This is a genomic window from Pseudomonas mandelii (assembly GCF_024138395.1).
Lineage (GTDB): Bacteria > Pseudomonadota > Gammaproteobacteria > Pseudomonadales > Pseudomonadaceae > Aquipseudomonas > Aquipseudomonas mandelii_E.
Window position 1 is genome coordinate 1 of the sequence record NZ_JAMYDU010000009.1, and the last position, 112,664, is coordinate 112,664.

Genomic DNA, 112,664 nt, shown 5'->3' on the forward strand with positions numbered 1-112,664 from the left:
GGGAATAGCTCAGTTGGTAGAGCACGACCTTGCCAAGGTCGGGGTCGCGAGTTCGAGTCTCGTTTCCCGCTCCAAATTCAAAAAAACGCCGCTCATTGAGCGGCGTTTTTTTATGCGCGTTATTTGTCATTTTCATTGATTGGAATAAAAACCTTCGGGTAGTTCGTAGCTGCTGCCGAGCTGGTGTTTGGCGTGTAGCAGCTGTCGAGCTTGCGAGGCTGCGTTCGGCTGCGCAGCAGTCGTAAAATCAGCGCTCACGGTGCATCAGACAGACCACGTCAGCCCGATTCACGACTGCTGCGCAGCCCAACGCAGCCTCGCAGGCTCGGCAGCTGCTACAAGGCCTGCGTAACGGTCTCAACTTCCGAGGCTCTGCACCAGACTTTCGAGCACTTCAGCGGTTGTATCCTCCAGCGCCGGTTGCGCCGCTACCGCTCTAAGCTGGCATGCCAAACGGTATTCGCTGGGCGTGCAGTTGACGAACTGCTTGAAGGCGCGAGCGAAGTAGGACGGATCCTTGAAGCCGGCCTCGTAGCCGATGCTGGTAATAGGCATCTGGCTATTGTCGAGCAGTTGTTTGGCGAAGCTCATGCGCTTGTTCAGAATGTAATCGGTGAAACCAACGCCATTGGCTTCCTTGAACAGGCGGCTGAAGCGAAAGGTCGTCATGCCGCAGCGCTTCGCCAACTCCCTCTGATCGATGCTGTCCCGAAAGTGCTGTTCGATGTACAGCATGACGTTGCTCAGCGCCTGGTGTTTTTGGTGCCCCGAGGTCAACCGGATGCTGTCCGGCAGGGTCGGGGAGTGATCGATCAGCGATGTCTGGCCCTGGCCGTTGGCATTTCGGCGCAATTCGCACAGCTGCACCACGGCTGTCAGGTAACGCTTTCTCTCAGTGGATGAGAGCGGCAGCACCATGTATTCCCACACACTGGAGCGCATGGCCCAGACGGCCAGTTCTTCCGAGTGTTGCACTGTGAACATGGTGATCGGGATAGTGGGGGTGGTGCGTTTGATCTCCAGCAACAGCCTCAGGCCCGGTGTGTCGGGGCGATCAAAATGGATGCAGATCATGTCTGCCTGTTCCCCATGGGGCAATACGGAGTTTTTTGCCAATTTGCAGTCGCAGGTCCCCTCGAACTGCGCGATGAGTTCCTTGGTGGAGCGATCGTGAGTCTGATCGAACCACAGTAGCGATGGCCTTCTGGTCAAATTGGACGTCATGTCTCTACTCTGGGGTTCTTAGCGCCGCTCTTCGCTGAGTAGTATTGCTAACGTTCGATCACTTTGCAGACTAAATGCTTATAAGGAACGCATGCTTTAGTTCTATGCGCTCTATGTTTCGTTTGAAAATGGATCCTGCCCGATTGTTTGTTAGCGTGGAATCAATGTCCCAAGGTTCCACCGCTCGTCGCTTGTGAATCAACGACAATCGCATTCGCAAGTCATTTCCTTCCTGACTCCGCCATTCCTTTCAAAAGCCAACTGAACGGTAGTTGGCCCCCCGCAAAAAAGTCCTAGTGATGTGCAAAATCTTCCTAACGCCTATGCCTTGCCCCTGACTAGTGTTGCATCCAGGCAGAGCAAAACGCACTGCCTCCGAAAAACAACATTCGAGTGAGGTGGGCAAAATGATCATGCAAACAATCAAGGCTTCGGTAGTGAAGTTCGCCAAAGACGAAGACGGCCTGACCATTGTGGAATACGCAGTGGCTGGTGGTTTGATCACGGTAGCTGTTGTAGCGGCATTCACCCTTCTTGGTGGGGTGGTGGATACCAGAATCAGGGCAATTTGCAACGCCATCATTCCTGGTACCTGCTGATAACAACAACTCTGTTAGGGAGATTCGTAATGTCCATGGAACAGCTGGTTGCGACCGTTGTGCTGATAGGACTGCTGGGCGTGGCGGTGGTGAGCGACTTGCGTCGCCACCGCATTCCCAACCTGCTGATCCTGGTAGGTCTGGCCTTGGGATTGGCCGGCCAGACTTATTCAGGTGGGATTAGCGGGATGGGGGACGGCCTGACGGGCCTCCTGATCGGTTTTGCGCTGTTCCTGCCCATGTATGCCCTGGGCGGCATGGCGGCCGGCGACGTCAAGCTGATGGCCATGGTTGGCAGTTTTCTACCCCCCCATTTCGCCTTGTGGGCTGTGTTCTTCAGTCTGCTCTGGGGAGGCTTGTGCGGTTTCCTGATCGTGCTGGCGCGCGGTCAATTGTTGCAGACCCTGGGGCGCTATCGGCTGATGTTTCGGGCGCGGGCCTATATGGCACCGACCTCGAACGAAGTGGCCGGCAAGCCCTTTCCTTATTCGGTTGCGATCCTGCTCGGGACGTTGAACAGCGTCTACTGGCAACTCGTTGTCGGTGGATTTGGAGGTTAGTCATGCACGTCATCGTCGATAGTGATGCCTATCCCAGCGAACGTGAAGCGGTGCAACGACTGGCTCCTCAGCCGTGCACGATCAGCGAGACGGGTCTGACAGACAGCTTTCTCGGTGAGTTGGTGTGTAAGCACTTGCATGACGCCGGCGTGCTCGACATGCCGCGGCTGGTGGAGCGCCTGGCACTGACCGGCGCCGTACTGGAAGAAGTCCTGGCGTTTCTGCGCAAGGACGGCCGTGTCGAAGTGCTTGGCCAGATGGGGCAATCCAGTGGGCAGATGCTGCGTTATGGCCTGACCGAACGGGGTCGCAGCGCTGCCCGCGACGCCCTGTCGCGCAGTGGTTATATCGGCGCCGCACCTTTCCCGGTGAGTACTTACCGTTCCCTGATCAAACTCCAGACCATTCACCATGGTCGCATCAACGCCAACGATATGCATAACGCCCTGGCTGGCGTAGTGCTTACCGACGGCATGCTCGATCAGTTGGGTGTGGCGCTGAATTCCGGCCGCGCGATCATGATTTATGGCCCGGCGGGTACCGGCAAAACCTATGTCAGCAGCCGGCTGATTCGTCTGTTCGCCGAGGCCATCTGGGTGCCTCACGCCATCGCCATCAACGAATCGGTGATCGAGATCTATGACCCGCAGGTGCATCAGCGTCTGGATGACAACAGCCAACAAAACAATCTGATGCTCAACGAAGGGATAGACCGTCGATTGCTGCGCTGCAAACGCCCGATTGTCATTACGGGCGGTGAGTTGAGCATGGAACAGCTTGACGTTCGCTATGACCCCTACACCCGTCAGTACCAGGCCGCCTTGCAGCTCAAGGCCAGCAATGGCCTGTTCATCATCGACGACATGGGACGCCAGCGCATGGCACCCGCCGAGCTGTTGAACCGCTGGATCGTACCGATGGAAGAGAAGCGCGATTTCATCAATCTGGGCGGTGGTCGGCATTGCGAGCTGCCGTTCGATTTGATTCTGGTGTTCTCCACCAACCTCAATCCTCTGGAACTGGCCGATGAGGCCTTCCTTCGCCGGATTGGCTACAAGCTGCAATTCGGTTACCTGAAGCCTGAGGAGTACGAAAAGATCTGGCGTCAGGAAAGCGAGCGCCTGGGCATTCCTTTTGACCCGCTGCTGCTGCGTTATGTGCTGCAAAGGCTTTATGCAAGTGAAGGCATGCCCCTTGTGCCTTGCCATCCCCGCGACCTCCTGAATATGGCCCTCGATCGTCAGCGTTACCTGGGCGGCTCCGGGTCTCTGTCACCGCAGGAATTGGAATGGGCCTGGCACAACTATTTCGTCCAGCTCGACTTTCTTTGATACGGAGATACTGACATGAGCTCTCGTACTCTTACCCTTGTAGGCGTTTCCCTGGTCATGGGCCTTGGTGCTGCATGGATGGCCGACTCCTGGCTGAGCTCACGACTCAACGCCAGCCCGGATGATCACCTTCGAAGCGTGGTGGTCGCCACGGTAGAGATTCCATTCGGGCAGATGGTCGAGGCTCAACAAGTCACGACCATGCGCATGCCCATGGACACGATCCCGGACGATGCCTTCGACTCCACCGACAAAGCAGTAGGCAAGATCGCAACGTTCGACATTCTGAAGGGCGACATCATGCGCGGCGCACGCCTGAGCGAGCACTTGGGCGGCAGTACCCTGGCCTCTCTGATTGCGACAGACAAACGTGCCATATCAGTACGCGTGGACGATGTGGTCGGCGTGGGCGGATTCCTCTTGCCGGGTAACCGGGTCGATGTGCTGGCGACCAAACGCACTGATGGCGCCGGCAATAACGCCGTGTCCAAAACCATTCTCGAGAACTTGCGGGTATTGGCGGTAGACCAGACGGCGGGTACCGACAAGACCCAACCGGTGGTGGTGCGCGCAGTGACGCTGGAGATGACGACCGCAGAGGCTGAAACCCTGGTCACGGCGCAAACGGAAGGGAAACTGCAACTGACCCTGCGCAACCCGCTGAACGACCAGAAAAAAATCGCGACCGTTGCGCCTGCGGCACCGATCATGGCGATGGCCGCTGCCCCGGCGCCAAAACGCGTGGTGCGCCGCGGCAATGGCGAGGGTGGTGGGGTTCTCACCATTATCCGTGGGACCCAAGCCAGTGTAATCAAACGTTGACAGGGCGGTAGGGGTGCCAGGGCACCAAGGTATTGGCGGAGCCGATCCTGATCAGTTTCGGTAAATGAGGGCTTGATGATGAATCTTCGTATTCGGCAGCCGTTCACTGCGACGCCAAGGCGCCAGGAAGGATCGGTGAGCGTGTTGATGGTAATCGCGTTGGCGGCGATTTTAATGATGGCGGGTTTAACGCTCGACGTGGGCCACATGCTGTTGAACAAGACACGCCTGCAGAACGCTGTAGACGCTGCCGCCCTGAGTGGCGCCAAAACCCTGAGCCAGGTGGAAGGTGGTAGCAACCCTGCCAGCGTAACGCGCACTGCCGCGCTCAATACGCTGGCGCAAAATGCCAATGCCCTGGGTAATAGCGAATTGGCCACGGCGATGGTTGGCGACGCAGGCTTCGCGGTAGTGGAACTGGCAAGCAGCGTCTATGGCCCATTTACCTATCCGGGGCCTGCGGAGGCCAAATATGTTCGGGTATCGGTACCGAACTATGGCCTGACAGGATTTTTCTGGAGCTTCGTCCAGACATTCGGCACTAGCGGCTTGGGGAACAAAGCAGTGTCGGCGATCGCCACCGCAGGCCCCAGCCCTACCAGCCCCTGTGATCTCGCACCTTTGATGGTCTGTGGCGATCCGGCTCAATACGACCCGGACGCCGGTATGTTCTGGGGCTTCCAATTTGGTGATTTGCAAGTATTGAAGTCGGCTGCCGGCAATTCGTCCCCCATTGGTCCAGGCAACTTTCAGTTGCTCGATTTTGGTTCGGGCGGCAGTTCGGTCAGGGCAGATATGGCCGGAGGCGGCTCGATCTGCCGCAACGTGGGGCAGAATGTCCAGACCAAACCCGGCAACACGGTGGGCCCTGCGTCGCAAGGTTTGAATACGCGCTTCGGCATGTATCAGGGGCCGGTCAATTCCTCGGACTATCCGCCGGACCTGGTGACCACCTCCAGCAACCCCGCGATCACTTACGACGACTCAGTTTCCCCACCACAAATGAAATACCAGGGGCAAACCGTCACCTCGAACAACGGCGATCTCACGGCGGGCGGCAACGCGATACAGGACTACAACGACTGGCGTGCGAGTGCTGCGGCCTGTGTGGCAGGGACCGGCAGTGGCTGTCAGAGCAATGGGGTGTTCGAGCGCCGGATGCTGAAAATCGTGGTGGGCAACTGCACCGGCCAACAGGGCGGTACCACCTCGATCCCCGTCCTGGGTTTTGGTTGCTATTTCGTGGTGCAGCCAATGAGTAACGGCGGCACGGAAGCGCAGATCTTCGGCCAGTTTGTGAAGGAGTGCGAAGGCGACAACGTGCCCGGTCCTAATCCGACGAACGATTCCGGCCCGCAGATCATTCAGCTCTACAAAACCTATCTCGGCATCGGCACTCCGAGCACAGACTCGTAGGAGGCGTCATGAGACTTCATTCGTTTAAACATCCGCGGCGCCAGCAGGGCCTGGCCATGGTGGAATTCACCCTCGCTCTGCCGGTGCTGCTGTTGCTGTTGCTGGCTCTCGGTGAGTTCGGCCGCATGCTCTACCAGTACAACGTACTGCTGCAGGCCAGCCGTGATGCCGACCGTTTCGTTGCCAGCCAGGCCTGGAACTCGACGCTCGGCGCGGTCTCTCTGAGCAATACGCTGCAGACCCAGACGAAAAACGTCGCGGTTTATGGCGTGCCCAGCCAGACCGGCACCCCCGTGTTATCCGGGTTGACGACCAACGATGTGGTTGTCGCCGCCGTGGGCACAGACCATGTGCGAGTGACCATCACTTTTACGTTCTGCCCGGTGATTGGCGGTGGCAATTGCACCGGATCGCTGCCTGGCTTTTTCGGCAATCCGATTGCGCTGAGCATTCCGCTGGTCGCCACCACCGTCATGAGGGCACTGTGATGAATCGCAAACGCATGCGCGGCACCTATGTGGTGGAGTTCGCCATCATTGGTGCATTGATATTCACACTATTATTCGGCGCGTTGGAAATCGGCCGCCTGTACTTCACGATCAATGCGCTGGATGAAGTCGTGCGCCGTGGTGTGCGCTTGGCGTCGGTGTGCGATATCAGCGATCCGGTGGTGTTGCGGCGGGCGATCTTCAATGCCGCGACCGATGCCGGTGCGAGCCAGATCATCACTGATTTGGCCACCACCAACCTGACGTTGACCTATCTGGACGTAAATGGCGCTCAGGTGGGCAACCCCGCCGACACGAATGGGACCAATGGATTTCGTGCCATCCGCTACGTCCAGTTGAGTCTGCAAAATTTCGTTTTCAATCTGTTCATTCCCGGGATTGGCGTGCCTATTACCCTGCCTGTATTCAGGGCAACGTTGCCACGCGAAAGCCTCGGGCGTCATTCCGATTCCGGGGAGATCACGCCATGCTGAATACTAAAGAAACTCCAGTCGCCAGCTCGACCGGCAAAGCCGGGCTGCGGTTGCTGATCAGCAGCCGTGATGCCACCTCTTTGCGCGATCTGCAGAGCGTCTGCCAACGCATGCCCAGCCTGGAGGTGAGCACTCGCCTGGTGAGCAACGGGCATGTCGACCCGCTCTACGGTCTGGACCGGATGCCCGATCTGTTGCTGTTGCGCGTCAGCCACCTGTGGCGCGAGGAGCTGGCGGCGCTGTTGCTGCACCCGGCCCATGAGCGTCCGCCGATGTTGGTCTGCGGTCTGCTGAGCGAACAGGAAGGGATGCGTATGGCAATGCAGGCCGGCGCCCGTGACGTGCTGCCCGAACCCATCGCCGAGACGGAATTGGTTGCCGCCTTGAATCGACTGGTCATGGAGGTTCGGACCGGCAGTGGGGCAGAAGGGAAATTGATCGCCGTGATGAGCGCCAAGGGCGGCTCCGGCGGAACCCTGGTGGCCTGCAACCTGGCTCAGCAGCTCAGTGCCAAGGGCGGCAGTACTCTGTTGCTGGACATGGATCTGCAATTTGGCAGCGTCACGCATTATCTGGATGTGGCGCAGACGCACAGCCATCTTGAGGTGTTGAACCAGATCGATGGCATGGACAGCGTCGCGTTACGCGGTTTTTGCAGTCACTTCAGCCCGACTTTGCATGTGCTGGGTGGACGGGCCGGTGAGCTGTGTCTGCCGCAAGATGCTCAACCCGAGCAACTTGACACCCTGTTGAAGTTGGCCCGCGCCAGCTACGACTGGGTGGTGATTGACCTGCCGCGGCAAATCGACCACCTCACCGGCTCCGTGCTGGAACAGGTTGATCGGGTGTACGTGGTGGTGCAGCAGAGCGTCAGCCATCTGCGCGATGCCAGTTCCCTGGTGCGGATTCTTCGTGATGACCTGGGCGTGCGCGGGGATCAATTGCAGATAGTGGTCAACCGCTTTGACAAGGCAGCACCGATCAGCCTCAAAGATATCGGTGAGGCGCTGCGCTGCACCAATCTGTCGAAATTACCCAACGACTTCAACCTGGTCAGCCAGAGTCAGAACACTGGCGTGCCGTTGGGGCTGCATGCGCCGAGGGCAGCGATCACTGTTGCACTGCGCGACATGACCGAGGACCTGGTCGGTCAACAGGTAGCCGGGAACAAAGGCTTACTCAAACGCGCCTTCAACCATTTTTTCGGGGGATGACCCATGATCAGCGACTTTCGTAACCGCTTGCGCAAACAGTCTGGTAAATCCACCTCATCGTCGGCTCCCCAGCAGGGTGATGAGCTGCTGGATCCGGCAGAGGAAATAATGGCGTGGGAGCGTGTAATACCGGACGTTCTTTACGAAACCAGAAGCCAGGTCACCCCGGTAGAGGCCGAGTGGCGGGAAAAGATCTACCAGCAGTTGCTCAAGGTCATGGACCTGTCCTTGCTGGACTCCCTTGAACAGGCCGAGGCCGCGCGACAGATTCGCGATATTTGCCAGCGCCTGCTCGATGAGCATTCGGCGCCGGTGAGTTCCTCCAGCCGCCAGTTGATCATCAAGCAGATCACCGACGAGGTGCTTGGCTTGGGTCCCCTGGAACCGTTGCTGGCCGATCACAGCGTGTCTGACATTCTGGTCAACGGCCATGCCTCGGTCTATGTCGAGCGCTTCGGCAAACTGCAACGGACCGATGTGCGTTTTCGCGATGATCAGCATTTGCTGAATATTATCGACCGCATCGTGTCCAGCCTGGGGCGGCGTATCGATGAGTCCTCGCCATTGGTGGATGCCCGGCTCAAGGACGGTTCGCGGGTCAACGCGATTATCCCGCCGCTGGCCATCGACGGTCCGAGCATATCCATTCGCCGTTTTGCGGTGGATCTGCTCAATACCGACAGCCTGATCTCGGTGGGGACATTGACCCCGGCCATTGCCCTGTTGCTCAAGGCGATTGTCCGTGGACGCTTGAACGTGTTGATTTCCGGCGGTACCGGCAGTGGCAAGACCACCATGCTCAATGTGCTGTCCAGTTTCATTCCGCAAAACGAGCGGATCGTCACCATCGAAGATTCGGCCGAACTGCAACTGCAACAGCCCCACGTGGTACGCCTGGAAACCCGGCCTTCGAATATCGAAGGGCGAGGCGAGGTGAGCCAACGCGAATTGGTGCGCAACAGTCTGCGGATGCGTCCGGACCGCATTGTCATCGGCGAAGTGCGCGGCGCGGAAGCGCTGGACATGCTGACGGCCATGAACACCGGCCACGACGGCTCATTGACCACGATCCACGCCAACACCGCGCGCGATGCGTTGGGACGAATCGAAAACATGGTGTCGATGACCGGGGCGACCTTCCCGATCAAGGCCATGCGGCAGCAGATCGCGTCGGCCATCGATGTGGTGATCCAGCTGGAACGTCAGGAGGATGGCAAGCGCCGCCTGGTCAGCGTGCAAGAGATCAACGGCATGGAAGGCGAAATCATCACCATGACTGAAATCTTTTCCTTTGCGCGTCAAGGCATGGGCGAAAACGGCGAAGTGCTTGGCGATTATCGCCCCAGCGGCATGATCCCGGCCTTCCGCGATGTGCTGGCCAAGCGCGGCATCGAGTTGCCGCTGACGATGTTCAGGCCTGAGTGGATGGAGGCACGGCAGTCATGAACAATATTCCCAGTGAATTCATTCTGATGTTCCTCGGCATGGTGTTTATCGCCGTGTTCCTCCTGTCCCAGGGCGTGGTGGTGCCGGTGTTCGGCGAGGCCGGCAAGATGCGCAAACGCATCCGCGGCCGTTTGCATGTACTGGAGAAAGCCAACAATCTGCCCAACATGCAGACGGTGTTGCGGCAGAAATACCTGACGCGCTTGTCGCCACTGGAGGCCATGCTCGAGCAGTTGCCTTTTATGGCGAACCTGACACAGGTGATCGAGCAGGGCGGACACGAATACCGGGCGTATCGGGTGCTGTTGCTCGGGCTGTTTCTGGGCGTCTGTGCGGGTATCTCGATCTGGATGATCTCGGCAGTCTGGTGGATGGCGCTGCTGGTGGTCTTCGGCGTGTTCTGGTTACCCGTGCTGAAAATTTTTCGTGACCGTGGCAAACGTTTCGCTGAATTTGAGGAAGGCCTGCCGGATGCACTGGATGCCATGTGTCGAGCCCTTCGTGCCGGACACCCGTTCAACGAAACCCTGCGCCTGGTCGCCGAGGAGCACAAAGGACCGGTCGCTCATGAGTTCGGTCTGACCTTCGCCGATATCAACTATGGCAACGACGTACGCCGGGCCATGCTAGGCCTGTTGGAGCGCATGCCAAGCATGACGGTGATGATGCTGGTGACCTCGATCCTCATCCATCGCGAGACCGGCGGCAATCTGACCGAAGTGCTGGAGCGTCTGAGCCGGTTGATCCGTGGCCGCTTTCGCTTTCAGCGCAAGGTCAAGACCTTGTCGGCCGAAGGGCGGATGTCGGCCTGGATACTGGTGGCCATTCCTTTCGTGCTGGCGGCAGTGATCGTGTTCACCAGCCCTAACTACTTGCCGTTGCTGCTCAATGACCCGGTCGGCCATAAGCTGATATTCGGGGCGTTTGGTTGCATGTTGGTCGGGATCTTCTGGATTCGAAAAATCATCCGGATCCAGGTTTAAGCGTTATTCGCCATGTGGAGGTGCAGGTCATGGACTATTTGCTCGGGTTGTTCAATCGAGTGACAGGCAATGAGGAGATGGCACGCCTGTTGTTTGTCGGTGCGATGAGTCTGAGTGCGGTACTCGCGATTGTCACCGTGGTGTTATTGCTGTTAGGGCTGCAGGACCCCGTGCAGCGTCGTTTGGCGCTGATCAAACGCGGCCACTCAGGGAGTGCGGGACAAGACGCACCGGGTAATCTGCAGTTATTGCTGGAGCGGGTCGGCCAACGCTTTGGCTCGACTGAGGCCGCTCAGACGTCTGCCACCCAAACCCTGTTGATGCACGCCGGCTACCGCTCACAGTCGGCGGTCCAGATGTACTGGGCGGTGCGCTTGTTGTTGCCACTGGTGTTGGTTGGCATTGCGCTGTTGGTGTTGCCGATAATCCCCAAGCTTTCTCTGATTACGGGGTTGTTGCTGGTGTTAGGGGCTGCTGCTGTCGGCTGGTTGGCTCCCGCGCTGTATGTCGGAAAACGCAAGAAGGCTAGACAGGGCAAGCTGCGTGCCGCCTTTCCGGATGCCCTGGACCTGATGGTGGTCTGCGTGGAGTCGGGCCTGGCCTTGCCTCTGACGATCGAGCGCGTGGCTGAAGAGATGTCAGTCAGTCAGATTGAGTTGGCTGAAGAACTGGCCCTGGTCAATGCGCAAATCCGCGCGGGCATTTCCAGTACCGAAGCGCTCAAACAACTCGCCGTACGCACCGGTCTGGATGACGTACAAGGGTTGGTCAGTCTGTTGGCGCAGAGTATCCGCTTTGGTACCAGCGTGGCCGACACCCTGCGCATCTATGCCGATGAGTTCCGTGACCGGCGTACTCAGGCCGCCGAAGAGGCGGGGGCGAAAATCGGCACCAAGCTGATATTCCCGCTGATTTTCTGTCTGTGGCCGAGCTTCTTTCTGATCGCCATTGGCCCCGCCATGATCGGAGTACTCAAGACATTCGGGAAGTGAACCGGGGTTGTTTGCTGTTGAACGGGATGGCTGTATTGCATCAGTACGAGGTGGAGCAGGCGAGCGGAGGGTCATTCACTCCCATCGCCTGCTCCACTTCGTACTGATTTGCATTTTTCTGCACACATGATCAAGCCTGGCTTATTAGCCAGGCCACTCTGGACGACGCCAGAGGCTGATGACTCATTGACGTCCCTCAGTTGCTGCCGCTGGTGGCATCGCCGCCCGCATCCTGGTCAAAAAACTCCGGAATCGGGTAGAGGAAGCTGTTCAGCCAACGCTGCATGGCCAGGTCACGTTCGGTGGCCGAAGCGGTTTGCAGTTTAGGGGAGGCAAATACACCGCGACTCTGTAACACCAACCACTGCTCGGTGCCTTTCTGCTCCTTCGAAGAGGGACCTGGTTCGATAGCCCAGGCACTGGTGGACAGGCAAGCCATGCACACTATCAACAGCCTCTTGGTATTCATCTCGACTCCTCGTACGTTTTACTTGGTCGCACTGGATGAGGCAGCGGCTACCTCAGTTTTGCGATTCCCCTCCGAAGCCGCCACTTTTTTTGCGGAGGCCTTGAGTTTTTCCGCGCGGCTTTGAGCCTCGGCGATTTGCTGGGGGCTCAAGCTGGCACGGTTCGCGAGTTCGGCAGCCGACTTCCAGTTATCCTGATAGATCAGCAGCGTCACCAAATTGAGTGCCGCCAATGAATTGGACTGTTTGAGCTCCATGGCGGTCATGAACTCGAAGCGTGCTTCAGGGATACGTCGTTGATTGAGGTAGACCACCCCCAGGTCATTGCGCATCTTGTCGTCGGTGGGGGCCATCTTCACCGCACGCTCAAGGTGCGTGGTCGCGGTGGCGTAATCATTTTTGGCCGCGGCCAACTGGCCCAAGCCATGTTCCCCGTCAGCGGCCATACAGGTGCCGAGCAAGCTTTGATACAACGGCCCCGCCTCATGACGCCCCATCAAGCGCAGCACCCGAGCCTTGCGCAGGCGAACCTGAACCAGGTTGTCGGGCAAACCTTCAAGATTCGCCAGGCTGGCATACAAACGGCCGTCGTTGGCCATGTTGTCGGCCAGACTCAGGGCCAACTCTTGATCCGAATCGGGCTTGGCGCAGATAGCCGGTCGCGACAAACCATTAGTGGCACAACCTGCGAGCATTAATGTCGCCGTTATTGCAATGACTGCTTTCATTGAATGTCCTTTGGCTACAACACGTTGAACGCCTGGCCAATGGCAGGAAAGCTGGCCCGGCAAGCGCTCAAGGTCACCGTTACGAATGAGGGCGAGGCCAGTCTGATTCAGGCTAAGGCTCATTGCGAAAGCCCGGAGCGGCTGTCGAAATCGCCATTTTCGAGGAAGAACATGCGGTAGAAGTTCGGGTCGTAATTGCGCAGCTGTTCGCCAGGCAATGACGGTAGTTGTGCATTGACAGCCAGTGGCTGGACCAAGTGGGGGGTAACGATCATCAGCAGTTCCCGCTCTTCACGGTTGACGCTGTTGTCGCGGAAGAATGCGCCCAGAATCGGGATATCGCCCAACCCCGGAAATTTGTTCACCTGGGAATTGTTGCGGGTGCTGATCAGGCCGCTGATGACGAAGCTTTCGCCGTCGGCCAGGGAAATGCTGGTGTCGGTACGGCGCACGGTCAGCGCCGGAACTATTGTGCCGGCGATGCTCACGGCGTTGGTGAAGTCCAGTTCACTGACTTCCGGTGCCACCTTCAGCGCGATACGGTTTTTGCCGACGATGGTCGGCGTCAGGGTCAGGCGGATACCGAACTCCTTGTACTCAATGGATATATTATCGCTGCTTGAACTGGGCACCGGAATTGGCACTTCACCACCGGCCAGAAAGCTCGCACTCTGCCCGCTGAGCGCTACCAGGCTCGGCCGTGCCAAGGTGTAGGCGAAACCGCTGCCTTCCAGTGCGTTGATCGACACTAGAGTATCGCTAGACGCAAAAGCGAAGTTGAACATGCCGTTGTTCACCGGCACCGACGGCGTGACAATGCCGTCGATGGTGGGGAAGGTTCTTGGCGAGCCGAACAGGAAGTTGCCTTGGCGGCCAAAAATCGAGGCATTGGCTTCCTTGAGTTTGGTCCGGCTGACTTCAACGAAGCGGATGTCGGTTTGCACCTGGATCGGCAATAGTGGGTCTTCGGAAGGCACTGTCGAGACGCTGGTCAGCGCCGCGGTGGCCTTACCCTTGACGAACACCATGCTTTGGCGCGGCGTTTTCGAACAGGCGGTCCAGACCATCAGGCTGGTGGCCCCCGGCGCGAGGCCCGTAAGTATGAAGGCGTTGCTGCCACTGGGTTGCACGTCGGCGATTTTCGGATCGCCGACTGCCAGCTGTGTCACCGGGACGGGGACGCGCAGTTCATTCTGGAGCCCCTGACCGACCTCGAACGTTGCCGGCAAATTTTCCAGTTGCGAACAATTGGCCGGCGCGGCCTGAGCCGCATTCACGCTGAGGCCCGTCCAGAACAGGCCATGGATAATTCGCTTGAAAGCGGGCACGGTACGATAGCTCATTAAGTGCATCCTCGCTGAATAGGCCATCTTTGAGGCTAACTGGGTTGCCTCGGATCACTACAAGGGGCCTTGGTCGGCCCTCTACCCCGCCAGACCCCTTAGTAATGGCCCCGGCAATATTCCTTGGTGCTACATGCAAGCAGCTGCAATACGCTGTTCTGACTCAACAGCGAGCGCCTGCGCTAAAACGGTTTTTAGTGATCCAGATACCTGAGTTGTCGACCCGAGCGATATGCACAGGCTCGACAGCAACATCAGCTAAAGACGGCACTTTTCGCCGACCTGACTCCCCTAAAAAGCAACCGGCAATCAAAGCAAAGAGCCGGAAAACGCTTGCCAGGACCATAGTGAGGTAACTCCTTTTGCCAATCCGCTATCTGATCGCTGAACCTAACGTGGCATTTCAAACCGTTATGTCTTCTTCTTGTTTGAAAGGTAGTTCAACCAAGGCAAAGCGCCACGCTTTGAACGAAAACTTTCCGTTCAAAGGGTGGAGATAGGTAGGTTGCAGGAGATGGAACGGCACATGAGGCTGTGCGAGGAGGCGACTTCGGCGGCTCTCGAGCGACTGGGTCATCTGTCCTGCTTCTTGACCACCGTGAACCAGACTATGCCAATGCCCCGGATAGTCGCCGTATTGCGGGCAACCTGGCCTTCAGCGTTGCAGCGCATCCCGCGAAACTCATGCCCAAAGTGACGGGACAGCAGGTCGAGGCTTTTGCAATCGACGAAAATAATGTTGTCCGAAAGCACTAAAGCCTTGATTGCAATTCCTGCGTCACGCATGTCGCGGGTCAGGCCGTTAAAGGCCGCCAACCTGGCCGGGAATTCCTCGGTAAGGATGCTCAGCGGCGGGGCTGACGGCGACGCTATGAGATACAGAACGGCCATGTCGCACTCCCTTGGCCACGTCAGATAGTCAACAGAGCCCGCGAATGCAGGCTCCCACGGCGTCAGGCGATGACGGGGCCGACATCGCCAAAATGCTCAGTCCACGCTGTAGTGGACTGACAGCGTTCCCTTTTTCTGTGAAAGGGAGGCGATCGTGACCGTGCCCAAATCCTTCAGGCTCTGTACATGGGTGCCGCCGCAGCCGTAGGCGGGCAGTTCACCGAAACCGATTTCTCGGGCGCCTTCGCGCAACGACGTCAGGCGCGGGAGATCATGGGCGATCCATTGCTTGATGCCGTGCTCAATCGTCTGGGTATCGACCTCCTGCGCACCATCGCCCGGTTTGAACTGCACACGTCCTTCGTCTGGCCAGTGATGAGCCTTGGTCGGCATCCAGCCCATCGCTTGGACGAAATGACCAATCAAGTGCCCCGCCGAATGCATGCGCGTATTGAACCGGCGGCGTTGCTCATCGACGCGAATCCGGGTCATGCCGAGTTTTACCGGGTGGTCGACGAAATGAATGATCCGGTCCGGATCCTGAACCACGCGAAGTACCTGGCTTGCGCCGATCCAGCCGGTATCCCAAGGTTGCCCGCCGCCTTGGGGATGAAACAGGGTGGCGTGCAGCACCACGGCGAATTCGTTCTCGTGGGGCGTGCAATCCAGGACTTCCACATTGGCCTTGAGGTCATCACTATGGAAAAAGAGGCGAAACGTCATATTTCATGCCCTTATTAAAGTTTCTCTCTTTATTATATGAATCATGAAGTTGCGTGATAATCCGTTCAACCATCAAAGGACTGTTGCGCTGTGAGCATAAATCTTCCCCTGCCACTGCTCGGTGAAATGGCAATTTTTGTCAAGGTGGTCGAAACCGGCAGCTTCTCCGAAGTAGCGCGCCAGTCAGGTTCTTCACCCTCGGCGGTGAGTCGCAGCATTTCGCGGCTGGAGAAGGCGCTCGCCATGCGCCTTCTGCAACGAACCACGCGCAAGCTCCGTCTGAGCGACGGTGGCGAAGAGGTGTTCAAGCGTTGCCAGGAGATGGTCAGCGCGGCGAAGTCGGTGATGGAAATCAGCGGTCAATTCACCGATGAAGCAGAAGGGCTGGTGCGTGTCAGTGTGCCCAAAGCCGTCGGGCGATTCGTGATTCATCCGCACATGCCGGAATTTCTGCGGCGTTACCCCAAAGTGAATGTGGAGTTGTTGCTCGAGGACCGTCAGATGGATTTGATCGACGACCACGTCGACCTGGCGATCCGTATTACCGATCGCCCGCCCGCAGGGCTGGTGGGACGGCAGTTGCTGACCATCGATCATTTACTCTGTGCAACGCCGCAGTATCTGGCCGAACACGGCACGCCGACTCATCCCCACGACCTGCTCAACCACAGCTGCATCTATTTGGGCGAAACCCCGAGCGATGCGCGCTGGAAATTCAAGAAAGGCAGCAAAGCCGTGACCGTCGGCGTGCGCGGACGTTATGCCGCCAATCACACGGGCGTGCGACTGGGCGCGGTATTGCAACACATCGGAATCGGCAGCCTGCCGTACTTCACCGCCCGTTATGCGTTGGAACAGGGCCTGATTGTGCAAGTACTGCCAGACTGGACTTTTCTGGCGTCCTACCACGGAGGCGCCTGGCTGCTGCATTCGCCAACCCGTTATCTACCGCCCAAGTTACGGGTGTTTATCGACTATCTGGTGGAATGCCTGGAGAAGGAGCCAACGTTGAGCAGGCCGGGCAAGCCGGGTGCGTTGGGCAAGGTCGCGGTGGCGTATGAGTTGCCGGAGAGTGATGGGTTGCTTTGACGGGCCTCTTCGCGGGCAAGTCGGATCGCCGCACCGCTCGCTCCTACAGGTTTATGTCGTTCGCGCCATTACGTATGACACCAACCTGTAGGAGCGAGGCTTGCCCGCGAAGACTGACTACGAACCACCAAGTCACTCGGTAATGCCAAAAAAAGGCCCGCATGTTCAACCATGCGGGCCTTTTACATAACTGATTGGGGATCAGTGCTTGCTGTCCTGGCTCGACATCGCCAGCAGCTGCTTTTCCTGATTCCAGTCGAACGGTTCATCGTTCTGTTCGGCTTCGAAGCGACGCTCTTCAAGGGCCTGGTACAGGTCGATTTCTTCATCCGACAGGTAGTGCAGGCAGTCGCCGGCGAAGAACCACAGCAGATCCCGCGGGATCAGATGGGCGATTTGCGGATAACGGGAAATCACTTGAGTCAGGATGTCCTGGCCCAGGTATTGGCTTTCGATCGGCTCGATCGGCAGTGACGCCAGCAGTTCATCGAAGCGCTCCAGGAACAAGGCATGGCTTTCTTCGGGAACCTGTTCGGCCTCACCTACGGCGACCAGGATACTGCGCAGGTGGTCGAGCAAGACAAGATGATCGGCAACGACGTTGGACACGAGATAAGTCCTCAAGAGCAAAACAGGCGCAGGAGTATAAAGCTCCTGCGCCGCTTTTTCACTTGGTAAAGAGCCACTTGGTAAAGAGCCACATGGTAAACAGCCACATGAGGGCACACGGTCCGTCGGATCAGCGGACCATGCCTTCTGTCAGTACCAGCTCCTGTTTGTCGAAATCATCGACATCGATCACCTTGCGTCGCGCCACTTCTGCTTCACGCAAGCTCTGGGCCTCAACCGGTTGCAAGACGCCAGCCTCCAGGGCGGCGTCGATGGCAGTTTCTCCGACAGTGGGTTTGACCTGACGACTTTTCAGCGCCGTATTGAGTTTTTTCTGTAGTGGTTTGGCGGCGTTCAACAAGTCGCAGGCGTGCTGCAGGGCGCCGACCGAATCCTCTGGCGATTGTGGGCGATAGCAACCGCCCAGTAACTCCTCCAGCGTTGGATCGCCCTTGGGACGACCGATGACGGCTGCGACGCTGGCCGCCAGTTTGTCCGATGGGCCTCTGTGGCGACGACCGAATGGAAACACCAACACCCGCAACACGCATCCGAGTACCTTGTTCGGGAAGTTGGTCAGCAGTTCGTCCAGCGCACGTTCGGACTGGCCGAGGCTCTCCTCCATGGCCCAGGCGAACAGTGGGTGCATATGCTCGGGCGAGTCGAGATCGTGATAACGCTTGAGTGCGCCGGAGGCTAGATACAGGTAGCTGAGCACATCACCCAAACGCGCGGACAACCGTTCGCGGCGCTTTAGATCGCCGCCCAACAGCATCATGCTCTGGTCGGCCAGCATGGCAAAGGCTGCGGCCTGACGGTTGAGGGCGCGAAAATAGCCTTGGCTGAGCCTGTCCCCGGGCATGTGTTCGAAATGCCCGAGGCCGAGGTTCAGCACCAGCGTGCTGGCGGCGTTGCACACGGCAAAACCAATGTGGTCGAGCAGCAATGCATCGAACTCGATCAGTGCCTGTTGTTTGTCTTCGCGGTGGGCGAGGGCCATTTCCTTGAGGACGAACGGATGGCAGCGAATAGCGCCCTGGCCGAAGATCATCAAGTTGCGTGTGAGGATGTTCGCACCTTCGACCGTGACGGAAATGGGCGCACCTTGCCAGCTACGCGCCAAGTAGTTGTTCGGGCCCATGATGATGGCCCTGCCGCCGTGAACATCCATGGCGTGGCTGATGCATTCGCGGCCGCGTTCGGAGAGGTGGTATTTGATAATGGCCGACGGTACCGATGGTTTTTCGCCGAGATCGACCGCGTTGGCGGTAAGCATCCGTGCGCTGTCCATCAGCCAGGTGCTGCCGCCGATCCGCGCCAGTGCTTCCTGAATCCCTTCGAAGGCTGACAGCGGTGCATTGAATTGTTCGCGAACCTGCGCGTATTGGCCTGTCACCAGGCTGGTGAACTTGCCCGCAGCGGTACCGATGGCAGGTAGCGAAATGGAACGCCCGACCGACAGGCAATTCATCAGCATCATCCAGCCTTCGCCGAGCATCTCTTGACCGCCGATGATGAATTCCAGCGGTACAAACACATCCTTGCCGGAGTTCGGGCCGTTCATGAATGAGGCGCCCAGCGGCAGGTGACGGCGACCGATTTCTACGCCGGGGGTCTGGCTCGGAATCAAGGCGAGACTGATCCCCAGGTCGACTTTGTCGCCCAGCAGATGGTCCGGGTCATAGGCCTTGAACGCCAGACCGATCAAGGTCGCCACCGGGCCGAGGGTGATGTAGCGTTTTTCCCAGTTCAGACGCAGGCCGAGGGTTTCCTTGCCTTCCCATTCACCTTTGCAAATCACCCCGGTGTCGGTCATGCCGCCGACGTTGGAGCCCGCCATCGGACCCGTCAGGGCAAAGCAGGGGATATCGTCGCCGCGGGCCAGCCGTGGCAGGTAATGATTGCGTTGTTCGTCGGTGCCGTAATGCAGCAGCAGCTCCGCCGGGCCGAGGGAATTGGGCACCATGACGGTCGACGCCAGGTCGCCGCTGCGGGTGGCCAGTTTCATCGCCACTTGGGAGTGGGCATAGGCCGAGAAGCCTTTGCCACCGTACTCTTTGGGGATGATCAGGGCAAAAAAGCCATGTTGTTTGATGTGATCCCAAGCCTGGGGCGGCAGATCCAGCAACTGGCCGATCTGCCAATCGCTGACCATGGCGCAGAGCTCTTCGGTTGGGCCATCGATAAATGCTTGTTCCTCTTCGCTCAGTTGCGCCTTTGGATAGGACAGCAGCTTGTTCCAGTCCGGGCGACCGCTGAACAGCTCGCCGTCCCACCAGACCGTGCCCGCTTCGATGGCTTCACGCTCGGTTTGCGACATCGGTGGCAAGTTTTTTTGAAACCAGCTGAACATCGGGGCCGTGAAGAGTTTTCGGCGCAGATCCGGCAGCAACAGGAAAGCGGCCACGGCTGCGAGCATCACCCAGAAAATCAGCATTAGCCAGACGGGGGCATGGCTGAAGATGCCCATCGCCAGCAGATAGACAGCGATGATGCCCAAGGCGGGCAGAGGCGCAGTGCGGCGATGTGCCAGGTAGGCAATCCCGACCACCAGAACCAGTATCCACAACAGCAACATATTCAATTCTCCATGAAGCCAAGGGCAAAACCACTTTCAGAGCTTAGACGGCATCCATAAAAGTGGAGGTCAGAGCGATAGGTCTGAGTTTGTAGGAAGCAACGGCTGAAACTTGTCAGTTATTTCGAGGGCAGACGGTTAACCGCTGTTATCGACAGGGCGGCAAACGCTGATATTTGGCCGAAACGTCGTTATCTCTGTGCTGAAGGTGTCGCTAGACTCGTGGCTTCCCCCAGGAGATTGTTCCCATGCACGCATGTCTGAGCCCCGGCCGCTTCATCGATAGTGATCACCCCTCGGTGGTGGAGTTCGCGGAAAAACATCGTGGCGTCGGGCGCGATCCGCTTGAACAGGCGATCAATCTCTATTACGCGGTGCGCGAGGCCGTGCGCTACAACCCTTACACCTTCAGCCGCGATCCAGAGACCTTGCGCGGCAGCTATGCGCTGGCGGCAGGGGAGAGTTATTGCGTGCCCAAAGCCACGCTGCTGGCCGGTGCGGCCAGGCATTGCGGGATCCCGGCGCGTATCGGTCTGGCAGATGTGCGCAATCACCTGTCGACGCCGCGTCTGCTCGAATTGCTCAAGAGCGATGTGTTCGCCATGCACGGCTACACCGAGTTGTACCTGAACGATCGCTGGGTCAAAGCCACCCCGGCTTTCAATCAACAACTCTGCGAACTGTTCAATGTCGCGCCGCTGGAATTCGACGGGATCAACGACAGCGTGTTCCATCCCTTCAACCGTGACGGCGAGCAGTTAATGGAATACCTGATCGATCACGGCCAGTTCACCGATGTGCCTGAAGCGTTCTTTTTCGAACACCTGGAAAAGTGCTATCCGCATCTGTTCGACAAGCAACTGCCGGTGTTGCTGGGTGACATGCAGAGCGATTTGAGTCGCGCCTGATCCGGCGTATGCTGCCTGCGCATTCATCCAAAAAGGGGCGGTCATGCTGAAGATCTGGGGTCGGAAAAATTCGTCGAATGTCAGGAAGCCATTGTGGGCAGCCGAAGAACTGGGCCTGACCTATGAAGCCATCGATGCCGGCGGCGCCTTTGGCGTGGTCGACACGCCCGAGTACCGCGCGATGAATCCCAACGGCCGCGTGCCGGTGATCGAAGACGACGGTTTCGTGCTGTGGGAATCCAACACCATCGTCCGTTATCTGATGGCCCGTCATGCCAGCGATACGGCGTGGTATCCGACAGATCTGCAGGCCCGAGCTTCCGCCGAAAAGTGGATGGACTGGACCACCTCAAGTTTTGCCGCCCCGTTTCGCACGGTGTTCTGGGGCGTACTGCGCACCCCGGCAGACCAGCAGGATTGGCCGGCCATCAAGGCCGCGATCAAGGAGTGCGACGATCTGCTGTCGATGGTCGATCAAGCGCTGGCGGCTAAACCGTACCTGTCGGGCGATGAGATCGGCATGGGCGACATTCCCTTGGGCAGTTTCATTTATGCCTGGTTCGAGATGCCGATCGAGCGTGCGCCGCAGCCTCATCTCCAGGCCTGGTATGCGCGATTGAAACAGCGTCCGGCCTATCAGAAGGCGGTCATGACCGCGTTGACTTAATACTCACTATCGACACGCTTGACTGTACTTGTGCGGCAGCGACAAGCACCATTGCGCTCGTGCGCCGCGGTTGCATTGCTCGCCGCCTGCCCTTATTTATTCCTTTCTTCCCTTCTTGGTGCGTAAATCCGATATGAGTTCCGCTCTGTCCATCCGGCAGCTAACCAAAACCTACGGCAACGGTTTCCAGGCCTTGAGTGGTATCGATCTGGATGTCGCCGAAGGTGACTTTTTCGCCTTGCTCGGCCCTAACGGCGCCGGCAAATCCACAACTATCGGCATTCTCTCGACCCTGGTGAACAAGACCAGCGGAACGGTGAATATCTTCGGTCATGACTTGGACAAGAATCCTGCGCAGCTCAAGCGCTCCATCGGCGTGGTGCCCCAGGAATTCAACTTCAACCAGTTCGAAAAAACCTTCGACATCGTCGTGACCCAGGCCGGTTACTACGGCATTCCGCCGAAAATCGCCAAGGAACGCGCCGAGCAGTACCTGACCCAACTGGGCCTGTGGGACAAGCGCGATGTGCCGTCGCGCTCCCTGTCCGGCGGCATGAAGCGCCGACTGATGATCGCCCGTGCGCTGGTTCACGAACCGCGCCTGCTGATCCTCGACGAACCGACGGCGGGGGTGGACATCGAATTGCGTCGTTCGATGTGGACATTCCTCACCGAACTGAACAAGAAAGGCATCACCATCATCCTCACCACCCACTACCTGGAAGAGGCTGAGCAGTTGTGCCGCAACATCGGCATCATCGACCACGGCACCATTGTCGAGAACACCAGCATGAAGCAGTTGCTCAGCCAATTGCATGTCGAAACCTTCCTGCTGGACATGAAGAACACTTTGCAGGTGGCACCGCAGTTGCTCGGTTACCCGGCCAGACTGATCGACAGTCACACCCTGGAAGTCCAGGTCGACAAGGCCATGGGCATTACCGCGCTGTTTACCCAATTGGCGCAGCAGAACATCGAAGTGTTGAGTCTGCGTAACAAAACCAATCGCCTCGAGGAGTTGTTCGTGTCCCTGGTGGAGAAGAATCTGTCGAAGGTGGCGGTATGAGTTCCGAGCTGCAACCCAACCTCGTTGCCCTCAATACCATTGTCTATCGTGAGGTCAAGCGCTTCACCCGGATCTGGCCACAGACCTTGCTGCCGCCGGCAATCACCATGGTTCTGTACTTCGTGATCTTCGGCAACCTGATCGGCCGGCAGATCGGCGACATGGGTGGTTTCACCTACATGGAGTACATCGTGCCGGGGCTGATCATGATGTCGGTGATCACCAACTCCTACGGCAATGTGGTGTCGAGTTTCTTTGGTAGCAAATTCCAGCGCTCCATCGAAGAGTTGATGGTGTCGCCGGTGTCGCCCCATACGATTCTGATCGGCTACACCTTGGGCGGCGTGCTGCGCGGGTTGATGGTCGGGATCATCGTGACCCTGCTGTCGCTGTTCTTCACTCAATTGCAGGTGCATCACCTGGGCGTGACCGTTCTGGTGGTGGTGCTGACGGCGACGATCTTCTCGCTGCTGGGTTTCATCAACGCGGTATTTGCGCGCAACTTCGATGATATCTCGATCATCCCGACGTTTGTGCTGACGCCGTTGACCTACTTGGGCGGGGTGTTCTATTCGATCAGTTTGCTGCCACCGTTTTGGCAGACTGTGTCGCTGGCCAACCCGGTGCTGCACATGGTCAACGCTTTCCGTTACGGCATTCTCGGTGTGTCGGATATCAAGATCAGTATTGCGATTACCTTCATGCTGGTGGCGACTGTTGTGCTGTATATCGGTTGTGCGCGGTTGCTGGTGAGTGGGCGCGGGATGCGTACCTAAGGAAGACCGAGTCGCCTTCATCGCGGGCAAGCCCGCTCCCACAGTGAATTGGCGTTGGCCACATATTTTGTGATCAACACAGAACCCATGTGGGAGCGGGCTTGCCCGCGATGGCGTCAGCCCAGACACCGCAAAAAAAACGGCCTCCACATTGGAGGCCGTTTTACATTCTCACATTCGACTTTTCTTGCGCCGTTTCCACTGCCGACTCACCCACCAGCGCCAATACATCATCACCAGGCAATAGGCGAGGGCACCCAGCACCAGCCCCATGACCACCGATCCGAGCAAAAACGGTTGCCACAGCGTCGAGAGTTCCCCGCTGATCCATTCCCAAGTGAGTTCATTCGGCAGGCTGCGGGCGGGAACATCCATCAACCAGGCGCCGGTCTGGTAAGTGCAGAAGAACACCGCCGGCATGGTGATCGGGTTAGTCAACCAGACCAGGCTGACGGCAATCGGCAAGTTCCCCCGCGCGATGATGGCCAGGAACGCCGCCACCAGCATCTGCAATGGAATCGGCAGGAACGCCGCGAACAGTCCGACCGCCATCGCCCGCGCGACGGAGTGGCGATTGAGGTGCCAGAGGTTCGGGTCATGCAGCAGAGTGCCGAGAAAGCGTAAGGATTTGTGTTCCCTGATGCTGGTCGGGTCTGGCATGTAACGTTTGAATAAGCGCCGGGGCATAAGGCTTCTCGGTCGGTTCAGGCGGCAAGTATGTCTGGATTCTACGAACCGCCCATTCAGACTTTGTGACAATTGATAACGACGGACGTGCGGCGGACCAGCTAAGCCTAGTCGGGGACTCTCAAGGACGGGCTTATGCGCACAGGGATGATGGCGCTGGCGTTGGGTCTGCTGGCCTTGCGTTTTTTACCAGTATTACCGCCGGCGGGGTTGTGGCTGTTATTGCCGGTAGTGGGATTGATGTTGCTGCCGTTTCGCACCTTTCCGGTGGCATTTTTGCTGTTCGGTTTCAGTTGGGCGGGCGCGAATGCACAGTGGGCACTGGATGATCGCCTGGCGCTGAATCTCGATGGTGAGACGCGTTGGATCGAAGGTCGTGTGACCGGATTGCCGCAGCAGGCCGACGGCGTGGTGCGTTTCGAGCTGACGGATAGTCAGTCGCGTCGCGCCAAGCTGCCTGAGCACTTGCGCCTGGCCTGGTATGGCGGGCCTCCCGTCAACAGCGGCGAATATTGGCGGCTGGCCGTCAAATTGAAGCGTCCTGCCGGGTTGCTTAACCCGCATGCGTTCGACTACGACGCTTGGTTACTGGCCCGGCACATCGGCGCCACCGGGACCGTCAAAGATGGCCAGCGACTGATGGAGGCGCAGTGGGCCTGGCGTGACGGCATCCGTCAGCGTTTGCAGGCCGTGGATGCCCAAGGGCGAACGGGCGCGCTGACGGCGTTGGTGCTGGGGGATGGCGCCGGGCTAAGTCGTGAGGACTGGCAGGTGCTGCAAGACACCGGCACCATGCATCTGTTGGTGATTTCCGGGCAGCACATCGGCTTGCTGGCGGGAGTGGTGTATCTGCTGATTACCGGATTGGCTCGTTATGGTGTGTGGCCCACGCGCTTGCCGTGGCTGCCATGGGCGTGCGGGCTGGCGTTCGCGGCGGCGCTCGGTTATGGGTTGCTGGCCGGCTTCGAGGTGCCGGTGCGGCGGGCCTGCCTGATGATCGGTCTGGTGCTGGTGTGGCGATTAAAGTTTCTTCACCTCGGCGCATGGTGGCCGCTGTTGCTGGCGCTTGACGGTGTTTTGCTGCTGGACCCGCTGGCGAGCCTGCAACCGGGTTTCTGGTTGTCCTTTGCGGCGGTGGCGGTGCTGATTTTCACCTTTGGCGGGCGATTGGGTCCGTGGCGCTGGTGGCAAACCTGGACTCGCGCCCAATGGCTGATCGCGATCGGTCTGTGCCCGCTGCTGTTGGTGCTGGGGTTGCCGATCAGTCTCAGCGGGCCGCTGGCCAATTTGCTGGCGGTGCCCTGGGTCAGTCTGGTGATCCTGCCGCCGGCCTTGCTTGGGACGATGTTGCTGCCCGTTCCTTATGTGGGCGAAGGATTGCTGTGGTTGGCCGGCGGTTTGATCGATCTGTTGTTCAAGGGGTTGGCGTTGATCTCCGGGCAGTTGCCCGCGTGGGTGCCGGTGGCGGTCCCGTTGTGGGTATGGGCGCTCGGCACGCTGGGCGCTTGTTTGCTGCTGTTGCCGCGAGGCGTGCCGTTGCGCCCGTTGGGCTGGCCGATGTTGCTGTTACTGGTTTTTCCGCCCCGGCATACATTGCCTGAAGGCATGGCCGAGGTTTGGCAGCTGGATGTCGGTCAGGGTTTGGCGATCCTGGTGCGTACCCGCCATCACACCTTGCTGTATGACGCCGGGCCACGGTTCGGCGATATCGACCTGGGTGAGCGGGTGGTGCTGCCGTCATTGCGCAAACTGGGGGTGAACGGCCTCGACCTGATGCTGATCAGCCATGCAGATGCCGATCACGCCGGTGGTGCGCGAGCCATTGCCAATGGAATACCGGTGAAGCAAGTACTGAGTGGCGATCATTTGGCCCTGCCAGACGAATTGCATGCCGAGGGCTGCGAGAGCGGTCAGCAATGGACTTGGGACGCGGTGAAGTTTCAGCTCTGGCAGTGGCCGTCTGCCAGCGACCGCAATCAGAAATCCTGCGTGTTGCAGATCGAAGCCAACGGCGAGCGGTTGCTGCTGACCGGCGACATCGACGCCGAAGCCGAGCGGGCGCTGCTCGACGGTCCATTGGCGGTGCCGACGGATTGGTTGCAGGCCCCGCACCATGGCAGTCGCAGTTCGTCTTCGATGGCGTTGCTCAGCGCCTTGCAACCCAAAGCGGTGCTGATCTCCCGGGGTAACGGCAATTCTTTCGGCCATCCCCATCCCACGGTTGTGGCGCGGTATCAAAAGCGCGGTGTGGCAATCTACGACAGCGCCGAGCAAGGTGCCATTCGTCTGCAACTGGGACGCTTCAAGCCGCCGTGGACGATGCTTCAAGAACGGCGCTTCTGGCGCGATCCGCCACTATCCAGCCAGTAACCCGAACTATCGAAGCCCGACCGGATGCGACATCGCGGTCTTCGGTGCGTCCACCCCCTATGTTAGAGTGGCGCACTTTTTCGAGGGGACTGTCACTGTGTGGGAATTGGTCAAATCCGGCGGCTGGATGATGCTGCCGATCATTCTGAGTTCCATCGCGGCCATGGCGATCGTCGCCGAGCGTCTGTGGACCCTGCGTGCCAGCCGCGTGACCCCGGAGTATTTGCTCGGGCAGGTCTGGGTCTGGATCAAGGACAAACAACTCAATAAAGAAAAGCTCAAGGAACTGCGCGCCAACTCTCCGTTGGGCGAGATCCTGGCCGCTGGTCTGGCGAACTCCAGGCATGGTCGCGAGATCATGAAAGAGTGCATCGAAGAAGCCGCTGCGCGGGTGATTCACGAGCTCGAACGCTACATCAACGCCCTCGGCACCATCGCCGCCATGGCCCCGCTGCTGGGTCTGCTGGGGACGGTGCTGGGCATGATCGATATTTTCAGTGCATTCATGGGCACGGGCATGGGCACCAACGCCTCAGTGCTGGCCGGCGGTATTTCCAAAGCGCTGATCACCACCGCCGCAGGCCTGATGGTCGGTATTCCGGCCGTGTTCTTCCACCGCTTCCTGCAACGCCGCATAGATGAACTGGTGGTGGGCATGGAGCAGGAAGCGATCAAGCTGGTCGAGGTAGTGCAGGGTGACCGCGACGTGGATCTGGCTGAGGGCAAAGCGTGAAATTCCGTCGTAAACCGCGGGAAACGATAGACATCAACCTCGCGTCGTTGATCGACGTGGTGTTTATCCTGCTGCTGTTTTTCGTTGTGACCACTACCTTCACCCGTGAAACCCAGTTGCGCGTCGACTTGCCCGAAGCAGTCAGCGGTTCCCCGGCCGAAGACCAGCAGCCCAAGCAACTGGATATCGCCATCAGCGCCGAAGGTGTGTTCTCGGTCAACAACCAGTTGTTGCCCAAGAACGACCTGACCAGCCTGATGGAAGCGCTGCAGAAAGAATCCAATGGCGATACCAACCTGCCACTGTCCATCAGCGCCGACGGCAAGACCCCCCATCAGTCCGTCATCACCGCGATGGACGCTGCCGGCAAGCTTGGTTTCAGTCACTTGCGCATGACCACTGTCGAGGCGGCGCCGGCGTCCTGATGGCCATGTCCGATCGATTGCTCGCTGCGTGGTACGAAGGCCATCCGGCGTTGAAACTGTTGCAGCCTCTGGAATGGCTCTATCGGCGCGTGGTCATCGGTAAGCGCGAGCGCTTTCTGGCGGGTGAAGGCGAGATCTATCAGCCGCCAGTGCCGCTGATTGTGGTCGGCAACATCACGGTGGGCGGCACCGGCAAGACACCGCTGATTTTGTGGATGATTCAGCACTGCCAGCGCAACGGTCTGCGGGTCGGTGTGGTCAGCCGTGGTTACGGCGCCAAACCTGCGCACTTGCCGTGGCGGGTCGAGGCGGATCAAGGCGCGGACGTGGCGGGTGATGAACCGTTGTTGATCGTCCAGCGCACCGGCGTGCCGCTGATGATCGACCCGGATCGCAGCCGCGCGGTCCAAGCCTTGCTGGCGAGTGAGCCGCTGGACCTGATCCTCTCCGACGACGGTATGCAGCATTATCGGCTGGCCCGGCACCTGGAACTGGTGCTGATCGATGCCGCCAGGGGGCTGGGCAACCAGCGTTGCCTGCCGGCCGGGCCGTTGCGCGAACCGATCGAGCGCCTGCAAAGCGTCGATGCGGTGCTTTACAACGGCGCCACGGCCGACCGCATCGACGGTTTTGCCTTCCAGCTGCAACCCACCGTGCTGGTCAACCTGCAAAGCGGCGAACGCCGGCCCCTTGACCACTTCCCTTCAGGCCAGGCCATTCACGCCGTGGCCGGGATCGGCAATCCCCAGCGTTTCTTCACGACCCTCGAAACGCTACACTGGCAGCCAGTGCCACATGCATTTGCCGACCACGCCGAGTACAGCGTGCAGGCCTTGAATTTCACACCGTCATTGCCCGTGGTGATGACGGAAAAGGACGCGGTGAAGTGCCGTGCCTTCGCCGCCGCCGATTGGTGGTACCTGGCGGTCGATGCTGCGCCATCGCCGGCCTTCGTGGCCTGGTTCGATACGCAGCTGATACGCCTGTTGCCGGCTGGTCTTTTGCCTTAACTCCGTTTCTATCCAGGGAATGTTCATGGACACCAAATTGCTCGATATTCTCGCTTGCCCGGTCTGCAAAGGTCCGCTCAAGCTCAGCGCCGACAAAACCGAGCTGATCAGCAAGGGTGCCGGCCTGGCGTACCCGATTCGCGACGGCATCCCGGTGATGCTCGAAAGCGAAGCGCGCACCCTGACCACCGACGAGCGTCTGGATAAATGACCACAGCCTTTACTGTCGTCATCCCATCGCGCTATGCCTCCACCCGTCTGCCGGGCAAACCCCTGCTGCTGATCGCCGGCAAGCCGATGATCCAGCACGTCTGGGAACAGGCGAGCAAAAGCAGTGCCCAGCGTGTGGTCGTGGCCACTGACGATGCGCGCATTGTCGAGGCCTGCAAAAGCTTCGGTGCCGAGGTGGTGCTGACTCGCGAAGACCACAATTCCGGCACCGACCGACTGGCTGAAGTCGCGGCGAAACTGGGCCTGGCCCCGGACGCCATCGTGGTCAACGTTCAGGGCGACGAGCCGTTGATTCCGCCGAGCGTGATCGATCAGGTCGCCGCCAACCTGGCCGCCCACACCGAAGCGCGCATGGCCACCCTGGCCGAGCCGATCGAAGACGTGGAAACCCTGTTCAACCCCAATGTGGTCAAGGTGGTCAGCGACCTCAATGGCCTGGCGCTGACGTTCAGCCGTGCCACTTTGCCGTGGGCGCGCGACGCGTTTGCCAAAAGCCGCGAGCAATTGCCGGAAGGTGTGCCTTATCGCCGTCACATCGGCATTTATGCCTATCGCGCCGGTTTTCTGCATGACTTCGTCACCTGGGGCCCGTGCTGGCTGGAAAACACCGAAGCGCTGGAGCAACTGCGGGCGCTCTGGCACGGCGTGCGGATTCATGTGGCCGATGCGCTGATCGCACCGCCTACCGGCGTCGATACCATTGAAGACCTCGAGCGCGTTCGTCGCTTGCTGGAGGCCTGATGCGGGTTCTGTTCGTCTGCCTTGGCAATATCTGCCGTTCCCCCACGGCTGAAGGCGTATTGCGGCACAAACTGCGTGAGGCGGGGCTGGCCGATCAAGTCGAAGTGGCTTCCGCCGGCACCGGCGACTGGCACGTCGGCAAGGCCCCGGACAAGCGCAGCCAGGCCGCGGCCAAGTTGCGCGGCTACGACCTGTCCGCCCAGCGCGCGCAGCAAATCAGCCGTGCCGATTTCGCCACCTACGACCTGATTCTGGCGATGGACAACAGCAACCTGCGCCATCTCAAGGCCCTGCAACCGGCCAAGGGCAAGGCCGAACTGGACCTGTTCCTGCGTCGCTTCCAGTCGGAAATCGATGAAGTGCCGGATCCTTATCACGACAGTGATCAGGGGTTCGAAAAGGTACTGGACCTGATCGAGCGCGCCAGCGATTTGCTGGTAATCGAATTGAAGGGCCGGTTATGAGTTTGCAGGTACAAGCTCAGGTATCGCTCAAGCCGTTCAACAGCTTTGGCGTGGATGTACAGGCCCGGCTGTTTGCCGAGGCCCATAGCGATGCCGACGTACGCGAAGCCCTGGCCTATGGGCTGGAGCATGATGTGCCCGTATTGGTGATCGGTGGCGGCAGCAATTTGCTGCTGACCGCTGATGTGCAGGCGCTGGTGCTGCGCATGGCCACGCGGGGAATTCGCCTGCTGACCGATGATGGCAACCAGGTGGTGATCGAAGCCGAGGCGGGCGAGCCTTGGCATCCTTTTGTGCAACATACGCTGGCGCAAGGGTTGGCGGGGCTGGAAAACCTCAGCCTGATTCCCGGCACCGTGGGCGCGGCACCGATGCAGAACATCGGCGCTTATGGCGTCGAGATAAAAGACGTTTTTGCCGGCCTGACCGCCCTCGATCGTCAGACCGGCGAACTGCGGGACTTCACGCTGGCCGAATGCAACTTCGCCTACCGTGACAGCCTGTTCAAACAGGAACCGGGGCGCTGGTTGATCCTGCGGGTGCGTTTCACCCTTACGCGCACCGCGCACCTGCACCTGGAATACGGCCCGGTTCGCCAGCGCCTGACGTCGCTGGGCATCGATCACCCGACGCCTACAGACGTCAGTCAGGCCATTTGCAGCATTCGCAACGAAAAGCTCCCGGACCCGGCGGTGCTCGGCAATGCCGGCAGCTTCTTCAAGAACCCCTTGGTGCCGGCGACATTGGTGGCGCAACTCAAGGAGCAATACCCGGAGCTGGTGGCCTATGCGCAGCCCGACGGGCAAATGAAACTGGCGGCGGGCTGGCTGATCGAACGGGCCGGCTGGAAAGGCTTTCGCGACGGTGATGCCGGTGTCCATAAATTACAGGCGCTGGTGCTGGTTAACTACGGTGCCGCAACGGGCCTGCAATTGCTGAACCTGGCGCAGCGTATTCAGAAAGACATATCAGAGCGTTTCAAGGTCGACCTGGAAATGGAACCCAATCGGTATTGAGGCTACGCTTTCACGGCTGATTCCAAAGCCCTGCACATCTTCAAGTGTGCAGGGCTTTTTTGTTAATGCTGGGTTAACTTAGCTACCTAACGATGCAAGCATTTGCTCCACCAAAGGCCCGGTGCAGACATCGCGTCCGCATAAGAGAGCCTATTAGCCTGAGTCGATCTGCGCGAAGGAACCACGTTGCAGATTGCTCGACCCCATAACCTCTATAACTATGCGGGCGTGCCCATGATTACCCTGAAACTCAATGGTCAAGATCATCAACTCGATGTCACCGAGGACATGCCGCTGCTCTGGGCGATCCGTGACGTGGCCGGTTACAACGGCACCAAATTCGGCTGCGGCATGGGCCTGTGTGGCGCCTGCACCATTCATATCGACGGTGCGCCCGCGCGCAGTTGCATCATGCCGATTGGCTCGGTAGTCGGCCAGAACGTCACCACCATCGATAACCTGCACGCTGACCCGGTTGGCAAAGTCGTCCAGCAAGCCTGGCTCGACAGCGCCGTGGCTCAGTGCGGTTACTGCCAGGGCGGGCAGATCATGTCGGCCACCGCATTGCTGAAAACCAATCCGAACCCCAGCGACGAGCAGATTGAAGAGGCGATGGTCGGCAATATTTGCCGTTGTGGCACCTACAACCGGATCAAGACTGCCATCCGGCAGGCATCCACTCACCTGAAGGAGGCCAAGGCATGAGCCAGTTACCGAATGACTTTGCGCTGAGCAACCTCAGCCGTCGTGGCTTCCTCAAAGGCGTGGGCGCCACCAGTGCGCTGGTGCTGGCAGCCAGTTGGGGTTGGCAGGACGCGCTCGCTGCCGAAAAAGACAAAAAGTTCGGCGCCGACGGCATGCCCAACGGCTGGATCGATGATCCCAAGGTTTATGTCAGCATCGCCGCCGATGGCAGCGTGACCGTGGTCTGCAACCGCTCGGAAATGGGCCAGGGCGTGCGCACCAGTCTGACCATGGTAGTAGCTGATGAACTGGACGCCGACTGGGCGCTGGTAAAGGTGCAACAGGCGCCGGGGGACGAAGTGCGTTTCGGTAACCAGGACACCGACGGTTCGCGCAGCATGCGTCACTGGTACGAGCCGATGCGCCGTTGCGGTGCTGCCGCGCGGACCATGCTTGAGCAAGCCGCCGCCGCGCAGTGGAAAGTGCCGGTCAGCGAGTGCCGTGCGCAACTGCATAAAGTCATACACCAACCGACCGGTCGTGAACTGGGCTACGGCGCGTTGGCCGCCGCGGCCAGTGCGCTGGCGGTGCCGGCCCGCGACAGCCTGCGGCTCAAGCAGCCGTCGGAATTCCGTTATATCGGCAAGGAAGGCACCAAGGCCATCGACGGTGCGGACATCGTCAATGGTCGCGCGGTTTATGGCGCCGATGTGCATTTCGACGGCATGCTCTTCGCCACCATCGCGCGTCCAGCGGTGTACGGCGGCAAAGTCAAATCCTTCGATGCCAGCGCTGTGATGAAAGTCCCGGGGGTGATCAAGGTTCTGCAAATCGAAAGCCGTCCATTGCCGTCCGAGTTTCAACCTCTGGGCGGTGTGGCCGTAGTGGCCAGCAATACCTGGGCGGCGATCAAGGGCCGCGAGGCGCTGAAAATCGAGTGGGATGACGGCCCCAACGCCAGTTACGACTCGATCGCCTACCGCAAGGAAATCGAAGCCGCGTCCCTCAAACCCGGCAAAGTGGTGCGCAATACTGGCAGCATCGACCAGGCCATGAGCAGCGCCGACAGTACCCTCGAAGCCTCTTACTACCTGCCGCACCTGGCGCAATCGCCCATGGAGCCGATGGTCGCCGTCGCCCGTTTCAAGGACGGCGTGTGCGAAGCCTGGGCCCCAAGCCAGGCACCGCAAGTCACCCGTGAACGGATCGGCGAGCGCCTCGGTATTCCATTCGATAATGTCACCCTCAACGTCACCTTGCTCGGCGGCGGTTTTGGCCGCAAGTCCAAGCCGGACTTCGTCATTGAAGCGGCGATCCTGGCCAAGGAGTTCCCGGGCAAGGCCGTACGGGTGCAATGGACCCGTGAAGACGACATCCATAACTCTTATTTCCACACCGTGTCGGCCGAATACCTGAAAGCCAGCCTGAACAAGGATGGCCTGCCGTCCGGCTGGCTGCACCGCACGGTGGCGCCAAGCATCACCGCGCTGTTCGCGCCGGGCATGAACCATGAGGCGGCTTTCGAGCTGGGCATGGGCTTTACCAACATGGCTTACGCGATCCCCAACGTGCGCCTGGAAAACCCTGAAGCGATGGTCCATACGCGGGTCGGCTGGTATCGCTCGGTGTCGAACATTCCCCACGGCTTTGCGATTCAGAGCTTTGTCGATGAGCTGGCCCACAAGGCTGGTCAGGATCCGCTCAAGTACCAGATCAAACTGCTCGGCCCGGACCGTCAGATCGATCCGCGCACTCTGAGCGAGGAGTGGAACTACGGTGAATCCCCCGAGCGTTACCCGATTGATACCGCTCGGATGCGCATCGTGCTGGAAACCGCCGCCAAAGCGGCCGGTTGGGGGCGTGAGTTGCCCAAGGGCCGAGGCTTGGGCCTGGCGGTGCATTATAGTTTTGTCACTTATGTGGCGGCGGTGATCGAGGTGGAAGTCAAAGACGATGGTACGTTGATCGTGCACAAGGCCGACATCGCCGTGGATTGCGGTCCGCAGATCAACCCCGAGCGGATTCGCTCGCAGTTCGAAGGTGCCTGCGTCATGGGCCTGGGCAACGCGGTGCTGGGGGAAATCAGCTTCAAGGACGGCAAGGTTCAGCAGGACAATTTCCACATGTACGAAGTGGCGCGCATGTCTCTGGCACCGAAAGAAATCGCCGTGCATCTGGTCACGCCACCGGGCGATGTGCCGTTGGGCGGGGTCGGTGAGCCAGGCGTGCCGCCGATCGCGCCAGCGCTGTGCAACGCGATCTTCGCCGCCACCGGCAAGCGCATCCGTGACCTGCCGGTACGTTATCAGCTGCAAGGCTGGCAGAAGGCGCAAGCCTGATGGACAGCGTCGATCTGAATGTCCTGCGCAGCGTGCTGGAATGGCGCCGCGCCGGTCAGCGGGTGATGTTGTACAGCGTGGTCCAGACCTGGGGCACCGCGCCCCGGGCACCTGGCGCCATGCTGGCCTTGCGTGAAGATGGTGTGGTGATTGGCTCGGTGTCCGGTGGCTGCATCGAGGATGACCTGATTGCCCGGCTGCACGATGGCCGTATCCCGGCCGATGGGCCGCCGGTGCAGTTGATTACCTATGGCGTCACCCGTGAGGAGGCCGCACGGTTTGGTTTGCCGTGCGGCGGCACATTGCGCCTGACCGAAGAGCGCGTCGGTGACCCGGTGTGGGTCGCCGAATTGTTGGCACGCTGCGAGGCGCATGAAATCGTTGCGCGTGAGCTGAATCTGGCGACCGGTGAAGTGGTTTTGCAGCAAGCGAGCAAGACCGATGCGCTGGTGTTTGACGGGCAGACCTTGCGCGCCATTTATGGTCCACGCTGGCGGCTGTTGCTGATCGGTGCCGGCCAACTGTCGCGCTACGTTGCCGAGATGGCGCGGCTGCTGGATTTCGAAGTGCTGATCTGCGATCCGCGCACCGAGTTCGTCTACGGCTGGGAGGAGCAACAGGGTCGCTTCGTCCCGGGCATGCCCGATGAAGCGGTGCTGACCATCCAGACCGACGAGCGCACGGCCATTGTCGCGCTGACCCACGATCCGCGCCTGGATGACATGGCGCTGCTTACCGCGCTGGACTCCAAGGCGTTTTATGTCGGTGCGCTGGGTTCGCGGGTCAACAGCCAGAAGCGCCGGGACAACCTGGCTCAGCTAGGCTTGTCTCAACAGGCCATCGAGCGCTTGCACGGCCCGATCGGTTTGCACATCGGCAGCCATACACCGGCGGAAATCGCCTTGTCGCTGCTGGCCGAAATTGTGGCGATCAAGAACGGCGTCGAGCTGAAACAGAAGAAGCCGTTGCAGGAGGGCGTATGAGCGACCCCATCGGCGTTATCGTAGTGGCCGCGGGGCAGGGCAGTCGGTTCCGACAAGTAGCGGGTGACGATAAGGACAAGCTGCTGGTGGACTGCACCGGTCGTGACGGCGTCAGCGTGCATTCGATGATCGAGCAGGTGCTGGTAAATCTGCCGGCCACGCTTGAAAAGCGCGTGCTGGTGACCACGGCGGATCGCCCGCAAGTGATTCGTATGGCTCAGGCCTATGGGTGCGAGATTGTGCGGATCGAGTCGACCGGTCTGGGCGACAGCATTGCGGCGGGAGTGGCGGCGTGTTCGCAGCTCGGTGGCTGGCTGATCGTGCTGGGGGATATGCCGTTTATCCTGCCGTCCAGCATTGAGCAGGTTGTTGCGAATATTGCCGATGATGCGATCAGCGTGCCGGTGTATGAAGGGCAATATGGGCATCCGGTGGGGTTCGGGCGAAGTTTTGGTCCGGGATTGATGGCGTTGACCGGTGATCAGGGCGCCAAGTTGCTGTTCGCACAGGCGAGGGTGGTCGAGGTGGCGGTGGAGGATCCCGGCGTGTTGTGGGATGTGGATACCCCAGAGGGACTGGTCTTCGCCTGACTCACCGCCATCGCGGGCAAGCCACGCTCCCACAGGTTTTGCGTCGAGCATAATTTCTCCTGAGCGACACAAAACCTGTGGGGGCGTGGCTTGCCCGCGATGAACGGTAACGCGGTTTTCCTGCGTTACAACGGGCATAAAAAAAGCCCCGCCTGGCTTTACCATGCGGGGCTTTTTAGTGGCCAATGGAATCAGGCGAGGGGTTTAGGCTCGTGCTCTTTTTCCTGGGCTTGCTCGTGTTGCTCTACCGCTTCCTGAACGGAACGCGGTGCTTCGTCGATCGCGGATTCAACCGGCTCGGCAGGGGCTTCAACGGCCGGGGCAGGGGCAGCCTCGACGACTTCAGCAACAACCGGTGCTGGCTCGGCAGCGGCCGGAGCAGCAGCGGCAGCCAGTTCGGCTTCCTTCTGCAGACGCTCTTCTTCGCGCTTGCGACGACGCACTTCACGCGGGTCGTTCGGTGCGCGGCCACTTGGGGTCAGAGCGCTGACAGGGGCGGCCTCGGCCACCGGTGCAGACTCTTCGGCAACAACCGGCGCTTCAACAACCGCTGGAGCAGGCTCGGCAGCAGCAACCACTGGCTCGGAGACCATCGCTTCAGCAACCGGGGCTTCAGCGGCTGGCGCTGGAGCTTCGGCAGCTACGGGTGGCTCGGCAACCCAGTTGAACGCGGTTTGTTCTTCGCGAACTTCACGTACCGGTTCAGCTGGCGCTTCAACCACAGGCTCAGCGGAAGCAGCAAGCTCGGCAGCAACGGCCGGTTCAGCCGCAGCTTCAACTTCAGGCTGGGCTTCACGAAGCTGTGCTTCACGAACCGGTGCCACTTCGATTTCCGGAGAGGCAGTGACTTCTACCGGCGTGGTCGCTTCAACGACTGGCGCTTCAACCGGAGCGGTTTCCTGCGTGGCGGCAGTGGCGCGTTCAGCTTGCTCATTGGCTTGTGCTTCAGCAGGTGCGCTGATCACAGAACTGGCAACGGCTGCGGTAACAGCCAGGCCAGCAGCCAGATCGGCAGCGCTTGGCGCTTCGGCGTTTTCAGCCGACTCGGACTCTTCCGAACCTTCGATCACGTTGCCGTTCGCATCGCGTTGACGTTCACGACGGTTGCTGCGACGACGCTGGCCACGGGAACGGCGGCGAGGACGATCGCCTTCGGCGTGTTCCTGGCCGTCTTCCTGCAGTTGCTCTTCGTTGGTAGTCAACTCTTCTTCAGCAACGGCAGCAGCGGCTTGCTCGGTACGTGGCTGACGTTCTTCACGCGGTGGGCGTGGAGCGCGTTCTTCACGTGGCTGACGGGCCGGGCGCTCTTCAGCGCTGGCAGCGGCGGCCGGAGCGGCATCCAGAGGCTCGCGCAGTTCACGAACCGGACGTTCTTCACGCTCGCCACGTGGCTTGCGATCTTCACGCGGGGCGCGCGGTGCACGTTCTTCACGAGGGGCGCGTGGGGCGCGCTCTTCACGCGGAGCGCGTTCCTGGGCAACGGCTGGAGCTTCTTCGCGGGCTTCACGGGGCTCACGTGGTGCGCGTTCTTCACGCGGTGCACGTTCCTCACGAGGCTTGCGCTCTTCATCGCGGCGACCGTTACGGTTGCGGCTCTGCTGACGGCCGTTACGGCGCTCTTCGTTGCGAGCAGGGCGTTCGGTGGCTGGCTTTTCAACCACAACCGGCGCAGCAGGCTCTTCCTTGGTGGCGAACAGGCTGACCAGCGACTTCACCAGGCCTTTGAACAGGCTTGGCTCTGGCGCTACGGCGGCTGGTGCAGCCATCGGAGCAGCGGCAACTTCGGTCGGAACCGGAGCATTGGCGCGGGCCGGAGCGGTCTTGACCGCGGCTTCCTGGCGAACCAGGGTGCGGGTCGCGGCGGCTGGCTGGACTTCTTCGACTTCGGCAGCAGCAGCGGCGATTTCGTAGCTGGACTGGTTGATGCTGGCTTCCGGGCTGTCATCGCGCAGACGCTGAACTTCGAAGTGCGGCGTTTCGAGGTGATCGTTCGGCAGAATGACGATGCGGGCACGGGTGCGCAGTTCGATCTTGGTGATCGAGTTGCGTTTTTCGTTGAGCAGGAAAGCTGCAACCGGAATCGGCACTTGGGCGCGAACTTCGGCGGTGCGGTCTTTCAGGGCTTCTTCTTCGATCAGGCGCAGGATCGCCAGCGACAGCGATTCAACGTCACGGATGATGCCGGTGCCGTTGCAACGCGGGCAGACGATGCCGCTGCTTTCGCCAAGCGATGGACGCAGGCGCTGACGGGACATTTCCAGCAGACCGAAGCGCGAGATGCGACCGACTTGCACGCGAGCGCGGTCGGCTTCCAGGCATTCGCGGACTTTCTCTTCCACGGCGCGCTGGTTCTTGGCAGGGGTCATGTCGATGAAGTCGATGACGATCAGACCGCCGATGTCGCGCAAGCGCAACTGACGGGCGATTTCTTCGGCGGCTTCAAGGTTGGTCTGCAGTGCGGTTTCTTCGATGTCGCTGCCTTTGGTGGCGCGCGCCGAGTTGATGTCGATGGACACCAGGGCTTCGGTCGGATCGATAACGATAGAGCCGCCGGAAGGCAGTTCGACAACGCGCTGGAAGGCGGTTTCGATCTGGCTTTCAATCTGGAAACGGTTGAACAGCGGAACGCTGTCTTCGTACAGCTTGATCTTGCTGGCGTACTGCGGCATCACCTGGCGAATGAAGGTCAGGGCTTCGTCCTGGGCTTCAACGCTGTCGATCAGCACTTCGCCGATGTCCTGGCGCAGGTAATCGCGGATGGCGCGGATGATCACGTTGCTTTCCTGATAGATCAGGAACGGCGCGGAACGATCCAGCGAAGCTTCTTTGATGGCGGTCCAGAGTTGCAGCAGGTAATCGAGGTCCCACTGCATTTCTTCGCTGCTGCGGCCAAGGCCGGCAGTGCGAACGATCAGACCCATGTCGGCCGGGGCAACCAGACCGTTCAGGGCTTCACGCAGTTCGTTGCGCTCTTCACCTTCGATGCGACGGGAGATACCGCCGGCACGCGGGTTGTTCGGCATCAGCACCAGGTAACGACCGGCCAGGCTGATGAAAGTGGTCAGGGCGGCGCCCTTGTTGCCACGTTCTTCTTTTTCGACCTGAACGATGACTTCCTGGCCTTCGCTCAGGACGTCCTTGATGTTGACGCGGCCTTCGGGGGCTTTCTTGAAGTATTCGCGGGAGATTTCTTTGAGGGGCAGGAAGCCGTGGCGCTCAGAGCCGAAATCGACAAAGGCAGCCTCAAGGCTTGGTTCGATGCGAGTAATCCGGCCTTTATAGATGTTGGCCTTCTTCTGCTCGCGTGCACCGGATTCGATGTCCAGGTCGTAGAGGCGCTGGCCATCTACCAGTGCAACACGCAACTCTTCGGGTTGAGTTGCGTTAATCAGCATTCTTTTCATGTAGTACCGTCGGTTTCCGGGCTGCCGGAAACGGCGTTCGGCACACACGACTTCTCACGGTCGGTGTCAGGTGCGTCAGGAGTGGTTGGCCACTCCAGTGTCTAGCGAACCCCGGCCAATTGGGCCGGTGTTGCGACGTACGCGTCCTGCTTGCTGTGGCTACTTAAGCACTCAGTCAGGAGGAGGAATCAACCGGCGGCTGTGGACGAGATGAAGCGTCTTGATAAAGCCTATTGCTACACAGTCCAGCGGTTGTGCATCTCCACCCTACACGTATCCCTGATAATTCGGGTGCTGCCGCGCGCAGAATCCGCAGCGGGTTGGCATTTACCGTGAGCTCCGAAAGGGGAGGTCACGCATCATGGCTAATTTAGGCGGTGTTTCCGAAGCGTTCGCTCGGGGTCGTTCGCAGCTGACTGCACTTTGTGAACTGGCCGTGAATATTTGCTCGGAAGGCGAGTGAAAACTCTGCTTTGCGGCATGATTCAGGCCTTATGTCACCTGCGCTCGTTACAACTGCAAACTCTGCCGTTACGTAGCGAAAGCCCCGTAGGACGGCCTCTCGTCCTCGTGAATTGCGTTGGTCAGGGCCGGTTTTTGACCGTTAGTCCGCTGTCCAGGCCACTTTTGGCGGCGTTCGCGACTATAGCAGCAATGATTAAGTGCTTCAATTCCATAAAAAATTGTTATCATCCGCGCCATGACGACTACTGCCCCTTCGACCCCAGCCGTACAACTGCTGGAGGTCTCGCCGGAATATGCCGGCCAACGTATTGACAACTTCCTTCTCGCTCGGCTCAAAGGCGTGCCCAAGACCTTGATTTACCGCATTTTGCGCAAGGGCGAAGTGCGGGTGAACAAAGGTCGGATCAAGCCCGAATACAAGCTGCAGGCGGGCGATATCGTGCGCGTGCCGCCGGTTCGCGTGCCTGAGCGCGATGAGCCTGTGCCATTGGCCCAGGGTCTGTTGCAGCGGCTCGAGGCCTCGATTGTCTACGAAGACAAGGCGCTGATTGTGGTTAACAAGCCTTGCGGCATTGCGGTCCATGGTGGCAGTGGCTTGACCTTCGGCGTGATTGAAGCCTTTCGTCAGTTACGTCCGGATTGCAAAGAGCTCGAGCTGGTTCATCGTCTCGATCGTGATACCTCCGGCCTGCTGATGATTGCCAAAAAGCGCAGCATGTTGCGCCACTTGCACACGGCATTGCGCGGCGATGGCGTCGATAAGCGCTATATGGCGCTGGTGCGCGGCAACTGGGCATCCTCGATCAAGCAAGTCCGTGCGTCGCTGGGCAAGAGCAATCTGCGCTCCGGCGAGCGCATGGTCGAGGTGGACGAGGAGGAGGGCAAGGAGTCTGTGACCGTGTTCAAGGTCCTGCGTCGTTTTGGCGACTTCGCTACCCTGATCGAAGCCAAGCCGATCACGGGTCGCACTCACCAGATTCGCGTCCATACTCTGCATGCGGGACATTGCATTGCGGGTGATACCAAGTACGGCGATGAGGGTTTCAGCAAAGAGATTCGTGATCTGGGCGGCAAACGTCTGTTTCTTCACGCCTACATGCTGACTGTGCCGCTGCCTGATGGTGGCGAGCTCAAGTTGCAGGCGCCGGTCGACGAGATGTGGGCCAAAACCGTGGAGCGCTTGAGTGCACCCTACTGATTACAAGCTGCTGATTTTCGATTGGGACGGCACGCTCGCTGACTCCATTGGTCGGATTGTCGAGGCGATGCATGTCGCATCCGAGCGGTCCGGTTTTCAGTTGCGCGATGATTTTGCCGTCAAAGGCATTATCGGTCTGGGCATGCCGGAAGCGATTCGCACCCTGTATCCCGAGATTGGCGACGCCGAGCTGGTGGCATTCCGTCAGCACTATGCCGATCACTATATTGCGGCGGAGGCCGTGCCTTCCCCGCTGTTTGATGGTGTTATCGAGTCGCTCGAAGCGTTTCGTGTCGAGGGGTATCATCTGGCAGTAGCGACCGGCAAGGCTCGTCGCGGGCTGGATCGGGTGCTGAAGTCTCACGGCTGGGAAGATTATTTCGATATCACCCGTGCTGCTGACGAAACCGCCAGCAAGCCCCATCCGCTGATGCTCGAGCAGATTCTCGCCCATTGCGAGGTTCGCCCGGAGCAGGCGCTGATGGTCGGCGATTCGTCGTTCGACCTGCAGATGGCGCGCAATGCGGGCATGGATTCGGTGGCGGTCAGCTATGGCGCTCAATCGATCGACGCATTGAAGCTATTTGAGCCGAGACTGGCCATAGATCGTTTTTCAGAGTTGCACGCCTGGCTGAATCAGCGGGTTTAATTGGTTTTTTTGCTGGGGTACATGGCATGGCCGACGAATGGAAAGCACCCGCCAAGACGAGTGCGGAAAGCGCTGACGAGAAAAGCTGGAAGCTGCTGGAAAAAACCTTGCTGGCTGGCGTACAGGAACAGCGCCGGTCCCGTCGCTGGGGAATTTTCTTCAAGTCGCTGACCTTTCTGTACCTGCTCGGCGCGTTGTTTTTGTTATCGCCGTTGGTAGGCATGGAGAAAGGCGCGAGCCTTGGCTCCGGCTACACGGCGCTGATCGATGTAACGGGCATGATTGCCGACAAAGAGCCGGCGAGTGCCGACAATATCGTCGGCAGTCTGCGTGCAGCCTTCGAGGACAAGAAGGTCAAAGGTGTGATTCTGCGGATCAACAGCCCGGGCGGCAGTCCGGTGCAGTCGGGTTATGTTTACGACGAGATCCGTCGTTTGCGCGGCCTGCATCCGGATACCAAAGTTTATGCAGTGATCTCGGATCTGGGCGCTTCGGGTGCCTATTACATCGCTAGCGCCGCGGATCAGATCTACGCCGACAAGGCGAGCCTGGTGGGTTCCATCGGTGTCACAGCGGCCGGTTACGGTTTTGTCGGAACCATGGAAAAGTTGGGTGTAGAGCGTCGTACCTACACCTCCGGCGAGCACAAATCTTTCCTCGATCCGTTCCAGCCGCAGAAACCTGCGGAAACCCAGTTCTGGCAGAGCGTGCTCGATACCACTCATCAGCAGTTCATCAGCAGCGTCAAGAAGGGTCGGGGTGATCGTCTGAAGGACAAAGAGCATCCAGAGTTGTTCTCCGGGCTGGTCTGGTCCGGCGAGCAGGCCCTGTCGCTGGGCTTGATCGATGGTCTGGGTAATGCGAGTTCCGTTGCCCGTGATGTGATCGGCGAGAAAGAGCTGGTGGATTTCACGGTTGAGGAATCGCCGTTCGATCGCTTCTCGAAAAAGCTCGGCGCCAGCGTGGCTGAGCATTTGGCGATGTGGATGGGCTTTCAAGGTCCTTCGCTGCGCTGATCTTCTTGCTGCATAAAAAAAACCGGCTTTTTGCCGGTTTTTTTACAGTCAAAAGATCGCAGCCTCGTTTCACTCGACAGCTCCTACATTGAAATGCGTATCCCTTGTAGGAGCTGTCGAGTGAAACGAGGCTGCGATCTTTTGACCTTTAAGGTATCTGCACACCTTCAGCCAGCAGCATATCGATCAGGCGAATCAACGGCAGACCGATCAGGCTGGTGGCGTCAGGGCCTTCGGTGCTTTGAAACAGGCTCACCCCCAAACCTTCGGCCTTGAAGCTGCCAGCGCAGTCATAGGGCTGTTCAGCGCGCAGGTAGCGTTCGATGCGCGCTGCGTCGAGTGTGCGCATGTGTACGGTAAAGGGCACGCAATCGACCTGGCAGTGGCCGGTCTGGCTATTGAGCAGTGCCAGGCCGGTCAGGAAGGTCACGCTGGCGCCGCTGGATGCCAGCAGTTGTTCGCGGGCCTTTTCGAAGGTGTGAGGTTTGCCGATAATCCGCTCGCCGAGTACCGCGACCTGATCCGAGCCGATGATCAGATGGTCAGGATGACTGCCTGCAAGTGCGCGGGCTTTTTCTTCGGCGAGGCGCTTTACCAGTTCGACGGCCGACTCGTCCGGACGATGGCTTTCGTCGATATCCGGCGAGCCGCACGTGAACGGCAACTGCAAGCGGGCCAGCAGTTCCCGGCGATAGGACGAGCTTGAAGCGAGTAATAAAGGCAGCATGCGCATCTCCAAAGGGCAGGGGTCGAATTCTAGCGCAGGCTCAAGTGACGGACAGGGCTGAATTTCCTTTGACATGGCTGGGGGCATCCCTATAATGCTGCGCCTATGTTGAATGACCCGATTCCACCTCACGTTGACCCGCGCAAATTGGCTGACCGTGGCACCACCCTTCAAGGTGAACTGCTGCTGGCCGATTTGGAGAGACTCTGCGACCCGCTTTCCGATACTGTCGGTACGGTGCAGGCTAAATTCGTTTTTGAACGAGATGAACGTAAATCTGTGGTAATTCACAGCTTTATCGACACCGAAGTCAAAATGGTTTGCCAGCGTTGTCTTGAGCTGGTCACCCTGCCGATCCATAGCGAATGCAGTTATGCTGTGGTGAAGGAGGGTGCGAATACCCAGTCGTTGCCGAAAGGTTATGACGTGCTGGAACTGGGCGAAGATCCTTTGGATCTGCAGTCACTGATCGAGGAGGAGCTTCTGCTCGCCTTGCCCATTGTGCCTGCTCATCATCCGGAAGAATGCCAGCAGCCGGCGGGTCTCGATGAGCCCGAACCGAGCGAGGACGAGGTAACGCGGTCCAACCCGTTCAGTGTATTGGCGCAGTTAAAGCGTGACCCAAACGTTTAGGAGTTAATCAATTATGGCTGTTCAGCAGAACAAAAAATCCCGCTCCGCCCGTGACATGCGTCGTTCGCACGACGCTCTCGAGGCTAGCACCCTGTCTGTAGAAAAAACCACCGGTGAAGTTCACCTGCGTCACCACGTATCGCCAGAAGGCGTATACCGTGGTCGTAAAGTGATCGACAAGGGCGCTGACGAGTAATCCTTGTCTGCTCAAGTCATCGCGATTGACGCAATGGGCGGGGACTTCGGTCCCCGCAGCATTGTTCAGGCCAGCCTTGCTTGTCTGTCTGCTACACCCTCGCTGCACCTGACCCTCGTCGGTCAACCCTCCCTTCTTGAAGAACTGCTCGCCAGCCAATCGGCTGTGGATCGCGCGCGCCTGTCGATTGCGTCGGCGTCCGAAGTCATCACCATGGACGAAAAGCCTGCCCAGGCCTTGCGCGGCAAGCCCGATTCGTCGATGCGCGTGGCGCTGGAGTTGCTGCGCGATGGCAAGGCCCAGGCCTGCGTCAGTGCGGGTAACACCGGTGCGCTGATGGCGTTGTCACGGTTTGTGCTCAAGACCTTGCCCGGCATCGATCGGCCGGCAATGATCGCTGCCATTCCGACGCAAAAGGGCTACTGTCAGTTGCTCGATCTGGGTGCCAACGTCGATTGCAGCGCTGAGCACTTATTGCAATTTGCCGTGATGGGCTCGGTCGCAGCAGAAACCCTGGGTATCGTTCGTCCAAGGGTCGCCTTGCTGAACATCGGCACCGAAGACATCAAGGGCAATCAGCAGGTCAAACTGGCGGCCACCTTGTTGCAGAGTGCTCGTGGCATCAACTACATCGGGTTTGTCGAAGGTGATGGCTTGTACCGTGGCGAGGCGGATGTAGTGGTGTGTGACGGCTTTGTCGGCAATATCCTGCTCAAGTCCAGCGAAGGCCTGGCGACCATGATTGCCGGGCGCATCGAGGCGTTGTTCAAGAAAAATTTCGCGTCGAAAGTGGTGGGCGCACTGGCGCTGCCGCTGATGAAACGCTTGCAGGCCGAACTGACGCCGGCGCGACATAACGGTGCAAGTTTCCTCGGTTTGCAGGGAATTGTCGTGAAAAGCCATGGTTCGGCGGGGGTGCAGGGTTTTCAGAGTGCAATTCAACGCGCGTTGATCGAGATCCAGGAAAACTTGCCGGAGCGGCTTCATGGGCGCCTGGAAGATTTGTTGCCTTAGGCGTTTTCGTCGGACAATGCTTAAATGTGACCGGCCAGTTCAATGGGCCATCCAACTGTGAGTTTTCTTGCGTTCCAGAAACGGGACGTCATTCTCCGACGACAAGATCATTAGGGGCTTGTTTACATGTCTGCTTCCCTCGCATTCGTCTTTCCAGGACAGGGCTCGCAGTCCCTCGGCATGCTGGCCGAGTTGGGCGCGCAACATCCGGTGGTCCTCGAAACATTCAAAGAAGCTTCCGAAGCTCTGGGTTACGACCTGTGGGCACTGACCCAGCAAGGGCCGGAAGAACAACTCAATCAAACCGATAAAACCCAGCCGGCCATTCTGACCGCCTCGATCGCCTTGTGGCGTCTGTGGCTGGCTGAAGGCGGTGCGCGCCCGGCTTACGTTGCCGGTCACAGCCTGGGCGAATACAGCGCTCTGGTGGCCGCAGGCAGTCTGAGCCTGGGCGACGCAGTGAAACTGGTAGAGCGTCGCGGTCAGTTGATGCAAGAGGCCGTTCCGGCCGGGCAGGGCGGGATGGCTGCCATTCTCGGTCTGGACGATGCTGACGTACTGGCAGCCTGTGCCGAAGCGGCGCAAGGCGAAGTAGTGAGCGCGATCAACTTCAACTCCCCGGGCCAGGTCGTCATCGCTGGCGCCAAGGCTGCGGTCGAGCGCGCCATCGAAGGCTGCAAGGCACGTGGCGCCAAGCGCGCCATGCCATTGCCAGTCAGCGTGCCTTCCCACTGCGAATTGATGCGCCCGGCCGCCGAGCGGTTCGCCGAATCGATCGCCGCGATCAACTGGCAGGCACCGCAGATCCCGGTGGTACAGAACGTCAGCGCTAGCGTGCCGGCGGACCTGGAAACCCTCAAGCGCGATCTGCTTGAGCAGCTCTACAAGCCTGTACGCTGGGTCGAGTCGGTCCAGGCGCTGGCTGCCAAGGGCGCGACCGAACTGGTCGAATGCGGCCCTGGCAAAGTACTCGCCGGTTTGAACAAACGTTGCGCCGAAGGCGTGTCGACGTCTAACCTCAATACCCCAGACGCTTTCGCTGCCGCCCGCGCAGCGCTGGCTTAACAAGGAGAAGCTTGCATGAGTCTGCAAGGTAAAGTTGCATTGGTCACCGGTGCCAGCCGTGGTATCGGCCAGGCTATCGCTCTGGAATTGGGTCGTCAGGGTGCCATTGTTATCGGCACCGCGACTTCCGCTTCGGGGGCCGAGCGTATCGCTGCGACCCTGAAAGAAAATGGTGTTCAGGGCACTGGCCTGGAACTCAATGTCACCAGCGACGAGTCCGTAGCGGCCGTACTGGCGAGCATTCAGGAGCAATTCGGTGCGCCGGCGATCCTGGTCAATAATGCCGGTATCACCCGCGATAACCTGATGATGCGCATGAAAGATGACGAATGGCATGACGTCGTCGATACCAATCTGAACAGTCTGTTCCGCCTGTCCAAGGGCGTTTTGCGCGGCATGACCAAAGCCCGTTGGGGACGAATTATCAGTATTGGCTCGGTTGTGGGTGCCATGGGCAACGCAGGCCAAGTAAACTACGCTGCCGCCAAGGCCGGTCTGGAAGGTTTCAGCCGTGCACTGGCGCGTGAAGTCGGTTCGCGTTCGATTACGGTAAACTCGGTGGCCCCTGGGTTCATCGACACCGATATGACCCGTGAACTGCCCGAGGCGCAGCGTGAAGCCTTGCAGACGCAGATTCCGCTGGGTCGTCTGGGGCAAGCTCAAGAGATCGCGTCTGTGGTCGCTTTTCTTGCATCGGACGGTGCGGCTTACGTTACTGGGGCTACAATCCCGGTGAACGGCGGGATGTACATGAGTTAAATGTGACGGGTTGCTTCAAAAAAATGTCATACGAGCTGTCTAAAATCCGTTATAAAGCTGCATTCTATTTATAGACAGAGGGCCGCCGGGTTTGAGGAGTGAAGCTTTCAGTTGAAAAACTGAAAAGTCTTTCTATACACTTACCCACCGGCCAGCTGCCTGAATTTGTCCATTAGGAGTGAAAACAAGGTATGAGCACCATCGAAGAGCGCGTCAAGAAAATCGTTGCTGAGCAACTGGGCGTTAAAGAAGAAGAAGTGGTCAACACTGCTTCCTTCGTTGAAGACCTGGGTGCCGACTCCCTTGACACTGTTGAGCTGGTGATGGCTCTGGAAGAGGAATTCGAGACCGAAATCCCTGACGAAGAAGCTGAGAAGATCACTACTGTACAAGCAGCAATCGACTACGTTACCAGCCATCAGGCGTAATAGTTTTTAGTCGTCGCTCGCTGTCATGGAAAAACCGCACTGCCATCATGGCGTGCGGTTTTTTCTTTAGGCCTGATGCAAAGTCGTCATTTGAAAAAAGGAGAGTGCTGTGTCGCGTAGACGCGTCGTAGTCACCGGTATGGGTATGTTGTCGCCACTGGGCACGGATGTGCCGAGCAGCTGGCAGGGCATTCTGGCTGGCCGCAGTGGCATTGGTCTGATCGAACACACCGACCTTTCTGCCTATTCCACCCGTTTTGGCGGCTCGGTAAAGGGCTTCAATGTCGAGGAATACCTGTCGGTCAAGGAAGCTCGCAAACTCGACCTGTTCATTCAATACGGTCTGGCTGCAGGTTTTCAAGCCGTGCGTAACGCAGGTCTTGAGGTCACCGACGCTAATCGCGAGCGGATCGGCGTGGCCATGGGTTCGGGTATTGGCGGTCTGACCAATATCGAAGAAACCAGCCGCACACTGCATGATTCCGGCCCACGACGGATTTCTCCGTTTTTCGTGCCTGGCTCGATCATCAATATGATTTCCGGTTTCCTGTCCATCCACTTGGGCGCACAGGGACCTAACTACGCCATCGCCACGGCGTGTACCACCGGTACGCACTGCATTGGCATGGCGGCACGCAACATCATGTACGACGAAGCCGACGTAATGATCGCTGGTGGCGCCGAGATGGCCGCGTGTGGTCTGGGTATGGGCGGCTTCGGTGCCTCCCGCGCACTGTCGACCCGCAATGACGAGCCAACTCGTGCCAGTCGTCCATGGGACAAGGGCCGTGATGGCTTCGTGCTGTCCGACGGCGCCGGCGCACTGGTTCTCGAAGAACTGGAGCACGCCAAGGCCCGTGGCGCGACCATCTACGCCGAGCTGATCGGTTTCGGCACCAGTGGCGATGCTTACCACATGACCTCGCCACCGGCCGATGGGGCGGGTGCTGCGCGTTGCATTACCAATGCCTTGCGCGATGCGAAGATCAATAGCGATCAGGTTCAGTACATCAACGCCCACGGCACTTCGACCTCGGCTGGCGACCTCGCCGAAGCCTGTGCGATCAAATCCGTGTTCGGTGATCACGCCTACAAGCTGGCGGTCAGTTCGACCAAGTCCATGACCGGTCACCTGTTGGGTGCGGCGGGCGCGGTCGAGGCGATTTTCAGCGTATTGGCAATCAACAGCCAGGTGGCACCGCCGACCATCAACCTCGATGAGCCGGACGAAGGCTGCGACCTCGACTTCGTACCCCACACCGCGCGTGGCATGGATATCGACGTGGTGCTGTCCAACTCCTTCGGATTTGGCGGTACCAATGGCTCGCTGGTGTTCCGCCGGTTCGCTGACTGATGGACAGCTGGGTCGACGGTCAACCGGCTGACGCTTTGTCGCTGAAGGATCGCGGCCTGGCTTACGGCGATGGTCTGTTCGAGACCATTGCGGTCAAGGGCGGACAGCCGCTGCTGCTGGATCGACATTTGTCGCGTCTGGTGGAGGGGTGTTCGCGCTTGGCGATTGCCGCCGATCATCAACTGATCCGCGCAGAGTTGCTGGCCTATGCCGCCGCGCTGGGCGAGGGCGTGCTCAAACTCATCCTGACCCGCGGCGACAGCCTGCGCGGTTACGCCGCCGATCCCTCGGCTCAGGCTCGACGCATCCTGCAAGGCAATCCTTCTGCTGCTTATCCGGCTGTTTATGCGGAGCAGGGGGTTCGTCTGTTTCCTTGTGCGACACGGCTTTCCAAACAGCCATTGCTCGCCGGCCTCAAGCATTTGAATCGTCTGGAGCAGGTTATCGCCCGTTCCGAATGGCAGGACAGCGAACATGCCGAAGGCTTGATGCTGGATCAGGTCGGGCGGGTGATTGAAGGCGTGTTCAGTAATCTGTTCCTGGTGCGCGATGGCGTGCTGGTGACCGCCAATCTCAAACGCTGCGGCGTGGCGGGTGTGATGCGCGCCGAATTATTGTTTCAAGCCAAGTCATTGGGGATTCCCACGCAAATCACCGATATCACCCTCGAGCAGCTGCAATGGGCTGACGAGGTCTTTGTCTGCAACAGCGTGTATGGCGTTTGGCCGGTGCGCGCCTATGCCGCACTGAGCTGGCCGGTTGGGCCGCTCACCCGTAAACTCCAAACCATTGCCCGTGCGCTACTGGATGCTTGATTCGTGAGACGTAAATTCTTGCTGCTGCTGGAAACCGGATTGGTTCTGGCGGGGCTGTTGGCAGGCGCTTGCGCCTGGAAAATCGATTCGGCGCTGGAACAACCGCTGAACATCGCCCAGGAAGAGCTGTTGGAAGTGCCCAAAGGCACTACGCCAAACCGCACTTTGCTGCGACTTGAAGCCGATGGCGTCATCAAAGACGCTTTCTGGCTGCGCGTATATTGGCGCTTCAATCTGGCAAGACAACCGCTGCATAGCGGCGAATACCGCATGGTGCCCGGGATGACAGTCAACGGGCTGATCGACCTGTGGAAGCGCGGGGAAATGGTGCAATACAGCCTGACGCTGGTCGAAGGCTGGAATTTTCATCAGGTTCGCGCGGCCCTGGCCAAGGATGAAAAACTCGAACAGACCCTCAACGGTCTGAGCGACAGCCAAGTGATGGACAAGCTCGGGCACAGCGGGATTTTTCCGGAAGGACGATTCTTCCCCGACACCTATCGTTTCGTGCGGGGCATGACCGACGTTGATCTGCTCAAGAAAGCTTACGACCGCCTCGACGAGGTCCTCGCCAAGGAATGGAGCCAGCGTTCTGCCGACGTCCCCTACACTGAGCCCTATCAGGCGCTGATCATGGCCTCGCTGGTGGAAAAGGAAACCGGTGTGCCGCATGAGCGCCGGCAGATCGCCGGCGTGTTCGTGCGTCGCATGGAAATGGGCATGCTGTTGCAGACCGATCCAACGGTGATTTATGGTCTGGGTGATCGTTACAACGGCAAGTTGACCCGCGCTCATCTCAAGGAGCCGACGCCCTATAACACCTACATGATTGCTGGTCTGCCGCCGACGCCGATTGCGATGGTGGGCCGCGAAGCGATCCATGCAGCGTTGAATCCGGCCGACGGCAACAGCCTGTATTTTGTCGCGCGCGGTGATGGCAGCCACGTGTTCTCCGATGATCTGGATGCCCACAATAATGCGGTGCGCGAGTACCAGATCAATCGACGTGCCGATTACCGGTCCAGCCCTGCGCCGACTGTTACACCGCCGACCGAGGAGGCTGAGGCGCCAATCCCGGCGGCTTCGCCCAATATCGCGCCCGAAGACCTGCCGCCGGTAACGCCGCAAGTCTCTGAGCAAAGCTCTGCACAAGAGCCTGCACAAGAACCTGCGCCAGCACCCGAAGCGGATGCGCTCGCGCCGCAAAGCCCGCAATGACTCTGATTAAGGACTGCCTGTGACTGGCTTGTTTATTACCCTGGAAGGCCCGGAAGGTGCCGGCAAGAGCACCAATCGCGAATACCTGGCCGAGCGTCTGCGCGCCGCCGGGATCGAGGTAGTGTTGACCCGGGAGCCCGGGGGCACGCCCCTGGCTGAGCGGATTCGTGACGTGCTGTTGGCGCCGGTCGATGAGGTCATGAACCCCGACACCGAGCTGCTGTTGGTGTTCGCCGCGCGAGCCCAGCATCTGGCCGAGGTGATCCGCCCGGCGCTGGCCCGTGGCGCGGTGGTCCTGTGCGATCGCTTTACCGATTCGACCTATGCCTACCAGGGCGGTGGTCGTGGTTTGTCGCTGGAGCGCATCGCGACCCTCGAAACATTCGTGCAGGGCGATCTGCGCCCGGACTTGACGCTGATCTTCGATCTGCCGGTAGAAGTGGGCCTCGCCCGCGCCAGCGCCCGTGGTCGCCTGGATCGCTTCGAACTCGAAGGCCGAGCGTTTTTCGAGGCGGTGCGCACTGCCTTCCTGGAGCGTGCCAAAGCGGATTCTGCGCGTTATGTCCTGGTGGATGCCGCCCAACCGCTGGCGCAGGTTCAGCAGTCTCTGGATGCCTTGCTACCACGTCTGCTGGAGCTGACTCGTGGCTGAAGCCTATCCGTGGCAGGACAGTCTTTGGCAGCAACTGGCCGGACGTGCCCAGCACGCCCATGCCTATTTGCTGCATGGCCCGGCCGGGATCGGCAAGCGCGCGCTGGCCGAGCGTCTGATGGCTCGTTTGTTGTGCCAGCGCCCGACCGCCGAAGGCGCTTGCGGTGAGTGCAAATCCTGCTTGTTGCTGAAGGCCGGCAGTCATCCCGACAACTACATCCTGGAGCCGGAAGAAGCAGACAAGGCGATCAAGGTCGATCAGGTACGTGATCTGGTCAGCTTCGTGGTTCAGACTGCGCAGATGGGCGGGCGCAAAGTGGTGCTGATCGAGCCGGTCGAGGCGATGAACATCAACGCCGCCAACGCCTTGCTGAAAAGTCTTGAAGAGCCGTCCGGCGATACCGTTTTGCTGTTGGTCAGTCACCAGACCAGCCGTCTGCTGCCGACCATCAAGAGCCGTTGCGTGCAGCAGGCTTGTCCGTTGCCAAGCGAAGCCATGAGTCTGGCCTGGCTGGCCAGCGCGTTGCCGGACTGTTCGGAAGAAGAGCGCATTGAACTGTTGACCCTCGCTGCCGGTTCGCCATTGGCCGCGGTCAAATTGCAGGCACAGGGCGTACGCGAGCAGCGGGCTCTGGTGGTCGAGGGCGTGAAAAAGTTGCTCAAACAACAGCAGTCGCCGACCCAGTTGGCTGAGGAGTGGAAGACCATTCCCATGTTGCTGCTGTTCGATTGGTTCTGCGACTGGTCGAGCCTGATCCTGCGTTATCAGTTGACTCAGGATGAAGCAGGGCTGGGCCTGGCAGATATGCGCAAGGTGATTCAATACCTGGCGCAGAAATCCGCTCAGAACAAAGTCCTGAATATCCAGGACTGGATCCTCGCCCAGCGCCAGAAAGTGATGAGTAAAGCCAACCTCAATCCGGCATTGTTGCTGGAGGCACTGTTAGTGCAATGGGTATCTTTGCCTACCCAGAAGTGACCGTCTGACACTAGACTCTGATCATCAGACAGTGGAGGTCAGCATGAACGAACCCATCAGTCCGGGGCCGCGAAATGGCATTTTGTCCTTGACCATCAAGGACAGGGCCGTGCTCTACGCGGCCTACATGCCATTCATCAAGAACGGTGGCCTGTTTATCCCGACCAACAAAAATTACAAGTTGGGCGATGAGGTCTTCATGCTGCTGCACCTGATGGATGAACCGGAAAAGATTCCGGTCGCCGGCAAAGTCACCTGGATCACCCCCAAAGGGGCCCAGGGCAATCGCGCCGCCGGAGTTGGCGTGCAATTCAATGAAGGCGACAACACCGCGCGCAGTCGAATCGAAACCCATCTGGCCGGAGCCCTGAAGTCCGACCGTCCCACTCATACGATGTAAGTTGCAGCCCTTTTATGCTCGTAGATTCCCATTGCCACCTTGATCGCCTCGACCTTACCGCCCACGACGGCTCCCTGGATGCTGCACTCGATGCGGCCCGTGAGCGCGGGGTAGGGCACTTTCTGTGCATTGGCGTCAGCGCCGATAATGCTGCCGACGTCAAAGCCCTGGCCGAACGTTACGACGATGTCGACTGTTCGGTCGGGGTGCATCCACTCGATGTGCAGCCAGGTGCCGCTCCGGCGCTGGATTGGCTGTTGCGCGAACTCAATCATCCGCGGGTGGTGGCGATCGGTGAAACCGGTCTGGATTATCACTACGAGCCGGAAGCGGCAGCGTTGCAGCAGGAGTCATTCCGTCTGCACCTGCAAGCGGCGCAACAGACCGGCAAGCCGGTGATCATCCATACCCGTGGCGCGCGGGCCGATACCCTTGAGCTGCTACGCGAGGCGGCACTGCCTCAGGCGGGCGTGCTGCATTGCTTCACCGAAGACTGGGAGATGGCCAAGGCTGCGCTGGACATGGGGTATTACATTTCCTTGTCCGGTATTGTCACTTTTCGCAATGCCGATGCCCTGCGGGATGTGGCCAGCAAGGTGCCGGCTGACCGGTTGCTGGTGGAAACCGACTCGCCGTACCTGGCGCCGATCCCTTATCGCGGCAAACCGAACCTGCCGCAGTACGTGCGTGAAGTGGCGGAATTTCTGGCAATGTTGCGAGGGGAGTCCTACGAGCGATTTGCCCGGCAGACCACCGAGAATTTCAAGCGTTTATTCCCGTTGGCGCACGTCAGGGTAACAGTGTAACGTTAGAAAAGATCGCAGCCTGTGGGGTTTTTGGCCGCTGAATCGCAGGCAAAAAAAACCCGGGTTCTGGGGGGTGAATCCGGGTTAAGACCATTAGGAGTAAAACAAAGGCACACAATCCTTTGGTACCTTCATCGGCGCGACACTTGGGGGAGATGCCTCGCCGACAGTTGAAGTATTGATCAGTATTGCGCCGAGTCCAGTTTAGCTGGTCGGGTTTTTAAACAAATTTGGAATACGCGCGCTTCGGTTGAGTTCTCATCAACCCGCGAGATGGCGCGAATTCATCAAGAAACACATATATGGTCGGATGATCCGTGCATTTTGGCGTAAGTTAGGCATAATACGCGGCTTCGAATTTTGACCCCTACAGACCTTTTCTTATGCATAAAGAACCTCGTAAGGTCCGTGAGTTTCGTCGCCGCGAGCAAGAAATTCTCGATACCGCGCTCAAGCTGTTCCTCGAACAAGGTGAAGACAGTGTCACCGTCGAGATGATTGCTGATGCCGTCGGTATCGGCAAAGGCACGATCTACAAGCACTTCAAATCCAAGGCGGAGATCTATCTGCGCCTGATGCTCGATTACGAGCGCGATTTGAACGAGCTCTTGCATTCCGCCGATGTCGATAAGGACAAGGAAGCCCTGTCCCGGGCCTACTTCGAATTCCGCATGCGCGATCCGCAACGCTATCGGTTGTTCGATCGCCTGGAAGAAAAGGTGGTCAAGGGCAACCAGGTGCCGGAGATGGTCGAGGAACTGCACAAGATTCGCGCCTCGAACTTCGAACGCCTGACCCTGCTGATCAAGGGCCGGATCAGCGAAGGCAAGCTCGAAGACGTGCCGCCTTACTTCCATTACTGCGCCGCCTGGGCGCTGGTGCACGGCGCCGTGGCGCTGTATCACTCGCCATTCTGGAGCAATGTGCTGGAAGATCAGGAAGGTTTCTTCCAGTTCCTGATGGACATCGGCGTGCGCATGGGCAACAAGCGCAAGCGCGACACCGACACGCCAAGCAGCTGAACCATTCAGTTGCCTTATTGCGCCATGATTTAGCAACATGGCGCAGTACCTCAGGAATATACTCAGGCATAGGGCTTGCTAAAACTTGATTTGTGAGTCAAGTTTTGCGCGTTCGAATCTTCTTTCGCCGGAGTGATCCATGATCGTTGACCGTCAAGGCAGGCGTTTTCGCAATTTGCGGATCAGTCTGACCTCAGCCTGTAACTACGCTTGTACCTACTGCGTGCCCAACGGCAAGCGGCTGGTGGCTGCGCAGGATGAGTTGTCGGCGGAGGCTATGGCACGCGGCGTGGCCTATCTGATCGAAGCCGCGGGCATCGAGCGTTTGCGCATTACCGGTGGCGAGCCACTGGTCAGTCCCAAACTCGAAGCCTTCATGACTGCCGTCGGGCAGATGGGTCTGGCGGACATCAGCCTGACCACCAATGGTCAGTTACTGGCGAAGAAACTGCCGTTGCTGGTGGATGCCGGCATTCGGCGCATCAATGTTTCCCTCGATACCCTGGATGCCAGCGCTTTTCGCAGCATTGCGCGCGGCGGTGATCTGGCGACCGTCCTCGATGGCATGGACCAGGCCGCCGCGGCTGGCATGAAGATCAAGGTCAATATGGTGCCGCTGCGCGGGCAGAACCTCGATCAGGTAATGCCCTTGCTCGACTACTGCCTGGAGCGCGGCTACGAGTTGCGCTTCATCGAGTTGATGCGCATGGGTCACTTGGCCAGCGATTCCAACGCCTTTCTGCAGCAGTTCGTCAGCCTTCAGCAGTTGCTGAGCCTGATCGGCGAGCGCTACGAGTACCTTCAGGCCGATGCGCCGGTTGATGCCACGGCGGTGCGTTACCAGATTCCAGGGCTGGGCCACTTCGGCGTGATCGCCAACGAAAGCGTTCCGTTTTGCCGCACCTGTTCGCGCCTGCGTTTGTCGTCCACTGGTTGGCTGCATGGTTGCCTGTCGTCGAGCAATCGTCACTACGTCGGCGACCTGCTGGACAAGCCTCGTCATCAGGCGCTGCCGGCGTTGCAGCGACTGCTGGTCAAAGCCTTGGGGGATAAGCAGGAAGTGGCGTTCTCCGGTGGCGCGACCATCATGAAGATTATTGGCGGCTAAACGCGACCTGTAGCAGCTGCCGAGCCCGCGAGGCTGCGTTCGGCTGCGCAGCAGTCGTCACTCACACTTCCCCGATTTTCCTGAAAAACCGCAGCGCCTGATTTTACGACTGCTGCGCAGTCGAACGCAGCCTTCGGCAGCTGCTACAAAGAAGAACCACTCATGAGCTGGCGCGGAAGCTGCATCCCATGGCCATTCGCCGGTTTTCCGTCACCGGCCTCTGGAGGGTAGGATGCGTAGCCTGGTTTTGCTGCTGGCCGTTTTGGCGCTTGGTGGCTGCATGAATGTCAGCGATATGGCCGAAGGGACTCGCTACCACATGAGCGACGCGGGGCTGCTGGACCACAGCGACAGCCGTCGCGTGAATAACTTCCGCATTCAGCCGGACTCGTTCATCTACATCGCCCAGGGTGCCTTCGCGCCGCCGGGCAGTGCTTATCCGCGACCCAACGTGGTGGCCGAAGAAGCCTTCAATGGCTTTATCGAATATTTCCCAATGGTCCGCCGCGCCCGCGCGCCGGAAGGCCTCGACACTGCCATGGGCGAAGCCCGTGCCGCCGGCGCGCATTACCTGCTTTACACCCGTTTCGCCAAGGCCGACGACCGCATCGGCAACTCGGACGAATGGCTCGATCAGGAACACGTGGATCGCCTCGGAATCGATAATGGCGTGATTCAAATCATGTTGATCGAGACCAGCACCCAGTATTTGATTGATACTGCACGTATCAAAAGTCGTGGCGGTTTACTGACGTTCCACGACAACAAGCCAGAAGACTTGCTGGGCCCGCCGCTGGAGCAATATGCTCGTAGCCTGCTGGGGCTCAGCGACCAGTAATTCAAAGGAGAACGCCATGAGTGGCCCGCAAAAAGCCAACGACCTGTTGGGGCAAATCCCCAAAACCAAAGGCTTGCCGCCGGTCCACTTGTGGAACCCCGACTTCTGCGGCGACATCGACATGCGCATCGCCCGCGACGGTACCTGGTATTACCTGGGCACACCGATCGGGCGCAAGCCGATGGTCAAACTGTTCTCCACCATCATTCGCCGCGACGGCGATGATTACTTTCTGATTACCCCGGTCGAAAAGGTTGGCATCAAGGTCGACGACGCACCGTTCGTGGCGATTGCCGTGGAGGTCGAAGGCGAGGGTGAAGCCCAGCTCTTGCGCTTTACCACCAACGTCGATGAAACGGCTGAGGCCGGCGCCGAGCACCCTATGCGCGTGGTGATCGATCCGGTCACTCAGGAGCCTGCGCCGTACGTGCATGTACGCACCAACCTTGAAGCACTGATTCACCGCAATGTGTTCTACCAACTGGTGGAGCTGGCGGTCAGTCGTGAAATCGACGGGCAGCGTTGGCTGGGCGTGTGGAGCGGTGGCGAATTTTTCCCTATCGGGCTTGAGCCGTAACGCGCTGTGCTCTTTTACCGTAAAAAACGGCCCGTTATTTCAACGGGCCGTTTTTTTATGGGCTTACAAACCCTTGCTCTTGAGTCGCGCAGCATGTTCCAGGTAGAGCCTGACCGGGCTCACGTTCCAGCTGTTGATCCCGGCCATCTGATTGACCGCGTCAAAATGGTCCATCGGGTAATCCGAGCGAATCACTTTCCCCAGATGCGAGCTGTAGCGGCCGACCAGCCCATCATTGGCGTTTTCCTCTTTATAAAACAGCTTCGATAGCACGATACAATTCAAATGACTCGGGTCGAGTGGCTGCAGGCTTTGGAACTTCTGCACGATCCCGCTCCAGGAGTAGTAATACACGCCGTTTTCAACTTCGTTGCCTTCCCCGCCCCAAACCTTTGGTATCCCTTGCGGGTACTTGCGATTGAAGGCGGCCAATCCTGCGCTGGTCAGCGATTCGAATGCTGCCTCAGGGTCAATCGGGTTTTCCGGATGGCCGCTAATCAGCGAAATGAAGGTGCCGACCGCGCCCAACAGGGCCAGTACGAACGCTTCGGGTAGCTCTCCAGGCGTCAGCGCCTTGTGCAATTGGTCGGCAATCTCCGAGCCGTGATTGGGGCAACTGACCGAGGTGACCGACGCAACCTTTTCCGGGTGCAACGCTGCTACGTAGCGTGCGGCCAAGGGACCTTGGCTATGACCGATCAGATTGACCTTGGCGGCTCCTGTTTCCAGCAAAATGCGGTTGACGTGTTCGAGCAGTTTTTCTCCGCGTTCCTCATTACCGTTGACGGCTGGAATATTGACGGCAAACACCTGAGCGCCAGCGCGTTCCAGGGCTTCCTCGATTTCAAAGAAGTAGGGATAACCGGCGATCCTATCGAAGCCGAAAAGACCGTGAACCAACACAATGGGGTATTTCGTAGACGCATCCATGTCCATGTTCATACCTATCGATAGGGGTTTGAAGGGAAACAGATCGCCGACTGCCCGATCTGCTGCGGCTAACCGTAGTTTACAAAGTGGATGGAATCAAAGCGCTTCAGGCAGGATTCGGACGAACAGCCATGTCCATATTTAGCGGGGCAGCTGAAAATCCAATTGACACCCAATCATATGATGATTAGCGTGGACATCCATCGCGAACGGCTTTGTGTCGTTTGTTTTAATCACCGGTCGACGAGGTACCCATGTCCAGCAGTTTTCATGCGTCGACGGTCGACTGGCTGGGGTGCTGGATTGCTGCCGGCCAAGTAAAGCCCGGCGAAACCATCAAGGTCGAAGCCGATCTGGGCGAGCAGCTCGGTGTCAGTCGTACGGTCATCCGCGAAGCCATCAAAACCCTGGTGGCCAAAGGCATGCTTGAAGTCGGACCGAAGGTCGGCACACGCGTATTACCAGTGCGGCGCTGGAATCTCTTCGATCCGCAAGTTGTCGGCTGGCTATCGCGCAGCGGCTTGCCGGAAAACTTCGTCGACGACTTGCTCGACCTGCGCCGCACCATCGAACCCATGGCGGTGCGCTGGGCCTGCGAGCGGGCGACGGTGGAACAAGTTCAAGCCGTGCTCCAGGCCTATAACGCGCTGGAACGGGCAGTGGACAGCGGCATCGATTACAACCGCGCCGACCAGTTCTTCCACGAGTGCATTCTCGCCGCCAGCCACAATCAATTCATCGAACAAATGGTCCCGGCCCTCGGCGCATTGTTGGCAGTGTCTTTCGAAGTGTCTGCCGCCGACCCGGACGAACTGCGCCGAACCTTGCCAATCCACAAAGACATGGCCGACGCCATCGCCGCCCGGGATTCCGCGCGGGGTGTGTGGGCCTGCATGACCCTAATCGATAACGCCGACCTGGCGATCAAACGCTTCTACCCCCAGGTCATGGCCGACAAGAAGGCTAGCTGACAATAAAGCATCCTTGGTGGGAACGGGCTGTGTGGCGCCGGTAAGTAAGAAATTTGAGCGACGAAAATCCTGTGGGAGCGTGGCTTGCCCGCGAAGAACGATAACGCGTAATACCTGAAAAACCGCGGTGCATTTTTCGCGGGCAAGCCACGCTACCACAGGGTTCTGCGTTTTGACTTATACAGGATCGCTCCCACATAAAAGCCAAAAGACAGGAGGTTTCATGACGTGGACTGCGGTTACCGGACACCGTGCGCAACTCGGCGAATGCCCGTTCTGGGATGCTCCGACCCAAGCGCTGTATTGGGTAGATATCGCCGGTAAACAAGCGCTCCGGCTGATCGGCGACAATGTGCAAATCTGGCAGATGCCGGAGCACGTGTCCGCATTCATCCCCTGCGAAAGCGGCGATGCCCTGGTGACATTGAGTAGTGGGGTTTATCGGCTGGATCTGGATTCCCCAGGCCTTGAACCTCGACTGACCTTGTTCTGCGTCGCCGATCCGCAACCCGGCAATCGCCCCAACGAAGCCCGCTGCGATGCCCAGGGTCAGCTCTGGCTGGGCACTATGCAAAACAATATCGGCGAACAGGGCGAAGATTTGCCCGTCGTGCGCCGCTCCGGTGGCCTGTTTCGCATCGACCGCGAGGCTCGGGTTACGCCGCTGCTTCGGGGATTGGGCATTCCCAATACGTTGCTGTGGAGCGACGACGGCACAACCCTGTATTTCGCCGACAGCCTCGACAAAACGCTTTATCGGCATTTCATCCATGCCGACGGCAACCTGGACACCGCCTATGTCTGGTTTGGCCCCCACGAACGTGGCGGCCCCGACGGCTCGGCGATGGATGCCGAAGGCTACATATGGAATGCCCGTTGGAATGGCGGTTGTCTGCTCAGGCTGAACCCGGAAGGACATGTGGATCGGGTGATCGAACTGCCGGTCAGCCGTCCCACCAGTTGTGTGTTCGGTGGCGAAGACTTCAAAACCCTGTACATCACCAGCGCCGCAAGCCCGCTCAATCACCCATTGGACGGCGCGCTGTTATCGATTCGGGTGGATGTGCGCGGGAAACCCTGTCAACGTTTTGCTGGATAAATCCCTAAATATGGGATGTAAAATTATATATTGAGATTATTTGGCGGCCGGGTTTATAGTCGGCTCCATCGGTTAGACGCACTCACACTTAAAAAAACAAAACAGGTGAAGTGATGCAGCGATATTCCACCGCACTCCCTGACGGAGTCAGTGCCTCAGGCCGCCTCGGCGCCCGGGCGTTTTCGCGCCTGCCTGCCTATTCCCAACAGCTTTTTGACCGGACATCGATAGATGTCCGGTTTTCGTCGTGCCTTCGAACAGGAGTGTTGATCCATGGCTGAACCTCTTTCCTTGCCACCGGTGCCCGAACCACCCAAGGGTGAGCGCCTAAAGAACAAGGTCGTGCTGTTGACCGGTGCTGCTCAGGGTATCGGCGAGGCGATTGTCGCAACCTTCGCCTCTCAGCAGGCCAAGCTGATCATCAGTGATATCAAGGCTGAGAAAGTCGAAAAAGTCGCGGCGCATTGGCGTGAACAAGGCGCGGATGTCGTAGCGATCAAGGCCGACGTGTCGCGCCAGCACGACCTGCACGCCATGGCCAGATTGGCTATCGAACTTCACGGCCGGATCGACGTGCTGGTCAACTGCGCCGGGGTTAACGTGTTCCGCGATCCGCTGCAAATGACCGAGGACGACTGGCATCGTTGCTTCGCCATCGACCTGGACGGCGCCTGGTATGGCTGCAAAGCGGTGTTGCCGCAAATGATCGAGCAGGGCATCGGCAGCATCATCAACATTGCCTCCACCCATTCCACTCACATCATTCCCGGCTGCTTCCCGTACCCGGTGGCCAAGCATGGCTTGCTCGGACTGACCCGCGCCTTGGGCATCGAATACGCACCCAAAGGCATTCGCGTCAACGCCATTGCGCCGGGCTATATCGAAACCCAACTGAACGTCGATTACTGGAACGGTTTTGCCGACCCCCATGCCGAACGTCAGCGGGCCTTCGACCTGCATCCACCGCGGCGCATCGGTCAACCGATTGAAGTGGCAATGACCGCCGTGTTCCTGGCCAGCGATGAAGCGCCGTTCATTAACGCTTCATGCATCACCATCGATGGTGGGCGTTCGGTGATGTACCACGACTGAGCAGCACGGGTTTAATAGGCGAAACTACGCCTGGAATCCAATCATCATACGATATGACTATTGGCTGCATGCTTTGAAGGCTTTCAAATAACGCTCAAAAAAAATAACAAGGAGTTAGCTTATGAAACGTCGTCGTGGGATCCGTTCCCTGTGCTGTGCCGCTTTGGCGGTTACCGCGGTCAGCCTGAGCAGTACGTTGTTGGCGGCCGAGGAAGTGAAGATCGGTTTTCTGGTCAAGCAAGCGGAAGAGCCCTGGTTCCAGACCGAATGGGCCTTCGCCGAAAAGGCCGGCAAGGACAAGGGCTTCACCGTCATCAAGATCGCCGTGCCTGACGGCGAGAAAACCCTCTCGGCCATCGACAGCCTGGCGGCCAACGGTGCCAAGGGCTTCGTGATCTGCCCGCCGGACGTCTCCCTTGGCCCGGCAATCATGGCCAAGGCCAAGCTCAACGGTTTGAAAGTGATCGCCGTCGATGACCGTTTCGTCGATGCCGGCGGCAAGTTCATGGAGGACGTGCCGTACCTCGGCATGGCAGCCTTCGAAGTCGGTCAGAAGCAGGGCGCCGCCATGGCCGCCGAAGCGAAAAAACGCGGCTGGGATTGGAAAGACACCTACGCGGTGATCAATACCTTTAACGAACTCGACACCGGTAAGAAACGCACTGACGGTTCTGTCAAAGCGCTGGAAGACTCCGGTATGCCGAAAGACCACATTCTCTTCTCGGCGCTGAAAACCCTCGACGTACCGGGCAGCATGGACGCCACCAACTCGGCCTTGGTGAAGCTACCGGGCGCGGCGAAAAACCTGATCATCGGCGGCATGAACGACAACACCGTGCTGGGCGGCGTGCGCGCCACCGAAAGCGCCGGTTTTGCCGCGGCCAACGTGATCGGCATCGGCATCAACGGTACCGATGCCATCGGCGAATTGAAGAAACCCAACAGCGGCTTCTTCGGCTCGATGCTGCCGAGCCCGCACATCGAGGGCTACAACACCGCGAGCATGATGTACGAGTGGGTCACCACCGGCAAAGAACCCCCGAAATACACCGCGATGGACGACGTTACGCTGATCACGCGCGACAACTTCAAGCAGGAACTGGAAAAGATCGGCCTGTGGAACTGAGGTTGATTTCATTGGCGGCTCTGGCAACAGAGCTGCCTGACCGGTGTGATGAGGTGGGTTTATGCACGCACAAATACAGACAGACCAACAGAGCATTGGCGGCAGCCTGCGTTTCAACGGGATCGGCAAGATATTTCCCGGGGTGAAGGCGCTGGACGGCATCAGCTTCGTCGCCCATCCGGGTCAGGTTCACGCCTTGATGGGCGAGAACGGCGCCGGTAAATCCACGCTGCTGAAAATCCTTGGCGGCGCTTACACGCCGAGCAGCGGCGATCTGCAGATCGGCGAGCAGACGAGGGTCTTCAAGTCCACCGCCGACAGCATTGGCAGCGGGGTCGCGGTGATCCATCAGGAGCTGCACCTGGTGCCGGAAATGACCGTCGCCGAGAACCTGTTTCTCGGGCATCTGCCGGCGAGTTTCGGCCTGATCAATCGCGGCGTTTTGCGGCAACAGGCATTGGCCTGCCTGAAAGGCCTGGCCGATGAAATCGACCCGCAAGAGAAAGTCGGGCGCCTGTCCCTCGGCCAGCGGCAACTGGTGGAAATCGCCAAGGCGTTGTCCCGTGGCGCGCATGTGATTGCATTCGACGAACCCACTAGCAGCCTGTCGGCACGGGAAATCGATCGCTTGATGGCGATCATCGGGCGCCTGCGCGACGAAGGCAAAGTGGTGCTCTACGTCTCCCATCGCATGGAAGAAGTCTTCCGCATCTGCAACGCGGTGACGGTGTTCAAGGACGGTCGCTTCGTGCGCACCTTCGAGGACATGAGCGCGCTGACCCATGACCAATTAGTGACGTGCATGGTCGGTCGCGACATTCAGGATATCTACGATTATCGCAGTCGTCCGCGTGGCGCAGTGGCGCTCAAGGTCGACAAATTGCTGGGGCCCGGCTTGCGTGAGCCGGTGAGTTTCGAGGTGCACAAGGGTGAAGTCCTCGGGCTGTTCGGCCTGGTCGGCGCCGGGCGCACCGAGCTGTTCCGGATGCTCAGCGGGCTGACGCGCAACACCGCCGGGCGCCTGGAGTTGCGCGGTCATGAACTGAAACTGCGTTCGCCGCGCGATGCCATTGCGGCGGGGATTCTGTTGTGTCCCGAGGACCGCAAGAAGGAGGGCATCCTGCCGCTCGCCAGCGTCGCCGAGAACATCAACATCAGCGCTCGTGGCGCCCATTCCACCTTCGGCTGCCTGTTGCGCGGCCTGTGGGAAAAGGACAATGCCGACAAGCAGATCAAGGCGCTGAAGGTGAAGACGCCCAACGCGGCGCAGAAAATCATGTACCTGTCTGGCGGCAATCAGCAGAAGGCGATTCTCGGTCGCTGGCTGTCGATGCCGATGAAAGTCCTGCTGCTCGACGAGCCCACTCGCGGCATCGACATCGGAGCAAAAGCCGAGATCTACCAGATCATCCATAACCTGGCCGCCAGCGGCATCGCGGTAATTGTGGTGTCCAGCGACCTGATGGAGGTCATGGGCATTTCCGACCGCATCCTGGTGCTTTGCGAAGGCGCGATGCGCGGCGAACTGACCCGCGAACAAGCCAATGAATCCAACCTGCTGCAACTGGCGTTGCCACGCCAACGCGCTGCCGACGTGGCGAACTGAGAGGTGACTATGACCATCCAAAACAACGCTTTGCCAACCCCGCGCAAACCGCTGGACTTGCGGCGCTTTCTCGATGACTGGGTGATGCTGCTGGCGGCCGTCGGGATCTTTGTGCTCTGCACCTTGCTGATCGATAACTTCCTGTCGCCGCTGAACATGCGCGGTCTTGGCCTGGCGATTTCCACTACCGGGATCGCCGCGTGCACCATGTTGTATTGCCTGGCATCCGGGCATTTCGACTTGTCGGTAGGCTCGGTGATTGCCTGCGCCGGCGTAGTCGCGGCGGTGGTGATGCGTGACACCGACAGCGTGTTTCTCGGCGTGAGTGCGGCGCTGGTGATGGGGCTGATTGTCGGGCTGATCAATGGGATTGTGATCGCCAAGCTGCGGGTCAATGCGTTGATCACCACGCTGGCGACCATGCAGATCGTGCGTGGCCTGGCTTACATCTTTGCCAACGGCAAAGCGGTGGGCGTTTCTCAGGAGCAATTCTTCGTGTTCGGTAACGGCCAGTTGTTCGGTGTGCCGGTGCCGATTCTGATCACCATTGTTTGCTTCCTATTTTTCGGCTGGTTGCTGAATTACACCACCTACGGCCGCAACACCATGGCCATCGGCGGCAACCAGGAAGCTGCGTTGCTGGCCGGCGTAAATGTCGATCGGACCAAGATCATCATCTTCGCCGTGCACGGTGTGATCGGTGCGTTGGCCGGGGTGATTCTGGCGTCGCGCATGACGTCCGGTCAGCCGATGATTGGCCAGGGTTTCGAGTTGACGGTGATCTCGGCTTGCGTGCTCGGCGGGGTATCGCTGAGTGGCGGGATCGGGATGATTCGGCATGTGATCGCCGGGGTGCTGATTCTGGCGATCATCGAGAATGCGATGAACCTGAAGAATATCGATACGTTTTATCAGTATGTGATTCGTGGTTCGATCTTGTTGCTGGCGGTGGTGATTGACCGACTGAAACAACGCTGATTGTCCCTGTAGGAGCGAGGCTTGCCCGCGAAAGCAGTCTGTCTGTCACGCTGATGCTGGATGTGCCGACGCCTTCGCGAGCAAGCCCCCTCCCACAGTTGATCTGTGCCGCGCACACGCAGCGGTCGATTTTGAACCGGCATCCTTCACCCACTTTCACAAAATATCCCTTGCTCGCCCCAACCCGTTTCAGCTATGACGGTACACCCGAGGTGTACATGATCAGACCGCTACGAATTGACAAGAAACAACAGGTAGTCGACGAGCTCGTTCGGCGCATCGAAAACGGCCTCATGGAGGACGGCGTTGTATTGCCGGGCGAACATCAGTTGGCTCAAGCATTCAAGGTCAGCCGAGGCACGCTGCGTGAAGCCGTGGCCGAACTGAAACGGCGCCAGTGCATCGCTTCGCAAAGCGGGGTGGGGTCCATCGTCACCTTCGACGGTGTGGTGCTCGATCAGCGCAGCGGCTGGGCCCAGGCGCTGGCCGACAATGGGGCGCTGATTAATACCGAAGTGCTGCGGCTGGAGGCGGTCACCCGTCCTGACCTGCTACCACGTTTCGGCACTGATCAGTTCATCACCCTCGACCGTCGCCGTCGCGGCACCGATGGCACGCTGGTGTCGCTTGAACGTTCATTGATGCCCGCCACCGGAGACTTGGAAGGCCTGCCGCGAGTCGGTCTGATCGATGACTCCCTGACCATCACGTTGGCCGCCTATGGCTACATCGGTGACCACGGGGATCAGTGGATCGGTGCCGAACCCTTGAATGCCGAAGACGCCGAATTGCTCGGGCGCCCGGAGGGCACGGTGTTCCTCAAGGCCCTGCGCACCACTTACGACCGCCAGAACCGCTTCATGGAACAGGTCGAAAGCCTGCTCGACCCAGTGCATTTTCGTCTGCACCTGCAAATTGGAACTTCAAAATGACCGCGCTCGACCGTGCCCTCGGCGCGTTCTACGGACTGGCCCTGGGCGATGCGTTGGGCATGCCGACACAATCCCTGAGTCGTGCCGAGATCAAGGCGCGCTTCGGCGAGATCACCGATCTGCAGGACGCTGGTCCAGATCAACCGATCGCTGCAAACATGCCCAAAGGCTCGATCACTGACGATACCGAACAGGCAATCCTGATCGGTCAGTTGTTGATTGAGGGCGAGGGCTGGATCGAACCGACGATGCTGGCCCAGCGCTTGATCGAATGGGAAGCCGGGATGCAAGCCAAGGGTTCGCAGGATTTGCTCGGCCCCTCGACCAAACGCGCGATCGAGATGATCCTCGCCGGCCACTCGCTGGAAGAGGCGGGGCGCTACGGCACCACCAATGGCGCGGCCATGCGTATCACGCCGGTGGGGATTGCAGCCGATGTTGCCGATCCCGAACGTTTCATCCGCGCCGTGGTGCAAGCCTGTCAGGTGACCCACAACACCACGCTGGGAATTGCCAGCGCGGCGGCAGTGGCGGCGGTGGTTTCTGCCGGGATCAACGGCATGGACCTGGGCGAGGCATTGGACCTCGGCCAGCAGATCGCTCAGCAAGCCGAAAGCCATGGGCACTGGGTCGCTGGCGGACGTATCGCCTCGCGCATCAGTTGGGCGTGGGGCATCAGCGTCGACAGCGACAAGGCGTTGCTCGCGGACTTGCTGTACGAGGTGATCGGCACGTCGGTGGCCTCGCAGGAATCGGTGGTGGTGTCGTTTGCACTGGCTCGGCAAGTGGCTATCGGGCAGATGACGGCTTTCGATGCATTGTGCATGGCTGCCAGTTTGGGTGGAGATACCGACACCATGGCGGCGATACTCGGCGCGATGCTTGGGGCTTGTCTGGGGCTTGAGAGTTGGCCGGTGGGAATGATCGAACAGGTTAAAGCGGTAAATGATTTGCAGCTGGAACCGTTGGTGCAAGGGCTGTTGGCTTTGCGTTGACTGTTCTGACGTCATCGCGGGCAAGCCCGCTCCCACAGGGATAGTACAAACCTTGAGATGCACGCCGTACCTATGGGAGCGAGCCTGCTCGCGATAGGCGCGCCGCATACTAGAATTTTTCACCCGCAATGGAGCGCACAAACATGGACAGGATCGCCGGAAAGTTATGTCAACTTCCGAATTGCCCACAATCACAACAATGGCAACAGGAGCAGTTTTCATGAGTTCATCGAACACCGGGCAAAGTGCCGGGCAATTGGAAACCCGTGGTATCGAACCGGTGCCGGAAGGGGAGTGCAACGGTCATCCACTGCAACTGTTCTGGGTCTGGTTTGCCGCCAACATATCCATCCTCGGCTTGCCGTTGGGCGCCACGCTGGTGGCCTTCCGCGGCCTGGCGATCTGGCAGGCGATCATCGTCGCCATCCTCGGTGCCGCCGGCTCGTTCGCGGTGGTCGGGATCATCTCCATTGCCGGTCGTCGCGGTCGCGCACCGAGCCTGACGCTGTCGCGGGCGATCTTTGGCGTACGCGGCAATATCGGCCCGACGCTGGTTTCGCTGATGTCGCGACTGGGTTGGGAAACCGTCAATACCACCACCGCAGCATTCGTCTTGCTGTCACTGTGCTCGATTCTGTTCGGTTCGCCGGTGGAAGCCAAAAGCGCGCCGCTGCTGACCCTGGTTTTTATCGCGATTTTCGTGCTGCTGACGTTGTCGGTGTCTGGCCTCGGTCACGCCACGTTGCTGGTGATCCAGCGATGGGCGACCTACGTATTCGGTGCGTTGAACATCCTGGTCGGTGGTTTCCTCTGCGCGACCATCGACTGGAGCGCCGTGTTCAATGCGACGCCAGCGCCGCTGAGCGCGATGATCATCGGCATCGGTACCATGGCCGCCGGTACCGGGATCGGTTGGGCCAACGCCGGTGCCGACATGTCGCGCTACCAGCACCGCAGTGTCAAAGCTGTGCGTTTGGTGGCATCGGCGGCGTTCGGTGCGGGGATTCCGCTGGTGCTGCTGATCACCCTCGGTGGTTTGCTGTCAGTGGGCAACAATGATCTGGCTTCGGCCACTGACCCGATCGTCGCGATCCGCGACATGCTGCCGAGCTGGATGGCCGTGCCGTACCTGATCACCGCATTCGGCGGGCTGCTGCTGTCGAACAACCTGTCGGTGTACTCCGCCGGTCTGACCACGCTGACCCTCGGCCTGAAGGTCAGGCGCGTGTACGCGGTGGTGGTCGATATCATTGCTATCTTCGCCGGGTCGATCTACTTCATGCTGATCGCCGAGAGCTTCTACGGCCCGTTCATCACCTTCATTTCCTTGCTGGCGGTGCCGATCACGGCGTGGGTCGGGATCTTCGTGGTCGACCTGATTCACCGGCATTACTACAGCCCCAAAGACCTGCTGGACGTCACTCCGAGCAGCGCCTACTGGTATCGCGGCGGCGTCGAGTGGCGTGCCTTCGGTGCATGGGCGCTGGCGATTGTGTTGGGTTTCAGTTTCACCACCATTGGCACCACGGAGCAAGATGTCTGGTTCCGAGGCTTTCTGTCCGACTCCTGGCTGGGCCACAACGGCCTGGGCTGGATCGTGACGTTCCTGGTGGCCGGTGGCATTTACTGGCTGCTCGGCGGTGCCAAGGACCGCCGCGCCGCGTTGATCGAGCCGGCTCATGCCTAAAATGCTACACACCGGCCAGGTCATGATCGACCTGGTCATGGCCGTGGATAAGTTGCCTCAGTCGGGCGGTGACGTGCTCGCGCAATCCGCCCGTTTCGAGGCCGGCGGTGGCTTCAATGTGATGGCCGCGGCCCGGCGAAACGGCTTGCCGGTGGTCTACCTCGGTCGTCATGGCAAGGGCCGTTTCGGCGACCTGGCCCGAGAGGCAATGACGGCTGAAGGCATTCGGATTGGCATCGATCAGAGCACTGAGCGCGATACCGGGCTGTGCGTCGCGTTAACCGAAGCCTCGGCCGAGCGCACGTTCATTTCCTGGATCGGGGCCGAAGGCGAATTGACCGCCGAAGACCTGACAAGTGTGCCGGCCGAGGCGGGCGACTTTGTCTATGTCAGTGGCTATAGCCTGTTGCATGGCGCAAAGGCTCAGACGCTGGTGGATTGGGTGCTGGATTTGCCGGACGGGATCAAGGTGGTGTTCGATCCGGGGCCGTTGGTGGATTCGCCGGACGCATCGCTGATGAAGGCCTTGTTGCCGCGCATCGATCTGTGGACCAGCAACCGTGTCGAGGCGCTGCGGTTTACCGGGGCGACGGACATCGGCGAGGCATTGAAGCGGTTGGCTGATCATCTGCCGACCGAGGTGTTGATGGTGGTACGCGATGGGCCGCAAGGGTGCTGGATCAGCCAGCATGGCGAGCACCGGCATGTGCCGGGCTTCAAGGTGGTGGCGGTGGACAGCAACGGCGCGGGGGATGCTCACGCGGGAGTTTTTATTGCCGGGTTGGCGCACGGGTTATCGGCGGACGAAGCGGCGCGGCGGGCAAATGCGGCTGCGGCGTTGGCGGTCACTCGCTGGGGGCCGGCGACTTCGCCGGGGGCGGCAGAGGTGGATGCGTTGATTCGCGAGTCTTTCGGCGCTTGATCCACCGCTATCGCGGGCAAGCCTCAATGCCGGTCAGTTAAGCGAAATTTCTGTAGGAGCGAGGCTTGCCCGCGAAGAATGCACCGCGGTTTTTCAGGTATTACGCGTCATCGTTCTTCGCGGGCAAGCCTCGCTCCTACAGATTCCGCCTTAACTGACAGGCATTAGGGCAAGCCCGCTCCCACCGGGGATTTGTTAACGACATACCCCCCTGTGGGAGCGGGCTTGCTCGCGAAGAGGCCCTCAAACTCACCTCAAATCCGAACCCTTACCCGGCCTTGCGCAACGCCTCGATCAACTCTTGCTTGCGCATGCTCGAGCGCCCCGGAATCTTCTTCGCCCGGGCTTCTTTCATCAGGCTGTCCACCGTTTGCGTATCGCGTGAAGCCTTGCTGTTGCGTGGCTTGCCTTCACGAGTGGCCACTGCACGTCGAGATGATTCCTTGCGATCTGCAGACTTGGCGCTGGCCGGCTTCTTGCGCCCGGAGCCGCCGGCGCGTTCGCCGCCACCGGACTGCTTGTTCACCGTGGCCCAGGCGCGAGCTTCGGCTTCATCTTTCGATACGCCTTTGTGCTCGTAGCTTTCTTCGATGTGTTCGGCCTTGCGTTTTTGCTCGGCGGTGTATTTGTCTTTGCTTCCACGAGGCATGGGATTTCTCCTGGTTTCAGGACGTATATCCGTAGGAACTCTTCAAACATCCACAGGCAAAAGATCTCAGCCCGCGGCAGCTCCTACGCGGTTAAATATCCAGCTTGCGCGCCGCTTCAACCCCTGCGGCGCTGAGTTTGATCGGCAGGTTCAGCGAATGCTCGCCGGCTTCGTTGCAGGTCACATGACCGTGCTGGATCAATCCGCGCTCCTGCAGCGTGGCGAGGGTGCTGGCCACGACTTTCTCCCCCCGGTAATTGTCCAGAACCTCCTTGCCCAAGCCACTTGGGTGAGCGTGCAACAGGCGGGTCAGGACTTCTTTTTCCAGGTTTTTATCGACGTTCATGTTTACCTCTTCGTCAGGATTGATAGGTATTGCATGTCGCTCGCATCGGCGAACTTATTGATTGGCGCTACGGCCTTCGGAGCCCGAGCCACCGGTGGTGGTTTTCGAGCCGACGCCGGTTCCGGCGTTGTCGGGGGTTTGGGGGCCGGGTGTATTCATCCCGCCCTGACCGCTCGCGTCGTCATGATAAATCCGTGGGTCTGTGGCCGTCGGAGAAGGAGAGCGACCGCTGTCGATGCCTTGGGTGGCCGCAGATTCGGGCCTTTCAATTGGATCGGTCGGGTCGGTCCCGGAAGGGCTGGTCGCGGCGAACGCGACAGAGGTGAGTAATGCGGTGAGAGCGAGGGCGGTCAGTCGGGACGTGATCATGGTGTCGTCTCCGTTGATTAGAGTCCTTACCCGATATTGGTCCTTCCCGACCTGAATTGGTGCCTGATGAACGACGAGCGGTGCCGTCCAGATTTATTGGTCGACGCCGATTTCTTCCTTGAACAGCGCCATGAAACCCTTCAGGCGTTGGTGGCGAATCTGTGCCAGGCGTTGACCGGTGGTCGTTTGGAAACCGTCCGCCAAGTGCAGCAACTTGGTCTGGAAATGATCGAGGCAAAAGCGCTTGTCGTCGTAGTCCCGTTCTTTTGCCTCAGGGTCCAAAGGGTCATACAACGCGCTGCCCATGCGCCCGGCGATGTAGAAGGTACGCGCCACGCCGAGCATGCCAAGGGAATCGAGGCGGTCGGCGTCCTGGATGATTTTCGCTTCGAGAGTGATAGGCGTGATGTTGGCGCTAAAGCTATGGGCTTCGATGGCATGGACGACCGCAGTGATTTTTGCACCAGGCCAATCCATGGCTACCAGTACTGTCGACGCTTTCTGCGCCGCCAGCCGTGATGTCTGTGAGCGCAGCGGCGAGTTTTTCTCCACCGCCACGCAATCGTGTAACAGCACGGCTGCCAGCAACACCTCAAGATCACCACCTTCTTCGGCATGAAGCGTGCGCACGTTGTGCCACACCCGCTGCAAGTGCGACAGATCATGGGCACCGTCCTCGCCAGGTTCCAGTGCATGAGGCAGCAGTTCAGAAGCCAGATTGTGCAGCGGCGCAAAAGCGGTGGTGGTCATGGAATTCCTTGGATTCGACTCGGTTTTGTGATCAATGAGCACCCTGTGGGAGCGGGCTTGCCCGCGAAGACGTCAGTACAGTCACGCTGATTTCGCAGGCTGGCTCGTTCATACAAAGCGCCACAAAACATTAATGCTACATGACGTTTTGCTTTCAAATGTGACGTGCGCCGCGCGCGGACTTAGTATGGCGTTTTCAACTTTTGACAAGGCACGTTCATGACGATCGAAATCCGCCCGGCAACCCCCAGCGATGCTCCGCAAATACTCGCGTTCATCACTGAACTGGCCGACTTCGAACGTGCCCGCCACGAAGTCATCGCCAGCGTCGCCGACATCGAGCGTAGCCTGTTCAGCGAAGGCGCCACCGCCCATGGCCTGATCTGCCTGCGCGATGGCTTGCCGATCGGCTTCGCGGTGTTCTTTTTCAGCTATTCCACCTGGCTGGGCAGCAACTGCCTGTACCTCGAAGACCTCTACATCACGCCAGAGCAACGGGGCGGCGGCGCCGGTAAAACCTTGCTGCGCCACCTGGCGAAAATCGCCTGCGCCAATGACTGCGGCCGTTTTGAATGGAGCGTGCTGGACTGGAACAAACCGGCGATCGAATTCTACAAATCCCTCGGTGCACAACCGCAGGAGGAGTGGGTGCGGTATCGGATGGATGGGGCGGTGTTAAGGGATTTTGCCTCGGGCAATTGATCTCCTAAAAGATCGCAACCTTCGGCAGCTCCTGCACGGGATTGTGTTCGACCGCGATATTGCGTCGTACATCGAATCCGTGCAGGAGCTGCCGAAGGCTGCGATCTTTTTTTGATTTAATCTCAATATGTGGGATTGATATTTATATATTGAGATTTTCATTCGTCCAGGTTTATAGTCCAGCTCACTCACTGCCAAAAAAACAAAACAGGTGAAGCGATGCTGGCGCAATTGATCGCGCTCGATTGGGGGACAACCTCATTACGTGCTTACAAACTCGGCTTCGGTGGCCAGGTGCTGGAACAGCGCTCGCTGTCGTCCGGGATCATGCAGTTGCCCAAGACGCCGCGAATCATCGCCGGCCAGGCATGTGCCGACGGTTTTGAATTGGCCTTCGATGAGGCGTGTGGTGACTGGCTCGACGCGCAGCCCGGTTTGCCGGTGATTGCTTGCGGCATGGTCGGCAGTGCTCAGGGCTGGCGCGAAGCGGCCTACTGCGACACGCCGGCGAACGTCGCCAATCTCGGAACTTCCCTACAAACCGTTCGCAGTCTTCGCGGTGTCGATGTGCACATCGTGCCGGGCGTGATTCAGCGTTCGCGCTTGCCGAACGTGATGCGCGGCGAGGAAACCCAGGTCCTCGGCGTGTTGCAGAATCTGCCGAGCGGGGCGGGTAACGATCTGTTGATCGGCCTGCCGGGCAGTCATTCGAAATGGGTGGAAGTGGCCGACGGTTGCATCGTGCATTTCGATACTTTCATGACCGGCGAAATCTTCGCTGTCCTCAGTGAACACAGCATTCTGGGGCGCACTCAGCAGCGCGGCGCGTCTTTTGATGGCGAAGCGTTTGATCGTGGCGTGCGGGTGGCGCTGTCGGCGGATGGTGAAATCGGGCCGCTGTCGACGCTGTTCAGTGCCCGCAGCCTGGGGCTGACCGGTGAACTCAGCGCCGTCGCTCAGCCGGACTATCTGTCCGGCCTGTTGATCGGCCATGAACTGTCGGCCCTGGCCAACGTTCAGCGGCATCGACGCAACAGCGTGCACCTGCCTTCGATCGTCCTCATCGGAAACACTCAACTCTGCGCCCGCTACAGCCGGGCGCTCGACGCCTGCGGTTTTGCCCGGGTGACCCTGGCCGAGCAGGCCACCGAATGCGGGTTGTGGCAGTTGGCGGTTGCCGCCCGACTGATCACGACACCCTCATCCCGTTAAACCTGACTGGAGGTCTGACATGCTCAAGCAAGCACTGGCACAAAACGGTCTGATCGCGATTCTGCGTGGCCTGCGTCCGCAAGAAGCGGCAGCCGTGGGCGAAGTCCTGTACTCGGCCGGATTTCGCGTCATCGAAGTGCCGCTCAATTCCCCCGAGCCGTACGAAAGTATCCGCATCCTGCGCAGTACCTTGCCCGCCGATTGCCTGATCGGCGCGGGCACAGTGTTGACGCCGGAACAGGTCGAGCAAGTGAAAGCGGCGGGTGGCCAGGTGATCGTCATGCCTCACAGCGATGCCAAGGTGTTGCGTGCGGCGAAAGCGGCGGGGCTGTTCCTGTCGCCGGGTGTCGCGACACCGACCGAAGCCTTTGCTGCATTGGCCGAAGGGGCGGATGTGCTGAAGATGTTCCCGGCCGAACAAATGGGGCCCGCCGTTGTGAAAGCCTGGCTGGCGGTGTTGCCGGCAGGGACGGTGCTGGTGCCGGTGGGCGGGATTACGCCGGACACCATGCAGGTGTTTGTCGAGGCCGGCGTCAAAGGTTTCGGCCTCGGGTCCGGGTTGTTCAAACCGGGCATGACACCTGAGCAAGTGGCAGCAAACGCCAAGGCGTATGTCGCTGCATGGAACGCTCTGCGTTAAGACTTTTCGGCGCGGTGAGCGCTACATCTATAAGAGCTGCATTAATAAAAAGAGAGTACGAGAGATGAAAATCACCAAACTCACTACCTTCATCGTTCCGCCGCGCTGGTGCTTCCTCAAAATAGAAACCGACGAGGGAGTGACCGGTTGGGGTGAGCCTGTGGTCGAAGGCCGCGCGCACACCGTCGCCGCTGCGGTTGAGGAATTGTCCGACTACCTGATCGGCAAAGACCCACGCAACATCGAAGACATTTGGACCGTGCTCTACCGTGGCGGCTTCTACCGTGGCGGTGCGATCCACATGAGCGCTCTGGCCGGTATCGACCAGGCATTGTGGGACATCAAGGGCAAGGCTCTGGGTGTGTCGGTCAGCGATCTGTTGGGTGGTCAGGTGCGGGACAAGATCCGCGTTTACTCGTGGATCGGTGGTGATCGCCCGGCGGACACCGCTCGCGCCGCGAAAGAAGCGGTCAGCCGTGGTTTCACGGCGGTGAAAATGAACGGCACCGAAGAGCTGCAGTTCCTCGATTCCTTCGAGAAGGTCGACCTGGCCCTGGCCAACGTCGCCGCCGTGCGCGATGCGGTCGGCCCGAATGTCGGCATCGGCGTGGACTTCCATGGTCGGGTGCACAAGCCCATGGCCAAGGTGCTGATGAAGGAACTCGACCCGTACAAACTGATGTTCATCGAAGAACCGGTGCTCAGCGAAAACTACGAGGCGTTGAAAGAACTGGCACCGCTGACCAGCACACCGATTGCCCTCGGCGAGCGGTTGTTTTCGCGTTGGGACTTCAAGCGGGTGCTCAGCGAAGGCTACGTCGACATCATCCAGCCGGATGCCTCCCACGCGGGCGGTATCACCGAAACCCGCAAGATCGCCAACATGGCCGAAGCCTACGATGTGGCACTGGCGCTGCATTGCCCGTTGGGCCCGATTGCCCTGGCGGCGTGCCTGCAACTGGACGCGGTTTGCTACAACGCGTTCATCCAGGAGCAGAGCCTGGGCATCCACTACAACGAGAGCAATGACCTGCTCGATTATGTGAAAGATCCGCGGGTGTTCGACTACGACAAGGGGTTCGTGAAAATCCCCAACGGCCCGGGCCTGGGCATCGAGATCAACGAGGAATACGTGATCGAACGCGCCGCCGTCGGCCACCGCTGGCGCAACCCGATCTGGCGCCATGCCGATGGCAGCTTTGCTGAGTGGTGAGTTCCTCCTGACTCAACCCAAATCCCTGTGGGAGCGGGCTTGCCCGCGATAGCGTCCTGTCAGTCTCATCAATGCTGAATGTGCCGTCGCCATCGCGGGCAAGCCCGCTCCCACAGGGTGCAGCGCAAGTCTTCAAATTGACCTCAATAAACATAAGAAGAGGCACCCCTCATGCAACCGCAAACCCTCACCGGGCAGGCGTCGTTGGTGACGCCGAGCCGCAAGCGGTTTTTCATCATGGTCCTGCTGTTCATCACCGTGGTGATCAACTACCTGGACCGCAGTAACCTGTCGATTGCCGCCCCGGCGCTGACCAGCGATCTGGGCATCGATCCGATCCACGTCGGGCTGATCTTTTCCGCCTTCGGCTGGACCTACGCGGCCATGCAAATCCCCGGCGGCTGGCTGGTGGACCGGGTGCCGCCGCGCATCCTCTATAGCGTCGCATTGCTGCTGTGGTCGATTGCCACGGTGATGCTCGGCTTCGCCGCCAGTTTCATCGCGCTGTTCGTGCTGCGCATGGCCGTCGGTGCCTTGGAAGCGCCGGCGTATCCGATCAACAGCCGCGTGGTGACGACCTGGTTCCCCGAGCGCGAACGCGCCACGGCCATCGGTTTCTACACCTCCGGGCAGTTCGTCGGCCTGGCGTTTCTCACACCGGTACTCGCCTGGCTGCAACACCATTATGGCTGGCACATGGTGTTTGTCAGCACTGGTGCGGTGGGTATTATTTGGGCGGTGATCTGGTACGCGGTGTATCGCGAACCACGGGATTTCAAGGGCGCCAATGACGCTGAAATCGAGTTGATCCGCGAAGGCGGCGGGCTGGTGGATATCCAGGCTGAAGCCGCGAAGACTAAGGCGAAATTCAGCTGGATCGACCTCGGGATTGTCCTGAGCAAACGCAAGTTGTGGGGCATTTACCTCGGTCAGTTCTGCCTCAATTCGACGTTGTGGTTTTTTCTGACGTGGTTCCCGACCTACCTGGTGAAATATCGCGGCATGGACTTCATCAAGTCTGGCTTGCTGGCGTCGCTACCGTTTCTGGCGGCATTCGTTGGTGTGCTGTGTTCGGGGTTCTTCTCGGACTTTTTGATCCGTCGCGGCTACACAGTGGGTTTCGCCCGCAAGTTGCCGATCATTGGCGGCCTGCTGATTTCCACCTCGATCATCGGCGCCAACTTCGTCGAGTCGACGCCGCTGGTAATTGCGTTCCTCGCGTTGGCCTTTTTCGGCAACGGCCTGGCGTCGATCACTTGGTCGCTGGTGTCGACCCTGGCCCCGGCGCGTTTGCTTGGATTGACCGGTGGGGTGTTCAATTTCATCGGCAACCTGGCGGCGATTACCACGCCCATCGTCATCGGTTTTCTCGCCACCGGTGATTCGTTTGCCCCGGCGATTACCTATATTTCGGTTCTGGCGTTGATGGGTGCGCTTTCCTACGTGTTGCTGGTGGGCAAAGTCGAGCGTATCAAGTTGTAGTCGCGGCTGTCGGGCGACCATAATGCCGTCGTTCACTCGCTCAACGGTAAAGGCTGGATATGCAGGAAGACGCCCCAAAAATCGCCAAGGACGCCGCGCCGACCGGCACCCAGACACTGCTTCGTGGTTTGGGTGTGGTTCAGGCCGTGGCCAGTGGCGCCCGCGATCTCAAGGAAATCGCCCGGCTGATCGGCACGACGCGCAGCACCACCCATCGTCTGGCCAGTTGCCTGGTGGACGAGCGTTATCTGCGGGTGGTGCCGCAAGTCGGTTATCTGCTGGGGCCGAAACTGATCGAACTGGGTTTCCAGGCGCGTGAAGAGTTGCCACTGGTGACGCTGGCGGGGCCCTATCTGGATGAGTTGTCGGCGTTGACCGGTGACACCATTCACTTGGCGATTCGTGAAGGTGACGAGGTGCTGTACCTGCACAAGAATCCGGGGCGCAATGGTCCGGAAATGCGCTCGCGGGTCGGTCATCGCATGCCATTGGCGCGTACCGGGATCGGTAAGGCGCTGATGCTCGATGACTCGCAGGAAGAATGGCAACGGCTGTACGAAATCAGCTTGCCGGTGGGTGGGAAAAATCAGTTCTGGCCGCAGCACCCGGAACAATCCTGGGAGCAGTTTCAGCAGCGCATGATCGAGTACGTGGCCGGCGGTTACGCCTTCGACCTGGAAGACAACGAACCGTCGATTCGCTGTGTAGCGGCGCCGATCCGCGATGCCAGCAAGCGCATTGTCGCCGGTATCAGCATCGCCAGCACCGTGCCCTACATGCCGCTGGAAAAAATGGCCGAGCTGATTCCCCTGATCAAAGGGGTCACAGCCCGGCTTTCGGCGGAGCTTGGTCTTAAGGTTTAAACCTTAAGGGTCGCCATATCGATCACGAAGCGGTACTTCACGTCTCCGGCAATCATGCGGGTGTAAGCCTCGTTGATCTGGCGGATGTCGAGCATTTCGATGTCGCAGGTGATGCCGTGCTCTGCGCAGAAATCCAGCACTTCCTGGGTTTCGGCGATGCCGCCAATCAGCGAGCCGGCCAGCACGCGACGACCCAATACCAGTTTGGCAGCGTGAACCGGTGGATCGATCGGCTCGATCAAGCCCACCAGAATGTGTACGCCGTCGAAACGCAGGGTATCGAGGTAGGGATTGAGGTCGTGCTGCACCGGAATGGTGTCCAGCAGGAAGTCGAAATGCCCTGCGGCGGCCTTCATCTGTTCGGCATCGGTGGATACGATCACGTGGTCCGCGCCTTGACGACGGCCTTCCTCGGCCTTGCTCGCCGAGCGGGTGAACAACGTCACTTCAGCGCCCATCGCCTTGGCGAACTTGATGCCCATGTGGCCGAGGCCACCCATGCCAAGAATCCCGACCTTGTCGCCCGCCTTGACGCCGTAGTGCTTGAGCGGCGAGTAGGTGGTGATGCCGGCGCACAGAATCGGCGCGGCGCTGGCCGGGTCGAGTTTCGCCGGGATACGCACGACAAAGTGCTCGCTGACCACGATGCTGTCGGAGTAACCGCCCATGGTGTTGCTGCCATCGACCCGGTCCGGGGTGGCATAGGTCATGGTCGGACCTTCCAGGCAGTATTGCTCCAGATCCGCCTGGCAGGCTTCGCAGTGGCGGCACGAGTCGACCATGCAGCCGACGCCGACCAGATCGCCGACTTTGTGTTGGGTCACATTCGCACCGATGGCGGTGACTTTGCCGACGATCTCATGGCCGGGCATTAGCGGGTAAACAGCAATGCCCCACTCGTTGCGTGCCTGATGGATGTCGGAATGGCAGACGCCGCAGTAGAGAATGTCGATCGCAACGTCGTCGGCTCGTGGGCTGCGGCGTTCGAATTTCATCGGGGCGAGGGGAGTGGTGGCTGATTGAGCGGCGTATCCGATGGCGGTGTACATGGTGAACCTCGCAAGAGCAGTGACAGGTGAGGCGAGCCATTCTGGGCGCCGCACGGGTGACCGGCCATGGCGATTCCTCCGGGTGTCATGCCTAATCCTCCGGCTTACGCCGTTGATGGGTCGCATTGGCGTTCAGACCTGCGATGATGCTTTTATTCCTTTTTCGCGACTTTTTTTGTGAAGAGCACTTCATGTTGTTGACCCGTCATCTCGATGCCAATGCCACCCTGGTTTCGCTGATCCAGCCGCTGACCATTCGCGATGGTTTCGCGCCTACCGCATTGCCGGGGGTGCAGGTTTTGCGCGCCAGTTGTGATGTCGCCCGTGGCCCGCAAATCTACGAGCCAAGCCTGGTCATCATTGCCCAAGGCAGTAAGTTGGCGTATCTGGGCCCGCGTACCCTGGAATATGGTGCCGGGCATTACCTGATTCAGGCGTTGCCTGTGCCCTTCGAATGCGAGACGTTTTCGGCTCCAGATGGCCCGATGCTTGGCGTTTCCATCGCCATTGACCGGGTAATGCTCGGTGAGTTGGTATTGGCCATGGGGCTGTCGCCGGGGCGTACTGTTCCCGCGCAGACGCCCGAATCCATGACCTCGGCGGTGCTCGACGATGCCATGCGCGGTTGTGTGGAACGGTTGTTGCGCTGCCTGCACGATCCGCTGGAATGCCAGGTCATGGGCGCGGCGCGCTTGCGTGAATTGTTGTTCGTGGCATTACGAGGGCCGCAAGCTGATGTGTTGCGGGCGCTGGTGGAGCAACAGGGGCAGTTCGCCCGGATCGCGGCGTCCCTGAGTCATCTGCATGCGCATTACACCGAGCCGCTGAATGTCGAGACCCTGGCCAGTTGCGCGAACATGAGTGCGTCGACGTTTCATGAGCATTTCAAACGCAGCACCTTGTTGTCGCCGGTGCAGTATTTGAAGCGTTTGCGCTTGCTCAAGGCCCAGCAGTTGTTGCTGGGCGAAGGCTTGGGCGTGGCCCAGGTGGCGCATCGGGTGGGGTATCAGAGCACGTCGCAATTCAGCCGCGAGTACAAGCGCTACTTTGAACGTAATCCCGGAGATGAGCGCGTTGCTTGATCCACTAAGTAACCCTGTGGGAGCGGGCTTGCCCGCGATTACGGTGGGTCAGTCGACTTTAATGTTGGATGATAGATCGTCATCGCGGGCAAGCCCGCTCCCACAGGGTCTTGTGTTGACGCTTGAATTGCGGGCAACAAAAAGGCCCCCATTTCGGGAGCCTTGATGTTCAGGCGTTCAACTTACATGTTCGGGTAAGTCGGGCCGCCAGAGCCTTCTGGCGCCACCCAGTTGATGTTCTGTGCAGGGTCCTTGATGTCGCAGGTCTTGCAGTGAACGCAGTTCTGGGCGTTGATCTGGAAGCGCTTTTCGCCGTTTTCCTGGGTCACTACTTCGTACACGCCGGCCGGGCAGTAACGCTGGGCAGGTTCATCGTACATCGGCAGGTTCTTGGCGATCGGAATGCTCGGATCGGTCAGCTTCAAATGGCAAGGCTGTTCTTCTTCGTGGTTGGTACCGGAGATGAACACCGAGCTGAGTTTGTCGAAGCTGATCTTGCCGTCCGGTTTCGGGTAGTCGATCTTCTTGCAGTCGGCCGCCAGTTTCAGGCAAGCGTAATCCGGCTTGGTGTCATGCAGGGTGAACGGCAGTTTGCCGCCGAAGATGTTCTGATCAAGCCAGTTGAAACCGCCGCCGACGATGGCGCCGAACTTGTGGATCGCCGGGCCGAAGTTGCGGCTGGCGAACAGTTCGTCATAGAGCCAGCTCCTCTTGAAGGCGTCGACATAGGTGGTCAGCTCTTGCGTGCCGTCCAGATCGGCGAACAGCGCATCGGCCACGGCGTCAGCGGCGAGCATGCCGGACTTCATCGCGGTGTGGCTGCCTTTGATCTTGGCAAAGTTCAGCGTGCCGAGGTCGCAACCGATCAGCGCGCCGCCCTTGAAGACCATTTTCGGCAGCGAGTTCAGGCCGCCTTTGGAGATCGCACGCGCGCCGTAGCTGACGCGCTTGCCGCCTTCCAGGTATTGCTTGAGCACCGGGTGATGCTTGAGGCGCTGGAACTCGTCGAACGGCGACAGGAAAGTGTTGCTGTAGGAAAGATCGACGATCAGGCCGACGACCACCTGGTTGTTTTCCAGGTGATAGAGGAACGAACCGCCGGTGTTCTCGGTGCCCATGATGTCCAGCGGCCAACCGGCGGTGTGGACCACCAAGCCTGGCTGGTGCTTGGCCGGATCAATTTCCCAGATTTCTTTCAGGCCGATGCCGTAATGCTGGGCGTCGGCCTCGCTGTCGAGGTTGAAGCGCTTGATCAGCTGTTTGCCGATATGGCCGCGGCAACCTTCGGCGAACAGCGTGTACTTGGCACGCAGTTCCATGCCGGGGGTGTACAGGCCTTCTTTCGGATTGCCTTCGCGGTCAACGCCCAGATCGCCGGTGATGATCCCGCGAACCACGCCGTTCTCGTCGAACAGTGCTTCCTGGGCCGCGAAGCCCGGGTAGATTTCCACGCCCAGGTTCTCGGCCTGCTGGGCCAGCCAGCGGCACAGATTGCCCAGGGAGATGATGTAGTTGCCTTCGTTGTGCATGGTCTTGGGCACAAAGAGGTCAGGAATCTTCTGCGCGCTGTCGGCATTCTTGAGCACGAAGATGTCATCGCGTGTGACTGGCGTATTCAGCGGCGCACCGAGTTCTTTCCAGTCCGGGAACAATTCGTTCAGGGCGCGTGGTTCGAACACGGCACCGGACAGGATGTGAGCGCCGACCTCGGAGCCTTTTTCGACCACGCAGACGCTGATTTCCTTACCGGCTTCGGCGGCCTTCTGCTTCAAACGGCAGGCGGCGGACAGGCCAGCGGGGCCGGCACCGACGATGACCACGTCGAATTCCATGTATTCGCGTTCCACAGGCTATCTCCTACTCAAGGCTCAACAGTTTTTTTCTAATTGGAGGTTTGGCGTTGCATCCATTATTTCCTCCGGTAACTGCCGGAAGGGACAATGGATGACCACCTTTCTCTCTAGGTGGCGCATTATATCTACACCACTCCTAGCGTCCAATACAAACGTTTGTTTGAATTGGCTCAAAGCCAGAGAAATCAAAGTCACGCGGCTTATGAACGGCTATTTTGCCGTATTGACCGGAATAGGCGTTCCGGTCAAGATACGGTCGGTTTTGCGCTCGCCGTAGGCTGACTGTTGGTTTCAAGAGCACCTCTAAAGACAGGGCGATGGCAGTATAAGGTGATGCGCAGTGCAGGTCAGATGCGCAGTTTACACGCCGCGATTATGAATGACTTATCAGTCACCACTGACGAACGGTCATCAGCCTCGTGAGCAGAGTTCACCCGTTACACCTGCCAGCGTTTTTAGAGGTGCCCTTGCGCCGATGAGCATCAACCGCCAGGTTCGCCTAGGCGACTTTCTTTTCACCGGAGAGTAACGAGGAATCCATGAAGGTTCTTGTAGCTGTCAAACGCGTTGTGGATTACAACGTCAAGGTTCGTGTCAAGGCGGACAATTCCGGCGTCGACCTCGCTAACGTCAAGATGTCGATGAACCCATTCTGCGAAATCGCAGTGGAAGAAGCCGTACGTCTGAAAGAGAAAGGCGTTGCGACTGAAATCGTCGTCGTCTCCATCGGCCCGTCCACCGCTCAAGAGCAACTGCGCACCGCGCTGGCTCTGGGTGCCGACCGCGCCATCCTCGTCGAATCCGCTGAAGATCTGACTTCCCTGGCGGTTGCCAAGTTGTTGAAAGCTGTTGTCGACAAGGAACAGCCTCAGCTGGTGATCCTCGGCAAACAAGCCATCGACAGCGATAACAACCAGACTGGCCAGATGCTCGCTGCATTGAGCGGCTACGGTCAGGGCACCTTCGCTTCGAAAGTCGAAGTGTCCGGCGACAGCGTTGCCGTGACTCGCGAAATCGACGGCGGCGCGCAGACGGTTTCCCTGAAACTGCCAGCCATCGTCACCACCGACCTGCGTTTGAACGAGCCGCGCTATGCGTCTCTGCCAAACATCATGAAAGCCAAGAAGAAGCCTCTCGAAGTGCTGACTCCGGACGCTTTGGGCGTTTCCACCGCCTCCACCAACAAGACTCTGAAAGTCGAAGCGCCGGCTGCACGCAGCGCGGGTATCAAGGTCAAGTCGGTGGCTGAACTGGTCGAGAAACTGAAAAACGAAGCGAAGGTAATCTAAATGACTATCTTGGTTATTGCTGAACACGACAACAAAGTACTGGCCCCGGCCACGCTCAACACCGTGGCTGCTGCTGCCAAAATCGGTGGCGATATCCACGTTCTGGTTGCAGGTCAGGGCGTTGGCGCCGTGGCTGAAGCCGCTGCGAAAATCGCTGGCGTGAGCAAAGTCCTGAACGCTGACAATGCCGCTTACGCTCATCAACTGCCGGAGAACATTGCTCCGCTGGTTGCAGAGTTGGGCAAGGGCTACAGCCACATCTTGGCTGCCGCTACTTCGAACGGCAAAAATATCCTGCCGCGCGTTGCCGCAAACCTGGACGTTGACCAGATCTCCGAGATCATCTCGGTCGAAAGCGCTGACACCTTCAAGCGCCCGATCTACGCCGGTAACGCCATTGCTACCGTACAGTCCAACGCTGCTGTCAAAGTGATCACCGTGCGTGCCACCGGTTTCGACCCGGTTGCCGCTGAAGGTGGTTCGGCTGCCGTTGAAGCAGTTGCGGCTGCTCACGACGCTGGCACTTCGAGCTTCGTCGGCGAAGAACTGGCCAAGTCCGATCGTCCGGAACTGACCGCTGCCAAAATCGTCGTTTCCGGCGGTCGCGGCATGCAGAACGGCGACAACTTCAAACACCTGTACGCCCTGGCCGACAAGCTGGGCGCTGCCGTCGGTGCTTCCCGCGCCGCGGTCGACGCAGGTTTTGTACCCAACGACATGCAGGTCGGTCAGACCGGCAAGATCGTTGCGCCACAGCTGTACATCGCCGTCGGTATCTCCGGCGCGATCCAGCACTTGGCCGGCATGAAAGACTCCAAAGTGATCGTTGCGATCAACAAGGACGAAGAAGCGCCGATCTTCCAGGTGGCCGATTACGGCCTGGTGGCGGACTTGTTCGAAGCCATCCCCGAGTTCGAGAAGCTGGTCTAATCCGGCAGCTTGACTTATAAAGAGCCCGGCCTTTTGGTCGGGCTTTTTTTATGGGCGAAAAAATTGGGTTGTAGGGAGTGTCGCCATGGATTTGCGCCGCGTATGTGGCTGGTCATTACTGCTGGGGATGACGCTGTCGCCGGGGCTGTCTGCTGCCGCGGGGAAATGCGAGCGCTTGGTGGTGACTGGCAGCCCGGACGCGCCGCCGTACCTGTGGCAAGACCCGCAAAACCCCAGGCATCTGATTGGCGCCAGCGCTGATCTGTTGCAGCAAGTGGCGGGGGAGTTGGGCATCAAGGTAGAGCTGCTTTACGCCGGTAAACGCTCCCAGGCCCTGGACGAAGTGCGCAGCGGGCGCATGGACATGCTGGCCGATGCGCCGTTGACGGTCAGTGAGCTGGAAAATCTGGATTACATCCATCCTCCGCTGCTGGAAAACGATTACCTGGTCTGGACCCGCAACGATTCATTACTGGTCTACAACGAAGCGCAGGACCTTCGCGGTCATCCCGGCGCCTTGTCGGAAAAGGCTCGGGTAACCCCCTCATTTGGTACTTTTGCCGAGCAGCAATTGACCCTGTTGCGCACGCCCAATCTGACCCAGGCCTTTCAGAAATTGCTGCTGAACGAGGTGGAATTTGTCCTCGCCGGACGCTACTCGGGCATGGCCCTGGTGCAAACGCTGGGGATGGCCAATGACTTGATGGCCCACCCACACCCCATCGACAAACCCGGCCTGTACCTCGCGGTTTCCCATAACTCTGCCTGCAACGATCCTTGGTTGCGCGGACAGCTGGCCAAAAAGATGACAGAATTGCCCGCGTCCGGACTGACGGAAGCTGCGCTGCTGCGCAATATCGAGCGTTGGAAAGCGCAACGCTCACAACCGCAGCCACAACCTGTCAGTACCCCAATACAGTAGGGATTCTTAGTGAGTATTCGACCTCTTTTCGCTGCCCTGGCCGTTCTGGCTCTGGCGGGTTGTGCAGCCGATCCGGCGCCGAATGAACAAATACGCCTGACCGAACAGGCCCTCGAACAAGCCAAGGCCGTGGGTGCTACCGCCGACGAAGTGCCAGAGCTGAAACTGGCCGAGGACAAGTTCAAGCGTGCCAAGGGCAACATGGCCGACCAATCCTTCAAAAATGCGCGCATGCGGGCCGAACAGGCCGAGCTGGACGCGCGCCTGGCCGAAGCCCGGGTTCTGACCCTCAAGAGCGAGGAGCAGTTGAACATGCTCAATACCCGCATCACTCGCCTGCGCAAGCAACTGGGAGATGCCCAATGAGCCTGAAAACCAAAGCACTCGGCGGCTTGATCCTGGTCGGTTGCGCAAGCCTTTATGGCTGCGCTGGTCAACACAGCGAAGCGGCTATCCAGCAGGCCGGCACCGATTTTCAGAAGGTCAAGGAAGACTCCAACGTGCTGCGCATTGCGCCCAAAGACGTGATCCGTGCCGGCGAGTCGCTGGCCCGCGCCGATCGTCTGTCCAGCTACTGGGGCAGCGGTTCGGACGTTGTACATTACGCCTACCTGAGCCGGCGCTACAGCGAAATCGCCCGGGAACATACCAATCAAGTGCTCAACGAGGAGCGCGCGGCGAAGCTCGAACTCGAGCGTCAGCGCCTGCAATTGGCCCTGCGTGAGTCCAAGTTGCTCAGCGTGCAGCAACAGGGCAAATGGCTCGAAGAGCAGATCGTGGCGTTGGCAACTACCCAAACCGACCGTGGTCTGGTGATGACCTTGGGCGATGTGCTGTTCGATACCGGCCAGGCAGAGCTGAAGAACTCGGCAAATCGTGTGGTGTTGAAGATCGTCCAGTTCTTGCAGCTCAATCCCAAGCGCGTGGTGCGAATCGAAGGTTATACCGACAGCACTGGCGGTAAACAGGAAAACCTCAAGCTGTCCCGCGACCGTGCGCAATCGGTGGCTGACGTGCTGACGGACCTGGGTATTGACGACAAACGCATCCAGGTCGAAGGCTATGGCGATGAATACCCGGTGGACGTGAACGCCTCAGAACGTGGTCGTGCACAGAACCGTCGAGTGGAAATTGTGTTCTCCGACGAAAAAGGCCAGCTCGGCGCCGCCCGCTAAGGGCTGCGTTACTGGAAAACCCGGCCTGTCAGTCAGCGCCGGGTTTTTTTTCGCCTGACAACCCATAAAAGCAGTACAGTTTTTGCTGACAATGCACTGTACGGTCGACTATTGTGATAACTGTCCCAGTACACTTCAAAACTGTTCCGGTATTGTTTCACACAAGAATAAAATGCCCGTGAAATCGAGTGCTGCGTCATGACCAATCTCTTGCTCTATCAACGAATTGCTCAGCAACTGGCCGAAGACATCCGCCGCGGTGTTTATCAACCGGGGGAGCGCGTGCCTTCGGTGCGCAAGATGAGCTCGCAGCTCAACGTCAGCCATGCAACGGTGTTGCAGGCCTACGCCAACCTTGAAGATCAGGGGCTGATCCGCGCCCGGCCGCAATCCGGCTACTACGTGCACCAGACGCCGGCGCTCACGGCGCCAACCCCGGACATTGCCCGGGTCGAGCGACCTGGTCTGGTCACACGCAGCAGTATCATTCAGCAAGTTCTGGTCGAATCCCGCCGCGAAGGCGTCTTTCCGTTGGGCGCCGCCGTACCGAGTGTCGACTATCTACCGGTGCGGGCGCTGCATCAGCAACTGGCCAAAGTCACCCGTTTCCATAGCCCGCGGGCGTTCAGCTACATGTTCAGCCCCGGCTTCGAACCGTTGCGTCGGCAAGTGGCGATCCGCATGCGCGACGCCGGCGTGGTGGTCGACCCGTCGGAAGTGGTGATCACCCACGGCTGCGTCGATGCGTTGCAGATGTCTCTGCGCGTATTGACCCGGCCGGGCGACCTGATCGCGGCCGAGTCGCCAACTTACTACGGTTTACTGCAACTGGCTGACCTGCTGGGGTTGAAAGTCATCGAGATCCCCAGCGATCCAGCCACCGGCATGAGCCTCGAAGCCCTGCAACTGGCGGCCAACCAATGGTCGATCAAGGCGCTGGTGCTGACCACGCGTTTGAGCAACCCCCTGGGCGGCACCATGCCCGAAGAGCGGCAGAAACAACTGCTGCGCCTGGCGTCGGATTTCGATATCCAGATCGTCGAAGACGATATCTACGGCGAGCTGATGTTCGAGCAGGGTCGCACCAAATCGCTCAAGGCTTATGACCGGCTGGATCGGGTGATCTATTGCTCCAGCTTCTCCAAAACCCTGTCGCCCGGTGTGCGCATCGGCTGGATGATTGCCGGCAAGTACCAGCAGGAAATCCAGCGCTTGCAGACCTTCAGTACCCATTCAGCCTGCAGCGTCACGCAAATGGGCATCGCGGCCTATCTGGAGAACGGCGGTTACGATCGGCATTTGCGCTACATCCGTCAGGAGTACCGCAAGAATCTCAGCGCCTTTCAACTGGCGGTGCAGCAGCACTTCCCGGAAGGCACGCAGATGACCCGGCCCACCGGCGGCTTCATTCTGTGGGTCAGCCTGCCGGGGCGGGTGAATACGCAGGAACTGCATGTGCGCGCGTTGCAGCAGGGTATCAGCATTGCGCCGGGGCTGATTTTCAGTAATACCGAGCAGTTCAATCACTGCATTCGCCTGAACTGTGGCATCCCATGGAACCGCGAGGCCGAGCGTGCATTGATGACGTTGGGGTTGCTGGCGACGCAACTTTGTCAGGAGACGGCGAGCGGTTTTTGAGCGGCCGGGCAGTTGTGAACTGGCCGCTTGTCTTGTCGTCTCCAACAGGCGAGCATATAGCCTTCTGCCGTTCACGCCGTTGGGTCCATGAAGCCGATTTTTCCTGCCGCCTGGTTGTTGATCTGCCTGCTAATGACCTGTCACCCGGAAGGCGTCATGGCGGCTTCCGTTCAGGAAAAACCGACAGCTAGCACACCTGCGAAGAAAGCGGCGCCGGTCAAAAAAGCCGCGCCGGCCAAAAAGAAGGCTGCAGCGGTAAAGAAACGTTCCCCCATTGCTTCCAAGTCGAAACCGGCCAGTGAAGTCGTGAAAACCAAACTCCCTTCGGCAAATCTCGACTTGAGCCTGCCCAAGGACATGGTCGAGGAACTGAAGCCGGTCGGCACAGTAACGTTGCCCCAACGCGATGCGCTGTTGCCGCAAATGTTCGGTGACAAGAGCAGCCCGTTCCAGCTCAACGGTCGTCTGCTCAGCAACGAGATGCAGCTGCAATTGCGCAATGAAGAGCGTCGGGAAGTTGAAGGTGCAGCGCTGGACTTCGAGTTCAAGCAGTAAATCCTTTCCAATCGTGACCCGCGGACCAGACGCTTTGTCGGAGACTGGTCAGTCACGTTCGTTTTAGCTAAAAAACCCGGGCTCAGGTAATTTTAAACAGTCGTTTTAGCCGTTACTCTGTGCCCCGTCCCTTTAACACATTGCCCGTCGCGAGGAGCTTGTCGTCATGAGATGCCGTGAAGGCTGTGGCGCCTGTTGCATTGCCCCTTCCATCAGTTCGCCGATTCCCGGCATGCCCAATGGCAAAGCCGCCGGAGAGCGTTGCGTACAGCTGTCTGTCGATAATCTGTGCAGCATTTTCGGCGAGCCGGAACGTCCTGCGGTGTGTTCGGCATTTGAAGCCGATGTCGAGGTCTGCGGAAGCAGCCGCGACGAAGCGATCAAATTGCTGGGCTGGTGGGAACAAATGACCGCCGCGTGATGTGTTCAACGAACGGAACTTCGACAATAAGGAAAAAGACTATGGGTTCGCTGCATCGTATGGCTGTGCTGTGTGGTTTGACGGTTTTGCTGGCCTCCACGGCCCAGGCCGAAGAATGGAAAACCGCCAAGGAAGAAGAGGGCATCAAGGTGTCCTTGAGTGAAGTGGCCGGTTCCCAATACAAGGCGTACCGTGGCGTGACCGTCATGAAGACCACCATGGCCAAACTGCGTGCATTGCAGGAAGACTTACCGGGTGCCTGCGCATGGATTCACGAGTGCAAGACTCAGAAGTTGCTCAAACATGAAGGCAACCAGAGCTGGACCTACACACAGTTCAATACCCCTTGGCCGGTCACTCCTCGCGACTCCGTATTGCATGTCACCACTGTTGAAGGTGCCGATGGCAGCCTGACCCGCGAGTTGGAAGGTCAGCCCAAGTACATTGCGCAAGAAAAAGATTTTGTGCGGGTGGCTCAGGTCAAAGGTTTCTGGAAGCTCGTGCCTAAAGGCGACCAAGTTGAAGTGACTTACCAGGCCCATACCGAACCCGGCGGCAGCGTGCCGTCATGGTTGGCCAACAAGTTTGTGGTCGATGCGCCGTTCAACACCCTCAAAGCCCTGAAAGAACGTGCCGAGAAGTAACCGCGTATACTTTTGATAATCCCGTTCAACAGCGCCCCGATTTGATCGGGGCGTTAGCGTTTTTTACCAAGGGGCGGGGCTTTATTTTGTTTCTGGATATGCGTTGAACGAAATTTTCACAAAGCCTCCAAGACAATTCACCCGCGCGTCAGCCCGTAAGCCTGAGCAACTTTGCGCCACGTCTCTTGTCCCAGAACGCTGCAAGCGGCAGTCGGGGCCTGCGAGTCAGTAATCAATGGTAATGCCGCGGGTGATCGTGCAACATTTGCGCACCGCGCAAGCCCCGAGGCCGAGGACGGCCGACAGAGGGCAAGACAGCTGATGCCGGTCAGTTAAATGCAGGCCCGCTCCCACAGGTTCTGCTCGCTCTGACCAGCATAAAGGCAAGGCGCCGCTGTATTTTTGAAACTTCAACTTCCAATGGGTCCTAAAACGACATGGCAAACCCGGACGCCCTGAGTCAGCAGCGAGCTTCTAGTCGCCTGCTGCAACCGACCGTCAAATCGCATCTGGCCTACACGCTATTGTGTGCCCTGGTCATGATGGTCATGTTCAGCCTGCTGCGCGTGGCGCTGCTGGTCTACAACAGCTCGATGATCCTCGACACTCCCGCTTCGACCTTTCTGGAAGCGTTCGCCAACGGCCTGCGGTTCGACTTGCGCCTGGTGGTTTACCTCAGCATTCCGCTGCTGCTGGCATTGTTCAGCGCCCGAGCGATGGCCGCCCGCGGATTCTTCCGACTGTGGCTGACCGTTGTCTCGAGCATCGCGCTGTTCCTCGGCCTGATGGAGATGGACTTTTACCGCGAGTTCCACCAGCGCCTCAACGGTCTGGTCTTCCAGTACGTGAACGAAGACCCGAAAACCGTGATGAGCATGCTCTGGTACGGTTTTCCGGTGGTTCGTTACCTGTTGGCCTGGGCCGTGGGCACGTTGATCCTGACCCTCGCGTTCAAGGGTGCCGACCGTGCCACGCGTCCTCGCGGGCCGTTCAGCGGTGGCAGCATTGGTACGCGGCAGGTCGCTCCGTGGTATGCGCGTGGCGTCGTGTTCGTGGTCTGCCTGCTGGTCTGCGTGGTTGCGGCTCGTGGCACTCTGCGTCAGGGCCCGCCAATGCGTTGGGGTGACGTTTACACCACCGACTCGAATTTCGCCAACCAGTTGGGCCTCAATGGCACACTTTCGTTGATCGCGGCGGCCAAGAGCCGGATGTCCGAACATCGCGACAATGTCTGGAAAGCCACACTGCCACAGCCCCTGGCCCAGCAGACCGTGCGCGATTTGTTGCTGACCCCGAGCGACAAGCTGGTCGATCCCGAGACCGCCGCGGTGCGTCGCAATTTCAGCCCCGACACCAACAAGACACTGCCGATCAAGAACGTCGTGGTGATCCTGATGGAAAGCTTCGCCGGTCACTCGGTGGGCGCTTTGGGTCGTCCGGGTGAAATCACCCCGTACTTCGACAAATTGTCGAAAGAAGGCCTGCTGTTCGACCGCTTCTTCTCCAACGGCACCCATACCCACCAGGGCATGTTCGCCACCATGGCCTGCTTCCCGAACTTGCCGGGTTTCGAATACCTGATGCAAACGCCTGAAGGCAGCCACAAGCTGTCCGGCCTGCCGCAGTTGCTCAGCGTGCGTGACTACGACGATGTGTACGTCTACAACGGCGACTTCGCCTGGGACAACCAGTCGGGCTTCTTCAGCAACCAGGGCATGACCAATTTCATCGGTCGTAATGACTTCGTTAACCCGGTGTTCTCCGATCCGACTTGGGGTGTGTCTGACCAGGACATGTTCAACCGTGGTCTGGAGGAGCTGAAGGCCCGCGATGGCAAGGACAAAAAGCCGTTCTATGCCTTGCTGCAAACGCTGTCCAACCACACGCCGTACGCGTTGCCGACGCCATTGCCGGTGAAACCTGTGACCGATCGCGGCAGCCTCAACGAACACTTGACCGCCATGCGCTACTCAGACTGGGCGTTGGGTCAATTCTTCGAACAGGCCCGCAAAGAGCCGTATTTCAAGGAAACCCTGTTTGTGGTGGTCGGCGACCACGGTTTTGGCAACGAACAGCAGATCACTGAAATGGACCTGGGCCGCTTCAACGTGCCGATGCTGCTGATCGGGCCGGGCGTTCAGGAAAAATTCGGCCAGGTCGACCACACCGTCGGCACCCAGATCGACATCGTGCCGACCATCATGGGCCGTGTTGGTGGAGATGTGGTTCATCAATGCTGGGGTCGCGACTTGCTGAACCTGCCGGAAGGCGACAAGGGTTTTGGCGTAATCAAGCCGTCGGGCAGCGATCAGACGGTCGCGTTGCTCACTGCGGATCGCGTGCTGGTACTGCCCAAAGAGATGCCGCCGAAGTTGTATCAATACGAACTGGGCGCCAATCCGAAAGGCGAAGTGATCCCGGCATCGGCTGATGAAGCGGCGCTCAAGCAGAAGCTCGAGTCGTTTATCCAGACGGCCTCCAAAAGCCTGATCGATAACACCGCCGGTGTAGTTGACGGCAAGCCGGACTAAATTTTTTGCGCAATAAAAAAGAGGCCCTTCGCAGGGCCTCTTTTTTTTGCCGGCAAAACCTTCATATCTTGCCAAGCAGCAGCAGGATCAACAGCACTACCAACACTACGCCGATGATACCGGACGGGCCGTAACCCCAACTACTGGAGTACGGGAAGACCGGCAAGCCACCTATCAACAACAGGATAAGAATAACGATAAGAATTGTGCCCATGTCTGTTTCCTTGTTGGAAGCGTTGTGGATTGACCTAGCGTTTTAGCCATCAGCTGGACATGTATTAATCCTAGCTGCTTACAAATTCCGACTCATGGATATGACGAAAAATTCCAGTTTTTTTTAATGTTTTTGGAAAGCACGCTTATTTCTTTTACTGCGTCTCAAAGTTGAAACAACTGGACCGCGCCGTGGTTCATTGCTGGCCATTCAGCAATCTGATGGAGCGTGGGTCGCGCATTATCCTTCGCTACACTCGGTACATCTTTCCCGGAACAACAAGGCTGTTTGCTATGCAAAATCGCATGATGATCACTGGCGCGGGCTCGGGCCTGGGTCGCGAAATCGCGCTGCGCTGGGCGCGTGAAGGCTGGCAACTGGCCTTGTCGGATGTCAGCGAGCCTGGCCTGCAAGAGACCCTGAAGCTGGTTCGCGAAGCCGGCGGTGATGGTTTCATTCAGCGTTGTGATGTGCGCGACTACAGCCAACTAACGGCTTTCGCCCAAGCCTGTGAAGAGAAGCTCGGCGGCATTGACGTCATCGTCAACAACGCCGGCGTGGCCTCGGGCGGGTTCTTCAGTGAACTGTCGCTGGAAGACTGGGACTGGCAGATCGCGATAAACCTGATGGGCGTGGTCAAGGGCTGCAAGGCGTTCCTGCCGCTGCTGGAGCAAAGCAAAGGCAAGATCATCAACATCGCCTCGATGGCCGCACTGATGCAAGGTCCGGCCATGAGCAACTACAACGTGGCCAAGGCGGGTGTGGTGGCTTTGTCCGAAAGTCTGTTGATTGAACTGGCTCACGAGGAAGTCAGCGTGCATGTGGTCTGCCCGTCATTCTTCCAGACCAACCTGCTGGACTCCTTCCGTGGCCCGACACCGGCCATGAAAGCCCAGGTGGGCAAATTGCTGGAAAGCTCGCCGATCAGTGCTGCCGACATTGCCGATTACATCTATCAGCAAGTCGCCGCCGGCGAATTCTTGATCCTGCCTCACGAACAGGGCCGCATGGCCTGGGCGATCAAGCAAAAAGACCCGCAACTGCTCTACAAAGAAATGACCGTGATGGCTGACAAAATGCGCGCCAAGGCCAAACAATCCGCAGGCTGAACTTGCCCGTGCGCAACACCATCGTTAGGGTGGCCGCAACCGGTCATCCTCACGAGACATCTGCATGCTCAATTACCTGTGGTTTTTCCTCGCCGCGCTATTCGAAATCGCCGGCTGCTTCGCTTTCTGGATGTGGCTGCGCCAGAGTAAAAGCGCTTGGTGGATCGTCCCGGCATTGCTAAGCCTGATGGTGTTCGCGGTGCTGCTCACCCGGGTCGAAGCGAGCTACGCCGGCCGCGCTTATGCCGCCTACGGTGGCATCTACATCATTGCGTCGATCGGTTGGCTGGCAGTGGTCGAGCGGATTCGTCCACTGGGCTCGGACTGGATTGGCGTGGCGCTGTGTGTGATCGGAGCGAGCGTCATCCTGTTTGGTCCGCGCTTTTCCGTTTCCTGAAGGATTGGTCCTTCATTCAGATCGGTTTGTCGGATACGTCCTTCAGGGCTCTGCATCCTGCGCTGTAGGGCGAGACTGTTTTGTTGTCGTTGCATTGAAGACCCGCTGCGCGCCGGGCATCTTCAAGGGCCGGTAACCCTGAAGGATGAATGCCATGCTTGTACTTAGCCGCGTTGTGGGCGAGTTGATATCCATTGGTGACAACATCACCGTGCGGGTTCTCGCCGTTAACGGAAGCAGCGTGCGCTTCGGTGTTGAAGCGCCGCAGCAGGTCAACGTACATCGCGCCGAAGTCTATGAGCGCATCCAGATCAAACAGGCCAAAGCGAAAGCGCGTTAAGAACCTCAGTCGAACAGATGCTTGGGCACGTCGTGCTTGAGCATCAACTGGCATTGCTCGCTTTCCGGATCGAAGACGATCAGCGCCTGGCCCTTGGTCAATGCCTGGCGAACACGTAAAACGCGGGTTTCCAGCGGTGTGTCATCGCCGTTGTCCGTGCCGTCACGGGTTACGAAATCCTCGATCAGACGGGTCAGCGTGTCGACTTCAAGTTGGTCGTGGGGGATCAGCATAAGGCACCTCGGCTAAACAATGGCGCGATGCTACGGCGAATGGGTGATTGCGGCTAGCCTGAGTCTGATGTGGCGCCTGATCTACCGCCTTCGCGGGCAAGCCTCGCTCCTACAGGTACGCGTCGTGAGGGATATATTGCTCTGTAGGAGCGAGGCTTGCCCGCGAAGGCGATAGATCAAACACCCAATACCTCAAGAAAAGAATCAGCTCTCCGAGCGCTGCCCCACCAAGCTATCCACCGACGGCACCCGCGTATCGCTTTCCATCTGCGTCTCGTGTTCGATCTGGTGACTGAACCGGTCCAGCGATCCCTTGGCCGGTTGTGCATCGCTGGCGAACACTGGCGGGCTGAGGATATAGGCGCCGAGCAGGCGACTGAGGGCGGCGAGGCTGTCGATGTGGGTGCGTTCATAGCCGTGGGTGGCGTCGCAACCGAAGGCCAGCAGGGCGGTGCGAATGTCATGGCCAGCAGTGACGGCCGAGTGAGCATCGCTGAAGTAATAGCGGAACAGATCGCGGCGCGCCGGCAGTTCGTTGTCGCTGGCAAGCCGCAGCAAGTGGCGCGACAGGTGATAGTCATAAGGCCCGCCGGAATCCTGCATCGCCACGCTCACCGCGTGTTCGCTGGAATGCTGGCCGGGCGCGACCGGTGCGATGTCGATGCCGACGAATTCGCTGACATCCCAAGGCAGGGCAGCCGCCGCGCCGCTGCCGGTTTCTTCGGTGATGGTGAACAGCGGATGGCAGTCGATCATCAGTTCTTCGCCGCTGTCGACAATGGCTTTCAGCGCCGCCAGCAGGGCGGCAACGCCGGCCTTGTCATCGAGGTGACGGGCGCTGATGTGGCCGCTTTCGGTGAACTCCGGCAACGGGTCGAAGGCGACGAAATCGCCGACGCTGATCCCCAGCGAATCGCAATCGGCGCGGGTGGCGCAGTAGGCGTCCAGGCGCAATTCGATGTGATCCCAGCTGATCGGCATTTCATCCACGGCGGTGTTGAACGCGTGCCCGGAAGCCATCAACGGCAACACGCTGCCGCGGATCACGCCGTTGTCGGTGAACAGACTGACACGGCTGCCCTCGGCAAAACGGCTGGACCAGCAACCGACGGGTGCCAGGGTCAGGCGACCGTTGTCCTTGATCGCGCGAACCGCCGCGCCAATGGTGTCCAAGTGAGCGGAGACGGCGCGGTCCGGGCTGTTCTTCTTGCCCTTGAGGGTGGCGCGGATGGTGCCGCGACGAGTCATCTCAAAGGGAATGCCCAGCTCTTCGAGGCGTTCGGCAACGTAACGCACGATGGTGTCGGTGAACCCGGTGGGGCTGGGAATGGCGAGCATTTCCAGCAGGACTTTTTGCAGGTAATTGAGATCCGGTTCGGGAATTTTGCTGGTCATGGAAACTCCTGATGGGTTGAGAGCTGATCGTTCCCACGCTCTGCGTGGGAATGCAGTCAGGGACGCTCTGCGTCCCCAGCGATTGCTGCGCGTCCGAGGAGTCATTCCCGTGCGGAGCGTGGGAATGATCATGAATGGAAAGAATCTTTTGTGTCTGTTCGGCCGTCTTCGCGGGCAAGCCTCGCTCCTACATTTGACCGCGTAATCCCGTAGGAGCGAGGCTTGCCCGCGAAGGCGCCCGTCCAGGCACTACATCACTAAGTGGCCGCCTGCTGGCTATGCGGAAACAACAAATCCACAAACCGCTCGGCCGTCGGCTGCGGCTCATGGTTGGCCAGCCCGGCGCGTTCATTGGCTTCGATAAACACATACTCCGGCTGGTCGGCGGCCGGCACCATCAGGTCGAGCCCGACCATCGGAATATCCAGCGCCCGCGCCGCGCGCACTGCCGCATCCACCAAGGTCGGATGCAGAATCGCCGTGACGTCTTCAAGAATGCCGCCGGTATGAAGATTCGCCGTGCGCCGCACGAACAAGTGCTCGCCAGCCGGCAGAATGCTGCTGTAGTCATAACCCGCCGCCTGCAACGTGCGCTGGGTCTCATGGTCCTGCGGGATTTTGCTTTCACCGCTGGTCGCCGCCTGACGACGACGGCTCTGGGCTTCGATCAGCGCGCCGATGGAATGCTGACCATCGCCCACCACTTCTGCCGGCCGGCGAATGGCGGCCGCGACCACTTCGAAACCGATCACCAGAATCCGCAAATCCAAGCCTTCATGGAAGCTTTCCAGCAGCACTCGACTGTCGAACGCGCGGGCGTTTTCGATGGCGTGCTGGACCTCTTCGAGGGTGCGTAAATCCACCGCCACCCCTTGGCCCTGTTCACCGTCCAGCGGTTTGACCACCACCCGTTCGTGCTCATCGAGAAACGCCAGGTTGTCGTCCGCGCTTCCCGCCAGTTGTTGGGCGGGCAGTTTAAGGCCGGCGTTTTTCAGCACCTTGTGGGTCAGGCTTTTGTCCTGGCACAACGTCATACTGATGGCGCTGGTCAGATCGCTCAGGGATTCGCGGCAACGCACCCGTCGACTGCCGTGAATCAAGGTAAACAAGCCGGCTTGCGCGTCGTCCACCTGCACATCAATGCCGCGCCGGTGAGCCTCTTCGACGATGATTCGCGCATACGGATTGAACTCGGCTTCCGGGCCAGGGCCGAGAAACAACGGTTGGTTGATGCCGTTTTTGCGCTTGATGGCGAAGGTCGACAAGTTGCGAAAACCGAGCTTGGCGTAAAGGCTTTTCGCCTGACGGTTGTTGTGCAGCACCGACAGGTCCAGGTAACTCAGGCCACGGCTCATGAAGTGTTCGATCAAGTGCCGCACCAGCACTTCACCAACGCCAGGACGGGAGCATTGTGGATCGACCGCCAGACACCACAGGCTGCTGCCGTTTTCCGGATCGTTGAACGCCTTGTGATGATTCAGGCCCATGACGCTGCCGATGATCGCGCCGCTGTCCTCATCTTCGGCCAGCCAGTAAACCGGGCCGCCCTGGTGATGAGGCGTTAGCAAGTTCGCATCAATCGGCAGCATGCCGCGCGCCTGATACAGCTGATTGACGGCCTGCCAGTCTGCCTCGCTTTGCGCCCGACGGATGCGAAAACCGCGGAATACTCGGGTGGCCTGACGGTAATCGCTGAACCACAAACGCAAGGTGTCGGACGGGTCGAGAAACAGTTGCGCCGGTTCCAGCCCCAGCACTTGCTGGGGCGCGGCCACGTACAAGGCGATGTCCCGCTCACCGGGCTGCTCGTTGAGCAACTCTTGGGCAAGGCTCGCGGCATCGGGAAAGGTATGGCCGATCAGCAACCGGCCCCAGCCGCAATGCACCGCGATGGGTGCAGCGCCCAATTCACTGCCGTCTTCGGCCAGGCGCGCCTGCAAGCGTTCGTAGGAGGGCGTCTGACCGCGCAACAAGCGTTGGCTGTAAGCCGTGGCGTGAGGTTTCATCGATCAGATTCCTTGTTCACTGAGCCACAGGTTCAGGGCTGCCAATTGCCACAGCTTGGAGCCGCGCAACGGGGTCAGTTGACCTTGTGGATCGGTCAGCAGGCGGTCGAGCATGGCGGGGTTGAACAGGCCACGATCCTGACTCGGGTCGAGCAGCAGTTCACGCACCCAGTTCAGCGTGTCGCCCTGCAAATGCTTGAGGCCGGGGACCGGGAAGTAGCCCTTTTTGCGGTCAATCACTTCACTCGGAATGACTAGCCGCGCCGCTTCTTTCAACACTTGCTTACCGCCATCCGGCAGCTTGAATTTGCCCGGCACCCGCGCCGACAATTCCACCAGGCGATAGTCGAGAAACGGCGTACGCGCTTCCAGACCCCAGGCCATGGTCATGTTGTCGACGCGTTTGACCGGGTCGTCCACCAGCATCACGGTGCTGTCCAGACGCAGGGCTTTGTCCACGGCTGCGTCGGCGCCGGGCTGGGCGAAATGTTCTTTCACGAAGTCGCCGGCCGCGTCGTTGGCCGTCAGCCATTTCGGTTGCACCGTGGCGGCGTAGTCGGCGTAGCTGCGGTCGAAAAACGCATCGCGATACGCCGCGTACGGATCGCTCGCACCGTCCACTTGCGGATACCAGTGATACCCGGCGAACAACTCGTCCGCACCCTGACCGCTTTGCACCACCTTGCAATGCTTGGCCACTTCGCGAGACAGCAGATAGAACGCGATACAGTCATGGCTGACCATCGGCTCGCTCATGGCGCGGAACGCCGCGGGCAGTTGCTCGATGATCTCTTTTTCGTCGATGCGCAGTTGGTGATGTTGGGTGCCGTAGTGCTTGGCGATCAAATCGGAATACTGGAACTCGTCACCGCGCTCGCCGCCGGCATCCTGGAAGCCGATGGAAAAGGTCGACAGGTTTTCAACGCCGACTTCACGCAACAGACCGACTAGCATGCTCGAATCGACACCACCGGAAAGCAGTACGCCAACATCCACCGCCGCCCGTTGACGGATCGCCACCGCATCACGGGTGCTGTCGAGCACGCGATCACGCCAGTCTTCGAGGGTCAGGTTCAGCTCGTCGGTGTGTGGGCCGTAGGGCAGGGTCCACCAGGTTTTCTGCTCGGTGGTGCCGTCTGCTTCGATGCGCATCCAGCTCGCCGGGGGCAGCTTTTCGATGCCTGCCAGCAAGGTGCGCGGGGCAGGGACCACCGCGTGGAAATTCAGGTAGTGATTGATCGCGACTGGATCGAGAATCGGGTTGATGTCGCCACCCTTGAGCAATGCCGGCAGGGCCGAGGCAAAGCGCAGGCGTTGACCAGTGCGCGACAGGTACAACGGCTTTACGCCGAGACGGTCGCGGGCAATGAACAGACGCTTGGCGTCGCGCTCCCAAATAGCGAAGGCGAACATGCCGTTGAGTTTGGGCAACAGGGCTTCGCCCCAAGCGTGATAACCCTTGAGCAGCACTTCGGTGTCGCCACCGGAATAGAAGGCGTAACCGAGGCTTTCCAGTTCGGTGCGCAGTTCCGGGAAGTTGTAGATCGCGCCGTTGAAGGCCAGGGACAGGCCCAGTTGGTTGTCGATCATCGGCTGGGCCGAGCCGTCCGACAGGTCCATGATTTTCAGGCGCCGATGGCCCAGGGCAATCGGCCCCTGGCTGTGGAAGCCCCACGCATCAGGGCCGCGAGGGGCCAGGTGATGGGTGATTCGTTCAATGGCTGCGAGGTCCGCAGGTTGATGGTCGAAACGTAATTCTCCAGCTAATCCGCACATAAGTCCTTACCGGTTTTTTCCGTTGGGGAGGGGCAATCGGTACCTCGCCAAAAACGGCGGGTACCCGGAAACTGACCCAAGTGAATCCCTGGAGTTTTAGACCGATAAGTTATAAGTCCAGACGTCAGACTTTTCCGCGGATCAATTGGCGCAAGGCAAAACGGTTGGGATGGCAGGCCTCGGCCACTGTTTTTGGCAACGGAAATGGCTCGTTTTCAAGCCATGCGGCCAACAACTCGCCAGACAACGGCGCGGTGATCAAACCGCGAGAACCGTGACCGCTGTTAACGTAAAAACCGTCCAGCCATGGGCAGAGCACATCGGGCACTTGCCGGGCATCTTTACTTAGCGCGGCATAGGCGCCGGCGAAGGCAGCCTGGTCGGCCAACGGTCCGACGATCGGCAGGTAGTCGGGGCTGGTACAGCGGAATGCCGCGCGTCCTTCAAGCTGTTGCGGGTCCAGGTCGGGAACATGCAGACGGGTGACCAGATCAGTGGAAATTTCCTCGAGCAACGCCAGGTTGCCAAGGTGTTCGGCGACGGTCGGGGTCAGCTCATCGCTCTTGAAATCGAAGCTGGCGCCGAGTGTGTGTTCCCCCAGGCGTGCCGGCGCCACATAGCCTTCGGCGCAGACGACGGTCGCCAGGCTCTGGCTTTCAGGGGTTTGCGCCAGTCGGGTGATCTGGCCGCGAATGCGTTTGAGGGGCAGGTCGGCGCTGTATGGAAAACGCTTGATCTCGGCGGCGCCGGCCAGAATCACCACGGGCGCGCTGGCCAGTAGGGCATCGCCGTCCCAGGCCTGCCACTGATCATCGACCTTGCGCAGTTCCAGCACCTCACGATGAGGCAGCCACTGGATGTTCGTTGAGGACGCCTGCCACTGGCACAACGCGGGCGGATGAACCCAGCCGCCTTCGGGGTAGAACAAACCTCCGTGCGCCAATTCGATACCGGCCCGGGCCCGAGCCTGAGGTTGATCGAGCAGGTGCACCAGGCTCGGTGAAAAGGCCGCGGCCAATTGCGCCTGACGCTCGGCTTCCTTGGCATTGAAGGCCAGTTGCAAGACTCCGCAATCGTCCCAGTCGACGCCACGCTGCAGCTGTTCGAGCAGACGTCGGGTGTAGCCAAAACCGCTGACGATCAATTGCGACAACGCCGTGCCATGGGCCGAAAGCTTGAGGTATAGCACACCCTGAGGATTGCCCGAGGCTTCCTGCGCCAGTGCTTCGTGGCGGTCCAGCAGGCTCACGTGCCAACCCCGCGCGGCCAGGCTGGCGGCACTCGCGCAACCGGCCAGCCCGGCGCCGATCACCAGGGCGTGGCGTTTGCCGGTCAGCGGTTGTGGGCGAGCGAACCATGGTTTTGTCGCGGCTGGTTTAGCGGCCTCTTCAGGCCAACCGAGGAAGGTGCCCCGCAGAATTTCCCATTTATGGCCGATGCCAGGCGTGCGCTTCATCTTGAAACCCGCCGCGTTCAGCAAGCGGCGCACCCAACCGGTGCTGGTGAAGGTGCTGATGGTCGAGCCAGGTGCCGCCAGACGAGCCAGTTCGGCAAACAATTCGGCGGTCCACATGTCGGGGTTTTTCGCCGGGGCGAAACCGTCGAGAAACCACGCGTCGATCTGCGCATCCAGTTGCGGCAACTGCTCCAGTGCGTCGCCGATCAGCAAGGTCAGGGTGACGCGGCCGCTGTCCAGCACCAAGCGCTGAAAGCCTTGATGGATCGCTACGTATTGCGCCAGCAATTGATCGGCAAACGGCTTGAGCTCCGGCCATAACGCCAAGGCCCGTTGCAGATCGGGCGCGCTCAGCGGGTACTTTTCGACACTGACAAAATGCAGGCGCGCACCGACCACCGCGTGCTGTTCGAACAACTGCCAGGCACAGAGAAAATTCAGCCCGGTGCCGAAACCGGTCTCGCCAATCACCAATCGACCATCCACCGGCAAGGCAGCGAAACGATCGCGCAAATCGTTTTGCTGCAGAAACACGTAACGGGTTTCTTCAAGGCCTGACAGGTCGGAAAAATACACATCATCGAACACCCGCGAACGCGGGCGACCTTGGTCGTCCCAGTCGAGCTGGGCGTGGGGCAATACAGGTTTCATGGCAGGCTCGGCAACGGCAAGGTGGCCATTCTAGCCGATCGGTGCAGCGGCGCTTGATCCAAAATCCTGTAGGAGCGAGCGGTGCGGCGATCCGACTTGCCCGCGAAGAACGATAGCGCGTAATACCTGATAAACCGCGGCGCATTACTTCGCGGGCAAGCCTCGCTCCTACAGGATTTTCGTCGCCTGATGTCCTCAGGGAATTTCTCTGATGACCACCTGCCCAATCCGCTAGTCTTGCTCAATCCTGGAAGGAGCTGCTCTCTATGTTCGAATCCGCCGAAATCGGTCATGCCATCGACAAAGAAACCTATGAAGCCGAAGTGCCGGCGTTGCGTGAAGCCTTGCTCGAAGCGCAGTTCGAACTTCGCCAGCAACACCGCTTTCCAGTGATCATTTTGATCAACGGCATCGAAGGCGCCGGCAAGGGCGAGACGGTCAAGTTGCTCAACGAATGGATGGACCCGCGCTCGATCGAGGTCCGCACCTTCGACCAGCAGACCGACGAAGAACTGGCGCGACCGCCGGCCTGGCGCTATTGGCGGATGCTTCCGGCCAAGGGCCGCATGGGGATTTTCTTTGGCAACTGGTACAGCCAGATGCTGCAAGGACGGGTTCATGGCTTGTTCAAGGATCCGCGACTCGATCAAAGCATCAACGGGGCCGAGCGGTTGGAGAAGATGCTGTGCGACGAGGGCGCGCTGATCTTCAAATTCTGGTTTCACCTCTCCAAAAAACAAATGAAAGCACGGCTCAAGGTCCTGGCCGACGACCCGCTGCACAGCTGGCGCATCAGCCCGCTGGACTGGCAACAATCCGCGACCTACGACAAATTCGTGAAGTACGGCGAACGGGTGCTGCGCCGCACCAGCCGCGACTATGCACCGTGGCATGTGATCGCCGGCGTGGACGAGCGCTATCGCAGCCTTACGGTCGGCAAGATCCTGCTCGATGGCCTGCAAAGTGCGCTGAAGAGACCCAGGATTCACCCGGACAAAGTCAGCGCCGCACCGTTGTTCCCCAGCGTCGATCAATTCAATCTGATCGATAGCCTGGACTTGACCCTGCAACTGGACAAGGACGATTACGAAAAGCAGCTGGTTACCGAACAGGCACGGTTTTCCGGGTTGATGCGCGACAAGCGCATGCGCCGCCATGCGTTGATCGCGGTGTTCGAAGGCAACGACGCGGCGGGCAAGGGCGGGGCAATCCGTCGGGTGGCCGCGGCGCTCGACCCTCGCCAGTACAACATCGTGCCGATCGCCTCGCCCACCGAGGAAGAACGGGCGCAGCCGTATCTCTGGCGGTTCTGGCGGCATATTCCGGCGCGAGGCAAATTCACCGTGTTCGACCGTTCCTGGTATGGCCGGGTGCTGGTGGAGCGCATTGAGGGCTATTGCAGCAAAGCGGACTGGATGCGCGCCTACGGCGAGATCAACGACTTCGAAGAGCAGATCGCCGATGCCGGAGTGATCGTGGTCAAGTTCTGGCTGGCCATCGACAAACAGACTCAGATGGAGCGTTTCCAGGAACGCGAACAGATCCCCTTCAAGCGCTTCAAGATCACTGAAGACGATTGGCGCAATCGTGACAAATGGGACGATTACCGCGTCGCAGTCGGCGATATGGTTGATCGCACCAGCACCGAGATATCGCCCTGGACCCTGGTGGAAGCCAACGACAAGCGCTGGGCGCGGATCAAGGTTTTGCGCACCATCAACCAGGCGCTGGAAGAAGCCTTCGAAACGTCCGACAAACGCGAGAGGAAACGCAAGCGCTGAAGCGATGGCTACGCATACGCGGGGTGAATGATTGTCGCGGGCAGTCATTGGGTGGGCTTATGCTCGGTCCAACTCCTGACTGACAACAACAATGAGGTGTATGCCATGCGTGAAGTGGTGATCGTCGACAGCGTGCGGACCGGCCTGGCCAAATCCTTTCGCGGCAAGTTCAACATGACCCGCCCGGACGACATGGCGGCACATTGCGTCAACGCGCTGCTCACGCGCAATGACGTCGATCCGGCCAGTGTCGAGGATTGCATCGTCGGCGCCGGCTCCAACGAAGGCGCCCAAGGCTTCAACATCGGTCGCAATGTCGCGGTGCTGTCGCACCTGGGCATCGGCACGGGTGGCATGACCCTTAACCGTTTCTGTTCGTCAGGCTTGCAGGCCATCGCCATTGCGGCCAATCAGATCGCTTCGGGTTGCAGCGACATCATCGTCGCCGGTGGCGTCGAATCGATCAGCCTGACCATGAAAAGCGTCAACACCGACAACCTGATCAACCCGCTGCTGAAAGAGCAGGTGCCGGGCATCTATTTCCCCATGGGCCAGACTGCCGAGATCGTCGCGCGTCGTTACGACGTCACTCGCCAAGAGCAGGATCTGTACGCCTTGCAAAGCCAGCAACGTACCGCCCTGGCGCAGGCAGCCGGGTTGTTCAACGATGAAATCGTGCCGATGGCGGTGAAGTATCGTGTTGAAGACAAGGCCACCGGCCAGGTGCAGATCCTCGACGGCATCGTCGATCACGACGACTGCAACCGCCCGGACACCACGCTGCAAAGCCTGGCCGGGTTGAAACCGGTGTTTGCCGAAGACGGCTCGGTAACCGCCGGCAACTCGTCGCAGCTGTCCGACGGCGCTTCAATGACCCTGGTAATGAGCCTGGAAAAAGCCTTGGCGCTGGGGCTCAAGCCCAAAGCTTTCTTCCGCGGTTTTGCCGTGGCCGGGTGTCAGCCGGACGAAATGGGCATCGGCCCGGTGTTCTCGGTGCCGAAGTTGCTCAAGGCCAAGGGGTTGCAGGTTGGCGACATTGATCTGTGGGAGCTCAACGAGGCGTTCGCCTCGCAATGCCTGTACAGCCGCAATCGGCTGGAAATCGACAACGACAAGTACAACGTCAATGGCGGTTCGATTGCCATCGGCCATCCGTTCGGCATGACCGGTTCGCGTCAGGTCGGGCACATCGTGCGTGAATTGCAGCGGCGTAACCTGCGTTACGGCATCGTCACCATGTGCGTGGGCGGCGGGATGGGGGCTACGGGGTTGTTTGAGGCGGTGCGCTAGACCTTAAGTGTTTTGTTGCCTGATCAACCGCATTCGCGAGCAAGCCCGCTCCCACATTTGACCGAGTTCCAACGTTGGACACGGTTAATGTGGGAGCGGGCTTGCTCGCGAATGCAGACACTGCGGTCTATCGGCTCATGCACATAACCTGCATCCGCTCGATATACGCCTGAATCTCACGCTTCGCCGCTTCCCGGTTTTCAAACGGCCCCTCCAGCGTGAGTTCCCGTGTGGTGAAATACAGCTCTCCATTCACACGACACAACCGGTCACAACGAAAGTGGGTGGTGGGGGCGTTGTCTTGGGCGCGCATGCCGTACATGGGCGATCTCCTGCGGATGACGGTTTCAATGAGCTTATGCATGAACCACTTGTCGCGCCTGGCGACCTGATCGACGGCATATCGTCAACTTCAGGGGTGCGACCTGCACAGTTTCATTCGCGGCCCGTCGGCAACTGTCCCTGTGTCGCGCCCCGGTCTGGGCCTAGAATGAGCGTTTTTGCCAATCGGCTTCGGGGTCAGCATGCATATTTCATCGGGTCGCTGGGTTTATGGTTTGTTGTTGGCCTTGCTGACCGCGTTGTTGTGGGGAATCCTGCCGATCAAGCTCAAGCAAGTGCTGTTGGTGATGGACCCGGTGACGGTGACCTGGTTTCGTCTGCTGGTGTCCGGTGGTTGTCTGTTCATTTATCTGGCGGCGACGAAACGCCTGCCGAGTCGCAAAGTCCTCGGCGCGCGTGGTGGCTGGCTGGTGTTGATGGCGGTACTCGGACTGGTCGGCAACTACGTGCTGTACCTGATGGGCCTGAATCTGCTCAGCCCCGGTACCGCGCAACTGGTGGTACAAATGGGCCCGATCATGTTGCTGATCGCCAGTCTGTTCGTGTTCAAGGAACGGTTCAGCGTGGGGCAGGGGATTGGCCTGTTGGTGCTGCTGATCGGCTTTGCGCTCTTCTTCAATCAGCGCTTGAGTGAACTGCTCACCTCTCTGACGGATTACACCGCCGGTGTGCTGATGGTGCTGTTGGCGTCCACGGTCTGGACCTTCTATGCCTTGGGCCAGAAACAGTTGCTCACGGTGTGGAATTCGTTGCAGGTGATGATGGTGATTTACCTGTTCTGCGCGCTGTTGCTGACGCCCTGGGTGCATCCGCTGGAAGCGCTGCAATTGAGTCCGCTGCAAGGCTGGTTGCTGCTGGCGTGCTGTTTGAACACGCTGATTGCTTACGGCGCCTTTGCCGAAGCCCTGGCCCATTGGGAAGCCTCGCGGGTCAGTGCGACGCTGGCGATCACACCGCTGGTGACCTTTGCCGCCGTGGCCGTGGCCGCGTGGTTATGGCCAGAGTATGTGCATGCCGAACAGATCAATGGCCTGGGTTATGGCGGGGCGGTGTTGGTGGTGTTGGGGTCGGCGTTGGTGGCGTTGGGGCCATCGTTGATGGCGGGGCTCAGGGCGCGGCGGGTGCGGATGACGGTCAATTAGACCGCGTTATCGTTCATCGCGGGCAAGCCACGCTCCCACAGGTTTTGTGTCGATCACAATATTCAGGATCGACACAAATCCTGTGGGAGCGTGGCTTGCCCGCGATGACTGACTATCAACCGCCGCAAGTTTCAGCCCTTGGCGCCAGCCTCCAGCATATTCTCCGGCCTCACCCACGCATCGAACTCTTCATTCGTCAGATAGCCCAGCTGCAACGCCGCCTCACGCAGGGTCAACCCCTCGCTGTAAGCCTTCTTGGCAATCTCCGCCGACTTGTCGTAGCCAATATGCGGGTTCAGCGCCGTCACCAGCATCAAGCCTTGTTCCAGGTGCTCGGCCATTTTCTCGGCATCCGGTTCCAGCCCGGCGATGCAATGCTGCTGGAAGTTACTGCAGCCATCGCCCAGCAAGCGGATCGATTGCAGCAGGTTGTGGATGATCACCGGTTTGAACACGTTCAATTGCAAGTGCCCCTGACTGGACGCAAAACCGATGGCAACGTCGTTGCCCAATACCTGACAGGCCAGCATCGATAGCGCTTCGCACTGCGTCGGGTTGACCTTGCCGGGCATGATCGAGCTGCCCGGTTCGTTGGCCGGCAGTTTCACTTCGGCAAACCCTGCGCGCGGCCCGGAGCCCAGCAGACGCAGGTCGTTGGCGATTTTCATCAGGGTCACGGCGAGGGTTTTCAGGGCTCCGGAAAGGGTGACCAATGGCTCGTGACCGGCCAGTGCGGCAAATTTGTTCGGTGCGGTGACGAACGGCAGGCCGGAGAGGGCGGCCAGTTCCGCCGCGATCGCTTCGCCAAAACCGTGGGGCGAGTTCAATCCGGTGCCCACCGCGGTGCCGCCTTGAGCCAGTTCACAGACCGCCGGCAACGCGCTGCGGATCGCTCGCTCGGCGTAATCCAGTTGTGCGATGAACGCCGAGAGTTCCTGGCCGAAGGTAATCGGCGTGGCGTCCATCATATGGGTACGACCGGTCTTGACCAGTTTCATGTGCCGCGCGGACAACTCCGCCAACCCGCCAGACAACTCGCTGATCGCCGGCAGCAAATGTTGCTGCACCGCCTGAGCCGTCGCTATGTGCATGGCCGTGGGGAAGCAATCGTTGGAGCTCTGGGAGCGGTTGACGTGATCGTTGGGGTGCACCGGCGTCTTGCCGCCGCGCGGGTTGCCGGCCAATTCGTTGGCGCGACCGGCGATCACTTCGTTGACGTTCATATTGCTCTGAGTGCCGCTGCCGGTCTGCCAGACCACCAGCGGAAACTGCTCGTCGTGGTCACCGTCGAGCACTTCATCGGCGGCCTGTTCGATCAGGCGGGCGATGTCGGCGGGCAGGTCGCCATTGCGATCGTTGACGCGCGCCGCGGCTTTCTTGATCAAGGCCAGGGCGTGCAGCACGGCCAGCGGCATGCGCTCGTTGCCGATGGCGAAGTTGATCAGCGAGCGTTGCGTCTGAGCGCCCCAGTAAGCGTCATCCGGGACTTCAACCTGGCCCAGGCTGTCGGTTTCGATACGGCTCATCATGCACACTCCTGTAGGTGATAGCGCAGTTTAGGCCGTGATCGCCGGCCGTGGTTCCATCAGTCTGGAATTTGACCGTTCAGCCCCTCTAAATCAGGTACGACAAGGCTTGGGGTTGAGTGACACACTTTTTTAGGTGCAGAATGGTCGCCCTTGAGGTTTTGCCTCGCCTGCTAGAAAAGGAAACTCGATGACTCGTCTTCGTGCCATCTGTACCGCGGTTGCACTGGTTTGCGCCAGCGGCCAGGTTTTTGCCGATACCGCCAGCCACAACGCCAGTGCCGAAGCTTTCCTGACCCTGGCGCACGCTGACAAATTGGGCACTCCGGTGTACATGCAAGTGCAGCAAATGTTCGCTCAGCGCTTTGCCCAAACCAAAGCGCCTGAATCGAAAAAAGCCCTGCTGGAAACTTACCAGGCCAAGGCCAACGCCGCTCTGGATCAAGCCATTGGCTGGAACAAGCTGAAGCCGGACATGGTCAAGCTTTACACCACCAATTTCAGCGAATCCGAGCTCAAGGATCTGGTTGCGTTCTACCAGTCGCCACTGGGCAAGAAAGTCCTGGAAAAAATGCCGCAGCTGACTCAGCAATCGGCCCAGATGACCCAAGCCAAGCTGGAAAGCGCGGTGCCTGTGGTCAACAAACTGCTGGCTGACATGACGACCGAGCTGGAGCCTAAAGGCGCCGCTCCCGCCAAGAAAAAGCCTTAAGCGGAGTTCGGGATGACCATGCAACAACGCATCGAATCGGCGCTTGGGCTATTACAACCCGAGCACCTGCAAGTGCTGGATGAAAGCCACATGCACAGTCGCGGGTTACAGACCCACTTCAAAGCGGTGGTGGTCAGCCAGCAGTTCGAAGGCCTCAATCGCGTCAAGCGTCACCAGAAGGTGTACGGCACTTTGGGCGAGCTGATGGGCGAGTTCCATGCGTTGGCGCTGCATACCTACACGCCTGAAGAATGGGCACAGATCGACGCGGCTCCGGCCTCACCGACCTGTGCGGGCGGCAGCAAACATTAAGCAGATCAAAAGATCGCAGCCTGCGGCAGCTCCTACAGGGTTGCGCAAGGCCGTGCTTTTGTAGGAGCTGCCGAAAGCTGCGATCTTGGCCATCTAAAGCCAATCGCCGCTGTTTTTTGTTAGAATCCGCAACGCGCCGCTCACCCGGCGCGTTTTTTTTCGCATCCGGTTCACCCCTTACGAGGGTAGCCACCTGGAGAATTACCCATGACACAACAGATTGTCGTGGCGGCACTGTATAAGTTCGTCACCCTGGAAGATTACGTCGCGCTGCGCGAGCCGCTGCTGCAAGCAATGGTCGACAACGGCATCAAAGGCACGCTGCTGATCGCCGAAGAAGGCATCAATGGCACCGTGTCCGGCAGCCGCGAAGGCATTGACGGGCTGATGGCCTGGCTCAAGAACGACCCACGCATGGACGACATCGACCACAAAGAGTCGTACTGCGATGAGCAGCCGTTCTATCGCACCAAAGTCAAACTCAAGAAAGAAATCGTCACCCTCGGCGTCGAAGGCGTAGACCCGAATAAAAGTGTCGGCACCTACGTGGATCCACAGAACTGGAACGCGCTGATCAGCGACCCGGAAGTACTGCTGATCGACACCCGCAACGACTATGAAGTCTCGATCGGCACCTTCGAAGGCGCCATCGATCCGAAGACCACCAGTTTTCGTGAATTCCCCGACTACATCAAAGCCAATTTCGACCCGGCCGTGCACAAGAAAGTCGCGATGTTCTGCACCGGCGGCATTCGCTGCGAAAAGGCTTCGAGCTACATGCTCAGCCAGGGTTTCGACGAGGTCTATCACCTTAAGGGCGGCATTCTGAAGTACCTCGAAGAGGTGCCGCAGGAAGAAACCAAATGGCAGGGCGACTGCTTCGTGTTCGATAACCGCGTGACCGTGCGCCACGACCTCAGCGAAGGCGACTACGATCAATGTCATGCCTGTCGTACGCCCATCAGCGTGGAAGACCGCGCATCCGAGCATTACGTGGCCGGCATCAGTTGCCCGCATTGCTGGGATAAGCTGAGTGAGAAAACCCGTCGCAGCGCCATCGACCGGCAGAAGCAGATCGAACTGGCCAAGGCGCGCAATCTGCCGCACCCGATTGGTTATAACTACAAGCAAACTCCTTCCGAGGTTTGAACCATGTCTGCACGTCGCCTGCTCTATGTGATGGACCCGATGTGTTCCTGGTGCTGGGGTTTTGCCCCAGTGGCCAACGCGCTGGTCGAGCAGGCGCAGGCAGCGGGCGTGGACGTGCATTTGGTCGTTGGCGGTTTGCGCACCGGCAGCGGGTCGGCGTTGGAACCGACCACCCGGCGCTACATCCTTGAGCACTGGCAAGCGGTGCACGAGGCCACAGGCCAACCGTTCAAGTTTGAAGGCGCGCTGCCCGACGGGTTTGTCTACGACACCGAGCCTGCGTGTCGGGCGCTGGTGACGGCGCGCAGCCTGGCACCGGATTGCGCGTGGACACTGCTCGGGTTGATCCAGCATGCGTTCTACGCCGAAGGTCGCGACGTCACTCACGCCAGCGTGTTGGTGGAGCTGGCGGAGCAGGCCGGTTTACCGCGCATCGAGTTCGCCGCCGCCTTCGACCGTGCCGATATGCACGCCGCGACGGCTGCCGATTTCACTTGGGTCCAGGACTTGGGCATTGCCGGTTTCCCGACCCTGCTGGCAGAGCGTGATGGTCAATTGGCGTTGTTGACCAATGGGTATCAACCTTTGAGTGTGTTGTCACCGTTGCTCGGCCGCTGGCTGGAGCGCGCTGCCTGTGCATGACCTGCCCGACGACGTTCCAGCCCCTGCACGTGTCGACCGTCTGAGCTGGGCGGAAATCCGTCGCCTGGCCCTTCACCATAAAAAGTCTCTGTGGATCGCCAACGGCGTCGCGGTATTGGCAACGCTGTGCAGCGTGCCGATCCCCTTGCTGTTGCCGTTGCTGGTCGACGAAGTACTGCTGGGCCATGGTGACACTGCGCTGAAGATCATGAACCATGCGCTGCCCGAGGTCTGGCAGAAAGCCGCGGGTTACATTGGCTTGATGCTGCTGGTGACTCTGGCATTACGCTGTGCGGCGTTGTTGTTCAACGTGGTGCAGGCGAAATTGTTTGCGGCGTTGGCCAAAGACATCGTGTATCGGATTCGGGTGCGGCTGATCGAACGACTCAAGTGCATCTCGCTCGGGGAATACGAAAGCCTGGGCAGCGGCACGGTGACCACGCACCTGGTGACCGACCTGGATACGCTGGACAAATTCGTCGGCGAAACCCTCAGTCGTTTCCTCGTGGCCATGCTGACGCTGGTGGGCACCGCCTCCATCCTGATGTGGATGCACTGGAAACTCGCGCTGCTGATTCTGCTGTTCAACCCGCTGGTGATCTATGCCACGGTGCAGTTGGGCAAGCGGGTCAAACACCTGAAGAAACTCGAGAACGACAGCACCTCGCGCTTCACCCAGGCCTTGACCGAAACCCTGGATGCCATCCAGGAAGTGCGTGCCGGTAATCGTCAGGGCTTTTTCCTCGGACGGCTTGGCCAGCGAGCGCGTGAAGTGCGCGATTACGCAGTGAACTCGCAATGGAAAACCGATGCGTCGAACCGTGCCAGCGGTTTGCTGTTCCAGTTCGGCATCGATATTTTTCGCGCCGCGGCCATGCTCACCGTGCTGTTTTCCGACCTGTCCATCGGCCAGATGCTGGCCGTGTTCAGCTACCTGTGGTTCATGATCGGTCCAGTGGAACAGCTGCTCAACCTGCAGTACGCCTTTTACGCCGCTGGGGGTGCGCTGTCGCGGATCAACGAGCTGCTGGCCCGCGCTGACGAGCCGCAATACACCGGCAGTGTCGACCCGTTTCAAGGGCGCGACACGGTAGGCATCGAAGTTCAGGGGCTGAGTTTCGGCTACGGCGACGAGTTGGTGCTGAACCAAATGAACCTGTCGATTGCCCCCGGTGAAAAAGTCGCGATTGTCGGCGCCAGTGGCGGCGGCAAAAGCACGCTGGTGCAGTTGCTGCTGGGCTTGTACACGCCGCTGGCCGGCACCATCCGTTTTGGTGGTTCGACTCAGCAAGAGATCGGTCTGGAAACCGTGCGGGAAAATGTCGCCGTGGTCTTGCAACATCCGGCGTTGTTCAACGACACCGTGCGCGCCAACCTGACCATGGGCCGCGAACGCAGCGACGAAGCTTGCTGGCAGGCATTGGAAATTGCTCAGTTGCACAATACGGTGCGTGAATTGCCCAACGGCCTGGACAGTATTGTCGGGCGCTCCGGTGTGCGTTTATCCGGCGGGCAGCGTCAACGTCTGGCGATTGCGCGAATGGTGTTGGCCGAGCCCAAGGTGGTCATCCTCGACGAGGCCACGTCCGCCCTGGACGCGGCCACCGAATACAACCTGCATCAGGCACTGGCGCGGTTCTTGAACAACCGCACCACGCTGATCATTGCGCACCGGTTATCGGCCGTGAAGCAGGCCGACCGGGTGCTGGTGTTCGATGGTGGGCAAGTTGCCGAGGATGGCGACCATCAGCAATTGATTGCTGATGGTGGTTTGTACGCCAAGCTGTATGGGCATTTGCAGCAGTTGTAGGTTAGTTCCAGAGCACCTTCAAGCTATCCGCCGCTCCATCATAAGCAAATTCTTTGATGACCACCGAACAGCTGTTGCACGGCGGCATGGTCGTGGCCACCTCGATTGAGGTGATCATCGTGTTGTCCGGGTACTTTTCCCGGAGCACGCCGATCAGCTTGGCCTCGCTGTCCAGCGACGTCGGCCGGGCAGTGAGGGCCGGCGTATAGTTTTCGATGTCTTTTATCGTATGGGGAATGGCCAGTAACTTGCCGTCGTCCGAGACGTTCAGCGACGTCCTGTTGAAGGTCTGGCCGGCATCAATGTTGAAGTAGGTGGTATCACCGACGATGACTTTATCCCTGGCGAACGGAGGCTTGAACAGTGGCAGTTCTCCGGTCAGTCCTTGCGCACCGGAAACGCTGACGTAAACCTCACGCTTGCCGCTCGCGGTAACGATGTCGGCGTAGGCGATGTTTCTGGCGTTCGCGGTTTGAAGGTTGGCAGGAAGCAACTGCTGGAGCTTGTCCATTGTCCTGTTGATTTCCAGATTACTGTTCAACCTGACATTGATGGTGCGCTGCTCAACGAACAGTGTGTCGAAGATATCGGCCGTTTTCTGACGAAAGGCCGGCGAGGCGGTTCGGCTGCGCGACCATGACGCCGTTCCGGTCGGCAGTCGGCTGACAATCATGCGTGTGGAATGGTCGAACAGCACCGCTTCGCCGGGGCTGGTATC

General features: G+C 59.3%; 113 protein-coding genes (1 of these 113 running past the window's edge). 86 read left to right on the forward strand and 27 right to left on the reverse strand.

The window, feature by feature from the left end; translation table 11 throughout:
- Positions 1-357 precede the first annotated feature (357 nt).
- On the reverse strand, positions 358-1,224 hold the full coding sequence (locus tag NHU87_RS15390) for an AraC family transcriptional regulator (RefSeq protein WP_253550103.1): 867 nt from the start codon (positions 1,222-1,224) through the stop codon (positions 358-360).
- A 407-nt stretch (positions 1,225-1,631) separates the two neighbouring features.
- On the opposite strand from NHU87_RS15390, the gene NHU87_RS15395 reads away from it, so the two are divergent.
- The 11 genes from NHU87_RS15395 to NHU87_RS15445 all read left to right on the forward strand — a co-directional run bounded on the left by NHU87_RS15395 (position 1,632) and on the right by NHU87_RS15445 (position 11,569).
- Positions 1,632-1,823 carry a Flp family type IVb pilin gene (locus tag NHU87_RS15395; protein ID WP_007905161.1) on the forward strand — a complete coding sequence of 64 codons (192 nt, stop codon included), beginning with the start codon at positions 1,632-1,634 and terminating at the stop codon, positions 1,821-1,823.
- Between the two features lie 29 nt (positions 1,824-1,852).
- Complete coding sequence (locus NHU87_RS15400; RefSeq protein ID WP_253550106.1) at positions 1,853-2,383, forward strand: A24 family peptidase; 531 nt, start codon at positions 1,853-1,855, stop codon at positions 2,381-2,383.
- A gap of 2 nt (positions 2,384-2,385) precedes the next feature.
- Positions 2,386-3,714, forward strand: coding sequence for an AAA family ATPase (locus NHU87_RS15405; RefSeq protein ID WP_253550109.1), 1,329 nt, complete (start codon positions 2,386-2,388; stop codon positions 3,712-3,714).
- 15 nt (positions 3,715-3,729) lie between these two features.
- Positions 3,730-4,536, forward strand: a complete 807-nt coding sequence (gene cpaB, locus NHU87_RS15410; RefSeq protein WP_253550111.1) for a Flp pilus assembly protein CpaB — start codon at positions 3,730-3,732, stop codon at positions 4,534-4,536.
- 75 nt (positions 4,537-4,611) lie between these two features.
- A complete protein-coding gene (locus NHU87_RS15415; RefSeq protein ID WP_253550114.1) occupies positions 4,612-5,952 on the forward strand; it encodes a pilus assembly protein TadG-related protein in 1,341 nt (446 codons plus the stop codon).
- An 8-nt stretch (positions 5,953-5,960) separates the two neighbouring features.
- On the forward strand, positions 5,961-6,440 hold the full coding sequence (locus NHU87_RS15420; protein WP_253550117.1) for a TadE/TadG family type IV pilus assembly protein: 480 nt from the start codon (positions 5,961-5,963) through the stop codon (positions 6,438-6,440).
- A complete protein-coding gene (locus NHU87_RS15425; RefSeq protein ID WP_253550120.1) occupies positions 6,440-6,934 on the forward strand; it encodes a TadE/TadG family type IV pilus assembly protein in 495 nt (164 codons plus the stop codon). The genes NHU87_RS15420 and NHU87_RS15425 overlap by 1 nt, the downstream gene beginning before the upstream one ends.
- Positions 6,928-8,148 carry an AAA family ATPase gene (locus NHU87_RS15430; RefSeq protein WP_253550125.1) on the forward strand — a complete coding sequence of 407 codons (1,221 nt, stop codon included), beginning with the start codon at positions 6,928-6,930 and terminating at the stop codon, positions 8,146-8,148. Before NHU87_RS15425 ends, NHU87_RS15430 begins: the two co-directional genes overlap by 7 nt.
- A gap of 3 nt (positions 8,149-8,151) precedes the next feature.
- Positions 8,152-9,594, forward strand: a complete 1,443-nt coding sequence (locus NHU87_RS15435; protein ID WP_253550129.1) for a CpaF family protein — start codon at positions 8,152-8,154, stop codon at positions 9,592-9,594.
- Entirely contained in the window at positions 9,591-10,577 is a 987-nt protein-coding gene (locus tag NHU87_RS15440) for a type II secretion system F family protein (protein WP_253550131.1), read from the forward strand. The genes NHU87_RS15435 and NHU87_RS15440 overlap by 4 nt, the downstream gene beginning before the upstream one ends.
- Positions 10,578-10,606: 29 nt before the next feature.
- Complete coding sequence (locus NHU87_RS15445) at positions 10,607-11,569, forward strand: type II secretion system F family protein (protein WP_253550134.1); 963 nt, start codon at positions 10,607-10,609, stop codon at positions 11,567-11,569.
- Positions 11,570-11,765: 196 nt separating this feature from the next.
- Here the strand turns inward: NHU87_RS15445 and NHU87_RS15450 are convergent, their stop codons facing one another.
- The 5 genes from NHU87_RS15450 to NHU87_RS15470 all read right to left on the reverse strand — a co-directional run bounded on the left by NHU87_RS15450 (position 11,766) and on the right by NHU87_RS15470 (position 15,721).
- Positions 11,766-12,038, reverse strand: coding sequence for a DUF3613 domain-containing protein (locus tag NHU87_RS15450; RefSeq protein WP_253550137.1), 273 nt, complete (start codon positions 12,036-12,038; stop codon positions 11,766-11,768).
- A gap of 18 nt (positions 12,039-12,056) precedes the next feature.
- Positions 12,057-12,764 carry a tetratricopeptide repeat protein gene (locus NHU87_RS15455; RefSeq protein ID WP_253550140.1) on the reverse strand — a complete coding sequence of 236 codons (708 nt, stop codon included), beginning with the start codon at positions 12,762-12,764 and terminating at the stop codon, positions 12,057-12,059.
- A gap of 119 nt (positions 12,765-12,883) precedes the next feature.
- Entirely contained in the window at positions 12,884-14,107 is a 1,224-nt protein-coding gene (locus NHU87_RS15460; RefSeq protein ID WP_253550142.1) for a type II and III secretion system protein family protein, read from the reverse strand.
- 573 nt (positions 14,108-14,680) lie between these two features.
- On the reverse strand, positions 14,681-14,998 hold the full coding sequence (locus NHU87_RS15465; RefSeq protein ID WP_253550145.1) for a hypothetical protein: 318 nt from the start codon (positions 14,996-14,998) through the stop codon (positions 14,681-14,683).
- Positions 14,999-15,094: 96 nt separating this feature from the next.
- Entirely contained in the window at positions 15,095-15,721 is a 627-nt protein-coding gene (locus tag NHU87_RS15470) for an alanyl-tRNA editing protein (protein ID WP_253550148.1), read from the reverse strand.
- A gap of 90 nt (positions 15,722-15,811) precedes the next feature.
- On the opposite strand from NHU87_RS15470, the gene NHU87_RS15475 reads away from it, so the two are divergent.
- Positions 15,812-16,810, forward strand: coding sequence for a LysR family transcriptional regulator (locus NHU87_RS15475; RefSeq protein ID WP_253550151.1), 999 nt, complete (start codon positions 15,812-15,814; stop codon positions 16,808-16,810).
- Positions 16,811-17,011: 201 nt separating this feature from the next.
- On the opposite strand, the gene NHU87_RS15480 is transcribed toward NHU87_RS15475, so the two are convergent.
- Both NHU87_RS15480 and NHU87_RS15485 read right to left on the reverse strand, forming a co-directional pair.
- The gene (locus tag NHU87_RS15480; RefSeq protein ID WP_253550154.1) at positions 17,012-17,419 is read right to left on the reverse strand and encodes a PA2817 family protein; all 408 of its coding nucleotides are present in this window, start codon (positions 17,417-17,419) and stop codon (positions 17,012-17,014) included.
- 130 nt (positions 17,420-17,549) lie between these two features.
- Positions 17,550-19,997 carry an acyl-CoA dehydrogenase gene (locus tag NHU87_RS15485; RefSeq protein ID WP_253550157.1) on the reverse strand — a complete coding sequence of 816 codons (2,448 nt, stop codon included), beginning with the start codon at positions 19,995-19,997 and terminating at the stop codon, positions 17,550-17,552.
- Between the two features lie 248 nt (positions 19,998-20,245).
- Between NHU87_RS15485 and NHU87_RS15490 the strand changes: the two genes are divergently transcribed.
- The 4 genes from NHU87_RS15490 (at position 20,246) to NHU87_RS15505 (ending at position 23,414) form a co-directional block, all read left to right on the forward strand.
- On the forward strand, positions 20,246-20,905 hold the full coding sequence (locus tag NHU87_RS15490) for a transglutaminase-like domain-containing protein (RefSeq protein ID WP_253550160.1): 660 nt from the start codon (positions 20,246-20,248) through the stop codon (positions 20,903-20,905).
- 43 nt (positions 20,906-20,948) lie between these two features.
- Positions 20,949-21,572, forward strand: a complete 624-nt coding sequence (locus NHU87_RS15495) for a glutathione S-transferase family protein (RefSeq protein WP_253550163.1) — start codon at positions 20,949-20,951, stop codon at positions 21,570-21,572.
- A gap of 133 nt (positions 21,573-21,705) precedes the next feature.
- The gene (locus tag NHU87_RS15500) at positions 21,706-22,638 is read left to right on the forward strand and encodes an ABC transporter ATP-binding protein (RefSeq protein ID WP_253550166.1); all 933 of its coding nucleotides are present in this window, start codon (positions 21,706-21,708) and stop codon (positions 22,636-22,638) included.
- Positions 22,635-23,414 (forward strand): ABC transporter permease, encoded by a 780-nt coding sequence (locus NHU87_RS15505; protein WP_253550169.1) that lies wholly within the window; start codon positions 22,635-22,637, stop codon positions 23,412-23,414. The genes NHU87_RS15500 and NHU87_RS15505 overlap by 4 nt, the downstream gene beginning before the upstream one ends.
- 171 nt (positions 23,415-23,585) lie before the next feature.
- Here NHU87_RS15505 and NHU87_RS15510 read toward each other — a convergent pair whose 3' ends face one another.
- Entirely contained in the window at positions 23,586-24,101 is a 516-nt protein-coding gene (locus NHU87_RS15510; protein WP_253550172.1) for a DUF2062 domain-containing protein, read from the reverse strand.
- A gap of 135 nt (positions 24,102-24,236) precedes the next feature.
- Here NHU87_RS15510 and NHU87_RS15515 point away from each other — a divergent pair, with 135 nt between their 5' ends.
- The 12 genes from NHU87_RS15515 (at position 24,237) to NHU87_RS15570 (ending at position 35,687) form a co-directional block, all read left to right on the forward strand.
- Positions 24,237-26,471 (forward strand): DNA internalization-related competence protein ComEC/Rec2, encoded by a 2,235-nt coding sequence (locus NHU87_RS15515; protein WP_253550175.1) that lies wholly within the window; start codon positions 24,237-24,239, stop codon positions 26,469-26,471.
- Positions 26,472-26,568: 97 nt separating this feature from the next.
- Positions 26,569-27,204: a MotA/TolQ/ExbB proton channel family protein gene (locus NHU87_RS15520; protein WP_253550178.1), complete on the forward strand. Its 636-nt coding sequence runs from the start codon at positions 26,569-26,571 to the stop codon at positions 27,202-27,204.
- Entirely contained in the window at positions 27,201-27,629 is a 429-nt protein-coding gene (locus NHU87_RS15525; RefSeq protein ID WP_253550181.1) for an ExbD/TolR family protein, read from the forward strand. The genes NHU87_RS15520 and NHU87_RS15525 overlap by 4 nt, the downstream gene beginning before the upstream one ends.
- Entirely contained in the window at positions 27,629-28,639 is a 1,011-nt protein-coding gene (lpxK, locus tag NHU87_RS15530; protein WP_253550184.1) for a tetraacyldisaccharide 4'-kinase, read from the forward strand. The genes NHU87_RS15525 and lpxK overlap by 1 nt, the downstream gene beginning before the upstream one ends.
- Before the next feature lie 25 nt (positions 28,640-28,664).
- Complete coding sequence (locus NHU87_RS15535; RefSeq protein ID WP_003179363.1) at positions 28,665-28,850, forward strand: Trm112 family protein; 186 nt, start codon at positions 28,665-28,667, stop codon at positions 28,848-28,850.
- Positions 28,847-29,611 carry a 3-deoxy-manno-octulosonate cytidylyltransferase gene (gene kdsB / locus NHU87_RS15540; RefSeq protein WP_123494595.1) on the forward strand — a complete coding sequence of 255 codons (765 nt, stop codon included), beginning with the start codon at positions 28,847-28,849 and terminating at the stop codon, positions 29,609-29,611. Before NHU87_RS15535 ends, kdsB begins: the two co-directional genes overlap by 4 nt.
- Positions 29,611-30,075, forward strand: a complete 465-nt coding sequence (locus NHU87_RS15545) for a low molecular weight protein-tyrosine-phosphatase (protein WP_253550186.1) — start codon at positions 29,611-29,613, stop codon at positions 30,073-30,075. Before kdsB ends, NHU87_RS15545 begins: the two co-directional genes overlap by 1 nt.
- Positions 30,072-31,091 (forward strand): UDP-N-acetylmuramate dehydrogenase, encoded by a 1,020-nt coding sequence (gene murB / locus NHU87_RS15550; protein WP_253550189.1) that lies wholly within the window; start codon positions 30,072-30,074, stop codon positions 31,089-31,091. The genes NHU87_RS15545 and murB overlap by 4 nt, the downstream gene beginning before the upstream one ends.
- Positions 31,092-31,325: 234 nt before the next feature.
- Positions 31,326-31,796, forward strand: coding sequence for a (2Fe-2S)-binding protein (locus NHU87_RS15555; RefSeq protein WP_253550656.1), 471 nt, complete (start codon positions 31,326-31,328; stop codon positions 31,794-31,796).
- On the forward strand, positions 31,793-34,114 hold the full coding sequence (locus NHU87_RS15560; RefSeq protein ID WP_253550192.1) for a xanthine dehydrogenase family protein molybdopterin-binding subunit: 2,322 nt from the start codon (positions 31,793-31,795) through the stop codon (positions 34,112-34,114). The genes NHU87_RS15555 and NHU87_RS15560 overlap by 4 nt, the downstream gene beginning before the upstream one ends.
- A complete protein-coding gene (locus tag NHU87_RS15565; RefSeq protein WP_253550195.1) occupies positions 34,114-35,097 on the forward strand; it encodes an XdhC family protein in 984 nt (327 codons plus the stop codon). The genes NHU87_RS15560 and NHU87_RS15565 overlap by 1 nt, the downstream gene beginning before the upstream one ends.
- The gene (locus tag NHU87_RS15570) at positions 35,094-35,687 is read left to right on the forward strand and encodes a nucleotidyltransferase family protein (RefSeq protein ID WP_253550213.1); all 594 of its coding nucleotides are present in this window, start codon (positions 35,094-35,096) and stop codon (positions 35,685-35,687) included. Before NHU87_RS15565 ends, NHU87_RS15570 begins: the two co-directional genes overlap by 4 nt.
- A gap of 191 nt (positions 35,688-35,878) precedes the next feature.
- On the opposite strand, the gene rne is transcribed toward NHU87_RS15570, so the two are convergent.
- Positions 35,879-39,091, reverse strand: a complete 3,213-nt coding sequence (rne, locus tag NHU87_RS15575; RefSeq protein ID WP_253550216.1) for a ribonuclease E — start codon at positions 39,089-39,091, stop codon at positions 35,879-35,881.
- Between the two features lie 700 nt (positions 39,092-39,791).
- Between rne and rluC the strand changes: the two genes are divergently transcribed.
- From rluC to sppA, 3 genes are read left to right on the forward strand one after another with little or no spacing between them, the layout of a single operon-like run.
- Positions 39,792-40,754, forward strand: coding sequence for a 23S rRNA pseudouridine(955/2504/2580) synthase RluC (gene rluC, locus NHU87_RS15580; RefSeq protein ID WP_253550219.1), 963 nt, complete (start codon positions 39,792-39,794; stop codon positions 40,752-40,754).
- The gene (locus NHU87_RS15585; protein ID WP_253550221.1) at positions 40,741-41,403 is read left to right on the forward strand and encodes an HAD-IA family hydrolase; all 663 of its coding nucleotides are present in this window, start codon (positions 40,741-40,743) and stop codon (positions 41,401-41,403) included. Before rluC ends, NHU87_RS15585 begins: the two co-directional genes overlap by 14 nt.
- A gap of 26 nt (positions 41,404-41,429) precedes the next feature.
- On the forward strand, positions 41,430-42,419 hold the full coding sequence (sppA, locus tag NHU87_RS15590; protein ID WP_253550225.1) for a signal peptide peptidase SppA: 990 nt from the start codon (positions 41,430-41,432) through the stop codon (positions 42,417-42,419).
- A 148-nt stretch (positions 42,420-42,567) separates the two neighbouring features.
- On the opposite strand, the gene NHU87_RS15595 is transcribed toward sppA, so the two are convergent.
- A complete protein-coding gene (locus NHU87_RS15595; RefSeq protein ID WP_253550228.1) occupies positions 42,568-43,146 on the reverse strand; it encodes a Maf family protein in 579 nt (192 codons plus the stop codon).
- A 105-nt stretch (positions 43,147-43,251) separates the two neighbouring features.
- On the opposite strand from NHU87_RS15595, the gene NHU87_RS15600 reads away from it, so the two are divergent.
- The 17 genes from NHU87_RS15600 (at position 43,252) to NHU87_RS15680 (ending at position 57,010) form a co-directional block, all read left to right on the forward strand.
- Positions 43,252-43,779 (forward strand): YceD family protein, encoded by a 528-nt coding sequence (locus NHU87_RS15600; RefSeq protein WP_004371317.1) that lies wholly within the window; start codon positions 43,252-43,254, stop codon positions 43,777-43,779.
- A 13-nt stretch (positions 43,780-43,792) separates the two neighbouring features.
- On the forward strand, positions 43,793-43,975 hold the full coding sequence (gene rpmF, locus NHU87_RS15605) for a 50S ribosomal protein L32 (RefSeq protein WP_003179396.1): 183 nt from the start codon (positions 43,793-43,795) through the stop codon (positions 43,973-43,975).
- Positions 43,976-43,978: 3 nt separating this feature from the next.
- Positions 43,979-44,989 (forward strand): phosphate acyltransferase PlsX, encoded by a 1,011-nt coding sequence (gene plsX, locus NHU87_RS15610; RefSeq protein ID WP_301271463.1) that lies wholly within the window; start codon positions 43,979-43,981, stop codon positions 44,987-44,989.
- 126 nt (positions 44,990-45,115) lie between these two features.
- On the forward strand, positions 45,116-46,054 hold the full coding sequence (gene fabD, locus NHU87_RS15615) for an ACP S-malonyltransferase (protein ID WP_253550231.1): 939 nt from the start codon (positions 45,116-45,118) through the stop codon (positions 46,052-46,054).
- Between the two features lie 15 nt (positions 46,055-46,069).
- The gene (gene fabG, locus NHU87_RS15620) at positions 46,070-46,813 is read left to right on the forward strand and encodes a 3-oxoacyl-ACP reductase FabG (RefSeq protein WP_253550234.1); all 744 of its coding nucleotides are present in this window, start codon (positions 46,070-46,072) and stop codon (positions 46,811-46,813) included.
- Positions 46,814-47,004: 191 nt separating this feature from the next.
- Positions 47,005-47,241, forward strand: coding sequence for an acyl carrier protein (gene acpP / locus NHU87_RS15625; protein ID WP_003175607.1), 237 nt, complete (start codon positions 47,005-47,007; stop codon positions 47,239-47,241).
- Positions 47,242-47,350: 109 nt separating this feature from the next.
- A complete protein-coding gene (gene fabF, locus NHU87_RS15630; protein WP_008067780.1) occupies positions 47,351-48,595 on the forward strand; it encodes a beta-ketoacyl-ACP synthase II in 1,245 nt (414 codons plus the stop codon).
- Positions 48,595-49,410: an aminodeoxychorismate lyase gene (gene pabC, locus NHU87_RS15635; RefSeq protein ID WP_253550237.1), complete on the forward strand. Its 816-nt coding sequence runs from the start codon at positions 48,595-48,597 to the stop codon at positions 49,408-49,410. The genes fabF and pabC overlap by 1 nt, the downstream gene beginning before the upstream one ends.
- A gap of 3 nt (positions 49,411-49,413) precedes the next feature.
- A complete protein-coding gene (gene mltG, locus NHU87_RS15640; protein ID WP_253550240.1) occupies positions 49,414-50,628 on the forward strand; it encodes an endolytic transglycosylase MltG in 1,215 nt (404 codons plus the stop codon).
- Positions 50,629-50,647: 19 nt separating this feature from the next.
- The gene (tmk, locus tag NHU87_RS15645) at positions 50,648-51,280 is read left to right on the forward strand and encodes a dTMP kinase (protein ID WP_253550243.1); all 633 of its coding nucleotides are present in this window, start codon (positions 50,648-50,650) and stop codon (positions 51,278-51,280) included.
- Positions 51,273-52,259: a DNA polymerase III subunit delta' gene (locus NHU87_RS15650; RefSeq protein WP_253550246.1), complete on the forward strand. Its 987-nt coding sequence runs from the start codon at positions 51,273-51,275 to the stop codon at positions 52,257-52,259. The genes tmk and NHU87_RS15650 overlap by 8 nt, the downstream gene beginning before the upstream one ends.
- A gap of 43 nt (positions 52,260-52,302) precedes the next feature.
- A complete protein-coding gene (locus NHU87_RS15655; protein ID WP_253550264.1) occupies positions 52,303-52,659 on the forward strand; it encodes a PilZ domain-containing protein in 357 nt (118 codons plus the stop codon).
- A gap of 14 nt (positions 52,660-52,673) precedes the next feature.
- Entirely contained in the window at positions 52,674-53,465 is a 792-nt protein-coding gene (locus tag NHU87_RS15660) for a TatD family hydrolase (protein ID WP_253550267.1), read from the forward strand.
- A gap of 383 nt (positions 53,466-53,848) precedes the next feature.
- Positions 53,849-54,487, forward strand: a complete 639-nt coding sequence (locus NHU87_RS15665; protein WP_007942012.1) for a TetR/AcrR family transcriptional regulator — start codon at positions 53,849-53,851, stop codon at positions 54,485-54,487.
- A 139-nt stretch (positions 54,488-54,626) separates the two neighbouring features.
- Entirely contained in the window at positions 54,627-55,595 is a 969-nt protein-coding gene (locus NHU87_RS15670) for a GTP 3',8-cyclase MoaA (protein ID WP_123357798.1), read from the forward strand.
- 232 nt (positions 55,596-55,827) lie between these two features.
- Positions 55,828-56,433 carry a DUF4823 domain-containing protein gene (locus NHU87_RS15675; RefSeq protein WP_038982098.1) on the forward strand — a complete coding sequence of 202 codons (606 nt, stop codon included), beginning with the start codon at positions 55,828-55,830 and terminating at the stop codon, positions 56,431-56,433.
- Positions 56,434-56,449: 16 nt separating this feature from the next.
- Positions 56,450-57,010 (forward strand): DUF1285 domain-containing protein, encoded by a 561-nt coding sequence (locus NHU87_RS15680; RefSeq protein WP_253550270.1) that lies wholly within the window; start codon positions 56,450-56,452, stop codon positions 57,008-57,010.
- A gap of 63 nt (positions 57,011-57,073) precedes the next feature.
- Here the strand turns inward: NHU87_RS15680 and NHU87_RS15685 are convergent, their stop codons facing one another.
- Positions 57,074-57,946: an esterase/lipase family protein gene (locus NHU87_RS15685; protein ID WP_253550272.1), complete on the reverse strand. Its 873-nt coding sequence runs from the start codon at positions 57,944-57,946 to the stop codon at positions 57,074-57,076.
- 248 nt (positions 57,947-58,194) lie between these two features.
- On the opposite strand from NHU87_RS15685, the gene NHU87_RS15690 reads away from it, so the two are divergent.
- The 10 genes from NHU87_RS15690 to NHU87_RS15735 all read left to right on the forward strand — a co-directional run bounded on the left by NHU87_RS15690 (position 58,195) and on the right by NHU87_RS15735 (position 69,348).
- Positions 58,195-58,911 (forward strand): FadR/GntR family transcriptional regulator, encoded by a 717-nt coding sequence (locus NHU87_RS15690; protein WP_038982101.1) that lies wholly within the window; start codon positions 58,195-58,197, stop codon positions 58,909-58,911.
- A gap of 223 nt (positions 58,912-59,134) precedes the next feature.
- Positions 59,135-60,010: an SMP-30/gluconolactonase/LRE family protein gene (locus NHU87_RS15695; protein WP_253550275.1), complete on the forward strand. Its 876-nt coding sequence runs from the start codon at positions 59,135-59,137 to the stop codon at positions 60,008-60,010.
- A gap of 273 nt (positions 60,011-60,283) precedes the next feature.
- Positions 60,284-61,102 carry an SDR family oxidoreductase gene (locus tag NHU87_RS15700; RefSeq protein ID WP_253550277.1) on the forward strand — a complete coding sequence of 273 codons (819 nt, stop codon included), beginning with the start codon at positions 60,284-60,286 and terminating at the stop codon, positions 61,100-61,102.
- A 121-nt stretch (positions 61,103-61,223) separates the two neighbouring features.
- Entirely contained in the window at positions 61,224-62,228 is a 1,005-nt protein-coding gene (locus NHU87_RS15705) for a substrate-binding domain-containing protein (RefSeq protein WP_253550280.1), read from the forward strand.
- Between the two features lie 61 nt (positions 62,229-62,289).
- On the forward strand, positions 62,290-63,834 hold the full coding sequence (araG, locus tag NHU87_RS15710; protein ID WP_253550284.1) for an L-arabinose ABC transporter ATP-binding protein AraG: 1,545 nt from the start codon (positions 62,290-62,292) through the stop codon (positions 63,832-63,834).
- A 9-nt stretch (positions 63,835-63,843) separates the two neighbouring features.
- A complete protein-coding gene (gene araH / locus NHU87_RS15715; protein ID WP_123357792.1) occupies positions 63,844-64,812 on the forward strand; it encodes an L-arabinose ABC transporter permease AraH in 969 nt (322 codons plus the stop codon).
- A 218-nt stretch (positions 64,813-65,030) separates the two neighbouring features.
- A complete protein-coding gene (locus tag NHU87_RS15720) occupies positions 65,031-65,744 on the forward strand; it encodes a GntR family transcriptional regulator (RefSeq protein ID WP_253550287.1) in 714 nt (237 codons plus the stop codon).
- Entirely contained in the window at positions 65,741-66,739 is a 999-nt protein-coding gene (locus NHU87_RS15725; protein ID WP_253550306.1) for an ADP-ribosylglycohydrolase family protein, read from the forward strand. The genes NHU87_RS15720 and NHU87_RS15725 overlap by 4 nt, the downstream gene beginning before the upstream one ends.
- A 220-nt stretch (positions 66,740-66,959) precedes the next feature.
- A complete protein-coding gene (locus NHU87_RS15730; RefSeq protein WP_253550309.1) occupies positions 66,960-68,426 on the forward strand; it encodes a purine-cytosine permease family protein in 1,467 nt (488 codons plus the stop codon).
- A complete protein-coding gene (locus NHU87_RS15735) occupies positions 68,419-69,348 on the forward strand; it encodes a PfkB family carbohydrate kinase (RefSeq protein WP_253550312.1) in 930 nt (309 codons plus the stop codon). Before NHU87_RS15730 ends, NHU87_RS15735 begins: the two co-directional genes overlap by 8 nt.
- Positions 69,349-69,616: 268 nt before the next feature.
- On the opposite strand, the gene NHU87_RS15740 is transcribed toward NHU87_RS15735, so the two are convergent.
- The 4 genes from NHU87_RS15740 to NHU87_RS15755 all read right to left on the reverse strand — a co-directional run bounded on the left by NHU87_RS15740 (position 69,617) and on the right by NHU87_RS15755 (position 71,462).
- A complete protein-coding gene (locus tag NHU87_RS15740) occupies positions 69,617-69,997 on the reverse strand; it encodes a Rho termination factor N-terminal domain-containing protein (RefSeq protein ID WP_038982111.1) in 381 nt (126 codons plus the stop codon).
- Positions 69,998-70,088: 91 nt separating this feature from the next.
- On the reverse strand, positions 70,089-70,343 hold the full coding sequence (locus NHU87_RS15745; protein ID WP_030131987.1) for a hypothetical protein: 255 nt from the start codon (positions 70,341-70,343) through the stop codon (positions 70,089-70,091).
- A gap of 54 nt (positions 70,344-70,397) precedes the next feature.
- The gene (locus tag NHU87_RS15750) at positions 70,398-70,712 is read right to left on the reverse strand and encodes a hypothetical protein (protein ID WP_253550315.1); all 315 of its coding nucleotides are present in this window, start codon (positions 70,710-70,712) and stop codon (positions 70,398-70,400) included.
- A 93-nt stretch (positions 70,713-70,805) separates the two neighbouring features.
- Positions 70,806-71,462: an HD domain-containing protein gene (locus NHU87_RS15755; protein WP_253550318.1), complete on the reverse strand. Its 657-nt coding sequence runs from the start codon at positions 71,460-71,462 to the stop codon at positions 70,806-70,808.
- Between the two features lie 219 nt (positions 71,463-71,681).
- Here NHU87_RS15755 and NHU87_RS15760 point away from each other — a divergent pair, with 219 nt between their 5' ends.
- From NHU87_RS15760 to NHU87_RS15785, 6 genes are all read left to right on the forward strand, one after another.
- A complete protein-coding gene (locus NHU87_RS15760) occupies positions 71,682-72,164 on the forward strand; it encodes a GNAT family N-acetyltransferase (RefSeq protein WP_253550320.1) in 483 nt (160 codons plus the stop codon).
- A 219-nt stretch (positions 72,165-72,383) separates the two neighbouring features.
- Entirely contained in the window at positions 72,384-73,376 is a 993-nt protein-coding gene (locus NHU87_RS15765; RefSeq protein ID WP_253550323.1) for a 2-dehydro-3-deoxygalactonokinase, read from the forward strand.
- 19 nt (positions 73,377-73,395) lie between these two features.
- Positions 73,396-74,016 (forward strand): 2-dehydro-3-deoxy-6-phosphogalactonate aldolase, encoded by a 621-nt coding sequence (locus NHU87_RS15770; protein WP_253550325.1) that lies wholly within the window; start codon positions 73,396-73,398, stop codon positions 74,014-74,016.
- Positions 74,017-74,080: 64 nt separating this feature from the next.
- The gene (gene dgoD, locus NHU87_RS15775) at positions 74,081-75,229 is read left to right on the forward strand and encodes a galactonate dehydratase (RefSeq protein ID WP_030131992.1); all 1,149 of its coding nucleotides are present in this window, start codon (positions 74,081-74,083) and stop codon (positions 75,227-75,229) included.
- Positions 75,230-75,400: 171 nt separating this feature from the next.
- Complete coding sequence (locus tag NHU87_RS15780; protein WP_253550328.1) at positions 75,401-76,711, forward strand: MFS transporter; 1,311 nt, start codon at positions 75,401-75,403, stop codon at positions 76,709-76,711.
- Between the two features lie 59 nt (positions 76,712-76,770).
- Positions 76,771-77,574, forward strand: a complete 804-nt coding sequence (locus NHU87_RS15785) for an IclR family transcriptional regulator (RefSeq protein WP_253550331.1) — start codon at positions 76,771-76,773, stop codon at positions 77,572-77,574.
- Here the strand turns inward: NHU87_RS15785 and NHU87_RS15790 are convergent.
- Positions 77,571-78,623, reverse strand: a complete 1,053-nt coding sequence (locus NHU87_RS15790) for an NAD(P)-dependent alcohol dehydrogenase (RefSeq protein ID WP_253550335.1) — start codon at positions 78,621-78,623, stop codon at positions 77,571-77,573. The genes NHU87_RS15785 and NHU87_RS15790 overlap by 4 nt on opposite strands.
- A 191-nt stretch (positions 78,624-78,814) precedes the next feature.
- Between NHU87_RS15790 and NHU87_RS15795 the strand changes: the two genes are divergently transcribed.
- A complete protein-coding gene (locus NHU87_RS15795; RefSeq protein WP_253550338.1) occupies positions 78,815-79,705 on the forward strand; it encodes an AraC family transcriptional regulator in 891 nt (296 codons plus the stop codon).
- 182 nt (positions 79,706-79,887) lie between these two features.
- Here NHU87_RS15795 and NHU87_RS15800 read toward each other — a convergent pair whose 3' ends face one another.
- Positions 79,888-81,552, reverse strand: a complete 1,665-nt coding sequence (locus NHU87_RS15800) for an electron transfer flavoprotein-ubiquinone oxidoreductase (protein ID WP_253550341.1) — start codon at positions 81,550-81,552, stop codon at positions 79,888-79,890.
- Positions 81,553-82,097: 545 nt separating this feature from the next.
- Here NHU87_RS15800 and NHU87_RS15805 point away from each other — a divergent pair.
- The 10 genes from NHU87_RS15805 to NHU87_RS15850 all read left to right on the forward strand — a co-directional run bounded on the left by NHU87_RS15805 (position 82,098) and on the right by NHU87_RS15850 (position 91,663).
- Entirely contained in the window at positions 82,098-82,847 is a 750-nt protein-coding gene (locus NHU87_RS15805) for an electron transfer flavoprotein subunit beta/FixA family protein (RefSeq protein WP_003226982.1), read from the forward strand.
- Positions 82,848-83,777 carry an electron transfer flavoprotein subunit alpha/FixB family protein gene (locus tag NHU87_RS15810; RefSeq protein ID WP_253550343.1) on the forward strand — a complete coding sequence of 310 codons (930 nt, stop codon included), beginning with the start codon at positions 82,848-82,850 and terminating at the stop codon, positions 83,775-83,777.
- Between the two features lie 85 nt (positions 83,778-83,862).
- Positions 83,863-84,699: a substrate-binding periplasmic protein gene (locus NHU87_RS15815; RefSeq protein ID WP_253550346.1), complete on the forward strand. Its 837-nt coding sequence runs from the start codon at positions 83,863-83,865 to the stop codon at positions 84,697-84,699.
- Between the two features lie 9 nt (positions 84,700-84,708).
- The gene (locus NHU87_RS15820; protein ID WP_253550348.1) at positions 84,709-85,065 is read left to right on the forward strand and encodes a DUF4398 domain-containing protein; all 357 of its coding nucleotides are present in this window, start codon (positions 84,709-84,711) and stop codon (positions 85,063-85,065) included.
- On the forward strand, positions 85,062-85,874 hold the full coding sequence (locus tag NHU87_RS15825; RefSeq protein ID WP_253550351.1) for an OmpA family protein: 813 nt from the start codon (positions 85,062-85,064) through the stop codon (positions 85,872-85,874). The genes NHU87_RS15820 and NHU87_RS15825 overlap by 4 nt, the downstream gene beginning before the upstream one ends.
- Positions 85,875-86,072: 198 nt before the next feature.
- Entirely contained in the window at positions 86,073-87,512 is a 1,440-nt protein-coding gene (locus tag NHU87_RS15830) for a PLP-dependent aminotransferase family protein (RefSeq protein WP_253550354.1), read from the forward strand.
- Between the two features lie 87 nt (positions 87,513-87,599).
- Positions 87,600-88,067 (forward strand): translation initiation factor 2, encoded by a 468-nt coding sequence (locus tag NHU87_RS15835; RefSeq protein WP_253550357.1) that lies wholly within the window; start codon positions 87,600-87,602, stop codon positions 88,065-88,067.
- A 166-nt stretch (positions 88,068-88,233) separates the two neighbouring features.
- Positions 88,234-88,488 (forward strand): YkgJ family cysteine cluster protein, encoded by a 255-nt coding sequence (locus NHU87_RS15840; protein ID WP_253550360.1) that lies wholly within the window; start codon positions 88,234-88,236, stop codon positions 88,486-88,488.
- Between the two features lie 41 nt (positions 88,489-88,529).
- A complete protein-coding gene (locus NHU87_RS15845; protein WP_253550363.1) occupies positions 88,530-89,132 on the forward strand; it encodes an START domain-containing protein in 603 nt (200 codons plus the stop codon).
- A gap of 437 nt (positions 89,133-89,569) precedes the next feature.
- Positions 89,570-91,663: an LTA synthase family protein gene (locus NHU87_RS15850; protein ID WP_253550366.1), complete on the forward strand. Its 2,094-nt coding sequence runs from the start codon at positions 89,570-89,572 to the stop codon at positions 91,661-91,663.
- A gap of 61 nt (positions 91,664-91,724) precedes the next feature.
- Here NHU87_RS15850 and NHU87_RS15855 read toward each other — a convergent pair whose 3' ends face one another.
- Entirely contained in the window at positions 91,725-91,877 is a 153-nt protein-coding gene (locus tag NHU87_RS15855; RefSeq protein ID WP_052964818.1) for a DUF3309 family protein, read from the reverse strand.
- Positions 91,878-92,170: 293 nt separating this feature from the next.
- Between NHU87_RS15855 and NHU87_RS15860 the strand changes: the two genes are divergently transcribed.
- The 3 genes from NHU87_RS15860 (at position 92,171) to csrA (ending at position 93,723) form a co-directional block, all read left to right on the forward strand.
- Positions 92,171-92,986 carry an SDR family oxidoreductase gene (locus NHU87_RS15860; RefSeq protein WP_253550369.1) on the forward strand — a complete coding sequence of 272 codons (816 nt, stop codon included), beginning with the start codon at positions 92,171-92,173 and terminating at the stop codon, positions 92,984-92,986.
- Between the two features lie 64 nt (positions 92,987-93,050).
- Positions 93,051-93,383 carry a YnfA family protein gene (locus NHU87_RS15865; RefSeq protein WP_253550372.1) on the forward strand — a complete coding sequence of 111 codons (333 nt, stop codon included), beginning with the start codon at positions 93,051-93,053 and terminating at the stop codon, positions 93,381-93,383.
- 154 nt (positions 93,384-93,537) lie between these two features.
- Positions 93,538-93,723, forward strand: coding sequence for a carbon storage regulator CsrA (gene csrA / locus NHU87_RS15870; protein WP_030132007.1), 186 nt, complete (start codon positions 93,538-93,540; stop codon positions 93,721-93,723).
- 5 nt (positions 93,724-93,728) lie between these two features.
- Here csrA and NHU87_RS15875 read toward each other — a convergent pair whose 3' ends face one another.
- The 5 genes from NHU87_RS15875 to mnmC form a co-directional block, all read right to left on the reverse strand.
- A complete protein-coding gene (locus NHU87_RS15875) occupies positions 93,729-93,956 on the reverse strand; it encodes a YheU family protein (protein WP_003199186.1) in 228 nt (75 codons plus the stop codon).
- A 204-nt stretch (positions 93,957-94,160) separates the two neighbouring features.
- Positions 94,161-95,351: an osmoprotectant NAGGN system M42 family peptidase gene (locus tag NHU87_RS15880; protein ID WP_253550375.1), complete on the reverse strand. Its 1,191-nt coding sequence runs from the start codon at positions 95,349-95,351 to the stop codon at positions 94,161-94,163.
- 257 nt (positions 95,352-95,608) lie between these two features.
- Positions 95,609-97,357, reverse strand: coding sequence for an N-acetylglutaminylglutamine synthetase (ngg, locus tag NHU87_RS15885; RefSeq protein ID WP_253550379.1), 1,749 nt, complete (start codon positions 97,355-97,357; stop codon positions 95,609-95,611).
- A 3-nt stretch (positions 97,358-97,360) separates the two neighbouring features.
- Positions 97,361-99,133, reverse strand: a complete 1,773-nt coding sequence (locus NHU87_RS15890; RefSeq protein WP_253550382.1) for an N-acetylglutaminylglutamine amidotransferase — start codon at positions 99,131-99,133, stop codon at positions 97,361-97,363.
- A 124-nt stretch (positions 99,134-99,257) separates the two neighbouring features.
- Complete coding sequence (gene mnmC / locus NHU87_RS15895) at positions 99,258-101,240, reverse strand: bifunctional tRNA (5-methylaminomethyl-2-thiouridine)(34)-methyltransferase MnmD/FAD-dependent 5-carboxymethylaminomethyl-2-thiouridine(34) oxidoreductase MnmC (RefSeq protein ID WP_253550385.1); 1,983 nt, start codon at positions 101,238-101,240, stop codon at positions 99,258-99,260.
- A gap of 266 nt (positions 101,241-101,506) precedes the next feature.
- Here mnmC and pap point away from each other — a divergent pair, with 266 nt between their 5' ends.
- Both pap and NHU87_RS15905 read left to right on the forward strand, forming a co-directional pair.
- Positions 101,507-103,021, forward strand: a complete 1,515-nt coding sequence (gene pap / locus NHU87_RS15900; protein ID WP_253550388.1) for a polyphosphate:AMP phosphotransferase — start codon at positions 101,507-101,509, stop codon at positions 103,019-103,021.
- A gap of 105 nt (positions 103,022-103,126) precedes the next feature.
- Complete coding sequence (locus NHU87_RS15905) at positions 103,127-104,311, forward strand: thiolase family protein (RefSeq protein ID WP_253550401.1); 1,185 nt, start codon at positions 103,127-103,129, stop codon at positions 104,309-104,311.
- A gap of 127 nt (positions 104,312-104,438) precedes the next feature.
- Here the strand turns inward: NHU87_RS15905 and NHU87_RS15910 are convergent, their stop codons facing one another.
- Entirely contained in the window at positions 104,439-104,633 is a 195-nt protein-coding gene (locus NHU87_RS15910) for a DUF6316 family protein (RefSeq protein WP_253550404.1), read from the reverse strand.
- Positions 104,634-104,835: 202 nt separating this feature from the next.
- On the opposite strand from NHU87_RS15910, the gene NHU87_RS15915 reads away from it, so the two are divergent.
- A complete protein-coding gene (locus NHU87_RS15915) occupies positions 104,836-105,795 on the forward strand; it encodes a DMT family transporter (RefSeq protein ID WP_253550408.1) in 960 nt (319 codons plus the stop codon).
- Positions 105,796-105,926: 131 nt separating this feature from the next.
- Here the strand turns inward: NHU87_RS15915 and NHU87_RS15920 are convergent, their stop codons facing one another.
- Positions 105,927-107,321 carry a class II fumarate hydratase gene (locus NHU87_RS15920; RefSeq protein ID WP_253550412.1) on the reverse strand — a complete coding sequence of 465 codons (1,395 nt, stop codon included), beginning with the start codon at positions 107,319-107,321 and terminating at the stop codon, positions 105,927-105,929.
- Between the two features lie 190 nt (positions 107,322-107,511).
- Between NHU87_RS15920 and NHU87_RS15925 the strand changes: the two genes are divergently transcribed.
- From NHU87_RS15925 to NHU87_RS15945, 5 genes are all read left to right on the forward strand, one after another.
- Complete coding sequence (locus tag NHU87_RS15925; protein WP_253550416.1) at positions 107,512-108,033, forward strand: DUF2059 domain-containing protein; 522 nt, start codon at positions 107,512-107,514, stop codon at positions 108,031-108,033.
- A 12-nt stretch (positions 108,034-108,045) separates the two neighbouring features.
- On the forward strand, positions 108,046-108,345 hold the full coding sequence (locus tag NHU87_RS15930) for a BolA family protein (RefSeq protein WP_253550418.1): 300 nt from the start codon (positions 108,046-108,048) through the stop codon (positions 108,343-108,345).
- A 207-nt stretch (positions 108,346-108,552) separates the two neighbouring features.
- Positions 108,553-109,494: an oxygen-dependent tRNA uridine(34) hydroxylase TrhO gene (gene trhO, locus NHU87_RS15935; RefSeq protein WP_253550422.1), complete on the forward strand. Its 942-nt coding sequence runs from the start codon at positions 108,553-108,555 to the stop codon at positions 109,492-109,494.
- 39 nt (positions 109,495-109,533) lie between these two features.
- Positions 109,534-110,136, forward strand: a complete 603-nt coding sequence (locus NHU87_RS15940) for a DsbA family protein (protein ID WP_253550659.1) — start codon at positions 109,534-109,536, stop codon at positions 110,134-110,136.
- On the forward strand, positions 110,129-111,946 hold the full coding sequence (locus NHU87_RS15945; protein WP_253550425.1) for an ABC transporter ATP-binding protein: 1,818 nt from the start codon (positions 110,129-110,131) through the stop codon (positions 111,944-111,946). The genes NHU87_RS15940 and NHU87_RS15945 overlap by 8 nt, the downstream gene beginning before the upstream one ends.
- Position 111,947: 1 nt before the next feature.
- Here the strand turns inward: NHU87_RS15945 and NHU87_RS15950 are convergent, their stop codons facing one another.
- Positions 111,948-112,664: the final stretch of a deaminase domain-containing protein gene (locus tag NHU87_RS15950; RefSeq protein ID WP_253550428.1), read on the reverse strand. It continues 3,429 nt past the right edge of the window; only the last 717 of its 4,146 coding nucleotides appear in the window; its start codon lies beyond the right edge, outside the window — the gene reads right to left on this strand; the stop codon is at positions 111,948-111,950.

What these genes read in the sequence shown, in the direction of transcription:
- NHU87_RS15390 (WP_253550103.1), bottom strand. Translation starts at nt 1,224, where the DNA reads ATGACGTCCAATTTGACCAGAAGGCCATCGCTACTGTGGTTCGATCAG.
- NHU87_RS15395 (WP_007905161.1), top strand. Translation starts at nt 1,632, where the DNA reads ATGATCATGCAAACAATCAAGGCTTCGGTAGTGAAGTTCGCCAAAGAC.
- NHU87_RS15400 (WP_253550106.1), top strand. Translation starts at nt 1,853, where the DNA reads ATGTCCATGGAACAGCTGGTTGCGACCGTTGTGCTGATAGGACTGCTG.
- NHU87_RS15405 (WP_253550109.1), top strand. Translation starts at nt 2,386, where the DNA reads ATGCACGTCATCGTCGATAGTGATGCCTATCCCAGCGAACGTGAAGCG.
- cpaB (WP_253550111.1), top strand. Translation starts at nt 3,730, where the DNA reads ATGAGCTCTCGTACTCTTACCCTTGTAGGCGTTTCCCTGGTCATGGGC.
- NHU87_RS15415 (WP_253550114.1), top strand. Translation starts at nt 4,612, where the DNA reads ATGATGAATCTTCGTATTCGGCAGCCGTTCACTGCGACGCCAAGGCGC.
- NHU87_RS15420 (WP_253550117.1), top strand. Translation starts at nt 5,961, where the DNA reads ATGAGACTTCATTCGTTTAAACATCCGCGGCGCCAGCAGGGCCTGGCC.
- NHU87_RS15425 (WP_253550120.1), top strand. Translation starts at nt 6,440, where the DNA reads ATGAATCGCAAACGCATGCGCGGCACCTATGTGGTGGAGTTCGCCATC.
- NHU87_RS15430 (WP_253550125.1), top strand. Translation starts at nt 6,928, where the DNA reads ATGCTGAATACTAAAGAAACTCCAGTCGCCAGCTCGACCGGCAAAGCC.
- NHU87_RS15435 (WP_253550129.1), top strand. Translation starts at nt 8,152, where the DNA reads ATGATCAGCGACTTTCGTAACCGCTTGCGCAAACAGTCTGGTAAATCC.
- NHU87_RS15440 (WP_253550131.1), top strand. Translation starts at nt 9,591, where the DNA reads ATGAACAATATTCCCAGTGAATTCATTCTGATGTTCCTCGGCATGGTG.
- NHU87_RS15445 (WP_253550134.1), top strand. Translation starts at nt 10,607, where the DNA reads ATGGACTATTTGCTCGGGTTGTTCAATCGAGTGACAGGCAATGAGGAG.
- NHU87_RS15450 (WP_253550137.1), bottom strand. Translation starts at nt 12,038, where the DNA reads ATGAATACCAAGAGGCTGTTGATAGTGTGCATGGCTTGCCTGTCCACC.
- NHU87_RS15455 (WP_253550140.1), bottom strand. Translation starts at nt 12,764, where the DNA reads ATGAAAGCAGTCATTGCAATAACGGCGACATTAATGCTCGCAGGTTGT.
- NHU87_RS15460 (WP_253550142.1), bottom strand. Translation starts at nt 14,107, where the DNA reads ATGAGCTATCGTACCGTGCCCGCTTTCAAGCGAATTATCCATGGCCTG.
- NHU87_RS15465 (WP_253550145.1), bottom strand. Translation starts at nt 14,998, where the DNA reads ATGGCCGTTCTGTATCTCATAGCGTCGCCGTCAGCCCCGCCGCTGAGC.
- NHU87_RS15470 (WP_253550148.1), bottom strand. Translation starts at nt 15,721, where the DNA reads ATGACGTTTCGCCTCTTTTTCCATAGTGATGACCTCAAGGCCAATGTG.
- NHU87_RS15485 (WP_253550157.1), bottom strand. Translation starts at nt 19,997, where the DNA reads ATGTTGCTGTTGTGGATACTGGTTCTGGTGGTCGGGATTGCCTACCTG.
- NHU87_RS15490 (WP_253550160.1), top strand. Translation starts at nt 20,246, where the DNA reads ATGCACGCATGTCTGAGCCCCGGCCGCTTCATCGATAGTGATCACCCC.
- NHU87_RS15495 (WP_253550163.1), top strand. Translation starts at nt 20,949, where the DNA reads ATGCTGAAGATCTGGGGTCGGAAAAATTCGTCGAATGTCAGGAAGCCA.
- NHU87_RS15500 (WP_253550166.1), top strand. Translation starts at nt 21,706, where the DNA reads ATGAGTTCCGCTCTGTCCATCCGGCAGCTAACCAAAACCTACGGCAAC.
- NHU87_RS15505 (WP_253550169.1), top strand. Translation starts at nt 22,635, where the DNA reads ATGAGTTCCGAGCTGCAACCCAACCTCGTTGCCCTCAATACCATTGTC.
- NHU87_RS15510 (WP_253550172.1), bottom strand. Translation starts at nt 24,101, where the DNA reads ATGCCCCGGCGCTTATTCAAACGTTACATGCCAGACCCGACCAGCATC.
- NHU87_RS15515 (WP_253550175.1), top strand. Translation starts at nt 24,237, where the DNA reads ATGCGCACAGGGATGATGGCGCTGGCGTTGGGTCTGCTGGCCTTGCGT.
- lpxK (WP_253550184.1), top strand. Translation starts at nt 27,629, where the DNA reads ATGGCCATGTCCGATCGATTGCTCGCTGCGTGGTACGAAGGCCATCCG.
- NHU87_RS15535 (WP_003179363.1), top strand. Translation starts at nt 28,665, where the DNA reads ATGGACACCAAATTGCTCGATATTCTCGCTTGCCCGGTCTGCAAAGGT.
- kdsB (WP_123494595.1), top strand. Translation starts at nt 28,847, where the DNA reads ATGACCACAGCCTTTACTGTCGTCATCCCATCGCGCTATGCCTCCACC.
- NHU87_RS15545 (WP_253550186.1), top strand. Translation starts at nt 29,611, where the DNA reads ATGCGGGTTCTGTTCGTCTGCCTTGGCAATATCTGCCGTTCCCCCACG.
- murB (WP_253550189.1), top strand. Translation starts at nt 30,072, where the DNA reads ATGAGTTTGCAGGTACAAGCTCAGGTATCGCTCAAGCCGTTCAACAGC.
- NHU87_RS15555 (WP_253550656.1), top strand. Translation starts at nt 31,326, where the DNA reads ATGATTACCCTGAAACTCAATGGTCAAGATCATCAACTCGATGTCACC.
- NHU87_RS15560 (WP_253550192.1), top strand. Translation starts at nt 31,793, where the DNA reads ATGAGCCAGTTACCGAATGACTTTGCGCTGAGCAACCTCAGCCGTCGT.
- NHU87_RS15565 (WP_253550195.1), top strand. Translation starts at nt 34,114, where the DNA reads ATGGACAGCGTCGATCTGAATGTCCTGCGCAGCGTGCTGGAATGGCGC.
- NHU87_RS15570 (WP_253550213.1), top strand. Translation starts at nt 35,094, where the DNA reads ATGAGCGACCCCATCGGCGTTATCGTAGTGGCCGCGGGGCAGGGCAGT.
- rne (WP_253550216.1), bottom strand. Translation starts at nt 39,091, where the DNA reads ATGAAAAGAATGCTGATTAACGCAACTCAACCCGAAGAGTTGCGTGTT.
- rluC (WP_253550219.1), top strand. Translation starts at nt 39,792, where the DNA reads ATGACGACTACTGCCCCTTCGACCCCAGCCGTACAACTGCTGGAGGTC.
- sppA (WP_253550225.1), top strand. Translation starts at nt 41,430, where the DNA reads ATGGCCGACGAATGGAAAGCACCCGCCAAGACGAGTGCGGAAAGCGCT.
- NHU87_RS15595 (WP_253550228.1), bottom strand. Translation starts at nt 43,146, where the DNA reads ATGCTGCCTTTATTACTCGCTTCAAGCTCGTCCTATCGCCGGGAACTG.
- NHU87_RS15600 (WP_004371317.1), top strand. Translation starts at nt 43,252, where the DNA reads ATGTTGAATGACCCGATTCCACCTCACGTTGACCCGCGCAAATTGGCT.
- rpmF (WP_003179396.1), top strand. Translation starts at nt 43,793, where the DNA reads ATGGCTGTTCAGCAGAACAAAAAATCCCGCTCCGCCCGTGACATGCGT.
- fabD (WP_253550231.1), top strand. Translation starts at nt 45,116, where the DNA reads ATGTCTGCTTCCCTCGCATTCGTCTTTCCAGGACAGGGCTCGCAGTCC.
- fabG (WP_253550234.1), top strand. Translation starts at nt 46,070, where the DNA reads ATGAGTCTGCAAGGTAAAGTTGCATTGGTCACCGGTGCCAGCCGTGGT.
- acpP (WP_003175607.1), top strand. Translation starts at nt 47,005, where the DNA reads ATGAGCACCATCGAAGAGCGCGTCAAGAAAATCGTTGCTGAGCAACTG.
- pabC (WP_253550237.1), top strand. Translation starts at nt 48,595, where the DNA reads ATGGACAGCTGGGTCGACGGTCAACCGGCTGACGCTTTGTCGCTGAAG.
- NHU87_RS15655 (WP_253550264.1), top strand. Translation starts at nt 52,303, where the DNA reads ATGAACGAACCCATCAGTCCGGGGCCGCGAAATGGCATTTTGTCCTTG.
- NHU87_RS15660 (WP_253550267.1), top strand. Translation starts at nt 52,674, where the DNA reads ATGCTCGTAGATTCCCATTGCCACCTTGATCGCCTCGACCTTACCGCC.
- NHU87_RS15665 (WP_007942012.1), top strand. Translation starts at nt 53,849, where the DNA reads ATGCATAAAGAACCTCGTAAGGTCCGTGAGTTTCGTCGCCGCGAGCAA.
- NHU87_RS15670 (WP_123357798.1), top strand. Translation starts at nt 54,627, where the DNA reads ATGATCGTTGACCGTCAAGGCAGGCGTTTTCGCAATTTGCGGATCAGT.
- NHU87_RS15675 (WP_038982098.1), top strand. Translation starts at nt 55,828, where the DNA reads ATGCGTAGCCTGGTTTTGCTGCTGGCCGTTTTGGCGCTTGGTGGCTGC.
- NHU87_RS15680 (WP_253550270.1), top strand. Translation starts at nt 56,450, where the DNA reads ATGAGTGGCCCGCAAAAAGCCAACGACCTGTTGGGGCAAATCCCCAAA.
- NHU87_RS15685 (WP_253550272.1), bottom strand. Translation starts at nt 57,946, where the DNA reads ATGGACATGGATGCGTCTACGAAATACCCCATTGTGTTGGTTCACGGT.
- NHU87_RS15690 (WP_038982101.1), top strand. Translation starts at nt 58,195, where the DNA reads ATGTCCAGCAGTTTTCATGCGTCGACGGTCGACTGGCTGGGGTGCTGG.
- NHU87_RS15695 (WP_253550275.1), top strand. Translation starts at nt 59,135, where the DNA reads ATGACGTGGACTGCGGTTACCGGACACCGTGCGCAACTCGGCGAATGC.
- NHU87_RS15700 (WP_253550277.1), top strand. Translation starts at nt 60,284, where the DNA reads ATGGCTGAACCTCTTTCCTTGCCACCGGTGCCCGAACCACCCAAGGGT.
- NHU87_RS15705 (WP_253550280.1), top strand. Translation starts at nt 61,224, where the DNA reads ATGAAACGTCGTCGTGGGATCCGTTCCCTGTGCTGTGCCGCTTTGGCG.
- araG (WP_253550284.1), top strand. Translation starts at nt 62,290, where the DNA reads ATGCACGCACAAATACAGACAGACCAACAGAGCATTGGCGGCAGCCTG.
- araH (WP_123357792.1), top strand. Translation starts at nt 63,844, where the DNA reads ATGACCATCCAAAACAACGCTTTGCCAACCCCGCGCAAACCGCTGGAC.
- NHU87_RS15720 (WP_253550287.1), top strand. Translation starts at nt 65,031, where the DNA reads ATGATCAGACCGCTACGAATTGACAAGAAACAACAGGTAGTCGACGAG.
- NHU87_RS15725 (WP_253550306.1), top strand. Translation starts at nt 65,741, where the DNA reads ATGACCGCGCTCGACCGTGCCCTCGGCGCGTTCTACGGACTGGCCCTG.
- NHU87_RS15730 (WP_253550309.1), top strand. Translation starts at nt 66,960, where the DNA reads ATGAGTTCATCGAACACCGGGCAAAGTGCCGGGCAATTGGAAACCCGT.
- NHU87_RS15735 (WP_253550312.1), top strand. Translation starts at nt 68,419, where the DNA reads ATGCCTAAAATGCTACACACCGGCCAGGTCATGATCGACCTGGTCATG.
- NHU87_RS15740 (WP_038982111.1), bottom strand. Translation starts at nt 69,997, where the DNA reads ATGCCTCGTGGAAGCAAAGACAAATACACCGCCGAGCAAAAACGCAAG.
- NHU87_RS15745 (WP_030131987.1), bottom strand. Translation starts at nt 70,343, where the DNA reads ATGAACGTCGATAAAAACCTGGAAAAAGAAGTCCTGACCCGCCTGTTG.
- NHU87_RS15750 (WP_253550315.1), bottom strand. Translation starts at nt 70,712, where the DNA reads ATGATCACGTCCCGACTGACCGCCCTCGCTCTCACCGCATTACTCACC.
- NHU87_RS15755 (WP_253550318.1), bottom strand. Translation starts at nt 71,462, where the DNA reads ATGACCACCACCGCTTTTGCGCCGCTGCACAATCTGGCTTCTGAACTG.
- NHU87_RS15760 (WP_253550320.1), top strand. Translation starts at nt 71,682, where the DNA reads ATGACGATCGAAATCCGCCCGGCAACCCCCAGCGATGCTCCGCAAATA.
- NHU87_RS15765 (WP_253550323.1), top strand. Translation starts at nt 72,384, where the DNA reads ATGCTGGCGCAATTGATCGCGCTCGATTGGGGGACAACCTCATTACGT.
- NHU87_RS15770 (WP_253550325.1), top strand. Translation starts at nt 73,396, where the DNA reads ATGCTCAAGCAAGCACTGGCACAAAACGGTCTGATCGCGATTCTGCGT.
- dgoD (WP_030131992.1), top strand. Translation starts at nt 74,081, where the DNA reads ATGAAAATCACCAAACTCACTACCTTCATCGTTCCGCCGCGCTGGTGC.
- NHU87_RS15780 (WP_253550328.1), top strand. Translation starts at nt 75,401, where the DNA reads ATGCAACCGCAAACCCTCACCGGGCAGGCGTCGTTGGTGACGCCGAGC.
- NHU87_RS15785 (WP_253550331.1), top strand. Translation starts at nt 76,771, where the DNA reads ATGCAGGAAGACGCCCCAAAAATCGCCAAGGACGCCGCGCCGACCGGC.
- NHU87_RS15790 (WP_253550335.1), bottom strand. Translation starts at nt 78,623, where the DNA reads ATGTACACCGCCATCGGATACGCCGCTCAATCAGCCACCACTCCCCTC.
- NHU87_RS15795 (WP_253550338.1), top strand. Translation starts at nt 78,815, where the DNA reads ATGTTGTTGACCCGTCATCTCGATGCCAATGCCACCCTGGTTTCGCTG.
- NHU87_RS15805 (WP_003226982.1), top strand. Translation starts at nt 82,098, where the DNA reads ATGAAGGTTCTTGTAGCTGTCAAACGCGTTGTGGATTACAACGTCAAG.
- NHU87_RS15810 (WP_253550343.1), top strand. Translation starts at nt 82,848, where the DNA reads ATGACTATCTTGGTTATTGCTGAACACGACAACAAAGTACTGGCCCCG.
- NHU87_RS15815 (WP_253550346.1), top strand. Translation starts at nt 83,863, where the DNA reads ATGGATTTGCGCCGCGTATGTGGCTGGTCATTACTGCTGGGGATGACG.
- NHU87_RS15825 (WP_253550351.1), top strand. Translation starts at nt 85,062, where the DNA reads ATGAGCCTGAAAACCAAAGCACTCGGCGGCTTGATCCTGGTCGGTTGC.
- NHU87_RS15830 (WP_253550354.1), top strand. Translation starts at nt 86,073, where the DNA reads ATGACCAATCTCTTGCTCTATCAACGAATTGCTCAGCAACTGGCCGAA.
- NHU87_RS15835 (WP_253550357.1), top strand. Translation starts at nt 87,600, where the DNA reads ATGAAGCCGATTTTTCCTGCCGCCTGGTTGTTGATCTGCCTGCTAATG.
- NHU87_RS15840 (WP_253550360.1), top strand. Translation starts at nt 88,234, where the DNA reads ATGAGATGCCGTGAAGGCTGTGGCGCCTGTTGCATTGCCCCTTCCATC.
- NHU87_RS15845 (WP_253550363.1), top strand. Translation starts at nt 88,530, where the DNA reads ATGGGTTCGCTGCATCGTATGGCTGTGCTGTGTGGTTTGACGGTTTTG.
- NHU87_RS15850 (WP_253550366.1), top strand. Translation starts at nt 89,570, where the DNA reads ATGGCAAACCCGGACGCCCTGAGTCAGCAGCGAGCTTCTAGTCGCCTG.
- NHU87_RS15855 (WP_052964818.1), bottom strand. Translation starts at nt 91,877, where the DNA reads ATGGGCACAATTCTTATCGTTATTCTTATCCTGTTGTTGATAGGTGGC.
- NHU87_RS15860 (WP_253550369.1), top strand. Translation starts at nt 92,171, where the DNA reads ATGCAAAATCGCATGATGATCACTGGCGCGGGCTCGGGCCTGGGTCGC.
- NHU87_RS15865 (WP_253550372.1), top strand. Translation starts at nt 93,051, where the DNA reads ATGCTCAATTACCTGTGGTTTTTCCTCGCCGCGCTATTCGAAATCGCC.
- csrA (WP_030132007.1), top strand. Translation starts at nt 93,538, where the DNA reads ATGCTTGTACTTAGCCGCGTTGTGGGCGAGTTGATATCCATTGGTGAC.
- NHU87_RS15875 (WP_003199186.1), bottom strand. Translation starts at nt 93,956, where the DNA reads ATGCTGATCCCCCACGACCAACTTGAAGTCGACACGCTGACCCGTCTG.
- NHU87_RS15880 (WP_253550375.1), bottom strand. Translation starts at nt 95,351, where the DNA reads ATGACCAGCAAAATTCCCGAACCGGATCTCAATTACCTGCAAAAAGTC.
- ngg (WP_253550379.1), bottom strand. Translation starts at nt 97,357, where the DNA reads ATGAAACCTCACGCCACGGCTTACAGCCAACGCTTGTTGCGCGGTCAG.
- NHU87_RS15890 (WP_253550382.1), bottom strand. Translation starts at nt 99,133, where the DNA reads ATGTGCGGATTAGCTGGAGAATTACGTTTCGACCATCAACCTGCGGAC.
- mnmC (WP_253550385.1), bottom strand. Translation starts at nt 101,240, where the DNA reads ATGAAACCTGTATTGCCCCACGCCCAGCTCGACTGGGACGACCAAGGT.
- pap (WP_253550388.1), top strand. Translation starts at nt 101,507, where the DNA reads ATGTTCGAATCCGCCGAAATCGGTCATGCCATCGACAAAGAAACCTAT.
- NHU87_RS15905 (WP_253550401.1), top strand. Translation starts at nt 103,127, where the DNA reads ATGCGTGAAGTGGTGATCGTCGACAGCGTGCGGACCGGCCTGGCCAAA.
- NHU87_RS15910 (WP_253550404.1), bottom strand. Translation starts at nt 104,633, where the DNA reads ATGTACGGCATGCGCGCCCAAGACAACGCCCCCACCACCCACTTTCGT.
- NHU87_RS15915 (WP_253550408.1), top strand. Translation starts at nt 104,836, where the DNA reads ATGCATATTTCATCGGGTCGCTGGGTTTATGGTTTGTTGTTGGCCTTG.
- NHU87_RS15920 (WP_253550412.1), bottom strand. Translation starts at nt 107,321, where the DNA reads ATGAGCCGTATCGAAACCGACAGCCTGGGCCAGGTTGAAGTCCCGGAT.
- NHU87_RS15925 (WP_253550416.1), top strand. Translation starts at nt 107,512, where the DNA reads ATGACTCGTCTTCGTGCCATCTGTACCGCGGTTGCACTGGTTTGCGCC.
- NHU87_RS15930 (WP_253550418.1), top strand. Translation starts at nt 108,046, where the DNA reads ATGACCATGCAACAACGCATCGAATCGGCGCTTGGGCTATTACAACCC.
- trhO (WP_253550422.1), top strand. Translation starts at nt 108,553, where the DNA reads ATGACACAACAGATTGTCGTGGCGGCACTGTATAAGTTCGTCACCCTG.
- NHU87_RS15940 (WP_253550659.1), top strand. Translation starts at nt 109,534, where the DNA reads ATGTGTTCCTGGTGCTGGGGTTTTGCCCCAGTGGCCAACGCGCTGGTC.